At 70.0% G+C, this 115,343-nt stretch carries 98 protein-coding genes, 1 tRNA gene and 3 pseudogenes (2 of these 102 running past the window's edge); 53 read left to right on the top strand and 49 right to left on the bottom strand.

All coding sequences use genetic code 11. From position 1 onward, the window contains the following. A protein-coding gene (locus ACWC5C_RS12375) for a TetR family transcriptional regulator (RefSeq protein WP_450875382.1) crosses the window boundary here: on the bottom strand, positions 1-254 show its 5' end (the start). The gene continues 346 nt to the left of window position 1, outside the view; 254 of the gene's 600 nt are visible here — the first part of the coding sequence; it begins with the start codon at positions 252-254; its stop codon lies off the left edge, out of view. Positions 255-382: 128 nt separating this feature from the next. Between ACWC5C_RS12375 and ACWC5C_RS12370 the strand changes: the two genes are divergently transcribed. Continuing rightward, positions 383-1,210: an NAD(P)H-binding protein gene (locus ACWC5C_RS12370; RefSeq protein WP_450875381.1), complete on the top strand. Its 828-nt coding sequence runs from the start codon at positions 383-385 to the stop codon at positions 1,208-1,210. A gap of 417 nt (positions 1,211-1,627) precedes the next feature. Here ACWC5C_RS12370 and ku read toward each other — a convergent pair whose 3' ends face one another. Then, positions 1,628-2,536 carry a non-homologous end joining protein Ku gene (ku, locus tag ACWC5C_RS12365; RefSeq protein WP_450875380.1) on the bottom strand — a complete coding sequence of 303 codons (909 nt, stop codon included), beginning with the start codon at positions 2,534-2,536 and terminating at the stop codon, positions 1,628-1,630. Positions 2,537-2,566: 30 nt separating this feature from the next. Here ku and ligD point away from each other — a divergent pair, with 30 nt between their 5' ends. Further along, entirely contained in the window at positions 2,567-3,475 is a 909-nt protein-coding gene (gene ligD / locus ACWC5C_RS12360; RefSeq protein ID WP_450875379.1) for a non-homologous end-joining DNA ligase, read from the top strand. After that, positions 3,472-4,404, top strand: coding sequence for an ATP-dependent DNA ligase (locus ACWC5C_RS12355; protein ID WP_450875378.1), 933 nt, complete (start codon positions 3,472-3,474; stop codon positions 4,402-4,404). The genes ligD and ACWC5C_RS12355 overlap by 4 nt, the downstream gene beginning before the upstream one ends. 115 nt (positions 4,405-4,519) lie before the next feature. Here the strand turns inward: ACWC5C_RS12355 and ACWC5C_RS12350 are convergent, their stop codons facing one another. Next, positions 4,520-5,461, bottom strand: coding sequence for a 1-aminocyclopropane-1-carboxylate deaminase/D-cysteine desulfhydrase (locus tag ACWC5C_RS12350; RefSeq protein WP_450875377.1), 942 nt, complete (start codon positions 5,459-5,461; stop codon positions 4,520-4,522). A gap of 246 nt (positions 5,462-5,707) precedes the next feature. On the opposite strand from ACWC5C_RS12350, the gene ACWC5C_RS12345 reads away from it, so the two are divergent. Then, the gene (locus ACWC5C_RS12345) at positions 5,708-6,034 is read left to right on the top strand and encodes a hypothetical protein (RefSeq protein WP_450875556.1); all 327 of its coding nucleotides are present in this window, start codon (positions 5,708-5,710) and stop codon (positions 6,032-6,034) included. Further along, complete coding sequence (locus ACWC5C_RS12340) at positions 6,003-7,262, top strand: LCP family protein (RefSeq protein WP_450875376.1); 1,260 nt, start codon at positions 6,003-6,005, stop codon at positions 7,260-7,262. Before ACWC5C_RS12345 ends, ACWC5C_RS12340 begins: the two co-directional genes overlap by 32 nt. Positions 7,263-7,337: 75 nt before the next feature. Here ACWC5C_RS12340 and ACWC5C_RS12335 read toward each other — a convergent pair whose 3' ends face one another. The 6 genes from ACWC5C_RS12335 to ACWC5C_RS12310 form a co-directional block, all read right to left on the bottom strand. Beyond that, a complete protein-coding gene (locus ACWC5C_RS12335) occupies positions 7,338-7,811 on the bottom strand; it encodes a thioesterase family protein (RefSeq protein ID WP_385447386.1) in 474 nt (157 codons plus the stop codon). Next, complete coding sequence (locus tag ACWC5C_RS12330) at positions 7,808-8,785, bottom strand: 3-hydroxyacyl-CoA dehydrogenase NAD-binding domain-containing protein (protein ID WP_450875375.1); 978 nt, start codon at positions 8,783-8,785, stop codon at positions 7,808-7,810. The genes ACWC5C_RS12335 and ACWC5C_RS12330 overlap by 4 nt, the downstream gene beginning before the upstream one ends. 55 nt (positions 8,786-8,840) lie before the next feature. Next, positions 8,841-9,734 (bottom strand): BKACE family enzyme, encoded by an 894-nt coding sequence (locus ACWC5C_RS12325; RefSeq protein ID WP_385447382.1) that lies wholly within the window; start codon positions 9,732-9,734, stop codon positions 8,841-8,843. Positions 9,735-9,767: 33 nt separating this feature from the next. Beyond that, on the bottom strand, positions 9,768-10,676 hold the full coding sequence (locus ACWC5C_RS12320) for a TetR family transcriptional regulator C-terminal domain-containing protein (RefSeq protein ID WP_450875374.1): 909 nt from the start codon (positions 10,674-10,676) through the stop codon (positions 9,768-9,770). A 149-nt stretch (positions 10,677-10,825) separates the two neighbouring features. After that, complete coding sequence (locus ACWC5C_RS12315) at positions 10,826-11,662, bottom strand: class I SAM-dependent methyltransferase (protein WP_450875373.1); 837 nt, start codon at positions 11,660-11,662, stop codon at positions 10,826-10,828. Positions 11,663-11,701: 39 nt separating this feature from the next. Next, positions 11,702-12,301 (bottom strand): SUKH-4 family immunity protein, encoded by a 600-nt coding sequence (locus tag ACWC5C_RS12310; protein WP_450875372.1) that lies wholly within the window; start codon positions 12,299-12,301, stop codon positions 11,702-11,704. A gap of 166 nt (positions 12,302-12,467) precedes the next feature. Between ACWC5C_RS12310 and ACWC5C_RS12305 the strand changes: the two genes are divergently transcribed. Further along, positions 12,468-14,042, top strand: a complete 1,575-nt coding sequence (locus ACWC5C_RS12305; RefSeq protein ID WP_450875371.1) for a protein kinase domain-containing protein — start codon at positions 12,468-12,470, stop codon at positions 14,040-14,042. On the opposite strand, the gene ACWC5C_RS12300 is transcribed toward ACWC5C_RS12305, so the two are convergent. Then, positions 14,039-16,147, bottom strand: coding sequence for an AAA family ATPase (locus ACWC5C_RS12300; protein WP_450875370.1), 2,109 nt, complete (start codon positions 16,145-16,147; stop codon positions 14,039-14,041). The two genes, ACWC5C_RS12305 and ACWC5C_RS12300, sit on opposite strands and share 4 nt — an antisense overlap. Positions 16,148-16,437: 290 nt before the next feature. Between ACWC5C_RS12300 and ACWC5C_RS12295 the strand changes: the two genes are divergently transcribed. From ACWC5C_RS12295 to ACWC5C_RS12285, 3 genes are read left to right on the top strand one after another with little or no spacing between them, the layout of a single operon-like run. After that, positions 16,438-17,082: a response regulator transcription factor gene (locus tag ACWC5C_RS12295; protein WP_450875369.1), complete on the top strand. Its 645-nt coding sequence runs from the start codon at positions 16,438-16,440 to the stop codon at positions 17,080-17,082. Continuing rightward, on the top strand, positions 17,079-17,726 hold the full coding sequence (locus tag ACWC5C_RS12290) for a DUF4255 domain-containing protein (protein ID WP_450875368.1): 648 nt from the start codon (positions 17,079-17,081) through the stop codon (positions 17,724-17,726). The genes ACWC5C_RS12295 and ACWC5C_RS12290 overlap by 4 nt, the downstream gene beginning before the upstream one ends. Further along, on the top strand, positions 17,723-19,867 hold the full coding sequence (locus ACWC5C_RS12285; RefSeq protein ID WP_450875367.1) for an ATP-binding protein: 2,145 nt from the start codon (positions 17,723-17,725) through the stop codon (positions 19,865-19,867). The genes ACWC5C_RS12290 and ACWC5C_RS12285 overlap by 4 nt, the downstream gene beginning before the upstream one ends. Positions 19,868-19,882: 15 nt before the next feature. On the opposite strand, the gene ACWC5C_RS12280 is transcribed toward ACWC5C_RS12285, so the two are convergent. Continuing rightward, positions 19,883-21,331: an RICIN domain-containing protein gene (locus ACWC5C_RS12280; protein ID WP_450875366.1), complete on the bottom strand. Its 1,449-nt coding sequence runs from the start codon at positions 21,329-21,331 to the stop codon at positions 19,883-19,885. Positions 21,332-21,553: 222 nt separating this feature from the next. On the opposite strand from ACWC5C_RS12280, the gene ACWC5C_RS12275 reads away from it, so the two are divergent. From ACWC5C_RS12275 to ACWC5C_RS12200, 16 genes and pseudogenes are all read left to right on the top strand, one after another. Beyond that, positions 21,554-23,245 carry a PE-PGRS family protein gene (locus ACWC5C_RS12275; RefSeq protein ID WP_450875365.1) on the top strand — a complete coding sequence of 564 codons (1,692 nt, stop codon included), beginning with the start codon at positions 21,554-21,556 and terminating at the stop codon, positions 23,243-23,245. 184 nt (positions 23,246-23,429) lie between these two features. Then, positions 23,430-25,025 carry a phage tail sheath family protein gene (locus ACWC5C_RS12270; protein WP_450875364.1) on the top strand — a complete coding sequence of 532 codons (1,596 nt, stop codon included), beginning with the start codon at positions 23,430-23,432 and terminating at the stop codon, positions 25,023-25,025. A gap of 56 nt (positions 25,026-25,081) precedes the next feature. Beyond that, complete coding sequence (locus ACWC5C_RS12265) at positions 25,082-25,525, top strand: phage tail protein (protein WP_009715660.1); 444 nt, start codon at positions 25,082-25,084, stop codon at positions 25,523-25,525. Continuing rightward, a complete protein-coding gene (locus ACWC5C_RS12260) occupies positions 25,525-25,998 on the top strand; it encodes a hypothetical protein (protein WP_450875363.1) in 474 nt (157 codons plus the stop codon). Before ACWC5C_RS12265 ends, ACWC5C_RS12260 begins: the two co-directional genes overlap by 1 nt. Then, on the top strand, positions 25,995-26,168 hold the full coding sequence (locus tag ACWC5C_RS12255; protein ID WP_450875362.1) for a DUF6760 family protein: 174 nt from the start codon (positions 25,995-25,997) through the stop codon (positions 26,166-26,168). Before ACWC5C_RS12260 ends, ACWC5C_RS12255 begins: the two co-directional genes overlap by 4 nt. 229 nt (positions 26,169-26,397) lie before the next feature. After that, complete coding sequence (locus ACWC5C_RS12250) at positions 26,398-27,765, top strand: IS200/IS605 family accessory protein TnpB-related protein (protein ID WP_450875555.1); 1,368 nt, start codon at positions 26,398-26,400, stop codon at positions 27,763-27,765. 3,672 nt (positions 27,766-31,437) lie between these two features. Then, complete coding sequence (locus tag ACWC5C_RS12245) at positions 31,438-31,674, top strand: hypothetical protein (RefSeq protein WP_450875361.1); 237 nt, start codon at positions 31,438-31,440, stop codon at positions 31,672-31,674. 40 nt (positions 31,675-31,714) lie between these two features. Continuing rightward, complete coding sequence (locus tag ACWC5C_RS12240; protein WP_450875360.1) at positions 31,715-32,152, top strand: phage tail protein; 438 nt, start codon at positions 31,715-31,717, stop codon at positions 32,150-32,152. Then, complete coding sequence (locus ACWC5C_RS12235) at positions 32,153-32,923, top strand: CIS tube protein (protein ID WP_450875359.1); 771 nt, start codon at positions 32,153-32,155, stop codon at positions 32,921-32,923. Further along, on the top strand, positions 32,923-34,827 hold the full coding sequence (locus ACWC5C_RS12230; protein WP_450875358.1) for a VgrG-related protein: 1,905 nt from the start codon (positions 32,923-32,925) through the stop codon (positions 34,825-34,827). Before ACWC5C_RS12235 ends, ACWC5C_RS12230 begins: the two co-directional genes overlap by 1 nt. Then, positions 34,827-35,255 (top strand): annotated as a pseudogene (locus ACWC5C_RS12225) (GPW/gp25 family protein); the annotation flags it as partial. The gene ACWC5C_RS12230 and the pseudogene ACWC5C_RS12225, both read left to right, overlap by 1 nt. A 107-nt stretch (positions 35,256-35,362) precedes the next feature. Continuing rightward, complete coding sequence (locus ACWC5C_RS12220; RefSeq protein WP_450875357.1) at positions 35,363-37,330, top strand: putative baseplate assembly protein; 1,968 nt, start codon at positions 35,363-35,365, stop codon at positions 37,328-37,330. A 13-nt stretch (positions 37,331-37,343) separates the two neighbouring features. Beyond that, positions 37,344-37,916 carry a phage tail protein gene (locus tag ACWC5C_RS12215; RefSeq protein WP_450875356.1) on the top strand — a complete coding sequence of 191 codons (573 nt, stop codon included), beginning with the start codon at positions 37,344-37,346 and terminating at the stop codon, positions 37,914-37,916. Further along, entirely contained in the window at positions 37,913-39,502 is a 1,590-nt protein-coding gene (locus ACWC5C_RS12210) for an NADase-type glycan-binding domain-containing protein (protein WP_450875355.1), read from the top strand. Before ACWC5C_RS12215 ends, ACWC5C_RS12210 begins: the two co-directional genes overlap by 4 nt. 211 nt (positions 39,503-39,713) lie before the next feature. Further along, on the top strand, positions 39,714-40,841 hold the full coding sequence (locus tag ACWC5C_RS12205) for a NucA/NucB deoxyribonuclease domain-containing protein (protein WP_450875354.1): 1,128 nt from the start codon (positions 39,714-39,716) through the stop codon (positions 40,839-40,841). Between the two features lie 76 nt (positions 40,842-40,917). Next, the gene (locus ACWC5C_RS12200) at positions 40,918-41,466 is read left to right on the top strand and encodes a hypothetical protein (protein WP_450875353.1); all 549 of its coding nucleotides are present in this window, start codon (positions 40,918-40,920) and stop codon (positions 41,464-41,466) included. Here ACWC5C_RS12200 and ACWC5C_RS12195 read toward each other — a convergent pair. From ACWC5C_RS12195 to ACWC5C_RS12170, 6 genes are all read right to left on the bottom strand, one after another. Next, positions 41,454-42,134 (bottom strand): Lsr2 family DNA-binding protein, encoded by a 681-nt coding sequence (locus ACWC5C_RS12195; protein ID WP_450875352.1) that lies wholly within the window; start codon positions 42,132-42,134, stop codon positions 41,454-41,456. The genes ACWC5C_RS12200 and ACWC5C_RS12195 overlap by 13 nt on opposite strands. Continuing rightward, a complete protein-coding gene (locus ACWC5C_RS12190) occupies positions 42,131-42,865 on the bottom strand; it encodes a hypothetical protein (protein WP_450875351.1) in 735 nt (244 codons plus the stop codon). The genes ACWC5C_RS12195 and ACWC5C_RS12190 overlap by 4 nt, the downstream gene beginning before the upstream one ends. A gap of 4 nt (positions 42,866-42,869) precedes the next feature. Beyond that, the gene (locus ACWC5C_RS12185) at positions 42,870-43,187 is read right to left on the bottom strand and encodes a DUF6193 family natural product biosynthesis protein (protein ID WP_450875350.1); all 318 of its coding nucleotides are present in this window, start codon (positions 43,185-43,187) and stop codon (positions 42,870-42,872) included. A gap of 152 nt (positions 43,188-43,339) precedes the next feature. Further along, complete coding sequence (locus ACWC5C_RS12180; RefSeq protein ID WP_450875349.1) at positions 43,340-44,137, bottom strand: hypothetical protein; 798 nt, start codon at positions 44,135-44,137, stop codon at positions 43,340-43,342. Positions 44,138-44,406: 269 nt separating this feature from the next. Further along, a complete protein-coding gene (locus ACWC5C_RS12175; protein ID WP_450875348.1) occupies positions 44,407-45,729 on the bottom strand; it encodes a UDP-glucose dehydrogenase family protein in 1,323 nt (440 codons plus the stop codon). Next, entirely contained in the window at positions 45,726-47,336 is a 1,611-nt protein-coding gene (locus tag ACWC5C_RS12170; protein WP_450875347.1) for a glycosyltransferase, read from the bottom strand. The genes ACWC5C_RS12175 and ACWC5C_RS12170 overlap by 4 nt, the downstream gene beginning before the upstream one ends. 423 nt (positions 47,337-47,759) lie before the next feature. Between ACWC5C_RS12170 and ACWC5C_RS12165 the strand changes: the two genes are divergently transcribed. Next, entirely contained in the window at positions 47,760-48,056 is a 297-nt protein-coding gene (locus ACWC5C_RS12165; protein ID WP_385447354.1) for a GYD domain-containing protein, read from the top strand. Positions 48,057-48,139: 83 nt separating this feature from the next. On the opposite strand, the gene ACWC5C_RS12160 is transcribed toward ACWC5C_RS12165, so the two are convergent. Beyond that, the gene (locus ACWC5C_RS12160; protein ID WP_450875346.1) at positions 48,140-48,373 is read right to left on the bottom strand and encodes a hypothetical protein; all 234 of its coding nucleotides are present in this window, start codon (positions 48,371-48,373) and stop codon (positions 48,140-48,142) included. Positions 48,374-48,964: 591 nt separating this feature from the next. Between ACWC5C_RS12160 and ACWC5C_RS12155 the strand changes: the two genes are divergently transcribed. Then, on the top strand, positions 48,965-49,213 hold the full coding sequence (locus tag ACWC5C_RS12155) for a hypothetical protein (protein ID WP_450875345.1): 249 nt from the start codon (positions 48,965-48,967) through the stop codon (positions 49,211-49,213). Positions 49,214-49,362: 149 nt separating this feature from the next. After that, positions 49,363-49,659, top strand: coding sequence for a hypothetical protein (locus ACWC5C_RS12150; protein WP_450875344.1), 297 nt, complete (start codon positions 49,363-49,365; stop codon positions 49,657-49,659). A 71-nt stretch (positions 49,660-49,730) separates the two neighbouring features. Here the strand turns inward: ACWC5C_RS12150 and ACWC5C_RS12145 are convergent, their stop codons facing one another. Continuing rightward, positions 49,731-50,189, bottom strand: coding sequence for a PIN domain-containing protein (locus tag ACWC5C_RS12145; protein WP_450875343.1), 459 nt, complete (start codon positions 50,187-50,189; stop codon positions 49,731-49,733). Continuing rightward, entirely contained in the window at positions 50,179-50,448 is a 270-nt protein-coding gene (locus ACWC5C_RS12140; RefSeq protein WP_450875342.1) for a type II toxin-antitoxin system prevent-host-death family antitoxin, read from the bottom strand. Before ACWC5C_RS12140 ends, ACWC5C_RS12145 begins: the two co-directional genes overlap by 11 nt. Before the next feature lie 207 nt (positions 50,449-50,655). Between ACWC5C_RS12140 and dctA the strand changes: the two genes are divergently transcribed. The 4 genes from dctA to ACWC5C_RS12120 all read left to right on the top strand — a co-directional run bounded on the left by dctA (position 50,656) and on the right by ACWC5C_RS12120 (position 55,483). Further along, a complete protein-coding gene (gene dctA / locus ACWC5C_RS12135) occupies positions 50,656-52,044 on the top strand; it encodes a C4-dicarboxylate transporter DctA (protein ID WP_450875341.1) in 1,389 nt (462 codons plus the stop codon). After that, positions 52,044-53,186 carry a glycerate kinase gene (locus ACWC5C_RS12130; protein WP_450875340.1) on the top strand — a complete coding sequence of 381 codons (1,143 nt, stop codon included), beginning with the start codon at positions 52,044-52,046 and terminating at the stop codon, positions 53,184-53,186. Before dctA ends, ACWC5C_RS12130 begins: the two co-directional genes overlap by 1 nt. A gap of 137 nt (positions 53,187-53,323) precedes the next feature. Further along, positions 53,324-54,256, top strand: a complete 933-nt coding sequence (locus ACWC5C_RS12125; RefSeq protein WP_450875339.1) for a LysR family transcriptional regulator — start codon at positions 53,324-53,326, stop codon at positions 54,254-54,256. 114 nt (positions 54,257-54,370) lie between these two features. Further along, positions 54,371-55,483, top strand: coding sequence for a tartrate dehydrogenase (locus ACWC5C_RS12120; protein WP_450875338.1), 1,113 nt, complete (start codon positions 54,371-54,373; stop codon positions 55,481-55,483). Positions 55,484-55,564: 81 nt separating this feature from the next. Here ACWC5C_RS12120 and ACWC5C_RS12115 read toward each other — a convergent pair whose 3' ends face one another. From ACWC5C_RS12115 to ACWC5C_RS12105, 3 genes and pseudogenes are all read right to left on the bottom strand, one after another. After that, positions 55,565-56,203, bottom strand: a complete 639-nt coding sequence (locus ACWC5C_RS12115) for a polysaccharide deacetylase family protein (RefSeq protein WP_450875554.1) — start codon at positions 56,201-56,203, stop codon at positions 55,565-55,567. After that, a pseudogene (locus ACWC5C_RS12110) lies at positions 56,195-56,902 on the bottom strand (glycoside hydrolase family 11 protein); the annotation flags it as partial. The pseudogene ACWC5C_RS12110 and the gene ACWC5C_RS12115, both read right to left, overlap by 9 nt. Positions 56,903-56,991: 89 nt before the next feature. After that, complete coding sequence (locus tag ACWC5C_RS12105; RefSeq protein ID WP_450875337.1) at positions 56,992-57,846, bottom strand: aldo/keto reductase; 855 nt, start codon at positions 57,844-57,846, stop codon at positions 56,992-56,994. Positions 57,847-57,921: 75 nt separating this feature from the next. Here ACWC5C_RS12105 and ACWC5C_RS12100 point away from each other — a divergent pair, with 75 nt between their 5' ends. From ACWC5C_RS12100 to ACWC5C_RS12090, 3 genes are all read left to right on the top strand, one after another. Next, complete coding sequence (locus tag ACWC5C_RS12100) at positions 57,922-58,590, top strand: DNA-binding response regulator (protein WP_450875336.1); 669 nt, start codon at positions 57,922-57,924, stop codon at positions 58,588-58,590. A 555-nt stretch (positions 58,591-59,145) separates the two neighbouring features. After that, positions 59,146-61,653 (top strand): SdrD B-like domain-containing protein, encoded by a 2,508-nt coding sequence (locus ACWC5C_RS12095; RefSeq protein WP_450875335.1) that lies wholly within the window; start codon positions 59,146-59,148, stop codon positions 61,651-61,653. A gap of 171 nt (positions 61,654-61,824) precedes the next feature. Then, a complete protein-coding gene (locus tag ACWC5C_RS12090) occupies positions 61,825-62,505 on the top strand; it encodes a hypothetical protein (protein ID WP_450875553.1) in 681 nt (226 codons plus the stop codon). 7 nt (positions 62,506-62,512) lie between these two features. On the opposite strand, the gene ACWC5C_RS12085 is transcribed toward ACWC5C_RS12090, so the two are convergent. After that, complete coding sequence (locus ACWC5C_RS12085) at positions 62,513-63,850, bottom strand: right-handed parallel beta-helix repeat-containing protein (protein WP_450875334.1); 1,338 nt, start codon at positions 63,848-63,850, stop codon at positions 62,513-62,515. Positions 63,851-63,938: 88 nt separating this feature from the next. Between ACWC5C_RS12085 and ACWC5C_RS12080 the strand changes: the two genes are divergently transcribed. Beyond that, positions 63,939-65,096 (top strand): Dyp-type peroxidase, encoded by a 1,158-nt coding sequence (locus ACWC5C_RS12080; RefSeq protein WP_450875333.1) that lies wholly within the window; start codon positions 63,939-63,941, stop codon positions 65,094-65,096. Between the two features lie 55 nt (positions 65,097-65,151). Here ACWC5C_RS12080 and ACWC5C_RS12075 read toward each other — a convergent pair. From ACWC5C_RS12075 to ACWC5C_RS12055, 5 genes are all read right to left on the bottom strand, one after another. After that, positions 65,152-65,227: transfer RNA gene (locus ACWC5C_RS12075), tRNA-Arg, on the bottom strand. Positions 65,228-65,360: 133 nt separating this feature from the next. Next, positions 65,361-66,920: a hypothetical protein gene (locus ACWC5C_RS12070; RefSeq protein WP_450875332.1), complete on the bottom strand. Its 1,560-nt coding sequence runs from the start codon at positions 66,918-66,920 to the stop codon at positions 65,361-65,363. Continuing rightward, positions 66,910-67,869, bottom strand: coding sequence for a hypothetical protein (locus tag ACWC5C_RS12065; RefSeq protein ID WP_450875331.1), 960 nt, complete (start codon positions 67,867-67,869; stop codon positions 66,910-66,912). Before ACWC5C_RS12065 ends, ACWC5C_RS12070 begins: the two co-directional genes overlap by 11 nt. A gap of 386 nt (positions 67,870-68,255) precedes the next feature. Further along, a complete protein-coding gene (locus ACWC5C_RS12060) occupies positions 68,256-68,897 on the bottom strand; it encodes a hypothetical protein (protein WP_450875330.1) in 642 nt (213 codons plus the stop codon). Between the two features lie 370 nt (positions 68,898-69,267). Further along, complete coding sequence (locus tag ACWC5C_RS12055; RefSeq protein WP_450875329.1) at positions 69,268-69,741, bottom strand: hypothetical protein; 474 nt, start codon at positions 69,739-69,741, stop codon at positions 69,268-69,270. 536 nt (positions 69,742-70,277) lie between these two features. Between ACWC5C_RS12055 and ACWC5C_RS12050 the strand changes: the two genes are divergently transcribed. Next, positions 70,278-70,604, top strand: coding sequence for a helix-turn-helix domain-containing protein (locus ACWC5C_RS12050; RefSeq protein WP_450875328.1), 327 nt, complete (start codon positions 70,278-70,280; stop codon positions 70,602-70,604). Between the two features lie 742 nt (positions 70,605-71,346). Here the strand turns inward: ACWC5C_RS12050 and ACWC5C_RS12045 are convergent. Beyond that, on the bottom strand, positions 71,347-71,976 hold the full coding sequence (locus ACWC5C_RS12045; protein ID WP_450875327.1) for a TetR/AcrR family transcriptional regulator: 630 nt from the start codon (positions 71,974-71,976) through the stop codon (positions 71,347-71,349). A gap of 156 nt (positions 71,977-72,132) precedes the next feature. Here ACWC5C_RS12045 and ACWC5C_RS12040 point away from each other — a divergent pair, with 156 nt between their 5' ends. Both ACWC5C_RS12040 and ACWC5C_RS12035 read left to right on the top strand, forming a co-directional pair. Then, complete coding sequence (locus ACWC5C_RS12040) at positions 72,133-72,621, top strand: SDR family NAD(P)-dependent oxidoreductase (protein ID WP_450875326.1); 489 nt, start codon at positions 72,133-72,135, stop codon at positions 72,619-72,621. Between the two features lie 53 nt (positions 72,622-72,674). After that, positions 72,675-72,962: pseudogene (locus ACWC5C_RS12035) on the top strand (IS5/IS1182 family transposase); the annotation flags it as partial. Here ACWC5C_RS12035 and ACWC5C_RS12030 read toward each other — a convergent pair. After that, positions 72,941-73,510, bottom strand: coding sequence for a VUT family protein (locus ACWC5C_RS12030; protein ID WP_450875325.1), 570 nt, complete (start codon positions 73,508-73,510; stop codon positions 72,941-72,943). The pseudogene ACWC5C_RS12035 and the gene ACWC5C_RS12030 sit on opposite strands and share 22 nt — an antisense overlap. 478 nt (positions 73,511-73,988) lie before the next feature. Here ACWC5C_RS12030 and dpdE point away from each other — a divergent pair, with 478 nt between their 5' ends. From dpdE to dpdD, 8 genes are read left to right on the top strand one after another with little or no spacing between them, the layout of a single operon-like run. Continuing rightward, positions 73,989-77,264 (top strand): protein DpdE, encoded by a 3,276-nt coding sequence (gene dpdE / locus ACWC5C_RS12025; RefSeq protein ID WP_450875324.1) that lies wholly within the window; start codon positions 73,989-73,991, stop codon positions 77,262-77,264. Continuing rightward, positions 77,257-79,854, top strand: a complete 2,598-nt coding sequence (gene dpdF, locus ACWC5C_RS12020; RefSeq protein ID WP_450875323.1) for a protein DpdF — start codon at positions 77,257-77,259, stop codon at positions 79,852-79,854. Before dpdE ends, dpdF begins: the two co-directional genes overlap by 8 nt. Beyond that, complete coding sequence (gene dpdG / locus ACWC5C_RS12015) at positions 79,854-80,786, top strand: protein DpdG (RefSeq protein ID WP_450875322.1); 933 nt, start codon at positions 79,854-79,856, stop codon at positions 80,784-80,786. Before dpdF ends, dpdG begins: the two co-directional genes overlap by 1 nt. Next, positions 80,779-83,871: a protein DpdH gene (gene dpdH, locus ACWC5C_RS12010; protein WP_450875321.1), complete on the top strand. Its 3,093-nt coding sequence runs from the start codon at positions 80,779-80,781 to the stop codon at positions 83,869-83,871. Before dpdG ends, dpdH begins: the two co-directional genes overlap by 8 nt. After that, entirely contained in the window at positions 83,868-84,554 is a 687-nt protein-coding gene (locus tag ACWC5C_RS12005) for a hypothetical protein (RefSeq protein ID WP_450875320.1), read from the top strand. The genes dpdH and ACWC5C_RS12005 overlap by 4 nt, the downstream gene beginning before the upstream one ends. Beyond that, positions 84,551-89,053 (top strand): protein DpdJ, encoded by a 4,503-nt coding sequence (dpdJ, locus tag ACWC5C_RS12000; RefSeq protein ID WP_450875319.1) that lies wholly within the window; start codon positions 84,551-84,553, stop codon positions 89,051-89,053. The genes ACWC5C_RS12005 and dpdJ overlap by 4 nt, the downstream gene beginning before the upstream one ends. Beyond that, entirely contained in the window at positions 89,050-89,568 is a 519-nt protein-coding gene (dpdK, locus tag ACWC5C_RS11995) for a phospholipase D-like domain-containing protein DpdK (protein ID WP_450875318.1), read from the top strand. Before dpdJ ends, dpdK begins: the two co-directional genes overlap by 4 nt. Continuing rightward, on the top strand, positions 89,565-91,598 hold the full coding sequence (dpdD, locus tag ACWC5C_RS11990) for a protein DpdD (protein ID WP_450875317.1): 2,034 nt from the start codon (positions 89,565-89,567) through the stop codon (positions 91,596-91,598). The genes dpdK and dpdD overlap by 4 nt, the downstream gene beginning before the upstream one ends. 65 nt (positions 91,599-91,663) lie before the next feature. Here the strand turns inward: dpdD and dbpB (ACWC5C_RS11985) are convergent, their stop codons facing one another. Genes dbpB (ACWC5C_RS11985) through ACWC5C_RS11970 form a run of 4 tightly spaced genes read right to left on the bottom strand, consistent with a single transcriptional unit; the run spans position 91,664 to position 95,986 of the window. Next, entirely contained in the window at positions 91,664-92,758 is a 1,095-nt protein-coding gene (gene dbpB, locus ACWC5C_RS11985) for a DGQHR domain-containing protein DpdB (protein ID WP_450875316.1), read from the bottom strand. Between the two features lie 47 nt (positions 92,759-92,805). Then, positions 92,806-94,029, bottom strand: a complete 1,224-nt coding sequence (dpdA, locus tag ACWC5C_RS11980; RefSeq protein WP_450875315.1) for a tRNA-guanine transglycosylase DpdA — start codon at positions 94,027-94,029, stop codon at positions 92,806-92,808. Beyond that, on the bottom strand, positions 94,026-95,168 hold the full coding sequence (dbpB, locus tag ACWC5C_RS11975) for a DGQHR domain-containing protein DpdB (RefSeq protein WP_450875314.1): 1,143 nt from the start codon (positions 95,166-95,168) through the stop codon (positions 94,026-94,028). Before dbpB (ACWC5C_RS11975) ends, dpdA begins: the two co-directional genes overlap by 4 nt. Next, on the bottom strand, positions 95,165-95,986 hold the full coding sequence (locus ACWC5C_RS11970) for a hypothetical protein (RefSeq protein WP_450875313.1): 822 nt from the start codon (positions 95,984-95,986) through the stop codon (positions 95,165-95,167). Before ACWC5C_RS11970 ends, dbpB (ACWC5C_RS11975) begins: the two co-directional genes overlap by 4 nt. A gap of 202 nt (positions 95,987-96,188) precedes the next feature. Between ACWC5C_RS11970 and queC the strand changes: the two genes are divergently transcribed. From queC to ACWC5C_RS11950, 4 genes are read left to right on the top strand one after another with little or no spacing between them, the layout of a single operon-like run. Beyond that, positions 96,189-96,884, top strand: coding sequence for a 7-cyano-7-deazaguanine synthase QueC (gene queC / locus ACWC5C_RS11965; RefSeq protein WP_450875312.1), 696 nt, complete (start codon positions 96,189-96,191; stop codon positions 96,882-96,884). A gap of 2 nt (positions 96,885-96,886) precedes the next feature. Beyond that, complete coding sequence (gene queE, locus ACWC5C_RS11960; protein ID WP_450875311.1) at positions 96,887-97,522, top strand: 7-carboxy-7-deazaguanine synthase; 636 nt, start codon at positions 96,887-96,889, stop codon at positions 97,520-97,522. Continuing rightward, positions 97,523-97,879, top strand: a complete 357-nt coding sequence (queD, locus tag ACWC5C_RS11955) for a 6-carboxytetrahydropterin synthase QueD (protein ID WP_070198637.1) — start codon at positions 97,523-97,525, stop codon at positions 97,877-97,879. Between the two features lie 2 nt (positions 97,880-97,881). Beyond that, complete coding sequence (locus ACWC5C_RS11950; RefSeq protein ID WP_450875310.1) at positions 97,882-98,649, top strand: GTP cyclohydrolase, FolE2/MptA family; 768 nt, start codon at positions 97,882-97,884, stop codon at positions 98,647-98,649. 383 nt (positions 98,650-99,032) lie between these two features. Here ACWC5C_RS11950 and ACWC5C_RS11945 read toward each other — a convergent pair whose 3' ends face one another. From ACWC5C_RS11945 to ACWC5C_RS11935, 3 genes are all read right to left on the bottom strand, one after another. Then, positions 99,033-100,841, bottom strand: a complete 1,809-nt coding sequence (locus tag ACWC5C_RS11945) for an IS481 family transposase (RefSeq protein WP_450875309.1) — start codon at positions 100,839-100,841, stop codon at positions 99,033-99,035. Positions 100,842-101,097: 256 nt separating this feature from the next. Then, positions 101,098-101,970, bottom strand: coding sequence for an IS3 family transposase (locus tag ACWC5C_RS11940; RefSeq protein ID WP_450875308.1), 873 nt, complete (start codon positions 101,968-101,970; stop codon positions 101,098-101,100). Then, positions 101,967-102,134 (bottom strand): hypothetical protein, encoded by a 168-nt coding sequence (locus ACWC5C_RS11935; protein ID WP_450875307.1) that lies wholly within the window; start codon positions 102,132-102,134, stop codon positions 101,967-101,969. Before ACWC5C_RS11935 ends, ACWC5C_RS11940 begins: the two co-directional genes overlap by 4 nt. A gap of 840 nt (positions 102,135-102,974) precedes the next feature. Between ACWC5C_RS11935 and ACWC5C_RS11930 the strand changes: the two genes are divergently transcribed. After that, positions 102,975-104,081 carry a sialidase family protein gene (locus ACWC5C_RS11930; protein ID WP_450875306.1) on the top strand — a complete coding sequence of 369 codons (1,107 nt, stop codon included), beginning with the start codon at positions 102,975-102,977 and terminating at the stop codon, positions 104,079-104,081. A 55-nt stretch (positions 104,082-104,136) separates the two neighbouring features. Here the strand turns inward: ACWC5C_RS11930 and ACWC5C_RS11925 are convergent, their stop codons facing one another. From ACWC5C_RS11925 to ACWC5C_RS11875, 11 genes are all read right to left on the bottom strand, one after another. Further along, on the bottom strand, positions 104,137-105,924 hold the full coding sequence (locus ACWC5C_RS11925; protein ID WP_450875305.1) for an IucA/IucC family protein: 1,788 nt from the start codon (positions 105,922-105,924) through the stop codon (positions 104,137-104,139). Further along, entirely contained in the window at positions 105,921-106,493 is a 573-nt protein-coding gene (locus ACWC5C_RS11920; protein ID WP_450875304.1) for a GNAT family N-acetyltransferase, read from the bottom strand. Before ACWC5C_RS11920 ends, ACWC5C_RS11925 begins: the two co-directional genes overlap by 4 nt. Then, on the bottom strand, positions 106,490-107,794 hold the full coding sequence (locus ACWC5C_RS11915; RefSeq protein ID WP_450875303.1) for a lysine N(6)-hydroxylase/L-ornithine N(5)-oxygenase family protein: 1,305 nt from the start codon (positions 107,792-107,794) through the stop codon (positions 106,490-106,492). The genes ACWC5C_RS11920 and ACWC5C_RS11915 overlap by 4 nt, the downstream gene beginning before the upstream one ends. A 42-nt stretch (positions 107,795-107,836) precedes the next feature. Then, complete coding sequence (locus ACWC5C_RS11910) at positions 107,837-109,411, bottom strand: pyridoxal phosphate-dependent decarboxylase family protein (RefSeq protein WP_450875302.1); 1,575 nt, start codon at positions 109,409-109,411, stop codon at positions 107,837-107,839. 272 nt (positions 109,412-109,683) lie between these two features. Beyond that, complete coding sequence (locus ACWC5C_RS11905; protein WP_450875301.1) at positions 109,684-110,580, bottom strand: siderophore-interacting protein; 897 nt, start codon at positions 110,578-110,580, stop codon at positions 109,684-109,686. Positions 110,581-110,640: 60 nt separating this feature from the next. Further along, the gene (locus tag ACWC5C_RS11900; protein ID WP_450875300.1) at positions 110,641-111,663 is read right to left on the bottom strand and encodes an ABC transporter substrate-binding protein; all 1,023 of its coding nucleotides are present in this window, start codon (positions 111,661-111,663) and stop codon (positions 110,641-110,643) included. 172 nt (positions 111,664-111,835) lie between these two features. After that, a complete protein-coding gene (locus ACWC5C_RS11895) occupies positions 111,836-112,834 on the bottom strand; it encodes a PDR/VanB family oxidoreductase (protein ID WP_450875299.1) in 999 nt (332 codons plus the stop codon). Then, positions 112,831-113,010 carry a hypothetical protein gene (locus ACWC5C_RS11890; protein ID WP_450875298.1) on the bottom strand — a complete coding sequence of 60 codons (180 nt, stop codon included), beginning with the start codon at positions 113,008-113,010 and terminating at the stop codon, positions 112,831-112,833. Before ACWC5C_RS11890 ends, ACWC5C_RS11895 begins: the two co-directional genes overlap by 4 nt. Then, positions 113,007-114,119: a Rieske 2Fe-2S domain-containing protein gene (locus ACWC5C_RS11885; protein ID WP_450875297.1), complete on the bottom strand. Its 1,113-nt coding sequence runs from the start codon at positions 114,117-114,119 to the stop codon at positions 113,007-113,009. Before ACWC5C_RS11885 ends, ACWC5C_RS11890 begins: the two co-directional genes overlap by 4 nt. Positions 114,120-114,202: 83 nt before the next feature. Beyond that, positions 114,203-114,481 carry a DUF4190 domain-containing protein gene (locus tag ACWC5C_RS11880; RefSeq protein WP_450875296.1) on the bottom strand — a complete coding sequence of 93 codons (279 nt, stop codon included), beginning with the start codon at positions 114,479-114,481 and terminating at the stop codon, positions 114,203-114,205. Between the two features lie 3 nt (positions 114,482-114,484). Next, positions 114,485-114,655 carry a hypothetical protein gene (locus ACWC5C_RS11875; protein WP_450875564.1) on the bottom strand — a complete coding sequence of 57 codons (171 nt, stop codon included), beginning with the start codon at positions 114,653-114,655 and terminating at the stop codon, positions 114,485-114,487. Positions 114,656-114,780: 125 nt separating this feature from the next. On the opposite strand from ACWC5C_RS11875, the gene ACWC5C_RS11870 reads away from it, so the two are divergent. Continuing rightward, positions 114,781-115,343, top strand: partial view of a TetR family transcriptional regulator gene (locus ACWC5C_RS11870; RefSeq protein ID WP_450875295.1) — the 5' portion only. The gene runs 64 nt beyond the window's last position; the window shows 563 of its 627 coding nt (coding positions 1-563); it begins with the start codon at positions 114,781-114,783; the stop codon falls past the right edge of the window.

Here is a 115,343-nt window from a genome sequence, read left to right as displayed (position 1 = left end):
AAGCTCTCCTCGCGCTTCAGCCACTCGCGGCCCAGCTCCCGGTACAAGCCCTCCTTGCCGCCGAAGTGGTACGCGATCAGCTGCTTGTTGACGCCCGCCCGGTCCGCGATGTCCTGCACCCGGGCGCCCGCGAACCCCTTCTGCGCGAACTCGTCCCGGGCCGCCTCCAGCAGCAGCCGCCGGGAGCGCTCCGGGCACAGCTTGCGCTCCTCGGGTGCGGGGGCGCGGCGGGGCCTCTTCGGCGTCCCCTCCATGTCGTCAACTCCTCCGTGCTCGACCGCACCAGGCTACCGCCCCTCTTCACCCATCTATATGTTTGACAACTTCATCCGGTTGGATGAACCTGGAGCTGACCGCACAGGACAGTCAGGGGAGATTCGTCATGATCGTGGTAACCGGAGCCACCGGAAACGTCGGCGCGCACGTGGTGAAGGAGCTGGTCGACGCGGGCGCGGAGGTCCGCGCCCTCACCCGCGACCCCCGGACCGCGCGCTTCCCCGACGGCGTCGAGGCGGCCCGCACCGAGGACCTGCCGCTGGAGGGCGCCTCCGCGCTGTTCCTCAACCCGGCCGTGGTGTGGCAGCTGGGCGCCGACAAGCTGCTGGAGCGGGCCAAGGAGAGCGGGCTGCGGCGCGTCGTGATGCTCTCCTCGTCCTCCGTCCTCGACGACACGGACCCGCAGGCCAACCCGATCGGCGCCCTCCACCGAGGCCTGGAGGAGCAGGTCCGGCAGTCGGGCCTGGAGTGGACCCACATCCGCCCGGGCGCCTTCGCCGCGAACGCCCTGGGCTGGGCGGACCAGATCAAGGCCGGGGACGTGGTGTACGGCGCGTACGCCGGGGCGCACATGGCCCCCATCCACGAGGCCGACATGGGCGCCGTCGCCGCCCGCGCCCTCCTCACCGACGACCTGCTCGGCCAGACGCCCGAGCTGACCGGCCCGGAGTCGCTGACCTTCGCCGATCAGGTGCGGGTCATCGGCGAGGTGATCGGGCGGCCGCTGCGGTACGAGGAGATTCCGGCGGAGGTGGCGCGCGAGAAGATGGTCGGGGGGTTCATGACGCCGGAGGTCGCCGATTCGCTGCTGCGGGTCTTCGCGGAGACGGTGGGGCGTCCGCAGGCGATCTCCCCGGAGGTGGAGCGCATCACGGGCCGCCCGGCGCGGACGTTCGCGGAGTGGGTCTCCGACCACGCGCCCGCCTTCAGCTGACCGGTGGGGGCGTGGTTGCTGGGGTGCGGTGGGTGGTGCCGGGGGCGGGGCCTCCGGGGCAGGGGCCTGGACGCGCATATTTTTGGCGCCACCACCGAAGAACGTGGGGTTGGCCGGGAGTAGGCGCCACACATACACGTCGTCGTCCAGGCCCCCACCCCTGCGACCCCACCCCCTCCCCCCGGTGGCTACCTGCCCCCCGGTTGTGGGCAATCGTTCCGCCGGGGCGGAACGGGTGGGCACAACCCACCCACCGACCCGCACCCGGCCGTGAAACCCCAACCAGCCCGGGGCCTGGCCCGCCCCACCCACCGGCCCCGCCCGGCGGCGAAACCCCAACCAGCCCGGGGCCCGGGGTGTCCCCGGTTTCGGGAAGGGGCGGGGTAGGGGAGAGCCGCCGCGCAGCGGCCACCGGCCTCAGGCGCCCCGCTTCTTGGGGGGCGTCTTCTTCTTCGCGGTCGCCTTCTTCGCCGCTGCGGCCTTCTTCGCCGTCTTCTTCGCGGGGGGCTTCTTGCGGTCGCTCAGGTCCGTGACCGAGGCCTTCTCGCCACGCGCCTCCTTCGCGCTGCGGACGCTGTCCTTCAGCGCGGCCATCAGGTCCACCACCTGCGCACCGCTCGGCCGCTCGCCCGGTTCGGCGGTCGGGGTCGCGCCGGAGACCTTCGCCGCCACCATGGCCTCCAGGGCCTCGTGGTACTCGTCGTGCAGCTCGCTCAGGTTCACCTCGCCGAGCGTGGCCATCAGGGTGTCGGCGAGGTCCAGCTCGGCGGGCTTCACCGTGACCTTCTCCTTGGGGGCGACGCCCGCCGGTTCACGGACCTCGTCCGGCCATAGCAGCCGGTGCATGGCGATGGCGTCGCCGACGACGCGCAGCATCCCGAGCCGCTCGCGCCCGCGGTGGGCGTACTTCGTGATGGCGACCTTCTCGCTGCGCTTGAGGGCCTCGCGCAGGAGCGCGTACGGCTTCGCGGCGGCCGTACCGTTGGCGCCGAGGTAGTACGCGTCGCCCATCTGCAGCGGATCGATGTCCGAGGCGTTCACGAACGCCTCGATCTCCAGGGCACGGGTCGTCGGCAGCGGAAGCGCGGCCAGGTCCTCGTCGGTGATCGGGATCAGGGCACCGTCGGCGTCTTCGTACGCCTTGCCGATCTCCTCCGCGTCGACCTGCTTGTCCTCCAGCTCGCAGACCTTGCGATACCGGATGCGACCGCCGTCGGAGGTGTGGATCTGCCGGAAGGACACCGAGTGGTCCTCGGTCGCCGGATACATCTTGATCGGGATGCTCACCAGTCCGAACGAAATGTTCCCATTCCAGATAGATCGCATGCTTGATCCCTTTCGTGAGATTCTTATCGTATGTCCCCGATCACGGAGGTGGAGGGGCGACGGATCGCGCTCAGGAACCTCGACAAGGTCATCCATCCGGCCACCGGCACCACCAAGGGCGAGCTGCTGCACTACCTGGCGTCCTCGGCGGACGCGATGCTGGGCCATCTGCGGGGGCGGCCGCTCGCGTTCCTGCGGTATCCGGACGGGCCGGACGGGCAGCTGTTCTTCACCAAGAATCCGCCGCCCGGCACGCCCTCCTGGGTGACGACCGCCGAGGTCAGCCGCCATGCGGGGGAGACCGCGCGACAGGTGCTGGTGCAGGATCTGGCGTCGCTGATGTGGGCGGCGAACCTGGTGGTGGAGTTCCACGCGCCCATGTGGCGGGTCGACGAGCGGACCGACGCGGGGGCGGGCCTCGCCGACCGCCTCGTCTTCGACCTCGACCCCGGCCCGCCCGCCACGATCGTGGACTGCTGCGCCGTCGCCGTATGGCTGCGGGAGCGGCTGCGTACGGACGGGCTGGCCGCGTACGCCAAGACCAGCGGCTCCAAGGGCCTGCATCTGCTGACCCCGCTGGAACCGGCCCCGTCCCGGCAGGTCACCCACTACGCCCGGCGGCTCGCGGCGGAGGCCGCCGCCGCGCTGCCGGGGCTGGCGATCCAGAAGATGACGCGCTCGCTGCGGCCCGGGAAGGTGTTCGTCGACTTCAGCCAGAACGCCGCCGCCAAGACCACCGCCGCCCCCTATACGCCCCGCGCCCGCCGGGAGCCGACCGTCTCCACGCCCGTGACCTGGGACGAGGTGGAGGCGTGCGACGACCCCGGGCGGCTGGTCTTCCGCATCGACGACCTGCCCGAACGCCTCGACCGCCACGGCGACCTGCTCGCCCCGCTCCTCGACCCGGCACGGGCCCACCCGCTGCCCGCCACCCCATGACCCCCGCGCCGCCGCCCCTGCTGCCACCCGTGCCGGTGGCGCTGGCCCGGCCCATCCAGACCCTGCCGGTCGCCGAGCCCGGGCGGCGGCTGGCCTACGAGCCGAAGTTCGACGGCCACCGGCTGCTGATCTTCCGGCTGGCGGACGGGGTGCAGCTGCAGGCCCGCTCCGGCCGCATCGTCACCCGCGCCTTCCCGGACCTGGCGGCCGCCGCGCGACGGCTCCCGGTGGGCACGGTGCTGGATGGTGAGGTGGTGGTGTGGGTCGGCGGCCGCACCGACTTCGCCGCCGTCCAGAAGCGCGCCACCGCCGCGAGCGAGGCCCGCGCGGAGCGGCTGGCCCGCCAACTCCCCGCCTCCTACGCCGCGTTCGACCTCCTCGCGAGCGGTACGGACGACCTGCGCCCCCGGCCGTACGCCGAACGCCGCGCCCTTCTGGCGACGCTCCTCGAACCGCTCGGCCCGCCCCTCCAGGCCGTCCCGATGACCATGGACCCGGAGCTGGCCGCCACCTGGTACGAGGCGTTCCCGGCCATCGGCGTCGAGGGGCTGGTGGTCAAGAGCCCCGACCAGCCGTACCGGTCCGGGCGGCACTGGCGGAAACTGCGGCACTCGGAGACCCGGGACGCCCTGGTCGTCGGCGTCGTCGGCCCCCGCTTCCGCCCCCGCGCCCTGGCCCTCGTCCTGCCGGGCGACGACACCCCGGTCGTCTCCGGCCCCCTCACCCCGGCGGTCCGCGCCCAGCTCACCACGGCCCTGCGGGACCTGCCCGCCGAACCCGCGCCCGCCGACCCGCCCACGGCGATCGACACGGTCGGCGCGTGGATCACCTACCAGCCGATTCCCCCGGAGCTGACGGTGGAGGTACGCCAGGAGAGCACGGTCCGCCACGCCGCGACGGCGGTCATCCGCCTGCGGACCGAGGGGTGACCGGGCGCCCGGACCCGCGCTCGGTCCTCCGCACTCCAGCCCGTCCGGCGATTGAGGACCGGGGCCCGGGGCGGAGCCCCGGTTTCGGGAAGGGGCGGAGTGGGGGAGGAGCCCCCTACCCGGCCGCCGCGGGGTCCGGCGGGCCGGTGACGACCGCCGTCACCCGGCAGCCCCGAGGCAGCGCCCCCGCCTCGGCCAGGCCGTAGACGCCCCACAGCATCTTCGCCACGTACCGCCGCTCCACCCGCACCCCGTGCCGCTCCTCGAACCCGGCCGCGAACGCCTCCAGCCCGGCCGGGACCCGCCCGTATCCGCCGCCGTGCCAGCCGTGCTCGATGCGCCAGTTGCCGAACGTCCGCCCCCACCCGCGCCGGTGCAGCCCCGCGACCTCGTCCTCCAGATACCCGTCCGCCCCCTTCAGCACGGCGAACCCCACCGCCCGCGCGCCCTCCGGCAGGGCGGCGGCGATACCGGCCAGCGTGCCGCCGGTGCCGACGGCGCAGCACACGATGTCGCGCGGGCCCAGGCCGGGCAGCTCCGCGACGAGGTCGGCGGTCCCGCGCGCGGCGAGCGCGTTCGTCCCGCCCTCCGGCAGGACGTAAGCCCGCCCCCACCGCGCCTCCAGCTCCCGCAGCGTCCCCGGGTCGTCCAGGGAGCGCAGGGTCCGGCGGTAGCCGGACCGGTCGAGGAAGGACAGCTCCATGCCGTACGACGCGGCGAGGGCGAGTGACCAGTTGCGCGGGGCGTCGGCGAGTTCGTCGCCCCGGATGACCCCGACGGTGGACAGCCCCCAGGCGGCCCCGGCCGCGGCGACGGCCCGGATGTGGTTGGAGTAGGCCCCGCCGAAGGTGAGCAGCCGCGTATGCCCCTGCTCGACGGCGGCCCGCAGGTTGGGCGTGAGCTTGCGCCACTTGTTGCCGGGGACGGTGGGATGGATCAGATCGTCCCGCTTCAGCCGCAGCTCCAGGCCCCGCCCGGCAAGCCACTCGTCGTGCAGGTCGTGCAGCGGCGACGGTGCCCGGTGCAGGGGGTCGGCGGGGTCTGTCGGCGGTCTCACCCGTCCATTCTGACCGCTGCCCGGTGGCTCTGGACACGGTGGCGGCCCTTTCTTGAAGGGGCTTCACGTTTTACGACAACTCCGATGGGGATGCGTCTAGTTGTCGGCCGCGAAAAAGTCGATCAGATCTCCGCTCCGGTGCGGAATGGATAACGCGCCGAGGACATTGCTGTGAAGTGAATGTGAAGGCAGTTTCGGGTGGGTCGGCCCGGCTAAGAGACGCCCATGAGCAATCCCCATGACCGTATGGTGGACAACGGTCCGTACAACCACCATCACGCGAATCCGTCCAGCCGCCTCGGGGCGGAGCGGACGGCGCTGATCATTCATGGCATCGCGGACGTCGCCGCGATCTTTCTGGGTCTGTGGATCCTGCTGTACCTGCTCGGCGCGAACGAGGCGAACGTCTTTGTCGGCTTTGTGCACGGTGTGGCGGACTGGCTCGCGGGCTGGTCGCAGGACATCTTCACCATGGAGCCCGAAGGGGCGCGCGTCTTCCTCAACTACGCGCTGCCCGCGCTGATTTACCTCGGTGTCGGTCATGGCGTCGCCTCCTGGGTGCGGCGGCTCTGACCCTGCGCGGTCGCTGGTTCGCGTAACACTCTCCGGCCCTCCGGCGCTGAGGAGGGTACGGAGAGAACGGACGGGAACTCGATTTGGCTTTTCGCCCCATGAAGAATGCACACTGCCGGGCATGAGCGAATGGACCGGCAGTAGAAACCCCGATTTCCACGACCCCGCGTATGCCCCGCCGCCGGGCGGGCATCCTGGTATTCCGCCTCAGCAGGGAGGCGGGGGCGGCGGGCGGCCCGAGGTGCCTTATCGGCGGCGTGGCCGGACGGTGAAACGCGTTCTGGTCACCGTGGTCGTCGTGCTGCTGGTCGCCTCGGTCGCCACGTATTTCTGGGCCGATTCCAAGCTGCGCAAGGAAGTCGATCTCAGCCAGGTGATCGACCGTCCCGAGGCGGGGGACGGCACCAACTATCTGATCGTCGGGTCCGACAGCCGTGAGGGCATGTCGGACCAGCGGAAGAAGGACCTGCACACCGGCTCGGCCGACGGCAAGCGCACGGACTCGATGATGATCCTGCACGACGGTGCTTCCGGTCCGACGCTCATATCGCTGCCGCGCGACTCGAACGTGACCATCCCGAAGTTCCGCGGATCGGAGTCCGGGGAGATCAAGGGGCCCATGGGGGCCAACAAGCTGAACGCCGCGTACTCCATCGACGGCCCGCAGCTGCTCGTCCGCACCGTCGAGGCCAACACCGGTCTGCACATCGACCACTACGCGGAGATCGGGTTCTCCGGCTTCGCCGACATCGTGGACGCCATCGGCGGCGTCGACATGAACCTCGACAAGGGGTTCAAGGACAAGCAGGCGGGCGCGGACTTCGAGGCGGGTCAGCAGACGATGAACGGGCAGCAGGCGCTCGCGTTCGTCCGCAGCCGCCACGCGTTCGCCGCCAGCGACCTGGACCGGACGAAGAACCAGCAGAAGTTCCTGTCCGCCCTGGCCGCGCAGACGGCGACGCCCAGCACGCTGCTGAACCCGTTCGCGCTCTACCCCACCATGGGGGCCGGACTGGACACGCTGATCGTCGACAAGGACATGAACCCGTACCTGCTGGCCGAGATGTTCTTCGCGATGAAGGACGTCACCAGCAGCGGCGGCAAGTCCATGAACATGCCGACATCGGGCAGCACCGGCGGCAACCTCCAGTGGGACGAGGGCAAGCTCAAGCAGCTCGTACGGCAGCTCAACAACGACGAGCCGGTCACCGTCTCCGACACGCCGTGAGCCGGGCCTGACGCGTCGAGGGGGTCACCGGGCCGCGAACGGCCGGTGACCCCCTCGTCTCTGCGTGCGCCGCGCCTAGGCGGCTGTGGGGACCGCGCCTATGGAGCGGCCCGCCCAGTCGGGTGCCTTCTCGACCAGGGAGGTGAGCCGCTCGCGGATCTCCTCGGGGAACGGTGCCGAACCGCCCGCCTTCTGGTCGATGTGGAGGGCGAGGAGTTCGGTGGTGGCCACCGGATCGCCGCTCTCCGGGTCGCCCACGTACATCTCGTGGGAGAACCGCACCTTCTTCTCGTCCACACCCAGCACCCGGGTGCGGATGGTCAGCTCGGCGCCTTCCTCGACTTCGTGGAGATAGCGGATGTGCGTCTCGACGGTGTAGAGGGAGCAGCCGGTCTTCACCCGGTATCCGGAGTCGAGACCGGTCTCGACCATCATCTCGTCCGTGCTGTGTCCGAAGACGAGGACGTAGAACGCCTCGCTCATATGACCGTTGTAGTCGATCCATTCCGGTCGGACGGTCTGGTGGTAGTGGGGGAGCTGGTCGCTCACTTGTCGCCTCCCTCGTTGCGCTGCTCGGGCAACCGGCCGGTCGCCCGCAGGACGTTGATCACGCCCTGGTCCCTTTCCGCGACGAGCTGGGCGATACTCCGCCCGGCCGCCGCCTCGTCACATCCGTCGACCATGGCCGTACGCAACGAGTCGTCCAGCTCAGGGGCTTCGAGACGCGTCCATGGCGATTTCAGTGACGGTCCGAAGTGATCGAGCATATGCCCCATGCCGCCCTCGCCTCCCGCGAGGGCGAACGTCAGGCACGGGCCCATGAAGGCCCAGCGCAGACCGGGTCCTTCGGTGATCGAGTCGTCGATGTCCCGCACGGTGGCCTCACCGCTCGCCACCATGTGCAGGGCCTCGCGCCACAGTGCCTCCTGGAGGCGGTTGGCGATGAAGCCGGGCAGTTCGCGGTCCATGGTGATGACGGACTTGCCCGCGGCCTTGTAGAAGGCGGAGGCCCATTCCACGGCGGCCGGGTCGGTCTTCTCGCCGCCGACGACCTCGACCAGGGGGATGAGGTACGGCGGGTTGAACGGGTGGCCGACGAGGAGGCGGCCGGGGTCGGTGGCCTCCGTCTGCATGTCGGTCATCGGGTAGCCGGAGGTGGAGGACGCGATGACGGCGCCCGCCGGGGCGGCCGCGTCCAGCTGGGCCAGCAGGCTCCGCTTCAGCTCCAGCTTCTCGGGGGCGCTCTCCTGGACGAACTCCGCGTCGGCGACGGCCTCTTCGAGGGTCGGGGCGAGGGTGAGCCGGTCCGGTGAGGCGCCCTCGGCCAGGCCGATCTGCTCCAGGGCGGGCCAGGCGGCGTCGACCAGGCGGCGCAGCTTGGTCCCGGCGTCCGGCGCCGGGTCCCAGGCGGTGACGTCGTAGCCGCGGGCGAGGAAGTGGGCGACCCAGCCGCCGCCGATGACGCCCGCGCCGATACAGGCGACGCGGCGGACACGGTCGGGTGCGCAGGGGGGTGAGGGCATGGGGGTCCTAAGGGAGGAGGGGCCTAAGGCTTCAGGGGGCGTTACACGCGGGGCGCTACGAGCGGGGCTTGAGGCCGAGCCGCTGGCGGGCCTCGTCCGGTGTGGCGACGGCCGCGCCCAGCAGCTCGGTGATCTGGACGGCGCGCTCGACCAGCTGGCCGTTGGTGGCCTTGACGCCCCGGCTGAGGTAGAGGTTGTCCTCCAGGCCGACCCGTACGTTGCCGCCGAGCAGGATGGACTGGGCGACCCACGGCATCTGCATGCGGCCCAGCGCGAAGCTGGCCCACTGCGCGCCCTCGGGCAGGATGTCGACCATGGCCTTGAGGACGCCCGGCTCGGCGGGGGCGCCCCACGGGATGCCCATGCACAGCTGGAAGACGGTCGGGTCGTCCAGCAGCCCCTCGGCCAGCAGCTGCTTGGCGAACCACAGCTGTCCGGTGTCGAAGATCTCCAGCTCGGGGCGGACGCCCAGGTCCTGGATGCGCTTCGCGCCGGTGCGCAGCATGTCGGGGGTGGAGACGTAGAGGTTGCTGCCGTCGCCGAAGTTGAGCGAGCCGCAGTCCAGGGTGCAGATGTCGGGCAGCAGGTCCTCGACGTGCGGGAGCCGGTCCAGGCCGCTGACCAGGTCGGTGCCGGGGAGGTGGGTCAGCGGTGCCTCGGGGTCGATGACGAGGTCGCCGCCCATGCCCGCGGTGAGGTTGATGACGACGTCGGTGCCGGTCTCCTTCACCCGCTCCACGACCTCGCGGTAGAGCCGCGGATCGCGGGAGGGGGCGCCGGTCTCGGGGTCGCGTACGTGGATGTGGACCACGGCCGCCCCGGCCTCCGCGGCCTCGACCGCGGAACGGGCTATCTGCTCGGGGGTGACGGGGACGTGGGGGCTGCGGCCCACGGTGTCACCGGCCCCGGTGAGGGCGCAGGTGATGATGACGCTGTCGTTCATGGGCATGGCGTTTCTCCGTCTTCTGCGACTGCTCCGTAGCTACGGGAACGGGGATGAACAGGCTTCGTCGGGACGGTGCTCGTCGGGACGGTGAGGGGGCTGTGCGGACAGCTCCGCGTCGAGGTGGGCGAGGCAGGCGGCGCGCATGTGCTCCGCGCTCGTACCGCCCTCGCCGGGCGCGGTGGCCACCACCTGGGTGGCGAAGCCGTCGATCAGCGCGGTGAGCCGCAGCGCGCTGAACTCGGGGTCGACGTCGCGGAAGACGCCCTGGGTGATGCCGCGCCGGATCACCTCGGCGATCGTCCGCCGCCACTCCCGGTAGAACTCGGCGTGCAGCCGCCCGATGGCGGTCGAGCGCGCGGCCTCGGACCACAGGTCCATCCACACCAGCCACTGGTCGCGCTGCTGGGTGCTGTCCGGGACCTGGAGGTCGATGAGCTGGCGCAGCTCCTCCAGGGCGTCGTCGGCCTCGGCGAGGCGGGTGGCGCGGCGGACGGTGTCCTCGTCCATGCACCACCGCACGGCGGCTTCCAGTAATTCGGCGCGGCCGGGGAAGTGGTAGTGGATGGCGGCGGTGCTGGTGTCGCAGGCGGCGGCGATGTCGGCGACGCGTACGGAGTGGAAGCCGTGCTCGGCGATCAGCCGGACCGTCTCCCGCACGATCTGGAGAGGCCGCCCGCCCTCGGGGGGAGAGGTGCGGGCGGCCGGTTCAGGGGTGTCGGCGTCGGGTTCGCCGGGGCCGGTGGTGCCGAGCAGCCACCCGGCGTCGACCCGGCCCGCGTCGGCGATCCGGGCCAGTTCGGCCACGGTGAAACGGCGGGTGCCGCCGAGCGAGCGGGACAGCTTGGAGGGGTCCATCACCACACGCCGCGCGAATTCCCGCTGGCTGCAGCCCGCTTCGTCGATCACCTGACGGACACGTGCCGCGACGTCGAACTTTTGCCGCATGGCCGACACCGTACGGAGGTGTTGAGATAAGCGCAACGGATGCTGGTGAGGGTTGACCCCTTATGGGCTGCTACGTACCGGAATTTCACCCGGGTGATGCGCCGTGGACTGACTCGGCGATCAGTGGAGATCGGTAGGAAACCAGCCACTCAGCCGAAGCGTGCGATCGCGGTCATCGTGGGCCGCAGATTCCGTATACCCGGCAGCCGCCGCGCCACCGGCACCAGCGCCCCGTGGTACAGCCCCCGCCCGCGCGGCGGCGGCAGCTCCCGCACCTCGGAGATCCTCGGATGGGCGGTACGGACCTTCGCCAGCTCCCCCGCGTTCATGCCCCACGGCATGGGCGGCGGCCGGTATCCCCGCGCGGTGCGCAGCTCGCCGCGGAGCGTGCGCGCGCTGAACCAGCGCGGCACCGCGTCGAAGACCAGCGCCCCGCCCGGAAATCCCTCCGCGCACCCGGCGATCAGGTCCCGTACCTCGGTGGGCCGCAGATACATCAGCAGCCCCTGCGCGGTGATCAGCACCCCGCGCGAGGTGTCGACCTCGTTCCGCCAGGACAGGTCGAGCGCCGACCGGGCGAGGGTGCGCCGCCGCCCGTCGTCCGGCAGCAGGGCGCGGCGCACGGCGGCGGTCTCCGGCAGCTCGACGCACAGCCAGCGGGCCCGTCCGTTGTCCACCCGCCAGTACTGGGTCTCCAGCCCCTCGGCGAGCGCGACGACGGTGCCGTCCGGGTGGGCGGCGAGGAAGTCCCGTACGGCGTCGTCGAAGGTACGGACCCGCAGCGCGTGCCCCTGCGCGAGCAGCGGGCTCGGCGGGCCGAAGGTCTCCTCGAAGGGGTAGTCGACGCGGTCGGCCAGCTCGACGGCCTTGGGGTCCGCCAGCACCGGACGCGGCCCGCGCGCCTCGTACGCGCGCATGTACAGGTTCCACAGCAGGGTCTCGGGGACCCCGCTCAGCTCGACGCGCCACCCGTTGTCGTCCGCCATGGAGCCCATTGAACACCCGGGGGCCGCCGGGAGCGCCGGTCATTCCGCCAGATATTCGAACACCTCATCCCAGAACGGGGCGTCCCCCACGTATATATCGAAGGCGGTCATCTCGGCGCGCAGCTCCGCGACGGCCCCGGCCCTGGCCTCCTCGTCGTCCCCGACCGCCTCGATGGCCTCAGCCCGCTCGGCGAGCAGCCCGAGCAGGACGGCGAGCGAGGGCAGCGAGGAGGCCACCGTGCCCTTCCAGCCCTCCCCGTGGTCCCAGCCGTTCGGGTCGTAGTGATCGATGTCGCCGAGGGCCGCGTCGAGCATCAGCATGTCCTCGTAGCGGGTGCCGAAGCAGAAGCAGAAGTTCTCGGGCGGGGAGTGGTCGTCGGGGTAACGCCTTCCGTACAGCTCGTCGGCGTCGAAGGTGTGCCGCCGCTCGGCGTTCCGCAGATGGGTCGAGTCGAAGCGGAGGGAGCCGATCTCGACGGCGGGGAAGCCGACCGTGGTCAGGAACTCCCGCGACGCCCGGTCGGTCAGCTCGGCCGGAAGATCGGCCTCGTCCGGCCGCCACAGCGACCCCGCGCCGAACCGGGCCTCCAGCCAGGCGGCGTCCGGAACCCGGGGCGGGGTCTCTTCGGTGGTGGTCATCGCTGTGCCCCCTGAAATGCGGTGCGCGGATGCGGTGTTGCCGCTCCGCCGTGCTGATCGCGTACGCACTCAGTCAACCGCACGGGTACGACAGCGGTCCGGCTATGCTCGCCCGCATCGTCCCCGCGCGACGGCGGGGCCGGGGGGAGAGAGCAGGGGAGACCGAGTGAGATCCGCCGGAGAAGGACGGCTGATCGCCGAACGCTATCTGCTCCTGGACCGGCTCGGCCGGGGCGGTATGGGCACGGTCTGGCGTGCCCGGGACCGGGTGCTGGAGCGCGAGGTCGCCGTCAAGGAGCTGCATGTCGTCAGCGACGGCGACGAGCACCACAGACGGCTGCGCAGGGCGGTGCGGGAGGCTCGTACGATCGCCCGGGTGCACCATCCGCATGTGGTCGGCGTCCACGATCTGATCGAGTTCGAGGACCGGTTGTGGATCACGATGGAGCTGGTCGACGGCCCCTCCCTCGACCGCCACCTCGCGGCCGTGGGACCCCTGTCGCCGCCCCGCACCGCCGCCCTCGGCCTCCAGCTGCTGAGCGCTCTGGAGGCCGTGCACGCCGTCGGGGCGCTGCACCGCGACATCAAGCCCGCCAACATCCTGCTGCGCCCGGACGGCAGCGCCGTCCTCACCGACTTCGGCATCGCCGCCCTGGAAGGCGACGACTCGCTGACCTCGGCCGGTGAACTCCTCGGCTCCATCGGCTACATGGCGCCCGAGCGGCTGACCGCCGACGAGATCGGCCCGCCGTCCGACCTGTGGGCGCTGGGCGCGACCCTGTCCGCCATCGCCTCCGGGGTGGCGCCGTTCCACCGCACCACCCAGGCCGCCGCGCTGCACGCCGTCACCTTCGCGGAGCCGAACATCCCGGACCGGGTCGGCCCGCTGCGGCCCGTCGTCGAGGCCCTGCTGCACAAGTCCCCGGAGCTGCGCCCCTCGGCGGACGCGGTGCGCGACGCGCTGCGCCGGGTCGCGGACGGCGCCCCCGACGCGGGCGTGCTGACGCCCGCCGCGAGCGCCCCGGCGACTTCGGGGGAGGCCCACGCCGCGACGGTCTGGGCGCCCCAGCCGCAGCCGGACACCGCGACGATGACGGGCGTACGCACCCTGGGCGCCGGGCCGACCCTCGTCGGCGCGGAGCCGACCGTGGTGGACGGCGCGGTCGCCCCGCCGCCCCGCCGCCGCACCGTGAAGTGGTGGTGGCCGGTGGCGGCGGGGGCCGTGTCCGCCCTGGTCACCGGCGTCTTCCTGGCCGTGACGGGCGCGCCCCCGTTCGGCGGGGACGACGCACCGGCGGCCGCCCGGACCCCCACCACGTCAGCCCCGGCCGCTCCCGTCACCACGACGACGAAGGGGAGCGTCCGGGCGGCCGAGGGCTGGCAGCGCGCGACGCGGACCCCGATCCGTCGCGGCGACACGGTGACGGTCCGCTACGCCACCGGCAGCTGGACGGTGGACCACAACCTGCTGTCCGGGACCGGGCCTTCCGGTCACAGCACCACCGACGACGAAGCGCTGCGCTTCGCCTGGAACTGCAAGGTCGACTCCGCCGCCCCCTTCGGTGCCCTCCTGGGCCGCTTCTCCGGCAACCCCAAGTCCCTGCCGAGCCGTCGCGTGGAGCGCGAGTGGAGCTTCCGGGCCGCCCGCGCGGGCACCCTGGAGCTGCGCATCAACGACGGCGACACCTGCCTGGACGACAACCAGGGCACCCTGGGAGTGAACGTGCTGGTCACCCGCTAGACCTTGACCTGGCGGTGCCACAGCAGTTCGCAGATCCGGGCGAGGCCGCGGGTGAGGTGGCGGCGGTACGTACTGAACGGCACGCCGAGCCGTATCGCGGCGGCCTCCTGGGTCGGGGCGCCCTCGAAGAACGTCATCGCGACCGCCTGGTGGAGCTTTTCGCCCAGCCGGTCCGCGCGCAGCTTCCCGGCCGCCTCGGCCAGGACGTCCCGCAGCGCCTCGACGGGGTCGGCCGCGTCGGCGGCCACCAGCCCGGTGCGCAGGAGGGGGCTGGTCGCCAGCGCGTCGGGCCGGTGCCAGGAGCGCAGCGCGCTCCGTACGGCCGCGTCGAACTCGGCCCGGCCCAGCGGCTCCTGCGCGGGGGCCGGGGCGTCGGCGGTACGGGGCGGGGGCGCGTCCCCGGGGGCGGGGTCCAGCCGCATCGTCTGCTGGAGGAACGCGTCGGGTGACACCCGCCGCCGGTCGTGGCCGAAGAGCCCGTAGACCCGGTCGCCGACCCGGACCACGGGCGGGGGGTCCTGATCCATGGTGTACACGGGCCGCTTGAACTTCTCCAGGTCCTCCATGACCACGAGCGACCAGGTCAGGCCGGTGCCGGTGAGGACTTCGGCCATGATGCGCGCGCTGATGAGGTCCCCGGCGGGGGAGGGGTTGGGGTCGGTGCGCACGGTGAAGCGGGCGATCCCCAGGTGTTCTCCGGGCGCGGGCGGGCCGGTCCGGTGCACATGGGCCCAGGCCGCCGCGACGACGGGGTCGGCGCCCAGGTCCGCCGCCCGGGCCTCGGCCAGCCGCAGCCAGGACATGAAGCCGACCGTCTCGCCGGTGACCGCGCGCCGGTAGACGTGGAAGGAGCCGGGCTGCCGGTCGAGCCAGTGGCGGACGATGGCCACGTTCTCCTCGGGGCCTTCCCGGGCGGCCAGTTCGAGCACCGTGTCGCGGTCGCCGGGCCGCAGGGCGTCCTCGTACACCTCGTGCGGCCGTCCGCTGCCGAACCAGTTGCTGCCGAAGCCGTCGCGCTGGAGGTAGAGCACGGCGGCCGACAGCCCGCGCAGGACCGGGCCCGCCCCGGAGCCGGAACCCTCAAGTGAGCCGGAGTCGCCGCGGGCCTGCCGCACCTGTGCGACGAGATGGCGGAGGATCCGGCCGTGCATCTCCCGGTAGCGCCGCGGGTCACGCCAGCGCAGATCGGCGTCCAGGCTCTCGCGCACCACATCGTGCGGAAAGATCCCGCACGGACCCGTCTCCATGAACGGCAGGCCGCGCAGCCAGGCGAACAGGGCCCCCGCGTCGGCCTCGGGCGGGGCCGCCCCGTCCTCGGGCAGGGTGGCCCGCAGCAACTCCTCGGTGGTCATGTGCGCGTGGGCGCAGATCTCCAGGGCGTGCCGGTGAATCGCCGAGGGCACCTCGCCGACCAGCCGGGACACCAGCGTGCCGATCACGTCCTGCGCCGGTGACCAGGCGCCGCCGCCGTCCGCGTCATCGTCGCCACGGGCCACCTCGGCGGCCAGCGACAGGGCCAGCGGATTGCCGCCCGCGAAGGAGAGGACACCGGACTGCCGCTCCGGCGGCACCCCGCGCGCCGAGAGCAGGGCGACCGCCTCGCCCCGGGGCAGCTCCGGCAGGCTGACGACCCGCAGGATTCCGGCCCAGCCGGGGTCGGTCCGCCAGCGGTCCGAGGGCGGCTGCCGTCCGGCGAGGACCACCACAGACCCCAGCGGCAGCCGGGGGAGGAACCGGTCGCGTAACCAGCCCTCGATCGACCGGTATTCCTCGAACGTGTCGACCAGCAGCACCGGCCGGTCGGCGGTGAACACCCCGGCCGCGTCCGCCTCGAACGCCGCGGGGCTGGATTCGCCGTCGCGGCCGTCCAGTTCGACCACCGCCAGCCCGGCGGCATGCCCCTCGTCGGCGAAGCGCCGCAGCAGCGACGACTTGCCGATACCGCCGGGGCCGGTGAGGAAGAGCACAGTGAACGCGTCCCCGGTTCCCTCCAGCGCGGAGCGGAATCGGGCCAGTTCGCGGTCGCGCCCGACGAAGGCGCGCTGTCGTGCCGCGCGTAAGTGCTCACCGAGGCTTGCGGGTGAGTGGCTGTCACGGTGAGTCATGGCCCTCCCTGGCCGACCTGCTCCTGCGCGCTCCGAACGCTTGCCCGAGTGAGGAGGGTAGCGGCGCTACCTGGGTCGCCGCCCCGGGTGCTCATCCCGTGGTGAGCACCAAGTGAGCAATAAACCGGGCACTTTTCAGATCACTTTTCCGGGCACAATTTCGCCCGCGTCGCGGTCCGGGGTGGCCAATATGAAAGTGGTAGAAAGGATTCCGCCCGTACGGCTGTTATCGGGAGCTGTCGTACCATCGCGGCGGCAGGGGAGGAAAAGTGCGCGGAACTTTCCATTCGGTGATCGCGAAACCCGAGAAAAAGATTCCGGTCGTGGTGCACGCGCCGGATCCGATCTCACGGGAAGGGACGATCAGTCAGCTGCGGCAGCACCCGGAAGTCGACCTCGTCGACGAGGTGGCCGCGAGCGGCGACGGTGTGGCCGTGCTGCTCGCCGAGTCCCCCGATCAGGCCCTCCTCTCCCAGCTGCGCAGGCTCGTCCGCAGCGAGGGGCTGCACCCCGTGCTGGTGGTCAGCCTGATCCGGGAGGCGGAGCTGCTGGACGTCATCGAATGCGGCGTCGGCGCCATCGTCTGGCGGCACGAGGCCACCGGCGGGCGGCTGCTCCGGGCCGTGACCGCGGCCTTCCACGGCGACGGCGACCTGCCCTCCGACCTGCTCGGGCGGCTGATCAGCCAGGTCGGAAACTTACGGCCGGGCACCTCGGGCCACTCCGCCGCCCAGCCCCCCTCCGGGCTCGCCCCGCGCGAGATCGACGTCCTGCGGCTGGTCGCGGACGGAATGGGGACTGGGGAAATTGCTAGTAAGTTGTCCTATTCGGAACGGACCGTCAAGAACATCATGCAAGGTCTGACCACCCGACTGGATCTGCGCAATCGCGCACACGCCGTGGCCTACGCTCTGCGCGAGGGATACATCTCGTGATTCACGAAGTCGACGCACTGCTGCGGACGCTGCTGCGGGGCGGCGCACTCGCCGGAAGTGATATCGAGATCGCCTTCGACGCCCCGACCAAGGAATGGTCGGCCCGGCGCAACGCCCCGGCCCTGGATTGTTATCTGTACGACATCCGGGAGGACGTCAAACGGCGCGAACGCGGCGCGGCCGTCGTCCGCGACGGCCAGGGGATCGTGGTGCGCCGCCGCCGTCCGCCGCGCTGGTTCCGGCTGTCGTACCTGCTCACGGCGTGGACGAAGCGGCCCGAGGACGAACACCGGCTGCTGTCCGCCGCGCTGGCCACGCTGATGCCCCAGGAGCTGCTGCCGCCGAGCATCCTGCCGGAGCCGCTCGCGGAACTGGGCCTGAGCGTGCCGCTCACGGTCGCCGGGGTGCAGACCGAGGCCCGGTCGCTGGCCGAGATCTGGTCCGCGCTCGGCGGCACGCTCAAGCCGTCGATCGACCTCGTGGTCACCGTGCCGTTCCCGGCCTACCCCGACTACGACGCCGGGCCGCCCGTCACCGAGGGCACGCTGGTGCGCGCCCGCGAGATCGACGGCGCCGAGGACGGCGAGCGGATGACCCAGCCGCGCCACCTCGGCGCGACGACCACGGGAGAACGCGCCCGGTGACCGACAGCGCCACGCTCGTGCACGACGCCCCGCCCGGCGACCCGGCGGGCGCGCTGCTCACCCGGCTCGCCCGGCTGCGGGAGCGGACCGCCGTCCTGGTCGAGCGGCGCAGCGCGGGCGACCCCACCGCGGCCGACCCGCTGCGCGGCCTCTACCTGACCGACGACGCCGTACGCCGCCATCTGCTGCGGACCGCCGACGAGCCGGGCCCGGGGGACGCCGTCGCACCGGCGGACACCGTCGCACCGGCGGACACCGTCGCACCGGGGGACGCCGTCGCACCGGGGGACGCCGTCGTACCGGCGGCGCCCGGCGACGAGCCGCCGCGCGACGGCGACCGGCTGCACCGGCTCGCCCTCCACCTCGGCCTCACCGAGCTGGACACCGCCGCCCTGCTCATCGCTCTCGCCCCCGACCTCGACCGAGGCTTCGAGCCGCTGTACGGGTACCTCAACGACGACGTCAGCCGCCGTCGCGCCACCGTGGGGCTGGTGCTCGACCTGTGCGGTCTGCCCGCCGCCCATCCCACGGCCCGGGCCCGCTTCCACCCCACCGCGCCGCTGGCCGAACTCGGCCTGCTGGTCGTCGAGGAGCTGGAGCGCCCCTTCCTCAGCCGCTCGTTGCGCGTCCCGGACCGGCTGATCTCCCATCTGCTGGGCGATGACACCCCGGACCCGGCGCTCGACGGACACCTCCGCTCCGTACCCCCACCCGAGGGCGACGGCGGCCCGCTCGCCCAGCGGCTCGCCGAACACCTCGGCGCCGCACCGCACATCGTCTACCTGCGCGAACAGCGCGAGGGCGACGGCCTGGTGTGCGCCACCACCGCGCTGCGGGCCGCCGGATACGGCGCGCTGCACTACACCCCGGGCCACGCGGGCGCCGACGAAGGGCCGGACGCCGAGCGGCATCGCGCCGCCCCCGTGGGCCCGGTGCGGGAGCTGCTGCGGGAGGCCCGGCTGCGCGGCCTCGGGATCGTCGTATCCGAACTGCCCCACCGGCCGGGCCCGCTGATCCAGGCGCTGTCCGTACGCGACGTACCGGTGCTGTTCACCGGGGCGCGGCCGTACGACCCGCAGTGGTGCGACCGCGATCCGCTGCTGCTGGAGGTGGACCGGCTGCCCTCGGGCGGGGTGGACGCCTGGGCGGCCGCGCTCGGCGTCGACGCGTCGGAGGACCCCGGGTTCGACCTGGCGGCGACCGTCGCCCCGTACCGGCTCGGCGGTGAGCGCGTCCGCCGGGCCGCGCGGTCCGCGCGGAAGCTGGCCGCCTTCGAGGGAGCCCCGCTCGCCCCGGACCATCTGCGGCGCGCGGCCCGTCAGCACTCCGCCTCCGGGCTGGAGAACCACGCCCGCCGCATCCGGCCCGACGTCGGCTGGGGCGATCTGGTGCTGCCCGCCGAGCCGCTGGGCCAGCTCCACGAACTGTCCCTGCGCGCCCGCTACCGCGAACGGGTGCTGGGCGACTGGCGGCTGAGCGCGGGCGGCGGGCGGGGCCGTGGCGTCCTGGCGCTGTTCGCCGGGGAGTCCGGCACCGGCAAGACGATGTCGGCCGAGGTGGTGGCCGCGGACCTGGGCCTGGATCTGTACGTCGTCCAGCTGTCCTCGGTGGTCGACAAGTACGTCGGCGAGACCGAGAAGAACCTGGAGCGCATCTTCACCGAGGCCGACCGCACCGACGCGGTCCTGCTCTTCGACGAGGCGGACGCGGTCTTCGGCAAGCGCTCCGAGGTCAACGACGCCCACGACCGCTACGCCAACCTGGAGAGCGCGTACCTCCTCCAGCGGCTGGAGGCGTTCGACGGCATCGCCCTGCTCACCACCAACCTGCGGGCGAACATCGACGACGCGTTCACCCGGCGGCTGGACACGGTGGTCGACTTCCCGTTCCCCGACCCCGGGCAGCGGCTCGCCCTGTGGCGGCACAGCCTGGCCCATGTGCCGTGCGAGGACGGCATCGACCCGGGCCCGTGCGCCCGCGACTTCGAGCTGGCGGGCGGCTCCATCCGCAGCGCGGTGGTGACCGCGGCGTATGCGGCGGCGGGCCGTGGCGAGCCGGTGACCAGCGCCGATCTGCTGGCCGGGGCGCGGCGGGAGTACCGGAAGGCGGGCCGCCTGGTGCTGGACGACGTCAGCTGGTGAGCGGCCCGCGCCCGCTCAGGGCTGCTGGGCGTCCGGCTTGACGATGAACCAGGTCTGGTCGTCGTCGTCCGAGCAGTCGAAGAGGGTGAGGTTGGTGCCGTCGGCCCGGTCCTCACCCTTGGAGGCGTAGCCCGCGACGTCCAGGCAGAGGTTGCTGCTGCTGTAGTTGCGGATCCAGTGGAGTCCGTTGGTGTTCGGCCGCTTCTCCAGCCACCACAGCTGGTTGTCGTCCATCTTGCGGGTGCAGGGCCCTTCCGTGATCGGCGAGGTGGCGGGGGCCGCGCCCGTCTCGGGCAGGTCGACGCAGAGCCCGTCCACGGTGTTGCGGATCTGGACGAGGTCGGCGTTGTTCGGGCCGCTGCCCTTGAAGACCGTTTCGAGGTTCCACAACTCCCCCTTTTTGGCGCCGTCGCAGGGGTATTGGGCGACTCTTCCTCCCACCTTGCCGCCCTTCTCCTTCGGGGCGGCGCACTTCTGCGTGGTCCCGTTGCGCAGCAGGACCTTGGCGAACGGGTCGACCGGCTTCGGCTTGGGCTTGTCGCCCCCGCCGCCACCGCCACCGCCACCGCCACCGGCGCCGTTCCCGTCTCCGTCCCCGTCCCCGCCGGGCTGCTGCGTCGGCTCGGACGCCGGTTTCGACGCGGGCGCGGAACTCGGCGCCGAGGGCTCGGGGGTCGGCACCGCGGAGGCGGCGGCCTGCTCGGTCCGGTCCTGGGCGCGGGTGCCCACCGGCGGCTTGTACGAGAACCAGATCATGACGAACGCGATGGTCACCGCGACCAGGATGCTGAAGAACACGCCCAGCCAGCGCGGCATCAGCCCCGGCTGTTCGTAGGTGCCCTGCACCGGCAGCGGTTCGGCGCCGGAGCGCTGCACGGAGAGGGTGAAGGGCCGGGACTCCTTCGCCCCGGCCCAGATGACCTGGCGCGGCTTCAGGGTGGTCTTGATGAACGCGGCCCGGCCGGGCTCGATCTGGACGTTGGCCGGGTGGATGTCGTACGAGATCTGGTCGCCGTTGTCGCTGCCGCTGATGGACGCGGTGAGCTTGACGTTGCCGAGGTTGTCCACGGCGAGCTTGGGACGCCCCCGGAACCGGCCCTTCACCGTCTGCGGCACGAGTTCGGCCCGCACCTCGCTGAACGGCGTGACGGTGACGTTGCCCTCGGGGACGGTGGTGGCCTCCGGGTGCTCGGTCGGGATGATCTGCACCCCGTACGCGTTCGGCCCGGCTGCGGCGTCGGGCGTGCGCGGCGGGGCGAAGGTCAGCTCCACCGTGCCGGTCGTCCCCGGGTACAGCCGGAGCGTCTGCGGCTCCACGGTCGTCCACGGGGACAGCTCGCCGACCGGTACGAAGCGGTACTCGTCGACGACGTCGCCGGTGTTGCGCAACCGCAGCCGCACGCTGGCCGAACCGCCGGGGTCCACGGTGGTCGAGGCGGGTTCCAGAGAGGTCCAAAGGCTCACCTCACGACGCTATGGCGGGCGTCCGCCGCGTGTCGCAGGCGGCGGGGCACCTTCCGTTGCCTCAAGGCGCGGGCCCGTTGCCCCGCCGGGCCGCCTCCGGGCACCGGGGCGGCCCGGACTGCCCCGAGGTCCCGGGAAGGCTGCCCCGGCGCCTCTACCGCCGCGCCCGCGCCGGGCGTACCGAGGAAGCGGACGTACCGGATCAAGGAGAGGCGACGGCCGATGCACGCGCGACGAAAGCCGGACCACGACCAGTCCCCCGACCGGTCCAGGGCCCTGGTCCGCCCCGTACCGGACCGCGCCACGGAGCGGCCGGACGCCCGCCCCGGGCCCGGCGGCGCGATGTCGCCGGGGCGGGCCATCGCCCTCCAGCGCTGGGTGGGCAACGCGGCGGCGAGCCAGGTGATCGGGCAGGAGCGGCCGGTCGTCCAGCGGGCGGGGGAGTCGAGCGCGAGCGCGGCCGTCGCCGAGCCCGCCCAGGACGCCCAGGATGCCGAGGGCGCCAAGGATCCCAAGGGCAAGGAGGTGATCAAGCGGCTGAGCCGGTCGATCGAGGGTCACACCATCGAGACGAAGGCGGTCGTGAGCCTTTGGGCGCCGGGCACGTGGTATCCGGAGCAGTGGATGCCGGAGGGGAAGATGCGCCTGAGGCGCACCCTGGACCGGCGGGTGCTCGCCGGTGAGGTGTTCGGCGCGACGGACTTGGCGGACATCGGGGCGCTGACGACGGTCAACCCCGACTGGCTGAAGGACGTGGGCATCGGCACCATCTCCGAAGCCCAGGAGTACACCAGGAAGGGCGACTACAAGGACTGGCTGCGTCTCCCCGCGGGCAAGCGCGTCCTCACCGCGACCCTGGCCTTCAACAACCATCTGCAGGGCGCGCCCATCCCGGACACCCCGGACTACACGCTCGCCCGCTTCTTCCATACCAAGGGCCGCAATCTCACGGAGGACCAGAAGCAGCCCCTGAGGGACGAGCGCGACCAGCAGATACGCGACACCGCCGTCCGCACGCTGCACCCGGCCGCGATTCCGCCCCAGGACATGCACGCCGACGCGAACAAGGCGCACGTCACCGCGCACCGGGCGAAGGCCGACAAGGCCCGCGATGTCTTCACCCACGTCCTTCTCGTCCTCCAGCACGGGTTGAAGATCTACGACAAGAAGCAGAAGAAGCACCTCGACTACCGCGAAGGTGACGTCGTCCGGGCCCTCGCACACGGCGGCCGGGTCAACATCCGCATCCCGGCCCTGAGCGAAGGGGAGCCGGCCGCGGCCCTGACGGATTTCCTGGGCGTCACCGAGGGGGACGGGCTGGCGGAGCACGTCGAACCGCGGCCCTATGCCACGCACGGCAATGACATCGGGAAGAACAAGGGCGACAAGCGGGGCAAGTTCAAGGAGACGGGCGGGCCCCTCGTCGCCGTCGGGAACAAGTTCCTGCCGGGCGGTCCGGACCTGTCGGGTCTGGACATCCCCGGTGGCGGCTTCGGTTCCAAGGACTGGAACGGCGATGTGGTGCTGCCGACCGGATCGCACGGCCACATGCTGCTGGTCTTCACCGCGCCGACCAAGAAGACGGACGGCGCCCTGCAGGTCGGCATCGAAACGACCGGCCCCGACAAGCCCAGCACGGTCGGCTACACCCACGACTTCCGGTCCACCGAGGCGACGGCCAACCCCGAGTCGGTTCTGCACGGCCACAAGCGGGACAAGCTCGACGAACGCTATGTGGATCTGAAGGAGTTGGGGGACGCGCAGGGCGGCGGGGACTGGCGCGGGTTCCTGGACGACATCAAGCAGCGCTGGTACGCCGAGCTGGACCAGACCACGGACGGCTCCGACGAGCGGCAGGCGCTGTACCACCAGCTCGTGGGACCGCGGCAGCACTTCTACGGGCAGACCACCTGAAAACCGGGCGCGGCGGGTCGGGAAAGGGGCGGCCCGGGGTCTGCCCGCCTGGCGCCGCCCATACCTTCGGGCACCCGCTCTGCCCCCGGATAGGGCCCGGGGGACCTATCCGGGCGCTCGCCGCCCGGTCAAGGGTGTGAAGGTCCTACGTTCTTCCTCATCCTTACCCCGAGGAGCACAGCGCATGCCGTCGTATCTGTCGCCGGGCGTCTACGTGGAGGAAGTCGCCAGCGGCTCCCGCCCGATCGAGGGGGTGGGCACCTCGGTGGCCGCCTTCGTCGGGCTCGCCCCCACCGGGCCGCTGAACACCCCGACTCTGGTCACCAACTGGTCCCAGTACGTGGCCGCCTTCGGCGAGTTCACGGACAGCTACTACCTCGCGCACTCCGTCTACGGGTTCTTCAACAACGGCGGCTCCGCCGCGTACGTCGTCCGGGTCGGCGGATCGGCCGACGAGGACGCCGTGACCGCCGGTGCCCCGGCCGCTGTGACGGGGTCCGGCCCCGCTCCGGCCGAACTGCCCGCAGGCGCCCCCGCCGAGCTGGGCACGTTCTCCGTACGGGCCCTCACGCCCGGCGGCGCGCTCAGCGTCGAGGTGGCCGACCCGGAGGGGGAGGGTCCGGCCGAGCGGTTCAAGCTGATCGTGAAGGACGACGGCAGGGTCGCCGAGACCTTCGACGTGTCCGCGAAGAAGGGCAACCGCTCCTACGTCGTCACGCAGGTCAAGGAGCGCTCCAAGCTGATCACCGTCCAGGAGACGGCCCCCGCCGCGCAGTTGGCCCGGCCGGAGAACCAGTCCGTCGCCCTGGTCCGCCCCGCCCCCGCCGCCCCGGCCCCGGCCGGTGCCCCGGCCCAGACGTCGGCCGCCCACCCCGGCCCCGCCGAGTACCTCGGCGACTCCGCCGACCGCACCGGCTTCGGCGGCCTGGAGGCGGTCGACGAGATCTCCATGGTCGCCGTCCCCGACCTGATGGCCGCCTACCAGCGCGGTGCGATCGACCTGGAGGCGGTCAAGGCCGTCCAGCTCGGGCTGATCGCGCACTGCGAGCTGATGGGCGACCGCGTCGCCGTCATCGACCCGCCGCCCGGCCTCAACGCCCGTGACATCCGGGTGTGGCGCCAGGAGACCGCGGGCTACGACTCCAAGTACGCGGCCGTCTACTACCCCTGGATCAAGATCTTCGACCCGGCCAGCGGCCAGGGGCGCATGGTCCCGCCGAGCGGTCACGTCTCCGGTATCTGGGCCCGTAACGACTTCGAGCGCGGTGTGCACAAGGCTCCCGCCAACGAGGTCGTGCGCGGTGTCGTGGACCTGGAGAACCAGGTCACGCGCGGCGAGCAGGATCTGCTCAACCCGATCGGCGTCAACTGCATCCGCGCCTTCCCCGGCCGTGGCATCCGCGTCTGGGGCGCCCGCACCCTCTCCTCCGACCCGGCCTGGCGCTACATCAACATCCGCCGGTACTTCAACTACCTGGAGGAGTCGATCCTGATCGGCACCCAGTGGGTGGTCTTCGAGCCCAACGACCACCAGCTGTGGGCCCGTATCCGGCGCAACGTCTCCGCGTTCCTGGTCAACGAGTGGCGCGCGGGTGCCCTGTTCGGCTCCAGCCCGGAGCAGGCCTTCTACGTCAAGTGCGACGAGGAGACCAACCCGCCGGAGTCGGTGGACGTGGGCCGGGTCGTGTGCGAGATCGGCATCGCGCCGGTCAAGCCCGCCGAGTTCGTGATCTTCCGGCTGGCCCAGTTCAGCAGCGGCAGCGGCGAGCTGGAGGAGTAGCGGCCGCGTTCCCCCAACACTTCCATCGGTAACAGCAGAAGGACAGACAGCGGTTCATGAGCCTCTCGCCCGGTGATTCCTTCACCTCACATAACTTCGGCATCCAGATCGACGGCGTCATGGTCGAGTACCTCCAGGAGGTCAGCGGCCTGAGCTTCGAGCAGGACGTCATCGAGTACCAGCAGGTCTCCGCGCAGGGCAAGCCCAAGGTCAGCAAGATGCCGGGCGTGCAGAAGGCGGGCCAGTGCACGGTCGTGCGCGGTATGACCCCGTCCCCGGCGTTCACCCAGTGGATCCAGCAGTCCATCAAGGGCCAGATGTCCACGGCCCGTAAGAACGCCACGATCATGGTGATGGACTACGAGCTGAACCCGGTCAAGCGGTACAACCTGCGCAACGCCTGGTGCAGCAAGATCGACGCCAGCACCGTCAAGGCCGGTGAGGCCTCGGCGCTGACCGAGACCGTCACCATCACCTTCGAAGAACTGGAAATCGAGTAATGCGCCGCACGGCCGTCCGCGCGCCGGCAGCGGAAGCCGCCCCGCCGCCCGAGGCGGCCGTGGCTCCTTCCCCTGCTCCTGCTCCTGAGCCCGAACCGCAGCGTCTTCGCACCGAGTTCGATTTCGAGCTGCCGCGCGGCTACGTCGACGAGTCCGGCACGGTGCACCGCACCGGGACCATGCGGCTGGCGACCGCCCGGGACGAGCTGATCCCGCTGCGGGATGTGCGGGTCCAGGAGAACCCGGCCTATCTGTCGGTCGTGCTCCTCGGCCGGGTCATCACCCGGCTCGGCGGGCTGACCTCGGTGCACGACGGCGTGGTGGAGAACATGTTCGCCTCCGACCTCGCCTTCCTCCAGGACTTCTACCGGCAGGTCAACGCCGAGGGCCACACCCGGGCCGGGGTCACCTGCCCGCACTGCGAGCAGCCCTTCGAGGTGGAGCTGGGCGGGAGCCGCCTGGGGGAATCGTGACGTACGCGACCGACCGTCTCCACGAGGAGATCGCGTACATCGCCTACCACTTCCACTGGAGCCTGGAGGACATCCTGGACCTCGAACACGGCGACCGGCGGCGCTACGCGCGGGAGATCGCCTCTCTCGTCACCCGCGCCACGGAGGGGTTCGGAACTGCTGGCCCTTGACCGTGCATGAGTGCGCTTCAGCAAGCACAAGTGAGCCTGTCGCCACCGGCCGAGACGTGCCTGCGGGCTTTGGACCGATAGGAACGGAAGTTTGTTCATCGAATGCGTGACCTTTGTGGACAGGGGTCGCTGGACGGGCCGACAGGATTTTCGATGCCGGGTGGGGGTGAAGGGTTTGGGCGGGGTGCGGGAGGTGGTGGCGCCGTTCGTGGTGCCCGGCCCAGCGGGGATGGCCATCCGGGCCCGGTTACGTGTGTCGGAGATCGATGCGGCGGTGCTGGCCGAGGCGCGGCTGGCGCGTCCGCTGGGGGCGAAGGCGGACAAGCGGGAAGTCGTGCCGCGCGGGTACGGTTCGCGGGCCGAGTGGCACGCCAAGTCCCGGCGCCTGCACGCGCTGCTCGCCCGGCTGGCCGGGGTGGAGGCGGACTGGACTGCGGGGCGCGTGCGGGTGGTGCGCGGCGGGAAGGAACTCGCGCACCTGCGCCACCACTTGGACCAGGCAGGACTGAGTGAGCAGGCGTGGCGGGAGCGGTGGAAAGCGGTGCGGATGTTCCTGTCCGCGGACGGGGAGTCCGGCAAGCCCCTGGGCAACGAGACGATCCGCATAACCGCCACCGGACAGCTCTCGGTCAAACTCCCTGCCACGCTGGCCCGTCTGGCCAAGGCACCACACGGCCGGTATGTGCTGGACGCGACGGTCGCCTTCCATCACCGGAGTGAGGAGTGGCGGGACCGCATCACCGCGAACCGGGCGGTGGCCTACCGCATCCACCACGATGTGGCCCGGGACCGCTGGTATGTGACCGCCTCTTGCTCTTGGCAGCGCACCCCCGCCCCGGCCCTGCCCTTGGAGGCCGCGCTGGCCCGGGGTGTGGTCGCGGTCGACATGAACGACGACCACCTGGCCGCTTGGCGCCTGGACACCCACGGCAACCCGGTCGGTGAACCCCACCGCTACTTCTACGACCTGGCGGGTAGCGCCCAGCATCGCGACGCCCAGATCCGGCATGCGCTCACCAGCTTGCTGCACCACACCCGTGCCAGCGGGGCGGGGGCGATCGCGATCGAGGACCTGGACTTCACCGATGGCCGGTGCCGGGAGAAGTACGGCCGCAACAAGCGTTTCCGGCGTCTGATCTCCCGCTTCCCCACCGCGAAGCTGAAGGCGCGGCTGGTGGCGATGGCTGCCGAGCAGGACATCGCGATCGTCGCGGTCGACCCGGCCTATACCTCCCGCTGGGGCGCCCAGCACTGGCAGCAGCCCCTGAGTACCAGCAAGCGCAAGGTTTCCCGGCACGATGCGGCAAGCATCGCGATCGGGCGACGCGCCCTCGGACATCCGATCCGGCGACGGACGGCACCGCCCCCACACGACCAGAGCGATCGTGCGGGGCATCGGACCGCCCAGGCCAGACCGGAGACCCGACGGCGTGAGGAACCCCGCCCCCGCCATCCCGGACCACGGACAGGATCCGTGCCGCCCGGCAGCGGAGCGAAAGCGGGCGACCAGCGTGCCCAACACCGTTCGGAGCACGCGGCTGCGCGACAGTCGTCCTGGAAACAGGACTCACTCCCGCTCAGTCCCGAGGAACGGTAGATGGGACTGTTCGACAGACTCCGGGGCCAGTCGCGGGTGCCGCGCGACGGGGCGGCAGCCGACGCGCCCGGAGAGACGTCCGGGCGGGCGCCTGGGGAGGACGCCCGTCCGGCACCCGCGGAGGGGACGCCGGGCGCGTCCGCTGACGACCGTACAGACCGCCGGGCGGCGGCCGCGTGGGCTGGACTTCCCCCGATCCAGCCCACGGCCGCCGCCCGGCCCCCGCGCGGCGTCGCCGACCCCGGGTTCGGCGGCACGCTCAGCACCTGGCAGAACCCGTCCTTCACCGGGACGCTCTCGCACGCCGTGCTGGACGGCGCGCCGGGCGGCCTGGTCCGGGGCACCCTCAGGGCGTCGGGCACCCCGTCCCCGAGCCTCGGCGAGCCCGCGCCGGCCCTGCCGATGTCCCGGCCGGAGCCGTCCGTGGAGGCCGCCGTGCCGCCGACGGGCCCCCGGGTACGCCCGGTCCCCCCGAGCGCCTCCCGCCCCCCGACCCTGACCACGGCCCCGCCCGTACAACGCCGCGCCTTACCAACGACCCGCCCGACGCGGCCGGTTGCGGCGGCGCCTGCGCCTGCGTCGGCGTCGGGTTCGGTTCCGGGGGCGGTGGGCCCGCCCCCGGCGGGGGTTGCCTCGGCTTCTGCTCCAGGGGCACCCGCTTCGGCTTCGGGCTCCGCCCCGGCTCCGGCCGCGTCGGGGCCTGCTCCGGGTTCGCCTGCTCCCGCTTCGGCGGCGTCGACTCAGGCGCCCGCCGTGCCTGCGGTCCAGCGGCGTGTGTCGGGTGACGCTGGCTCTGGCGGTACGGGCTTGGGCACGCCGACGCCCGGTTCCGCTCCGGCTTCGGCGTCCGACTCGGCGCGGGGCGGTGGTGCTCAGACGCCCGCCGGAGGGCCGTCGCAGCCGTCGGCTGCCGGTGCCGTGCCTGCGGTTCAGCGGCGGGCCGCCGCGGCTTCGGCGTCCGACTCGGCGCCAGCGGCCCCGGCGCCGGGGCCGCCCCGGTCCCGTGGGGAAGGGACGGTCGTGGTCCGGGGGGAGTTGTCCCCCACCCCGCCCCTTCCCGAAACCGGGGGCTCCGCCCCCGGCCCCCCACCGGGGCCGGTGCGAGGCAGCAGGCCGAGCGGAGGCGCGCAGGCGTCTGCTGGGCTCACGGCTCCTGGGCCCGGAGGTACGGGCCTCGGCGCGCCGAGGCCCGGGATGCCTGCGGCGAGTCCTGTCCAGCAGCGGGCCCCGCAGGCTGTTCCGGGGGCTGTTCCGGGGGCCGCTTCGGGTCCGGCGGTGTCTGCCCCGGCGCGGGGTGGCGGTTCTCAGGCGTCTGCCGGGCTCACCGGCCCTGGGGCGTCGCAGTCGCCTGCTGCCGGTGCCGCGCCTGCGGTGCAGCGGCGGGCCGCGGAGGCCGCCCCGGGGCCCGCTTCGACTTCGGGGGCGTCTGCTTCGGGTTCGGCTTCCGCTCGGGCGGCGTCTGCCCCGGCGGCGGGCCCGGCTCCGGCCGCTTCGTCGGCGCGTGCTCCGGGACCCGCTTCGGGTCCGGGGCCTTCGGTGCCTGGCTCCGCTTCTGCCGTGGAAGCGCGGGGCGGGGACGCTCAGGTGCCTGCTGTGCCTGCTGTGCCTGCGGTCCAGCGGCGGGCTTCCGGCGGCCCTGGCCCTGAGGGTACGGGCCTTGGCGCACCGACGACCGGCACGCCCGCCGCGAGTCCGGTCCAGCGGCGGGCCGCGCGACAGGCTGCTCCGACTTCGTCTGCCCCGGTGCGGGGTGGCGGCGCTCAGATGTCCGCCGGGCTTACGGCTCCTGGGGTGCCGCAGTCGCCTGGTGCCGGTGCCGCGCCTGTGGTTCAGCGGCGCGTCCCCAACGGCCCCGGGCCCGGAGGTACGGGGCTGGGCTCGCCGACGACCGGCGCGCCTGCGGCGGGGCCGGTCCAGCGGCGGGCCGCGCAGGCTGCTCCGGCTCCGGCCGCTTCGGCGCCCGGTTCCGCTTCTGCGGCGGCCGCGCAGGGCGGGGATGCTCAGGTGCCCGCCGGGCGTCCGGTCCAGCGGCGGGCCGCTGCTCCGTCGGCTGCGCCCGACTCTGCTTCGGGTACCCCGACTCCGTCGGCGCCAGCACCAGCGGCTCGGGCGTCCGCCGGGCTCACGGCTCCTGGGCCCGGAGGTACGGGCCTCGGCGCGCCGATGCCCGGGATGCCTGCGGCGCGTCCTGTCCAGCAGCGGGCCCCGCAGGCTGTTCCGGGGTCGGCTTCGGGTCCGGCGGTGTCTGCCCCGGCGCGGGGTGGCGGTTCTCAGGCGTCTGCCGGGCTTACGGCTCCTGGGGTGTCGCAGTCGCCTGCTGCCGGTGCCGTGCCTGCGGTTCAGCGGCGTGTGTCCCGTGGCCCCGGGCCTGGAGGTACAGGGCTGGGTGCGCCGACGCCCGGTGTGCCCGCCGCGCGTCCGGTTCACCGCCGGGCCGCGCAGGCCGCTTCAGCGGCGTCTGCCCCGGCGGTGCCCGACTCCGCGAGCGGCGGGGCTCGGACATCCGCAGCGCCCACGGCCCCTGGGCCGTCGCAGCCGCCCGCCGCCGGTGTCGCGCCTGCGGTGAGTCCGGTTCAGCGGCGGGTCGCTCCGCCTTCGGCGTCCGACTCGGCGCCGGGCGGGGGCGCGCAGACGTCCGCCGGGCTCACGGCCCTTGGGCCGTCGCAGCCGCCCGCCACCGGTGCCGCGCCTGCGGTTCAGCGGCGCGTCCCCAACGGGCCCGGCCCCGGAGGTACGGGGCTGGGCGCACCGACCGGCGGCGTCCCGCCCCGCCGTCGCCCGGGCCTGGGCGCGCCCCTGGCCTCGCCACCCGCCACCTCGGCCCCCGTACAGCGCGCGGTCGCGGCGCCTTCCGGCTCGCCGCTGCCGCTCGTACGGCCACAGCAGGCGACGCTTCCCCCGCCCGTGCGGCGGAAGGAAGCTGACCGCCGCCCGGCCGCCCCTGCCTCGCTTCCCCTGGCGTCCGCGCGCGCCCTGACCTCCGCGCTGCCGACGGCGACCCCGCCCGGTGCAGCCGCCGTACAGCGCGGCAGTGCGCCGACGGCGGTGCCGCTCCGCCGCCTCGGACCGGTGGCGCGGCGCTCGGCGGCGCCCGACCCGAGCGCGTCGGCCAGCGGCCACGATCTCCCGCCCGCCCCTACGCCCTCGACCGGGCTGATCGGCCGCACGATGCGGCGACTTACCGGCCGCGCCGACCGGCCGGTGCAGCGTGCGGCCTCACCGCAACGGCAGGGCGTGGCGCAGTCCCCGGCCCCGCCGGGTGGCGGGAGCGGTTCCGCATCGGTGCAGGCTGCCTCGCTCGCATCGCCTTCCGGCACGCCGGTGCAGCGAACGGCCGCGCCGCACGGCGCCGCGTCACCGCAACCTCAGGGCCCCGCACAGCCGAAGTGGCCCATGCCCACGCCCACGCCCGGGGCCGGGCCGTTGCCTCTGCCGGTGCAGCGGCAGGCCGACGGCCCCGGTTCCGGTCCCGCGCCGCACGGCCACGGCGCACCCGTGCGGCTGCGGGCGGCTGCCCCCGTACCGCCCGCCCCGCTGCCGGTGCAGCGCAGCGCCGCAACGACGCCCACCGCAACCCCCACAACGGCAACGGCAACGACGACGGCAACGACGACCGCAACGCCCCCAACCCACTGGCCACCGGCGGCCCCCGCCCCGGCGCCCATCCAGCGGATGCCCGCACGGACGGCGGCCGCCCCGCCCCCGAAGCAGCACATCGTCGGCAAACGCCGCACCGCGCACACCACCCGCGGCCGGAACCGCACCGCCGAGTTCGACGCACGGGCACTGACGGACGGGCAGTTCGACGAGCTGGTGCACCGGCTCATCGGCCCGCTCACCCGGCTGCTGAGAACGGAATTCCGCCTCGACCGCGAACGGATCGGCAAGTTGCGCGATCCACGCCGATGACCCCTGAGCCCCGACCCATAAGAAAGAAAGGCCGCCCCCGATGCCCAGTGATCTCGACCCGGGATCCACGATCTTCTTCACCCTCACCATCGACGGCGAGAGCCTGGGGTACTTCAACGGCTGCGAGGGTCTGTCGTCCGAGGTGGAGATCGAGCACCACGAGGAAGGCGGCAACAACGGCTTCGTCTGGCAGCTGCCGTCCCGCGTCACCTTCTCCAGCATCCGGCTGACCCGCCCCCTCACCCCCGACACGGCGAAGGTGGCGGCGTGGGTCTCGTCGATCACCACGGGGGTCACCCGCCCCACCGGGCAGATCGCCGCGCTGCGGGCGGACGGGTCGGTGGTGGCGCAGTGGGGGCTGCTCGACGTGCTGCCGGTGCGCTGGCAGGGGCCGTCGCTCAGCCCGGACAGCCCGGCGGTCGCCACGGAGGTCCTGGAGATCACCCACCACGGGTTCACGGATGCGGGGGCGGCGTAAATGGTCACCAAAGGCGGAGGCAAAGGCGGCGCGGGAGGCAAGGGCGGCCGAGGCGGAGGCAAAGGCGGCGCGGGCAAGAGCCTCGTACGCGCCTCGCTCGCGATCCACGAGCCCCCGGTAGGGCAGAGCACCACCCCCGGCGGGCTGATCAAGAACTTCGACTTCGACTTCAACCCCGCCCAGCTCACCATGAGCCGCCGCACGGACTGGAAGTACACCCCGAGCCCGGCCGTCCGCGACGGCTCGCAGCCGGAGTTCATGGGGCCCGAGCCGCGCACCCTGAACATCGACGTCTTCCTCGACTCCTCCGACCAGCCGGACAGCAACGAGGTGCTGAAGAAGGTCGAGTCGCTCTTCTCCTGCTGCGAGGTGACGGCGTCCAGCCTCGCCGCGAAGCAGCCGTCCACGCCGTGGGTGGTGTTCCAGTGGGGCTCGTTCTCCACGGCCCGCTTCACCGCGTACGTGGAGTCCGTGGACGTCACGTACACCCTGTTCGGCACCACGGGCGTGCCGATCCGCGCCACCTGCCAGGTGAGCCTGCACGAGATACCGAGCAAGACGAAGGGGCAGAACCCGACGTCCGGCGCGCTCACCGCCCGCCGCGTCCACCGCCTCGTGGCGGGCGATTCGCTGCAGTCGCTGGCCTGGCGGGAGTACGGGGACGCCACCGTCTGGCGGGTGATCGCCGAGACCAACGGCATCGACGACCCGGCCCGCCTCGCGCCCGGCACCGAACTCATCCTGCCCGCCGTCGAGGAGGTGACCGCCTGATGCCGCCGATCTCGTACTCCAGCATCATCCACGTCAAGCTGGACGACACCCCGCTGCACCCGATCAAGGTCGCGCCGCTGCTGGCGGAGGCCTGGGTGGACTTCGGGGCGGGGGTGCCCGGCGCGTTCCAGCTCACCTTCCGCGACCCGAAGCGGAAGGTGCTGGGCCTGGCGAAGATCGACATCGGCTCCAAGGCGGTCCTGGCGCCGGTCGCCAGCGGCAAGGGGGCGCAGGACCCGCTGTTCACCGGCGAGGTCACCGGGCTGGAGACGGATTACGACAGCACCGGCGCGTTCACCGTCGTCCGTGGCTACGACCTCGGCCACCGCATGCTGCGCCAGCGCCGGGTGGCCGGATACACCTCCATGCGGGCCTCCGACATCGCCAGGCGGCTGGTCGGCAAGAGCGGGGTCCCCGTGGGCCGGATCGAACCGACCAAGACCACCTACGACTTCATCACCCAGGACAACGTCACCGACTGGGACTTCCTCGCCCGGCTCGCCGAGGACAACAAGAAGGTGATGTTCCTGGACGGGGACGGGAAGTTCCAGTTCGTCAGCCGCAAGAGCGCCTCCGGGGCGCCCCCGCCGACCATGGACGGCGACAAGAGCCCGTTCGTGCTCCACGGCGGCGTGGACGTGCTGCGCTGCCGGGCCGCCGTCACCTCGGCCGACCAGGTGCCCCAGGCGCAGGCGCGCGGCTGGAACGTGCAGAGCAAGAAGGCCATCACCGCCCAGGCGCCCACCAAGAGCAACCCGGCCCTCGCCAACGGCGCCAAGCCGGGCGAGGGCACGGCGAAGTTCAAGGCGACCAAGCTGGTCGACACCGCGTTCCCGTACGACCAGCAGGGCGAGGTCGGCCGGGCCGCGCAGGCGCTGGCGGACGACGTGACGTCGGCCTTCGCCGAGCTGGAGGTGACCGTCCACGGCAACCCCAAGCTGCGCGCCGACATCCCGGTGACGCTGCGGGACGTCGGCAAGCCCTTCGACGGCAAGTACACGACGACCGGTGTCCGCCACGTCTTCGACAAGAGCAAGCCGTACACGACCCTGGTCACCGTCAGCGGCCGCCAGTGGCGGTCCCTGTACGGGCTCGCCTCCGGCGGCGCGGCGGCCGCCTCCCGCATGCCGTCCGTGGCCAACGGGATCGTCACCAACGTGAAGGACCCGCTGAAGCAGGGCCGGGTGAAGCTCAAGTTCCCCTGGCTGGACCCGGATTACGTGAGCGACTGGACCCGTACCGTGCAGTGGGCCGGGGTGGGCGGCGGCAGCGTCTTCCCGCTGGACGTCAACGACGAGGTGCTGGTGGCCTTCGACCGAGGCGCCCTCGACCATCCGTACGTCATCGGCGGCCTCTACAACGGCAAGGACAAGCCGAAGCCGGGCGACGTACCGCTGCACGACGCGCTCAAGGGCAAGGCGACCCGGCACACCGTCGCCGACCGGGAGAACAACCGCCTCGACCTGCTCAGCCAGAAGATCGGCAAGCGCGGGGTGCGGCTGAGCACCGGCAACGACCGGCTCACCATCAACCTGGACCGCACCAAGACCCAGATCACCGTGGACAGCAAGGGCAGCGTCGTCATCACGGGCACCGGGGCGGTGTCCGTCCAGGCGGGCGGCAATCTGAGTCTGCGGGCGGGCGGCACCATGAACCTGAACGCCGGGGGAGCCCTGAACATCACGGCGGGCGGCGCCCTGTCCGCCACCGCGGGCGCCGCGTTCAACATCAAGGGCGGCACCGGCTCGATCCAGACCGGGGCGCTGAGCGTGACGGCCGGGGCGGTCAACGTCCTGCCCGCGACGTTCACGATGATGACCCCCGGCGCGATCACCGTCGGGGGCACCTCGGTCGCCCTGACCGGCCTCGTCACGATCAACGCCCATATCCCGGTGGTGGTCTGATGGCCGGGCAGTTCGTCGGTTCCGGATGGTCCTTCCCGTTGCGTATCAGCCCGACCGGGGGCATCGCCCTGGTCAGCGGCGAGCGCGAGATCGAGGAGGCCATCCGGCTGGTGCTCGCGACCGCCCCGGGCGAGCGGCCCATGCGCCCGGAGTTCGGCTGCGCCATCCACGACCTGGTCTTCGCCCCGGTCAACGAGGCCACCGCGGGCCGCATCCAGCACGAGGTGTTCACCACCCTGGACCGCTGGGAGCCCCGTATCGAGGTGCGCGAGGTGGAGGTGACCGCGGGCGACAGCGACACCCAGGGGGTGCTCTACATCGACGTCCGCTACGTCATCCGCGGCACCAACAACCCGCGCAACCTCGTCTTCCCGTTCTACGTCATCCCCTCCCACGACGACCCCGACCCGTCCTCCTCCGGTCCCGACGACGGCCCCGGCGACCGCCCCGGCGACGGCGGCGGCAACCGCCCCGGCGACGGCGGCGGCAACCGCCGCGGCCACGGCGGCGGACCGGCCACCGAAAGCGATCGCTGATGGCACTGCCCTCCCCGAACCTCGACGACCGGCGCTTCCAGCAGTTCGTCGACGACGCCAAGCGCTACATCCAGCGGCGCGCCCCGGAGTGGACCGACCACAACGTGTCCGACCCCGGTGTGACCCTCGTGGAAACCGTCGCCCACATGGCCGACCAGATCGTGTACCGGCTCAACCGGATCCCCGAGAAGAACCACCTGGCCTTCCTCGACCTCGTCGGCATCACCCTCTTCCCGCCGTCCGCCGCCCGCACCGACGTCACGTTCTGGCTGTCAGCGCCGCAGGACGACCCGGTCCGCGTGCCCGTCGGCACGGAGACCGCCACCCTGCGCGCCGACAGCGAGGACGCGGTCGTCTTCGCCACCGAGCGCGAACTCACCGTCATCCCCAGCGAACTGCGCCACCTCGCCGTCCAGCACAGCGGCGAACAGGTCACCGACCGCACCACGGACCTCATCGAGGGCACCGACCTGATGTGCTTCGCCGAATCCCCGTCACCCGGCGACTGCATGCTGCTCGGGCTGAGCGCCGCCGTCCCGCACTGCGCCGTCGCGCTGCGGCTCGACAGCCGCGTCGACGGCGTCGGCGTCGACCCCCGGCAGCCCCCGCTGGTCTGGGAGGCGTGGACCGCCGAGGGCTGGACGGAGTGCGAGGTCGACCAGGACACCACCGGCGGCCTCAACCGCCCCGGCGACGTCGTCCTGCACATCCCCGGCGGACACATCCTCTCCCGCACCGGCCGCAAGGAGGCGGGCTGGCTGCGCTGCCGGGTCACCGAACCCGCCGCCGACCAGCCCTTCTACACCACCTCGCCCACCGTGCGGTCCGCCGAGGCGTTCACCATGGGCGGCACCGTGCCCGCCGTCCACGCCGAGACGGTGTACGACGAGGCGCTCGGCGAGTCCACCGGCCTGCCCGGCCAGCGGCTGCGGCTCGCCCACGCCCCCGTCGTCGGCGACGTGCCCCCGCTCCACCTCCAGGTCGCCGACTACGCCGGGCAGGAGGGCTGGACCGACTGGGACGTCGTCCCGCACTTCGCCGCCTCCGGCCCGCACGAACGGCACCTGACCCTCGACGCGGCGACGGGCGAGATCGCCTTCGGCCCCGCCGTCCGCGAACCCGACGGCACCCTGCGCCAGTACGGTGCCGTCCCGCCCAAGGGCGCCGTGATCCGCGCCCGCCGCTACCGCACCGGCGGCGGGCGCACCGGCAACGTGGCGCGCGGTGCCATCCGTACCCTCCGCGACTCCGTCCCGTACGTCGCCGAGGTCGTCAACCGGGAGGCCGCGCAGGGCGGGGTCGACGGCGAGACCGTCGAGGAGGCCAAGGCCCGCGCCCCCATCACGCTGCGCGCCCAGGATCGCGCCGTCACCCTGCGGGACTACGAGGAACTCGCCCGCCGCGCCGCCCCCGAGACCGCCCGCATCACCTGCCTGGAGGGCCAGGTGGAGGAGTACGGCTCGTACGCGGTACGCGTCCTCGTCGTCCCCCACGCCGTCCCCGACCCCGGCGGGCGGCTCCGCTTCGAACAGCTCGTCCCCGCCGACGCGCTCCTCCAGCGCATCACCCGCTACCTGGACGAACGCCGCCTCATCGGTACCCGGCTGGCCGTCGGTCCGCCGTACTACCAGGGCGTCACCGTCGTGGCCACGGTGCACGCCTTCCGGGGCGTCGACGCCGACCGCGTACGGCGCGACGCCCACGACGCCCTCTACCGCCACCTCGACCCGCTCACCGGCGGCGCCGACGGCACCGGCTGGCCCTTCGGCCGCCCGGTCCAGTCGGGCGAGATCTTCGCGGTGCTGCAGCGGGTGCCCGGGGTGGAACTGGTCGACGAGGTACGGCTGCACGCCGCCGACCCGCTGACCGGCAAGCGCGGCGACCGCACCGACCGCATCGACCTCGACGCGCCGTCCCTGGTCTTCTCCTACGACCACCGCGTCCGCGTGATCGGAGACTCGACATGAGGGGATCCACGACATGAGGGGATCGATCGACGGCCTGGCCTCCTCCTCCCCGCTCGGCATGATGCTGCCCGCCGTCTTCGCCGACGACGACCTCGCGCAGCGCTTCATCGCCGGTCTGGACGAGGTGCTGGCGCCCATCCTCAACACCCTGGACTGCCAGGAGAGTTACTTCAGCCCCGCCCTCGCCCCCGCCGACTTCACCCGCTGGCTGGGCTGGTGGATCGGCGCCGAGACGGACGGCATCGAGGACGACCGCCCCGAGGGCGAGGCCCGGCTGCGCGCGGCGGTCGCCGCCGCCGCGTATCTGCACCGGGTGCGCGGCACCCGCTTCGGCCTGGCCGAGACGGTACGGCTCGCCTTCGGCGTCGAACCCGAGATCACCGAGAGCGGCGGCGCCACGTGGAGTGCCCGCCCCCGGGGTTCGTTCCCGGGCCAGCCCCGCCCCGGCCTGCACGTCACCCTGCGCCTTCCGTCCCCGACCCCGGCCGACGAACACCGCCTCGACGAACTCGTGTCCGCCGCCCGCCCCGCCCACGTGCCCTACACGGTCCAGGTGACCGCAGCCGAAAGGACCACCCAGAGATGAGCCCCAGTCAGGCCCCCGGCAGCCGTGGCAGCGGCACCGAAGAGCCGACCCTGACCTGCGACGAGTGCGGCACGCGGAACGAGCCGGGCCAGTCCTTCTGCGAAGGCTGCAACGCGGTCCTCCCTGACCCCGCCCCACCCCGCCGGGGTACCTCCGGTACGGCCCCGCGGGCCGCCGACGGCGGTACGGCACCCGGGACCGACCGCCGCGACGGCGGCGGGACGGCGCCCGGCGGGTTCGGCCCGCCGCCCGGCTCTGCGGGCGGCCCCAGCGCCGCCCACGGGCAAGGACAGCGCCGCGACCAGGACCCGCGCGCGCACCAGGACCGCGAGCCCTGGCCGCCCGGTGCGCCGGACCCGCGCCAGGCCTCCGCACCGGCACCACACGCCGATGGCCGAACCGGCGCACCGGCCCCGACCGGCCCGGCGCGCGCTGACGACTGGCCTCGTACCGATGGGGCCGACCGGGGCGGCCAGCCCCGTACCGGAACCCCCACCGGAACCCCCATCGGCGATGCCGACCCGACCCGTCCCGTACCCCGGGCGACGGCGCCCGGGACCAACGCCCCCGCACCCAACAACCCGCCCACGGACGGGAACTGGAACCAGCACCAGAATCAGCACCAGCACCAGAACTGGAACCCGAACCCGAACCAGAACGCGAACCCCACCCCGCCCCCGAACCCCCAAAGCGACGCGGACCGGGCGCGGGCCCTCCTCGTCCCCGTGGCCGACCCGCAGGGCGAACCGCAGCGCCCCCCGTCCGTAGCACCGGTCCTCCCGGGCCGCCCGGAACCGGCCCGCCCCGAGGTCCGCGCCCCGGTCGCGCCGGACAACCACGGCGGCGTCGCATGCCCCTGGTGCCACGTCGCCAACCGCCCCGACCGCCACTTCTGCGCCCGCTGCGCCATGCCGATGGCCCAGGGTCCGGAGAACCCGGCCCGCCTCCCCTGGTGGCGGCGGATGCTCGACTACCGCAACCGGGAACAGCCCTGGGCGGGCGACCGCCCCCGCCTGCGCCACCAGATCGGCCGCATCCTGCGCTGGGTGGCGCTCGCGGCGGTGCTGGCCCTGGTGGGCTGGGCCCTGTTCCAGACCCCCACAGCCGTCAGCGCCGTACGCGACCACTTCGCCAAGCGCGCCCCGCTCAACCCGGACTCCGTCAAGGCGTCGCGCTCGTTCCCCGAGCACGGCCCGGAGAAGGCGTTCGACGTGGTCAGCAACTCCTGGTGGGGCCCGGGCGTCGACCAGTCCGCCCAGGGGGAGTGGCTGGAGGCCCGCTTCCGGGACCCGGTCCGCCTGCTGGACATCGGCATCACGCCCGGCCAGTCCGGTCACGGCGACACCCTCACCAAGTCCGCCCTCCCGCACCGCATCGAGGCCCGCATCACCACGGACGACGGCAAGACCACCGTCCGCGAAATCAACCTCGACCAGGGCGCGGGCTTCCAGCGCCGCAAGTTCCGCGCGCAGAACGTCACCGCGGTCCGCTTCACCATCCAGTCGGCGTACGGAGCCGACAGGAAGAAGCAGGTGGCCATCGCCGAGATCGAGTTCTTCGGCCCCTCCAAGGGGGGCCGTTCGTAACCCAAAGCGGGCCGTTCGTAACCCCGTACGCCGAACACTCCCGCCCCGCTGGAGTCTCCCTCGAAGACCACTCGCAGCAGAGCGAGACCAGCGGGGCGGGCGAGTCCCATGGGACCACTGCGCCCAGCTGCCGCACCCCGCGCCCCATCCGCCCCTCCGGGCGATCGGAAGCACCGTTCTCAATCCCCTTGGTCCTCCCTAACGTGAGGGCGTGAATCATCCGAAATCACCGCAACACCTCATCACCGCAGCCGGGCTGACGGCACTGGCCCTCCTGTCGACCTGCATGGGCACAGCCCAAGCCGCGCCGCAGGTCACACACCACCTGAAGGTCACCTACAGCACGCCCCACCACACCACCAGGGCCGCCGCCCCGGGCAAGCTGTGCTCAACGCCGGTCGTCGTGACCCAGGCGTTCATCCGCACCCACGCCTGCAAGACCGTGCAGGCCACGGTGACCGTGCTGAAGATCGTGAACGGCGTGCCGCACCCACAGGGCACGGCCCGGTTCACGATCGAGCACGAGATCGGCCTCAAGCTGCGCGGCACCAAGTGGAGCGAGAAGATCTCGGTGTCCAAGGCCCGCGTCACCGGCCGCGCGGGCGGCATCCGTACCGTCCTCCGCCCCACCGCCCCCGGCGCCACGGCCAAGACGACCGGCGCGCTCGCGAAGCCGTTCACCCTCGGCAGCTCGGCACCGTCCGGCGGCATCGACTACCGGATGCCGGTCGCCAAGCTGAAGAAGCGCACGACGGCCACGACGTACGCGTTCGAGATGACCAAGCCCGGCTATCTGCCCGGCCGGATGTCGTACGCGTCGGAGCGCTACCGCTGCGACGACACGCTGTGGAACGAGTCGAGGACGCGGCGGACGGCGGCGGCCGGATGCGTCTTCCCGAAGCACGCCGCGACCGACGACGGGACCGACCCCTCCGGCATGGCCTTCCTGCCGGGCATCGCGAGCAACATCCGCAAGGTGCAGGCCGCCCCGCTGCACATCGGCCGCCCCGGCTCCAGCGTCCCGCTGACCCGCGCCGGTGAGGCCACCAAGAAGAAGAACCGGCAAGCGGTGTGCGGGGGCCGGAAGCCCGGCCGGGGCGACGTCACCTGGGTGGTCGTGCCCTCGACGCCGGGCCAGACCTACAACCCGACCTCACCCTCCTGCGACGAGTACCCCTTCGCCAGCACCCACCAGGGCGGCACCACGTACGCACCGCCGAACCGGGCCATCAAGTGGGTCCCGCGCTGGGAGAACACGCTGCAGGGGCAGATCCTGAACAGCTTCTACACCAAGTACCGCGTCCTCGTCGGCGACCCGTACTACGTCAACATGGGCTGACCGCACACCGACCGCCGTGGCCCGCACTCCCCTAGAGTGCGGGCCACGCGCCTGCTTCCCCCGCTAGGAGCCCCGTATGCCCGAGGAGCGTTTCCGGGTCGACGTAGAGCACAGCTACGACGTGATCACCGGCGCGGTGGAGGAGGTCACCGACGTCTTCCTCCAGATCGACCCCAACAAGGCGGTCGGCGGCAACGTCGTGCCCTACGACGACGCACGCGGCCTGCAAGTCCTCACCCTCACCGAATGGGACGAGATCACGCTGACGACCAGCGTCCACGACACGGCCCCGCCCCTGAACACCGTGGAATGGTCCTGGATCAGAGAGGTCAGCCTCCTGGCCGAACCAGGCGGCACCGGCCCGCCCCCGGACGAGGACGCCCCCGAGCCCGACGAACGCGACCCCCACACCGCCCTCGCCGAGGTATGGAGCTTCGGCGAAAAGGGCGCAGACCTCCACGCCGAACCCAAGCTCCCCTGCCCCGACGCCACCCCCCGCTGGTTCCGCGCCAGAATCCACGGCCGCACAGACCAGCCACCCCCCGAGCCATACGAGGACCACCTCATCCAACTATGGCCCCAACCCCCCACACCCCCCGAGACCCTCCACCCTCAGAGCGGATGAGCCCGCTCCCAGGCCTCCCGAACCACCAAGGGCACCCGCCCACGCGGGGGCACGTCGTACCCATGAGCCCGCCCCCACTCCCGAATGCTCTCGGTGTCGACGGGCGGCCGGGCCGGACGCTGTGGTGGCGGGACCCACAGCGTGGGGCCGTAGGGGACGAAGTCCGTGCTGTGGGAGAGGAGCCCGCCGGGAAACTGGGGAACGGCTGTCTCTCCACCGAGAACCGAGGCGAGGAACGCGCTCAACGTCCCGTCGAAGGTGAACCACTCCGGTCCCCGCGCCTCGTTCACGGCGATACGCCACGTATCGGGAGCGCCGTGCGGATCGGTGATCCAGAAGAGGTCTTCGCCGTTGTCCGTGCCGCCCATGTTGAAGAGGTGCCGAGGTTCGTAGGGCACGGGGTGCGTGCCCCCGTCGTAGTCGACCTGCAACTGAGCCCGGGCCCTGGCGGGTTCAGGCCCGGTGAGGTCCACGTACTCGGTGGGGCCGTGCGGATGGAAGATGTGGATGAAATCGGCAAACGTCCCCGGACCGTACGCGTCCGCGAGCCGCTTGTAGTCCGCAGGAAGCCGCATCCCCAGCCCCTCCTCCACCGAGGCCCAATCAACCCCCGGGGGCGGATCGTCCGGCGGCGGACAGACCTGGACGAGTGCATCGATGGCATTCACCGCCTCTTCCTCCTCTGCGGCCTCTGCGGCCAGGGATAACCAAGCCGCTCCGCACTCTCCCGCGAGCCGCCGCAGACGGTCGCCGTGGCGCGCGGGTCGCTCCGGGCGATCCGTTCGACGAGCGCCCTCGCCTGCTCTTCCGGCGCCTCGTCCGTGACGGGCTCCGTCACCATGAACTGCAGCTGCGAAGCCCCCTCCTGATAGAAGAAGGTGAACGCCACCCGTTCCCGCTCCCAGGGCAACGACACCGCCGCGTCGAACCGACACCGCCAGCGCGCCAGCAACTCGGGGTGCCGCCGGAACGCGGAGTCGAGCAGCCGGGCGACGGCATGCCCGGGCCACTCCCAGCCCTCACCCGAGGCGACACGCTCGACCTCGGCGTCGTACTGGCGCGCGTCGAAGCGGAACGTGCCGAGCGCGACCTCACCCTCGTACGGATCGCGCCAGCCGTCCCACACCACGTGATCGCCGTCCCGCCGTACGGTCACGTACAGCGCACCGCAGCACTCCTCGGTGCATAGCGCCTCCGCCCACCGCACCTCCCGCGCCCCGTCCGCCACCACCGCCCGCAACGGCCCATCCGCCCGCAACACCTTCAACGGATCCGCCGCAGGCCCCCGATCGAAGGCCTCGGCCACAAGGTCCCGGCCGTCGACGACGGGACGCAGCTGCGCCACCACACCTTCATCGTCGGGCTCGGGCACGAACACACGCAGAACAAGGGAACTCAAGATCTCACCCACCCCCCGATCGTGCCCCACCCCAATCACCCCGCCACCCCGCAAGCTCCTGCGGGGTGCCGACGAAGGCCGGACCGCAGCCCGGAGGCAGCCGCTCGATCACCATGGCCAAGGCCTCGCCCACGCTCCCGGCCTCACCGACGCTCTCACTCCTGGCCGGACCGTCGACCCGGTACCGGCCGTCGTACGAAGGAGCCACATACGGGATGTCCCAGGTGTAGCGCGGCTCCGTGCAGCGGCTGAAGTGCAGCTCCCACGGTTCTCGCGCAGTCTGCAACAGCTCGCGCCAGGCGCTTTCGACGGCATCGATCACGCTGTCATTCTCTCCGGAGCGCGCGCCGCCTGTGTTTGGCGTCGATGTCGTTCAGCTCCTCCAGCGCCGCTGCCCGCTCGTTCTCGGTGACTGGCCCGTGTTCTTCCTGCAGCCATTCGACAAGCTCAACGAACGGCGCTGGGCCCTCGGGCTCAACAGGCCGCACGGAGATCTTCCCGGCAGTCGCGGCAGTGTCGGCCCGGCTCGGACGCGCGGAAGGCGCGTTCGCAGCCGTCGCAGTTTCGCCAGGGGAGGGCGGGAGGGCGCGGGGGTGCGGCGGCCGGTGTGGGGGCCGGGAGGGGAGGCTCGCTGAGGCGGAAGGCGAGGATGCGGGCGGGGCGGGTTCGCAGGTGGTCGGGGAGGCGGGTGGTGAGCGCGAGGGTGATCTGCGCGGGACCCACCCCGGCCTCGAGCCACCGCCCGACGGCGGGGGCGAGTTCGGCGGCCTCGCGGCGGGACAGGATGAGCCGGGGGTCGGCGAGGCGCAGCGAGGCCAGGATGGCGACGGCCCGCTCGTCGGCCTCTGGGACGGGCTCCGGGGCGGGTGGGGGTGCCGGTGCTGCTGGAGGGGCGGTGGGCGGTGGCGGGGTGGGGGATGCGCCGCCCGGTACGTCGTAGAAGAACGTCCGGGTACGGATCACCCCGCCGGGCCCGCGTTCGCGCCGCCGCACCAGGTATCCGGCCGCTTCCAGCTCCCTCAGCGCCCGCGAGATCAGGATCTCGCCCTCGGTGAAGTGGGCGCACAGCGCGGCGATGCTGACGGGTGCGCCATCGGGCAGCGAGAGGATGTACGCCGCGACGCCGACCGTGACCGCGCTGCCGCGTCGCTGCGCGAGGGCGTTGGCGATGACGGTGAAGTCGGCGGTGAGGCGGGTGCGGAGGTGGATCACGCCGGAGGTCGGCGCTCCGGCGTCGGCGCGCGCATGCGCGTTAGACTGAGGCTCAGCCATCGGGAAGTTCTGCTCTTCCTGATCGGTCAGGCCCTCGATCGGGATTGCCGTCCCGGCGGGGGCCGTCGTTTTGCGGTTGTTGCGGCGAACGTAACGACCGTCGTGCAGCCACCGCAAGCCGGTCACCCGTACGAGTGACCGCAGCCGGAAGGGTGGGTGGGCGGGAGTTCTTTCCCCAGGTTCTTAAGGGGAGTTCGCGGCCCACCGGACCCCCGCGCACGAGGACCCGGTGGCCCGGGAAGACCGACCACGACCGGCACCCGGCGCGCTCAGAGCCGGTCGTGGGATACCGGCGGGCGGCCGACGCTGAGGTAGGTGTAGCCGAGGTCGCGCATGTGGTCGGGGTCCAGGAGGTTGCGGCCGTCGAAGAGCACCGGGGCGCGCATGAGCGTGTGGCAGTGGTGCCAGTCGGCTTCGCGCAGGTGGGGCCACTCGGTCGCGATGAGGGCCGCGTCGGCGTCGGCGAGGGCCGCGTGGAGGTCGGTGCAGCGGTCGGCGGAGGCCCACGGTTCGTCGTGGAGGTGGGGTGCGACGGGGTCCCAGCACCGCACGTGGGCGCCTTCCGCGAGCAGCCGCGAGGCGACGACCGTGCTGGGTGCCTCGCGCATGTCGTCGGTGCCCGGCTTGAAGGTCATGCCGAGGAGGGCGACGGTCCGGCCGGAGAGGCCGCCGAGTTCGTGGGCGAGGCGCTTGACAGACCGGCGGGGCTGGAGGTCGTTGACGTCGATGACGGCGCTCAGCAACGGGAAGGTGTGCCCGGCGTTGCTGGCCAGGGCGCGGAGGGCGCGGGAGTCCTTGGGGAAGCAGCTCCCGCCGTATCCGAGACCGGCTTGCATGAAGTGCGGACCGAGGCGGTGGTCCATTCCGGTGGCCCGGGTGACTTTGGTGATGTCGGCGCCGGTCGCCTCGCACAGGGCGGCGATTTCGTTGGTGAAGGAAATCTTGGTCGCCAGCAGCGCGTTGGCGGTCAGTTTGACCATTTCAGCCGAGGCGATGTCCATGATTTCTGCCGGTGCGTCCACTCCGTGGTGGAGGTTTACGAGGAGTTTGGCCACGGTGTCGTCGTCCGTACCGATGACGATGCGATCGGGGCGGAGGAAGTCTTCCACCGCCCGGCCCTCGGCGGTGAATTCGGGATTGGACGCGTACCGCACATGCGCCAGGCCGGAGGCGTCCAGGGCCTTTCGGACACGGGTCCCGGTGCCGACCGGGACGGTGCTTTTCATGACGACGGCGGTCAAGTGCGCGGCATCGCGCAGGGATTCGACCACGGCCCATACCCGCGACAGATCGGCGTCGCCCGAGGGCATGGGCGGCGTGTCGACGCATACGAAGACGACTTCCGCGTCGCGGACCGCTTCCTCGGCGTCCAGCGTGAAGTGGAGACGGGAGGTGTTGCGGGCGATCAGGGCGGCGAGCCCCGGTTCGTAGATGGGCACGGAACCGGCCCGTAAGGCGGTGATGCGTTCGGGCTGGATGTCGCGGATGGTGACGGAGTGGCCGAGTTCGGCGAAACACGCCCCGGCGACCAGTCCGATATAACCCGCGCCGAATACGGCGACGCGGTAGGCGGGTGAGGGTGGTTGGTTCACTTCGGTTCTTCTCCTCGCGCGGCCAGGGGCGATTCGTTCCAGGGGTCGTTCCAGGGGTCGTACGTCGGGACGTACTGCGGCGGTGGCGGCGCAGGGGACGAAGGCGGGGCGCCGTCGAGCGTGACTTCCGCGCCGTTCTGCCGCGTCCCCCACCCCGTCCTCGCGCACGTGAAGATTCCGTACCAGCGCAGAAAGCGCAGCACCGTCCAGGCCAGCACGATCGCCAAGGGCATCGTCAGCCAGGTCAGCGCCCGCGAGCGAATGCGTTCATCGGAGCGGATGATTCCGAGATAGCGGAGCCCCTGTGCGTAACCGATGAGGAAGGGAATGATCAGCATGCTGTTCGGCGGCATCTTTCCGTACGCCAACGGCTCGACCACCAGCAGCCACAGAACGACCATCTGGGTGAGGACCATCTGCAGCCAGCGCACGGCGTGCAGCCAATAGGCCGGTCTCGCGGGCGACAGATACCGCATGCGCCATACGGAACGAATCGTGGAACCGCGCATCCAGCGCAGATACATGCGCGTGAAATGGCTCCACTTCTCGGGCATGGCCGTGAAGCAGATCGCCTGCGGCTGCTGCACGGTCAGCCCCCGCTGCTGTGCGTACAGGGTCAGCAGACTGTCGTCGGAGAACATCACCGTCCGGCCCATGAACGTCTCGTTCAGATACGAGTCGAGGTTGTCCCGGATGACGTTCGCGCGATAGGCGGCCAGCGGTCCGGAATTCACCATGACGGCGCCCACGGCCGACTGCCCGGAGCGGTCGACGAGTTGGCATACGACGAACCACAGATCCGTGACCCGCACCAGCCAGTTGGCCCGGTTGTTCGTCGCGATCACGATTCCGGCGACGGATTGCACCCGTGGCCGGGCGAAGGGGAGCAGGGCTTGCTCGATGGCTTGTGGCGCGAAGCAGGAGTCGGAATCGCAGGTGATGTAGATGTCCGCCTCCGGGCTGACGCGTACGCCATGCGCCTGCGCGTGCCGTTTCCCGCCGTTCGGCACGCGCCGCCAGGTCGTCGCGATCCCCGCGCGCCTGGCCTCGCGTTCCCACCAGGCTTTCACGTCCGCGTAGTCGCCGCTCGTGGAACCGTCGTCGACGATGTGGACGGAATCCGGCAGCCGCGTCTGCCGGAGGAAACTCTCCAGGCCGAGCTTCAGATATCCCGGATCCTCGTTGTAGACGGGCATGAGAACCGATACGTGCAGCGCCGACAGCTGACGTGCCACCCGGTCCGTGAGCCGGGGAGTCCGCTCCAGGTGGTACATGAAGGTCTGGAGCAGGAAGACGAGGAACAGGCTGATCCAGACCACCTTGAGACGGCTGGCCGCCTCGGCGTCCGCGTCGAGGGCGACGGTCGCGTGATGCGTTGCCCAGGCGGCGGCCAGCAGGAGAACCAGAATGCCCATCAGTACGGTGCTCGACCGGTGCTGATGACCGGTGAGCACCGGCTGCTGGCGACGGCCGCGGCTCACCTGCGGCGCCGGCGCGGATGAGCCACCGGCGCCGAGCCCTGGCTCGCCGCCAGGCCGCGCCGGTACCCGAACCGTATGGTCAGCAGCCCCACGCACACGAGCGCGGCGGCGACGGCCAGCATCCATCCCCCGATGGGATAGGCCGCCCCGCCCACCACGATGACCGGTACTCCGGTTTGTGCGAGCTGACCGTTTCCGGACATGAAGATCCCCCTAGAGAAGTAAACGGGTGTATCTGAGGTGACGGGAAGCATATGAGATGTGCGATACGGGTGCAGCTTTTCGTGGGATATGCATCCGATATGAAGGATTGCAGAACGAGGCGAAGGCGGCGCTTATGCGAAACGATTCGATCGCAAGCGGTCGGCAATCTCGCCGCGGTACGAAAAACTTCGAAAGGTGGTGGGGTGGCGTCGTCGCGGGAAACGATTCTTCGCCTCCGGGCGCCCCGTCCCGCCGTCGCGCCGAAGGCGACCGATACCGACCACTTCTCTGCGGGGTGCGCCGTCGCCCAGACCTCCTCAGACTTGACATAAGGAGGTGAGGGCCATGCCCACCTACATCACCATGCTGAACTGGACCGATCAGGGTGTCCGCGCCTACCGCGACACCGCGAAGCGCTACGAGGCCTTCGGGGCGGCGCTGGACAAGCTCGGGGTGAAGCTCCTGGACTTCCACTGGACCGTCGGCCCGTACGACATCATCTACACGATCGACGCCCCCGACGATGAAACCGCCACCGCGGCTTCCCTGCAGCTCAGTGGCCTGGGCAACGTCCGCTGCACGACCCTGCGCGCCTTCGACCGGCAGGAGATGGACGGCATCATCGCCAAGGCAGCGAGCTGACGGCTCCGGTTCCGGTTCCGCGCGCGAGCTGGCGGCACGGCGGCAGGCCCCCGCCGAGACGAGGGCCTGCCGACCGCGGCTGCTTACTTGCAGTAGATCGCGGGATTCGACTTACGGATGGAGGACTTCCCCGAGCCGCCCCGCTTGGCGCTGGCGAAACTCGAGTACTTACCGCAGGTGCCGACCTTGGCCGTGACGCTCACGGACCCCGCCTGCATCGTCTTGCACTTCTGGGCCACCTCGATGTCGGGGTAGTAGGGGTGGGCCACCAGGAGGGATACGCACAGTTTCGTGCCCGCGGGCTGCGGGCCGAGCATGGTCGCTTTTGCCGTGACCTTTCCGGACTTATAGGTGGGTGCCTTCGCGGTGAGCCAGTCGGCAGCGGATGCCGATTGAGTTCCCCCGAATACCGCGAGTGACGCGACAATTGCCACGCCGATGGCCTTGAACCTCAAAATTGCTCCCCGTTTCGCGTGATCGAAGTGATCGTGCTTGGCGGGAAAGCTAGCAGACGTCGTGGGCGAAGTCAGGGCGTCAGCAAGGTACTTCCGCTTGGCACTTGACGGTCCGTCGGTCCGTCGCATTCCCAACGGGCACGGAAAACGCAAAGGCAGGACTTTGCCCGATATGACGGGAGTTCGTCGCTCCTGGGATTGGGCGGCGCAAACCCCTTGCGCCCGGTGAACATGCCCATGTAAAAAGATCCGCGACCACGCTCGGGCTTAAGCCTGAGTGAATAAACGGGGGATTCTGAGGGAGGGCGATGACTGCGTCAATGGCCCTCCCCTGCCTTCCCTGCTGTTAGAGGGGAACGGAATGAGGAGCAAAGTCGGCTCCATCGCGGCCATCGCGGCTGCCGTCATGACCACAGGCGCGATGCTCGCGCCTGCCGCCGCTGCCGCGGACGAGTGAGCGTCAAGTACGTCTGCACCACGAAGCACACGGCGACCACCGCGTACGCCAAGTGCGCCGACCTGGCGAGGTTCGACCGGTATCGGGTGAAGGTCACCTGCATCGACACCCGTGGTGTGCAGACTTCCTTCTTCGGCCCGTGGCGGATGGGGACGAGCGGTGACTGGTCCAAGCGGAAGTGCCCCGGCACTCAGGGTGGGGCGGTAGGCGTCTACAAGGCGGGCTACCAGGTCGAGTTGTTCTGACGCGGACCTGTTCTGACGCGGAACCGTCCTGACACAGAACCGTCCTGACGCGCGGCCACCGCACCACCAGCCAAGTCGTAGTTTTCGCACATCACGGGGACACTCGCATGAATCGAAAGAAGTCTTTCCTCACCATTGCCGGACTGGCCATGAGCGCCAGTCTCATCGCGCCGAACGCCATGGCGAATGACAGCGGCGAGGTATCGACCCGGTCCGCCGACTGCAATGCGTGGTCGAGGGGCGGCACCACCGGCTATTCCTACTGCTCGGGCCTGGGCCGCCTCGGCGCGCACCGAGTGAAGATCATCTGCGTGGACACCCGGGGCGTGGAGACCACCTTCTACGGCCCCTGGGTCTGGAACGGCAAGACCTCGAAGCGGAAGTGCCCCGGCACCCAGGGCGGCGCGGTGGGAATCCTCCGCGTCGGCTCGGAGATCAGGGACTGACCTTCCCCGCGAGACAAGGCGGCGCCACCGGCCCACCCGGCGGCGCCGCTTCGGCTTTCCGTCCCGGCTGGCTACCGGTCGTGGAGCGCCTTCGGGCGGGTGACAGGGACGACGGTCAGCAGGTCGTCGAGGCCTTTGAAGTCGTCGGGGTTGGTGGTGAAGAGCGGAAGGCCCTCCGCGGCGGCGATCGCGGCGATCATCAGGTCGGCGATCCGCCGCCGGGGTTTGCGGCCCGCGCTGATGACGGCGGCGCAGACTCTGCCGTAGATACGAGCCGCCTCCGCGTCGAAGGGGATGGGGTCGAACTCGTTCTCCGCACGCTGGAGGAGGTCCATGCGCCGGGCGCGTTCGGCGTGTTCGTCGTAGTCGCTCTGTTCGTTGTTTCCGCGCACCTCGTGGGGGCCCGCGGACAGCTCGGCCAGCGTGATGGCGGTGATCGCCATCTCGGCGGGCAGCTCCTCCGGGTCGATCCACCTGCGCAGGATCATGATGTTGGTGTCGACGAGTCCCTGCTGGTGTTCAACGGGCATAGGGGTCGTCCGGCTCCTGCTCGGCGGTGGCGTCCTGGTCGGAGCGGAAGGCGTCGAGTGAGACGTCGGGGGCCATGCGGGACATGGCCGCGAACTCGCCACGGGGGACGAAGCGGCGGCGTCGGCGCAGCGGGACCAGCTCGGCGATGTGGTGCCCGTCGCGGGTGACGGTGAAGGCCTGCCCGTTCTGGACGGCGTCCATGATCTCTTTGGATCTGGTGCGCAGGTCGCGCTGAGTGATCTCGGGCTGTGCAGTCATGAATCCACGGTAGCGGAGCTGTGCTACCTGGTGCTACACGGTGCTACGGCTCAAGCCCCCATCTGCCGCAGGGCCGGAACAGATAGGCGCCGCCTATACGGGGCATCGATTTTTGGTCGTGGACCCCCTGAGCTGTGGCCCGGTTCACTGTGGCGCAAGCTGGCGCGGACCGATCGGGCTCGGTATCGCGCGATCAGGGAGGCTGCAATGACGCATACCCCGGACCAAGAGCGAGCCGCGACCCCGACACTCGCCCCGGCGAAGCCGTGGTACCGGCAGTTGTACATCCAGGTGCTGGTGGCGATCGTGATCGGCATCGTGCTGGGCTGGCGGTGGCCGGGTCTGGCCACGGACATGGAACCGATCGGCACGACCTTCATCACCGCGATGAAGATGCTCATCGGGCCGATCGTGTTCCTGACCATCATCGGCGGCATCGCCGGGGTCGCCGACCTGAAGAAGGTCGGCCTCACCGGGATCAAGGCGCTGACGTACTTCCAGGTCGGCACGATCGTCGCCCTGCTCACTGGCCTGGTCGCCATCAACATCTTCCGGCTCGGCGACGGCGTACACGCCGATCCGTCGACGCTGGACACCTCGGGCGACGCGGGCCAGTACATCGAGCAGGGCGCGCACCAGCACTGGTGGGAGTTCCTGACGAACATCGTGCCGAGCAGCTTCTTCGGGCCGTTCGTCGAGGGCGACATCCTCCAGGTGATCTTCCTGGCGGTGATCTTCGGGATCGCGCTGAAGTCGGTCGGGCAGGTCGGCGAGCCGGTCATCGCGGGCGTCCACCGGCTGACCGAGGTCGTCTTCAAGGTGCTGGCGTTCGTCATGAAGGCCGCGCCGCTCGGCGCGTTCGGCGCGATGTCGTACGCCATCGGGAAGTTCGGCCTGTCCACGCTGACCAGCCTCGGGTCGCTGATCCTGCTCTTCTACGTCACCTCCGCCCTCTTCGTCGTGGTGGTGCTGGGCGGTGTGCTCGCCGCGTACGTACGGCTGAACATCTTCCAGCTCATCCGCTACTTCAAGGAGGAGTTCTTCCTGATCCTGGGCACGTCCACCGCCGAGCCCGCCCTGCCGGGGCTGATGCGGAAGCTGCAGTTCATGGGCGTCGAGCGGTCCACGGTCGGCCTGGTCGTCCCGACCGGCTACAGCTTCAACCTCGACGGCGCGGCCATCTACCTCTCCCTGGCCACCCTCTACATCGCGCAGGCCACGGACACGGCGCTGTCCCTACCCCAGCAACTCGGGCTGCTCGCGGTGATGTTGCTGACGTCCAAGGGCGCGGCGGGTGTCGCGGGCGGTGGCTTCATCGCGCTCACCGCGACGCTGTCGACGGCGGGACACGTCCCCGCGGCGGGCATCATGCTCATCTTCGGCATCGACAAGTTCATGTCGGAGTGCCGGGCGCTGGTGAACTTCTTCGGCAACGCCGTCGCCACCCTCTTCGTCGCCCGCTGGGAGAACGGCCTGGATGTGGCGCGGGCGCGCGAGGTGCTGGCGGGGAAGGGCGGCGAGCCACCGGCGGAGGCCGCGCCTGATCCCGAACGTGTCGTGGCGCCCCCGGCCCGCACCGCCGAGGTGGCCCCCTGATGGTGTCCGTGCTGATCGCCCCGGACAAGTTCAAGGGCTCCCTCACCGCCGACGACGTCGCCCGCGCGCTGGAGCGCGGGCTGCTGGACGGCGCCCCGCACGCCCGGATACGCCGACTCGCGCCCGCGGATGGGGGAGAGGGGAGCGTGGCCGCCGCCTGCGCGGGCGGCCGGTTCCGCCCGGAGACGATCACGGTGACCGGTCCGACCGGGCTGCCGGTCACGGCGTACGTCGCGGCGGACGCCCGTACGAGTAGGCGTACGGCCGTGGTCGAAGCCGCGGCCATCTGCGGGCTCGGCGTGCTGCCGGACGGCCGTACGGCACCGCTCACCGCCACCAGCCGAGGCGTCGGCGAGGCCGTCCGGCACGCGGTGGCGGGCGGCGCGGATACGGTCGTCCTCGCCCTCGGCGGCGTCGCCACCACGGACGGCGGCGCGGGCCTGCTGCAGTCCCTCGGCGCGGTGCTGGCCTGCGACGACGGCACGCCGGTCGGCCCCGGCGGCCGGGGGCTCGCGGACCTCCGTACGGCCGACCTCGCCGCAGCCCGCACCGCGCTGGCCGGGGTCGACCTCGTCCTCGCCACCGACGTGGACAACCCGCTGCTCGGACCGGCGGGCGCGGCCGCCGTCTACGGTCCTCAGAAGGGCGCGACCGCGAGCGACGTACGCGAACTGGACGCCGCCCTCGGCACCCTCGTCCGCGCACTGGAGGCGGCGGGCGTCCCGGACGCCGCGAGCCTCGCCCGTACGCCGGGGGCCGGGGCGGCCGGTGGCCTCGGGTACGCCGGGATGCTGCTGGGCGGACGGGTGCGTTCCGGAGCCGACTACTTCCTCAGCCTCCTCGGCGCCGACGAGTTGCTGGCCGGGAGCGACTTCGTCGTCACCGGGGAAGGCAGCCTCGACGAGCAGTCGCTGTCGGGGAAGCTGCCGGTCGCGCTCGCCGCGCGGGCCCGTCGGCGGGGCGTACCGGTGCACGCCGTAGCGGGCCGGTGCACGCTGCCCGCCGACCGGACGGAGGCCCACTTCCGGTCCGTCCAGGCGCTCACCGATCTGACCGACCGGGACTGCGCCCACGACAGCGAGCTGTCGGCGCGGCTGCTCGCCCGGTGCGGACGGGCCCTCGCCGAGCGCTGGATCGGGTAGCGACGTCCGGGGGCGGATAGGTTGACCCGGCAACGGCCGCAGCAGGCACAAGCCCTGGCAAGCTGCGAGCCGCAGCCGCCGCAGCCCAGATCCGCAGCCCAGATCCGTCGCCCAGATCCGTCGCCCGGGGAGGCACCGTGGACGCCCGGCAGCTTGAGTACTTCCTGGCCATCGTCGAACACGGCGGCTTCAGCAAGGCGGCCACCGCCCTGCACGTGGCCCAGCCGTCGCTGTCGCAGGCCATGGCGACCCTGGAGGCCGACCTCGGCGTGGCCCTGTTCCACCGCGTCGGCCGGGGCGTCGTCCTCAGCGAGGCCGGGGCGGAGCTGCTGGAGCCCAGCCGCCGCGTGCTGCGGGACCTGGCCGCCGTACGCGACACGGCCGCCGGGCTCGCCGGGCTGCAGGGCGGCACCGTCGAGGTCGCCACCATGCCCTCGCCGGGCATCGAACCGCTCACCACCCTCATCCACCGCTTCGCCGAGCTGCACCCGTCCGTGACGGTGAGCACTCAGGCCGCGTTCACCCCGGACGAGGTCCTGTCCCTCGTACGCAGCGGCGCCTGCGAACTGGGCCTGCTGGGCTCCGCGAGCCCCGTGAACCCGTCCGGTCTGGACGTCCTGCACGTCGAGGACCAGCCGTTCGTCGTGGTCGCCGCGCCCGGCGGGGCGATCGAGGACGGGGTCACGATCCGGCCCGGGGACCTGGCGGGCCACAAGCTCATCGCCTCCCGCACCGGCAGCCTGATGCGCAGCATCGTGGACGACATCACGGCGAACGACATCACGGCGACCGCGGGCGGCACCGGCACGCAGATCGTGACCGTAGTCGATCACCGGACGTCGATCCTGCCGCTGGTCCTCACCGGGGTCGGGGCCGCCGTCCTGCCCTCCTCCTGGACCCGGCTCGCCCGCCGCTGCGGCGCGGCGGTGGCGCCCCTCGAACCGACCGCCCACCTGCACGTGGCGATGGTCAGCCTGCCCGCGCACCTCACCCCGGCGGCCCGGGCCCTGCTCGCCCTCACCGGCTCCCTGGCCGCGCGGCGGGCGCGGGGCACTGCCCTCCCGGACTGACGCCCGACCCATCGGCCACGCCTATACGTCGCATCGAAACCAGGTCTTGGACGCGCCACGCCCGCCCTGTGTTGACTCGGACGCACACCACACCCCCGCGAGCCGGAGGCACCCATGACCGCCGCCCCCCGTACGTCCCGTGCGCCCCGTACGTTCCGTATCGCCGCCATCCCCGCCGACGGCGTGGGCAAGGAAGTCGTCGCGGCGGGACGCGCCGTCCTGGACGCCCTGGCCGAGGACTCCCGTCACACCGACGAGGCCTTCGCCTTCGTCTGGGAGGAGTTCCCCTGGGGCTGCGAGTACTACGAGCGCACCGGCAAGATGATCGACGACGACGGCCTCGACCGCCTCAAGGACTTCGACGCCCTCTACTTCGGCGCCGTCGGCTGGCCCACCGTCCCCGACCACATCAGCCTGTGGGGGCTGCGGCTCAAGATCTGCCAGAACTTCGACCAGTGGGCCAACGTCCGCCCCGTACAGTTCCTGCCCGGCGTCCAGAGCCCGCTGCGCAAGGCCGACGACACCGAGCTGGACTGGGTCGTCGTCCGGGAGAACAGCGAGGGCGAGTACGCGGGCCTCGGCGGCCGCAACCTCTCCGGCCGAGGCCCGGGCGGCGAAGTCGCCGTCCAGTCGTCCCTGTTCACCGAGGTCGGCTGCGAACGCATCATCCGCTTCGCCTTCGACCTGGCCCGCACCCGCACCCGCCGCAAGGTCTCGTCCGTCACCAAGAGCAACGCGCAGCAGTACGGCATGGTCCTGTGGGACGACGTCTTCCGGCGTGTCGCCGCCGACTACCCGGACGTGGAGACGGAGAGCGTCCTGGTGGACGCGATGTCCGCGAAGTTCGTCCTCCACCCCGAGGACCTGTCGGTCGTCGTCGCCTCCAACCTCAACGCCGACATCCTCTCCGACCTCGGCAGCGCGCTGGCGGGCAGCCTGGGCCTGGCCGCCAGCGCCAACCTCAACCCCGAGCGCCGCTTCCCCAGCATGTTCGAGCCCGTCCACGGCTCGGCCCCCGACATCGCGGGCCAGGGCCTGGCCAACCCCATCGGCGCGGTCGGCAGCGCGGCCCTGATGCTGGACCACTTCGGCCTCCCCACCGCCGCGGCCCGCCTGCGCCAGGCCATCGAGGCGACGACCGCCGCGGGCATCCTCACCCGCGACCTGGGCGGCACGGCGACGACGGAGGACGTGACGAAGGCCCTGATAGCCGCGCTGAACACCTGAGCCCTCTTGCGCCGGGGCACCTGAGCCTGCTTACGTCGGGGCACCTGAGCCCTCTTGCGCCGGGGCAACTGTCGGGGCAACTTACGACGGGGCCACCGCGCGGCCGGTCTGCGGCGAGATCATTCCGGCGCAGAGGCCTCGGGCGGCCAGCCCCTGGGCGATGCGGGGGATCGCGGCGCGGGTGTTGGCGGGTCCGTCGTGCATGAGGATGATCTGCCCGTTGGTGAGTCGGCCCGCGGCCTGCACGATCGCGTCGGTGCTGGCGTTGTTCCAGTCCTGCGAGTCGACGTCCCAGAGGATCTGGGTCAGGCCGTACTTGGCGGCGACCGACTTCACCGTCGCGTTGGTCTCCCCGTACGGCGGCCGGAACAGCTTCGGTGTGCCGCCGCCCGCGCCCGCGATCGCTGTTTGCGTCCGGGAGATCTCCGCGTCGATCTGCGCCTGACTCAGCTGGGTCAGGTGGGGGTGGGTGTAGCTGTGGTTGGCGACCCACATCCCGGCGCTGACCTGAGCCCGCACCTGGGCCGGGTTGGCGGCGGCGTTCTGGCCCGTATTGAACATCGTGGCGCGCAGCCCGCTCTGCTTGAGCGCGGTGAGCAGGGCGGGTGCGTTGCCGGACGGACCGTCGTCGAAGGTGAGCCCGACGTACCCGGCGCAGGCCGCCGCCGAGGCCTGCGCCGAGGCCTGCGCCGGTGCCGAACTGGCGCCGTTCACCGTGATGTTGGAGCTACCGCTGCTCCGATAGCCCTCGGTCGCGAGGATCATGTAGTACTTGAAGCTCCCCAGCGGCATCCCGGCGCGCGCCCAGGCGTCGAAGTGGTTGCCGGTGGTGATCGTCCCGCCGGTCCGCTTCGACTGCCGCACGCTCCAGTACTGGTCGAAGGTGCGCGTGCCTTCGACGGACGGGGCGTTGTACCGCGTCGTCTTGTAGATGTCGTACGTACCGCCGTCGCTGGTGACGGTGCCCTTGTACGTCCCCGTCGGCCGGTACGTGCCCCAGTTGTCGACGACGTAGTACTCCACGAGCGGGTTCGACGTCCATCCGTAGAGCGCCAGATAGGCGTTGCCGGACGGGTTGAACGTGCCCGAGTACGTCACGCTCCTGCGGCTGCCGTTGCTCCAGCCCTTGCCCGCGACGAAGTTCCCGGTGTTGCGCCACGACGTGCTGTAACTGCCCCCGGAGGCCAGGGTCATGGAGACGGTTCCCGGCGCGTCGGTCCAGAAGGAGTAGTAGTAGCCGTTGTTGGTGCCGGTCTGGTTCGTGGTGATGACGGTGTCGGCGTGGGCGGTGCCGGGCAGCACCAACGCCGACACGGCAACCAGCACCGTCGTACAGGCCGCGCTGATGAGCAGCCTTAACCGACCGAGCGGCCTTGATCGACCGCGTCCGCGTCCGCGACTCGCTGGAGTGTCCTTCATACGCGCAGTTTTGAGCTGCCCACATCAACAGTCAAGAAGCGTTCCGGAACGAATCACGAAAGGTTCCGGGGATCTTCCGGTCGGGTCAGTCAGGCGAGGTCGGCGAGATCCTCCGGGGTGAGGGTGATCGACCCCGCGCCCATGTTCTCCTCCAGGTGGCCGAGGGAGCCGGTGCCGGGGATGGCCAGGGTGACGGGTGAGGCGGCCAGCAGCCAGGCCAGGGCGATCTGCGGGACGCTGGCACCGTGCCGCTCCGCGACCTTGGCCAGGCGGTCACCGCTGAGATCACTGATGCCGCCGCCCAGCGGGAAGAACGGCACGTACGAGATACCCGCCTCCTCACAGGCGGCCAGGACCTGGGCGTCGTCGCGGTTACCGGCGTGGAAGTGGTTCTGCACGGACGCGACGGGCGCGATCGTACGGGCCTCCGCGAGGTGCCCTGCGTCGATGTTGCTCAGCCCGAGGTGGCGGATCAGCCCCTCCTCGCGCATCGCGGCCAGCGCCTCGAAGCGTTCGGCGATGGACTCGCCGTGCGGCGGTTCCATGAGCCCGACGCGCAGATTGACCAGGTCGAGGCGGTCCACCCCGAGGGTTTCGAGGTTCTCCTCGACCATCGGCCGCAGAACCGCGGGGTCGGTGGTCGGGCCCAGCCCGCTGCCGGGCGTGTACACCGGGCCGACCTTGGTGGCGATGACCAGATCGGCCGGGTACGGGTGGAGCGCCTCGCGGATCAGGTCGTTGGCCCGTACGGTGCCGTCGCCGCTGACGTAGAACGAGGCGGTGTCGATGTGGTTGACGCCGAGTTCAACGGCACGGCGCAGCACGGCACGACCGGTTTCGGGGTCGCGGGCCGGACCGAAGAAGCTGTTCGTGGGCAGGCGCATGGCTCCGAAGCCGATGCGATTGATCGGAAGGTCGCCGCCGAGGCGGAAAACATCGCTCATGGGCACAGCTTCGGCGGCAGCGCCGCTGCTGTGCGAACCCGTGGCAGCTAGCTGCCAGCGCGGCACAATGGACGCGTGGCAGAGATCATGACGATCCGCGGTGACCTGGAACTCCTCGCCCGCACCGAGCACATCTTCTCCTCGATCCGCGAGGAATTCCTCTGCGCCGTCCGGGATCTCACCACCTACGCTCACCTGAGCGGTGCCCGGCAGGCCGCCCGCGACCAGGTCCGGAACCGGGCACAGAACAGCGGAACCCAGCAGATCCGCAAGCTATGCAGCCCGGCAGCCCTGGCCGACGAACACAGCCGCAAGCACCTGAGCGACCTCGTCGACCAGGGCGCCGAGGTACGGATCGCCGCCACCGCCCTCCCTCACGAGACGATCATCATCGACCGCCGCTTCGCGATCCTCGCGGGCCTGGACACCCCCGGCGGCCGCGAGTGCACCGTGACCACCGGCCCCACCCTGGTCGGCGCGGTGTACGCCCTCTTCGACGCCGCCTGGACGACCGCCACCGACCTCAAGGTCTTCCTCCACGGCGAGCAACCCCACCTCGACGCCGAAAGCCGCACCATCCTGCGCGCCCTGGGCTCGGGCGCCACGGACGCGGTAGCCGCCAGACAACTCGGCACCTCGATCCGCACCTACCGCCGCCGAGTAGCCGACCTGCTCAACACCCTCGACGCGGGCTCCCGCTTCCAGGCCGGAATGCGAGCAGGCGAACTGGGCCTCAACGGCTAAGCCCCCCAGCCTGGTGGCTAACCGGCGCAACGGCTGCGTCTGCACTGCTGTTCGGGGGATCCCCTTTTCGCGTATCGAATATGGCGCCACCGGCAATCATTTGTCGCACATCCTTCCGGACGCCCTTCTCTTGCTCGGGTGCTATCACGGATTCCGATGAATGCCAGGGATTCTGCTGGTGGCGGCGAGATTTCGGGGGATACGATATCGCGCGCTGCTCGCGGTGGCGGTCGGTGAGGTTGGCGGTGGGGTGGGGGCGCCTTGGTTGAGCTGCGGAAAGACGCAAGCCGGGGCGGTGCCGACCGAGGGTCTGAACTCGTGTTCGCTTTTCCGGGTCCGTGGCGCTTACGGCGTGCCCGCAATCCCCTCAAACGATCACCACAAAGCGGTCCATGCAATAGCGGTGGGCCCTTTTCCTTTTCCGTTCATGAGAAGAGAAGTGTGGAGTGTGATGCCATGAACCGAGTCGGCAGAGACGCACGCCGGTCGGCCCGCAGACTCGCGGGGCCGCTGGCGCGCATAGGGTTATCTGTTCTGCTGCTGGCAGGCGGCGCCGTGGGGGCGACGGCTGGACCGGCCGCCGCTTCGGCCGCCGACGGCACGCTGACGGTTGAGGTGCTGCGCGACTTCTTCGGCACCGGCGTGGTCAACGCGACGATGGACGTGCCGCAGCGGGGCATGAGGGTGGAGATCTCCGACCCCGCTGGGCACGTTGTCACCGGTGTCACGGATGCCACCGGGAAGGTCGTGGTGTCGCGGTCGACGGCGCTGAGCGGCGGTCAGTACCGCGTCGATGTCAGCATTCCGGCGCCGTACAACGACTATCTGCGGGCGGCGCCCGCGTCGACGGCGGAGAACCACTTCAGCAGCTTCACGTCGTTCGTGGATGTGTCGGACGGAAAGAACGCCTCGGTGGTGACGGGCGTGTGGGACCCGGCCGACTACGCGCTGCCGGACTCGCGGTACTTCGTACCGGTCCACAACGGTGCCAACGGGACGGACAACCGGGCGTTGGTGGCGTTCGGGACGAAGGCCCGGGGCACGTGTCCCACCGATGTGGCGTGCCCGACCACGCTGGCCACGCAGGACCAGGTGGGCACGACGTTCGGGTTGGCGTACGACAAGGACCGGGCCCAGCTGTTCCAGAGCGCGTTCGCCCGCCGGTACACCCCGTACGGGCCGCAGGGCGGGGGCGCGATCTACACGGTGCCGGTGGGCGGCTCAGGTGCGCCGCAGCTGTTCGCGCGGGTGCCGGACGCCACGGTGACGCCGCACGACACCGCCAACATGATCAAGGACGCCGGGTTCACCGACGCGCCGGGCAAGGAGAGCATCGGTGGCCTGGCCCTGTCGGAGGACGGCTCCACGCTGTACGCGGTGAACCTGCGGACCCGCAGCCTGGTGAGCTTCGACGCGACAGGGAACACCGCCGCGGCGCCCAAGTCGACGGTCCCGATCCCGGACCCGGGGTGCGCGAGCCCCGACGACTGGCGGCCGTTCGGACTCCAGGTCCACAACAACACACTGCACGTGGGCGGCGTGTGCAGCGCGGAGAGCACGCAAAAGCGCGCGGACCTGAAGGCGTTCGTCTCCACCTACGACGGCAAGCGGTTCACCACGGTGCTGAGCCACCCGCTCACGGGCGAACGCGGCAGCGTCTTCGGCTCCGGCGACAAGGCCACCCACTGGAACCCGTGGAACACCAGCCTGGACACGTGGGACGACCGGAAGGCGGGCGGCGTCTTCATCGATCCGCAGCCGGAGCTGGCCTCCCTCGCCTTCGCCCGCGACGGCTCGATGATCCTGGGCTTCCGCGACCGCTTCATGGACGTACTCAGTTGGGGAGGTCTTGACCCCCGCCCGGGGAACGACACGGCGGAAAACGGCATGTCCGGTGGTGACATCACCATGGTCTGCGCCACTCCCACCGGCGAATACCAGTGGGAAGGCACCGGGAGCTGCCCCAACCACGCCACCCCCGCCAACAGTGGCGGCCAGCCCGCCGGGGTCGCCGAATACTTCCCGGGCGACACTTACGCCAACGCGCACCAGGAGACCGCGCTGGGGTCGGTGGCCTATATCCCGCAGCAGCAGTGGGTCGCCAGCACGGAGTTCGACCCGGTCGTCGACGTCGCGACCTCAGGGACCGGGTACCACGACATCACGACAGGTCAGGGCCCGGGCAACAACCCGAAGGCCAACGGGTTCCAGTTCGTCAACCGGGAACAAGGCGGGTTCGGCAAGGCCGGTGGGCTCGGTGACATCGCGTACGCGGCGGCGAACGCGCCTATCCAGATCGGCAACGTCGTGTGGTTCGACGGCGACCACAACGGGATCCAGGACCCGGGGCACGTGCTGCTCCCGGGGGCGACGATCAACCTGCTGGACGCGGACGGCAAGCAGGTCGCCACGACCAGGACCGATGCCGCCGGTGAGTACTACTTCGGTGGTGTCGGCGCCGAGTACGAGCTGACGCCGGGCGCGAAGTACACGGTGCAGTTCGACGTGTGCACCGCGGACACCGGCAAGGTGCCCGAGCAGCCCGCGGCGAGCGAGCTGCGGTTCACGCTTCCGCGAGCCGGTGGCAACCGTGCGCATGACTCCAATGTGACCCCGCCGACCACCGGGCGGTTGTGCGACGGCTCCGCGCCTGTCACGGCGCCGGACAAGCCGGGCGGGGTCGATCACACGATCGACGCCGGGGTGTACATCCCGAAGGCAACGCCGAGCCCGTCCCCGACGCCGACCCCGACCGATTCCACGAGCCCGAGCCCGAACCCGACCGATACGGCGACCCCGACCCCGAACCCGACCGATTCCGCGACCCCGGACCCGACCTCACCACCGGCCCCGGGCCCGGGCCCGGGCTCACCCCCGGATCCGGCCTCGCCGCCGTCAGGCGCGCCGCCTGCCGACCCGGCCCCGGCCGGTGGGATCAGGGGTTCGCTGGCGCACACCGGTATGTCCAGGCTGCCGGAGGCGATCGGCCTCGTCGGTCTGCTGGTGAGTGCGGGTCTGGTCATCGCGTTCATGAGCCGTAAGCGCCGCGCCCAGAAACGGTGAGGGAGAGGGGACATCAGAAGAGTGTCAGCGTCGAGCCGCGTGCGGAGAGCGAGAGGTCAGCAACCTCTACCAAGCCGTGCGGCTGACCGGCGCCGATGGCCGCGGCCGCGCTGGGCGGCGGCAGCGGTCATCGGCGTAGCGGCCGTCGCGGTGGCCGTCGCGGTGGCCGCGATGGCCGCGTTCCTGGCCGCCGACGGCGGCTCCGGCCCCGGCGGTCCGCGCGCACTGACGTCGGATGAGGTGAACCGGCTGGCCATGACGCGGTTCCGTAACTACGAGGCGCACGGCCGCGCGGTGACGATCAACGTGCCGAGCACCACCGGTGGGCTGATCGTCACCGGGTCCGTCGACTACCAAGGGAAGCTCGGTTACGGGGTGGTGCGCGGCACCGGCCGCGACAGGTCCAGCGACGGGCTGATCCAGTGGACGCCCACCTCGGTGTACGTCCGCCCGATGGCGGACGCCCCGGCGCACGCACCCGCGTCGCCGCCCCGCTCGGGCTGGCACGACCGTCCGCTGCTGTCGTCCGGCAGCGCGCTGGACACCTCCCTGTCCATCGCGCTCGGCCTCGGCGGCGACCGGCCGGACAACGCCGAACTGCTGTCGCAGAACGGCGCCGCCTGGCGGGGGCGGGAGCAGGTGAACGGGCGCCGGGTGGACGTCATGACCGGGCCGTCCTCCCCCGACCGCTCCGGTACGGCGGGCAACGTGCGCTACTGGATCGGCTCCGACGGCACCATGTACCGGGTCCGCGTCAGCGTGGGTTCGCAGCCGGAGCCGGTCGTCATGGATTTCGACACCCACGAGTACGTGCCGGTCAAGCCGGTAACCGGAACCACCCCGGCCCGGTAGCCGCTGTTCAGGACGTCCGTACCCGCGCGTTCGCGGAGAGCAGGGACGACGACGGCAGCCGGATGCCCTCCGTCTCCGGCAGGGCCGGTACGGGCGGGACAGCGGTGGCGCCCGTAGTGGTGGCGTGGGGGAACTGCGGCTGTCGACCGGGCGCCGCGACCTTGGTGAACGCGATGCCGCCGGGTGGGGTCGGCATCGTCCACCGGCCGCCCGGCGAGGGCGACTTGGCGGGCAGCGGACAGGACGCGGTGGTGGCGAGCCGGGCGGGCACGGTGGTGCGCAGATCGTTGCCGCGCAGGCAGTTGCCCCGCCCCCGGGTGGCGGTGAGGAACGTCCAGCCGACGTCGACGCCGTTGCCGGTGAACGTGTTGTCCACGATCCGGTTGCCGACCGAAGGGATGTCGGCGGTCGCGGTGATCACGAGCCCGGCGTTGCTGTGGTCGGCGACGCGGTTGCGGGTGAACAGGTTGTCGCTGCCGCCGTCGACGCCGATGCCGGTGCCCCAACCGCCGTCGGCCTGCTGCGGGGTGGCCCGCTGCTGGTTGGCGGCGATCAGATTGCCCGCGATGACGGAGCCCCGCTGCGGGAGCAGCTTCTCCTGGTGGTCGGAGTTGGTGGTCAGGCCGACCCGGTTGCCGACCAGGCGGTTGCGGACCACGTACATGTCGCCGCTGGCGTTGGTGCCTTCGTAACCGACCGCGTTGAGTTCGGCGACGTTGTCCCGCACCACGATGTCGCAGGGCTTGCACTGGCCGACGTAGATCCCCGAGTCGGCGCCGCCCGAGGCGTACGAATGCTCGATGACGCCGTTCTGCGCGGAGAACGCGTAGATGCCGTACAGCCCGTTGCGGGTCGCGGTCACATGCGAGACCAGGAACGACTTCAGGAACGTGACGGGCTCGTCGCCGGTGTCGTAGCCGCCGCTCTGCCCCGGCAGCCCGGCGGCGGCCTTCGCCGAACCGGTGACCAGGACCCCGTTCTGCGTGTTGTTCTCCACGGTCAGGTTCTCCACGGCCACTCCGGGCGCCGCAACGACGACACCGTTCGGCTGCCGCAACCGCCCGTCGATGACGACCTTGTGCCGGGACGCGCCGCGAAGGGTGATGCGAGCCGTGTCGATCTTCACCGACTCGTGGTACACGCCCGGAGCGACCAGCACCAGATCACCGGGCCGGGCCAAGGACACCGCATCCGAGATCGTCGGGGCATCGGCAGGCACGCGGATCGTCACATCCGCACCGGCCGGTCGCCGCCCTTTGTCCGACTCACCATCGCCGCCGCAGCCGACCACCAATGTCAGCGTGCCCAGTACCGCCGCCACCACGCGAAGAGCTAATCGAGGCATGATCCGAGTCTGGCAGAACGCCCAATTCCACGCCGTAATTGGTGAGATTGACCGACGCGCACGATTCGAGTGTGGCACCCTGCACCCCATGCATCGAGCCGATCACCCTCCGTCGCGCCGCGCGTTCCTCGATGCCACCGGCGTCATGGTGGCCGCCGGTCTGGCCGCCGGGTGCACATCGGACTCCGCCCGGCCAGGCCGTCACGCCCCTACGGCAGCGGCCGCGCCGACGCCGGTCGCGGCGACGGGTCGGCATCAGGCAGGCATCACGCTCCCCCATCCGGCCCAGCGCAACCTGCTGGCCGTGGTGGCCGACCTCGGTGCCACCGTGGCTCCCGGCCCGCTGCTGGCCGACCTCGGTCAGGCCATCCGCGCGCTCGTCGCCGGGACCGACCCGCGACTGCTGGGCCTGCCGCCGGGCGACCTCACCGTGACCGTCGGCGTGGGGCCCCGGCTGGTGCGCACGGCCGGCGCTTCGCTGCCCGGCGCGGCCGACCTCCCCCGCTTCTCCCGCGAGCGGATCGCTTCGCGGGCACGCGGCGGTGACCTGCTGCTGCAGATCTGCGCCAGCGACGCGCTGCTCCCGCCGGTCGTCGCCGCCGCGCTGCTGGACCAGGCCGGTGACCGCGTCCACGAACGCTGGCGGCAGTCCGCACGCCGCGGTGCGAACGTGCCCATCGGCAACGGCCTCACCGCGCCACGCAATCCGCTCGGTTTCATCGACGGCATCGTCGGCCCGCACACCACCGCCGAACAACGACGCGACCTGTGGCTGGCCGGGCCCCCCGAGGTCGCCGGGGGCACCCTCGCCGTACTGCGGCGCATGGAACTCGACCTGCCCCGGTTCGCCGCCCTGTCCGTAGCCGAGCAGGAGGCGGTCTTCGGGCGGCGCCGGGCCAGCGGCGTCCCCCTCTCCGGCGGCCCCGTCGCCTCGGGCCCGGAACTCGGCGCCAAGACACCGGACGGACGCTACCTCGTCCCCGCCGACGCCCACGTGCGCAGGGCGAACCCCACCGTGGTCGGCGCCGGTCTCATGCTCCGCCGCTCCTACAGCACCGACGAGCCCGCCCCCGGCCTGCTCTTCATCAGCTTCCAGAACGACCTGCGGACCTTCGCCGCGACCCTCACCCACATGGACACCGCCGACGCGCTGCTGCGCTTCACCACCACGACGGCCAGCGCGACCTTCTTGATCCTCCCCGGCTTCGACCGGCAACGCCCGCTCGGCTCCCAGCTGTTCGCCTGATCGCCCCGATGGACGCCAAACGCCCCGGACCGAGATCGATCCGGGGCGTTCGCGCTGGTGCCCCCGGCAGGATTCGAACCTGCGACACCCGCTTTAGGAGAGCGGTGCTCTATCCCCTGAGCTACGGAGGCAGGGCCTTGCGTGAAACGTGGATGAATACTCTGAGTGATTATTCGTCCTGTCTCAGCAAGAGGGACCGCCGCGTGCGGCGGTCCCAGACAGAGTAGCGGATGGGGCTGGGGTGTGCTTGGCGCCTGGTTCAGTTCATGATCGTGAGGGCTGTGGTGGGGTGCTGCTGGGGTCTGTGGTCTGGGCGTCGGCGTAGGTGGGGTCTTCGTGGTAGCGGGCTGCGCTGGTGGCGTTTTGTGCGAGGAGGAAGCCGAGGACGACGAGGCTTTGGGCTTCGGCACCGAAGGCGATCATGCGGCGGTTCCACAGGGAGCGGTCGAGTTGGGAGAAGCCGGCTTCGGTGTCTTCGCGGCCGCCGTAGAGGGTCTGGTGGATGGCGGTGTTGTCGGGGATCTGGAGGAGGTGTTCGGCGCGGTGGAAGCCGGTCTCCGTGTCGCTTTGGCCGGGGTGGTGTTCTCCGTTGGTGCTGGTGACGCCGACGGGCTCGCGGTGTTGGTGAGGGCCGCGGGGGCAGGGGATGTCGAGGAGGTGGTACCAGCGGTGGGCGTGGGTACTGGCGCGGCGTTCGAGTTTGTCGACGGGCAGGGGGATGAGGGTGCTGGTGCCGTCGTCGACGGGGGCACGTACGTGGACGCGGCCGCTGTTGGACCACAGTTCGTGGCGGCAGTGGTCGAAGTCGAGGGTGCGGATGTAGCGGGGGGTGGTGCCTTTGTGTTGTTTGTTGATCAGTAGGCGGCCGCGGCGGGCGATGACGTCGCGGTGCATGCCGCGCAGGGCGCCGTCGTAGAGGACGCCCATGCAGCCGTCGGCGGCATCGAGGATGGCGCAGGCGAGGTCGAGAGCGATGGCGGCTTCGCCGCCGGGGTGGTTGTGGGGTACGTGGGCGTAGCGGAGGAAGACGCGGCGGAAGTAGCCGCGGTGCCGGGTGGAGAAGACGACGAATTTGGTGCCCAGGACCATTGCTTCCTCGCCCTTGTTCTCCTCGGTGCCGGTGTCAGGTGCTGTTCCGGCCGGTGTGATCTGTGTGTCCTTGCCGTTGCGGTCGGCGCCGCCTTCTTTCTGCCAGGAGGAGGCGGGGTCGACGCGGTGGCGGCGGATCTCACCGGTGGTGGGGTCGATGCTGTAGGGGGTGGTGGACAGGGTGGGGGATTTGGCGACGGTGCCGTCGCCGGCGATGAGTTGGTGGCGCTGGGGACTGCTCCAGGAGCGTCGTTGGTCGACGGGCAGCAGACGCTGGCGCAGGGCCTGGGCGAGAGCGATGTCGGCGAAGGTTTCGTTGAGTTCTTCCAGGCGGGGGATGAGGAGGGTGCGCTGGGCGTGCTGCCATTGGTGGCGGGAGGGCCCGGCATTGGGCAGGCGGGCGGCTTCGTCGGTGCCCAGGTGGTGGGTGACGCTGTTGCGGATCGTCGTCCACACCGCCGGGTCCTGGAGGTCGCCGGCGCAGTAGCGGGCGGAGCCGTGGATGCCGCGCAGGGCGAGGAAGAGGAGATAGACGTAGGGCGGGTAGTGGGGCGGGCGTCCGCGGCGGGGGCCGGGATCGGGCGCGAGGGTCTCGGCCAGGCGGTAGAGGTCCTCGAAGCGGGCCACGTCTGTGATGCGCTGGGAGATGGTGCGCAGGTCGGCCTCGCTGGCGCGGCGTGCGGTCTTTTTGCGGGCCGCGCGGGGTACGCGGTCGCCGAAGAGGTCATCGGGCATCGCCGTCGCCCCCGTTCGGTGCTGTGCGGTCTGTGGTGGGGGCCTGCCACTGGTAGCCGATGAGGGCGGCGGTGCTGTCGAGGGAGGCCATGCCGAGGTGGTGGGCTGCGGCTTCGATGCGTCCGGTGGCCTGGAAGGTTTCCCAGCCCGCGTACGCGGTGATCGAGGCGGGCCTGACTGTCCGGTCGGCGCCGAGGCCGATGCGTCTGAGGACATCGCGCAGGGCGACGCAGACCCGGGCCTGGATCTGTTCGTCGGTGCCGTTGCGCGGGGAGACGGCCAGCCGGAGCCGGTACGGGGCGGCGCCGGGTGGCGCTGTGGTGCGGATGTGGTGGGCGCGGGCTGCCACTACCTGAGCGCCCCAGGCGTCCAGCGGGCACCAGCGCGGCCGGGTCTTGACCGAGCCGTGCATCCACACCCGCGCGGAGGCGAGGTCGAGGTCGAGCGGGCCGATGTGGCCGATCTCGCCGCTGAAACCGCCGGCCAGGGCCAGGGCGATGGCGGCCGCGTGACGGGTGGGACGGCCGGTGAACTGGGCCGCGCGGCGCAGCTCGACCGCCTCGGCCTCGTCCAGGGGGCGGGTGGCCCCGCACAGGCGCGGGGGCAGGTCGATGTCGCGGGTCGGGTCGGTGTCGGTCAGGGCGAGGCGGCGGGCGGTGGTGAAGCACATCCGCAGCACGCTGCGGCGCAGATGCCGGGTGGACAGCGAGGCGGGGGCGATGTGCCGGTGGCGGGTGCGGCCGTGCGCGTCGATGAACTGCGCGGCGATAGCGGCGTCGGCGTCGGTGAGCAGCACCGCGCCGCAGGCCGCGGCGAACGCTTCGAAGCGGCGTAGCAGCTGGCCGAACCGGCTCAGCGTCTGCTCGGACATCTCGCCGCGCCTGACCAGGTCCTGCCAGGCGGCCAGGACGGCCGCGACGGCGGCGGTGAGCGGGACCTCAACGGCCATGTGACGCCGCCGGGATGACCACGCGGCTCGCCCGGCGCAGCGGCGGGGCGAGCGGATGTGCGACTTCCGGCATGGGGCGACCTCCACAACATCGGTGCATACATGCACCGTGGGGGGGTCGAGGGAATCCGGCAACCGGAGCGAGCCGTACTGGTGAGGGGTGCACTCGTTCGGCGTACGGTCTGATGTGCCGTTATGAATGAGGTCAAACTGGGCGGGCCTGCATGAGCGCTGGCTCCCTTCGGACGTGGGCTGACATGCTGTTTGCAAGGGGTGGATGGCGAGGGGATCGAACCCTCCGCGGGCAGGGTCCATAGCCGGCCGCGAGCACCAGCCGCCACCCCCTCAGGGCGCCGGTCCGCTTGGGTCGGCGCCCTGTGTGTGGGTCAGGTGGTCGGTGCCAGGGCGCCGCGCAGGGTCTGCAGGATGCCTTCGAGGAAAGCGGCGTAGCGGGCGTCGGGCAGTTCCTGAATCTCCGGACGGGACATCCCCAGCAGCAGGACGTCGTCGGCGGCACTGTCGGGCCCGGTGTCCGCGGTGTGGTCCTGGTCGCCCGCCCCCTGGGCCTGTTCTTCCTCTTCCCCGTCGGGATCCGGCGCGTCGCTCTCCGGGGCAGGTGCTTGTGGGGGCGGGGCGTCCGGGGCGCGCAGGCGGACTTGGAGCCGCTGTGGGTCGCGCTCCACGATCAGCGCGATGTCCAGCCACTCGACCATGTACTGGCCGCGTACGGGTACCCCGGGCAGGCCGGCGCGCAGCAGACGGGCCAACTCTTCCTGCGGCAGCGAACCGCCGGCCAGATAGTCGGCCGCCGCGGCCGCCGACCAGTGCGCGCCCAGGAGCGGACGCAGCACCAGCCGCGCCTGCGCCCGGTCGCCCCTCCATGCCTCGGCGAACGACCGCCCCCGCTCGGTGATCGCGTACTGGCCCCGGCCGGTCTCGACCAGCCCCACATCCGCCAGGAACGCCATGCAGTCGCCGACGGTGGCCGCGCCGATGCCGACGTGCTGCGCCAGTACCGGCCGCGGCACCGGGGCGGTGCCAGTGCCGAGGTCGGCGAGCCCGATCAGGACGTTGATCTGCTGGCATGGGTTCGCCCGGTAGCTGGGCAGCGTGCGGCGTGGAGGAGAGCTCGCGCGCCGCTGGCGGCGCTTTGCGGCGGGGGGAGGGTCCGCGTTCCGGCCTGTGCCGGAATCTGCGCGGTGAGAGGAAGAAAAAGACACGTTGAGCCCAATTCCCGGCCCGCTGGAGCCGAATTCTGTCGGGCTCTCGCATCCGCGCCGAAAGGCGCCTAGAATCAAGGTGATGCGTGAGCCCAGAAATGCGCGTATCCCGCGTGCCGCCGACCTTCTTCGGCGGCACGTACGCGTGTACGGGTAATTTTCGGCGCAGCGGCCTTTGTTACGTATCACCGCCCGCCGTCGGCGCCAGCGCGTAGACCTTTCCTGCCAGGAGCAGCGTCCCCTTGGTGACCTGGCGGTTCAACTCCCGTCGCAGGCTGCCGGCTTTGATGTCCGGGCGCGTGGCCTTCAGGTGCCGGACGATCTCTGACCGGGCAGCGCGCCGACGCGGCCGGAGGAAGACCAGCACTTCCTGGGCGATCGTCGGCCTCTGGCCCTGCGAGGCATGCGCGCGGGCGGCGTCCTGATCCGCTCCCTGGTCTTCCGTGGCCGCGGGCAGCAGCTCCTCGGCGCCGTGCACAACTCGCTGGGAGACCTCAGCCCGCGTGCTGGCGGAGCCGAACGCCGAGCGGGCGGCGGCCAGTTCCGCCTCCGCCCGGACGAGGCGGTCCTTCGCCGCAGCCAGCGACGCCGCGTCATGTGCGGCCAAAGACCTCAGTGCGGCCAGGACAGCCAGTGCCCGGTACGACTTCATGGAAGAACCTCCCCTCCCGGATAGCCCGGTTCCGGCGAATCGCTGATGAGCGTATCCACTGACGTCTCAGTCCCGTAGATCTTCTCCCTGAAATGCCCCCTCAGTGCCACAGTCCGCGAGGCAAAAACGCGTCGAACGCAATCCGAAAAAACAACAGAGAGTCTTACTCGGCGGAACCGCATTTCACCCCGTACCTGCCTTCTGGCCTGCCTTTTCTCTCGAAGGCCTCAGTTACTCACCGTCAGTGTGGCGCGTTTTGGGAAATGCAGGGGGCGCACGGGAGTGAAACCGCGCTCGCGCATAGGTGTGCAAGCCCGGCCGGATCCCGCACCTGTCCCGAGTCCTGTGAGCCCGTGCGGCGCGGGCTCACGGGGATGGCGGAGGGGGCGGGGTGCAGGTCGAGTCGCGCTCACACGTCGAAAGGTGTCTGTGCGAGCGAGAAAAATGGTGTATGTATGCACCATTAGCCGGTTGGGTGGTTGCCGGGAATCGAGGAGAGTGGTCGGCGGATGACGGGTGCGTGGGATGATCCGGGCATGCCCCGGAGCAGTAACGACAAGGTGCCGCGCGACTATGTCGTCGACGACGCCTGGCCGCACGCCGCTCTCGTGCCCGATGCCCCGGTCAGTGCTCACTACGGCCAGGCGCTTGCCCGCAATCTGGAGAACGCCCTCGCCGTCAGCGGGCACAGCCTGCGAACCCTCGCTGAGGTGACGGGGATCAACCACTCCACCATCAGCCGTGTCATCAACGGCAAAGTGATGCCCGACCTCGGCACCATCGCCCGACTGGAAGCCACCTTCGGTTTCCAGGTCTGGCCCGGTCCCGGTGCGCTGCCGTCCCGCTCCCCTTCCTCCGGGTGAGGGGTGCGGGTCCCCCTCCTTCGGGCGGGGGAGGGCCGGTCTGCCGGATCCCCCGCCTGCCCGCTTGGACGCGCGCGGCGCCACATCCGCCCCTACCCTCTCCTCATGTGCATGTATGCACCGCCCAGGGGTGATGTCCTCCTTGTGTGCTTCGACCGACGCCACCGAGTCGCCCTGCTCCCTCCCAATCCACCGGACGCTGGCCGACCCTGGCTCCTGCCCGCTGTGCGGCGCAGGGCAGGTGAGCCCTACTGGCGGGCCGCGCAGCGCCTTGTCTGTTCGATGGCGCCGGAGGGGGCCATCCGGCTCGGGCCGGTCACCGGCCGCATCCGGCCCGCCGCCCCCGGCGCATGGCCGCGGTGGCGGCAGGGTGAGCGCCGTGTCTTCACCGCGCATCTCACCTCACTGAGAGCTGTGCACGACGAAGGCCTCTATTCCTGGCTCCCCTACGGCCGTGTCGCCGAGTACGTCGGGGATGTGGGGGCCGCGGATCTGGGCGTGTTCCTTAAGGGGTATGTGGACGGCTGGATCCCGGACGGCTGGATCACTCTGAGCCACCGCTGTCAGCCAGGGGCCTGGGGGTGCCGGGGTGATGGACAGTAGTGCGGGGCGTTGCGGGGGTTGTCCGCGGCCGGATCAGCTCCGGGGCATGGTGGGCCGACTGCCGCCCGTGGGGTGCGGGGCCGGGCATGGCGTGGGGCCCAGGCTCCCCCCCCCCCCCCCGTGTGCGGGGGCTTGACCGTCAGGTGCCGGGGAGCCTGTTCATCACGTCGTACATCTGCTGCGGGGTCAGCGGGGCGACGGGAAGTGGTTTTTGTGCGGCTTGGGTGCGCAGTCCGTCGAGGGTGAAGGCGATGCCGCGGCGCCAGGCGTCGGGTGCGGTGTCCGGCGCCGCGCGGGTGAGCAGGGCGTTGGTGCCGAAGACGAACAGGAGGTCCTCGCCGGTGAAGTCCGGGCGGAGGGCGCCGGCCTTCTGGGCGCGCTCGATGATCCGTGTGGAGGCGTCGTGTGCCCGGTCGCAGAGGGTCATCAGGCGCTCGGCGCCCGGATAGCGTCCGCTGAGCACGTCAGCGAGTGCGGGATCGGTGGCCTGGAGTTCGCAGACGGCCTCGATGTAGTACGCGAACCCTTCCCAGGCGTCTTCGAGGGACAGGGCGTGCTCGGCGACTTCGTCGAGGCGGTCCGCGGCCAGGTCGGTCACGACCTCGTCGATGAGCGCCTCGCGGGTGCCGAAGAGGTTGTAGAGGGTGCCGTGGCTCACTCCGGCCCGGCGGGCGATCTCCTTCAGGGGCACCTGGAGGCCGCGCTCCTGGAACAGTTCGGCGGCGGCTGTCCGCAGTTTCTCTGCGTTTCGTTGCGCGTCGGCCCGCATCCGGTGATTCCTCCTGGTCCTGGCTTGCGGACCCCATGGTCGCATCCCGGGATCCCGGGCAGCTGCATCTTGACCCTGGGGTCAAGATGCATGTTACCGTCCGAAGAGTAAGTTGACCCCTGGGGCAAAATGACTCCACGGCAAGGAGCAGTCCCCATGTTCAAAGTGATCGCCGTCTTCGGCGCCGGTACCGGTCTCGGTGTGGCCGTGGCCCGCCGCTTCGGGCGCGAAGGCTTCCGGGTCGCCCTGGTGGCCCGCCGCAAGGACCGGCTGAACGCACTCACTGAGCAGCTCGCCGGCGAAGGCATCGAGGCGGCCGCCTTCTCCGCCGACCTCTCCGAACCCGCCGAGGCGCCTGCTCTCGTCGAGGCGATCCGTGACCACTTCGGCCGGATCGACGTGGTCGAATACGGGCCGATCAGCGGAAACCAGGGCTTCACCCCGGCCGCCAAGTTGGACGCGGCCACCTTGGAGGACCTGTCGCCGCTGCTGCTGTACACCCCGGTCGAGGTGATCCAGGCCCTGCTGCCGGAGTGGACCGAGCGCGGCGACGGCGCCTTCCTGCTGACCCAGGGTTACACGGCAGCGCAGCCGCTGCCCGGCCTCAGTGGCCTGGGCCCGGTGATGTCCGCCGCCCATAACTAGCTGCATGGAGTGGCGACCCGGCGCTCCAGGTCGTCCTCGCGCAACGCTCCCGCCGCGGCCCGAGGCGCCGACGGCCCGCAAAGCTCCACGGTGACAAGGGCTGCGACTTTTCCCGCCTGCGGCGCTGGCTCTCCTTGCGGCAAATCCGCCACCGCATCGCCCGCAATGGCATCGACTCCTCCCACCGCCTGGGCCGGCACCGCTGGGTCGTGGAACGCACCGTGTCCTGGCTGTCGGGATGCTGACGTCTCCATCGCCGCTACGAGCGCAAGCCCGAGCACTTCCTCGCCTTCACCGCCATCGCGGCAACCCTCATATGTCACCGCCGCATCACCAAATGAAATGGCGTCTCATGCGGGGGCAGGGCTTCTGTGGCGGTGAGCTTCCGGCGGCGTAGGAAGGCGAGGACAGCTACGGCCCCGAGCGTCATCCACGCCTTTCCGAGGATCTGCCCTTGCAGGAAGTCGAAGGAGCCGAATGCCATCCTGAGGAAGATCAGACTGTCGGCGACTAGTCCCACCGCGTTCGAGGCGAGCATGGCGACAAGGAGCCCTCGTGTGCGGAGCGGCTCGTAGACGGCGAAGTCCATGGTCTCCGCGACGGCGAACGCGGCGGCCGACGCGAAGGCCAGGGCCGGGTCGGCCAGGAAGTAGGAGACGACAGTGCCGAGGGCGATCGCCGCGAGGATCGCACGGCGGCCCGCGGCCTCACGGGCGAGGTCGCGCAGCACCAGGGCCAGGCCCACCATGTAGACGCCGGCCGGGGCTTCGTAGCCGAAGCCGACGGGCAGGGTGCCGATGTGAGTGACGGCCAGGTTGGCGGCCGGGATGGTGGCGATGTAGGCGACGAGCGTCGCGATTCCGGCAGGAGCGGGGACGTTCACAATCATTTTCTTTCTTGGTATGACAGGAGCCCGGCCCGCCTGCGCTGAGCGGAACGAGGCGGACGGCGTCCAGACAGTACAGCTCATGCCACTGACAGTGGCGGGGTGGTTGGAATAACTGCAGGTCAACCGCTTCTCATTCCGGCCCCGACGGGACGGGCGGACGGAATCGTCTCGATCGGCACCTTGCGGAGAGGCCGACTGGGCGTCTCGGGCCCGGCTGCGCTCGTGCGGACCAGCCACGCACGCGGGACGAGAATGAGCCATCGTCATATGCAGGCTGATACGCACCTACGCCTCTACCTCACCCACTTTGAGGGATCATAGAGCGGTACGTCGTGCGGCGAGCGGAGGACCACCGGCAGCTCCCGGCCACTCTCGAATGCGTATGCGAATTCGTATTCGCCATCTTCGATGCTGTTGTCAGTGCCTCCGTTTAGGCTCATCAGCACTGTCATACGAGCAGGTGGGGGGCGACCAGTAGATGTCTTCGGGCTTTGCAGTCGGACACCTCGTCGAGTTCCGGGGAGGCCCTGGAATCGGACGAGTGGGAGCGATCGCCGACGACTTGCTGCGCGTGGACTTCTTCGAGTCCACGGCCGAGCCCACGATCGAGTCCCGAACCGTCCCCGCGCCGGCCTGCAGACGGGTACGACTGGCGGCCCAGACACGGGCATTCCGTCACAACCCGAGCACCGGCGAGTGGATGGCCGGCCGCATCCTGGACACGGCCCCCGACGGATACTTCGTCCGGTTCCCCAACGCCGACTACGACATGCCGGTCCCCGAGACCGAACTTCGGGTCCGCTGGAACAAACCGGTGCGCAATCCTCTTGAGGTCCTCGTGTCTGGCGGCAACGAATCCGGCCACCTGTACAACGCCCGCCTCCCCATGCTGCACAACCTGGTCGCTCAGCGCGCGGCCAGCGCCAGCACCCCCGCCCTCCTGGCGGCCGCCGCCGAGATCTACCCGCACCAGGTCCGCGCCGCGCTGACCGTGCTCTCCGACCCCGTCCAGCGGTATCTCCTCGCCGACGAAGTCGGACTCGGCAAGACGATCGAAGCCTCGTACGTGGCGCTGCAGACCCTGATCGACAATCCGCAGGCGCGCGTGACGTTCCTCGTCCCCGATGCCCTGCGCCGGCAGTGGATGACCGAACTGCGCGCGAAGTTCTTCACCGACGACTTCCCTGGGCGCGTAAAGATCATCTCCCACGACTCTCCCGATCTGTGGGAGCAGTATCACGGCAGTGATCTCGTCGTGGTCGACGAAGCCCACCAACTGGTCCAGGACTGCGATGACACCAACCCCGTCTATCGCGCGCTGCGGGATCTTGCGCACTCCGCGTCAAGGCTCCTCCTGCTCTCCGCCACACCCGTCACCTCCAGCCACACCACGCACCTGGGGCTGCTGCACCTGCTCGATCCGGACGTCTACAAGTGGAGCGAGCGGGAGGAGTTCGCGCGGCGCTACCAACACCGGGCCGAGTTGGCGAACCACGTTCTCAGCCTCGACGCGGAGTTCCACCCGCTGCTGCCGTCCACGATCGAAATGATCAAGGAGCTGCTGCCCCCGGAGGACTCCCGCTTTGCACACCTTGCTGCTGACGTCCTCGAGTTGCTGGACGAGCACGAGGGCCTCCGCGACGAGGCGAGGATGCCGGATCTCGAGGCGCGGGTGACCGCTCTTCGGGCGCACATCAGCGAGACGTACCGGCTGCACCGCCGGGTGATCAGAAACCGCAGGTCGAACGTCCTGCGCCAGAATGACGACTCGGCAGCCGTCGCCTACGAGGTCCGCGGCCGTGCCGAGCCGGAGAAGCTGACGGCCCAGTCCTACTCCCCGGCCGCCGACAGCCTCCTGGCGTGGCAGACCCAACTGTGGGGCCATCTCCTCGACGAGGGCCTGGAGAACCGGCGCACCGAGTTCGCGCTGGCCCTTGCCGTGCTCGCCTCCCGCCTCGGTGGCTCATCCGCCGACTATCTGGACGCCCTGCGATGGCGGGTGCGCCGTGACGAAGGCGCAGCTGAGCGTGCCGGGCTGAGTGCCCGGGAGCGGAAGTACCTCTCCAGCGTGCCCGTGGCGCCGCACGAGGCGGCGACTCTGGAGAACCTCGAGTCAGAAAGCGCGGGAGAGGGAGCCCGGGAAGTCGACGAGCTCATCGACGCCCTTCTTCCCGCCCTGCGCAAGGGGGGCCGCATCGCTGTCTTCTGCGGCCCCGGCTCCCTTGCCTCGGCGCTCACCGCACGCCTGCGAACCCGCTTTCCCAAGGTGAGTTTCTTCGAGCACACCCGCAGCGCAGGCCCCGACGCGTCTGAAACGGCGACTTCCTCATGGCGAAAGCCCGTCGTAAGCACTGCCGTTCTCATCGCTGACGACTCTGCAGAGGACGGCCTGAATCTCCAGGCAGCCCGGTCCGTGGTCCATGTGCGCCTGCCGTGGTCGCCCAATCAACTGGAACAGCGCCTGGGCCGCACCGACCGACACGTCGAATCCAACGAGCAGCGCCAGCCACCCCGCCAGTACGTTCTCACGGACGCCGAAGCCCACAGCGGCGAGTGGTTTTCGCTGCTCACCAGCGGGTACCGCATCTTCGACGGATCAGTGTCCACGCTGCAGGACGCCATCGCCGAGGGCCTCGCCGCTGTCTGGGCACAGGCCCTCGAGCACGGGCCGGAAGGCCTGCCAGGCTTCGCCGAGGCAGTTCAGGAGCAACTCGCCAAGGCTCGCCGTGAGATCGACAGCATGGACACCCTGGAGTCGATCTTCGACACATCGCCGCACGACATCGACTTCACCGAACGGCTGGCCACCTTTGACGCCGACTGGGCCGCCACCCGCAACGACCTCCTCGGCTACACCGGGCGGGACAGTTCGGACGGAATCAAGCTCCGCCACACCGTGCGCAAGATCAATGACGTGATGTGCGAGGTCTTCGACCTGAAGTCACGCCCCCTCATCTCCCCCCACCTCTATGACCGCGCGAACCTCACAGAGGAGATGGCCAAGGGCACGTGCAGTCGCTCGCAGGCGCTCAAGGCTCCCGGCACCCGGCTGTTCCGCATCGGAAACCGGCTGGTCGACACACTCGCCAACGTGGTCTGGTGCGACGACCGCGGTCAGGCCACCGCCTTTTGGCGCGCGGAGGCGGCACACCGCGGGGAGCCGGAGCCCTATTTCGGCTTTGACTACCTCGTCGAAGCCGACATCTCTTCGGCACTCACGCTGACGCTGCCGCTCGTTCAGCAGCCCCGCGACGTGGAAACGGCGTTGCGGCGCCAGGCCGAGCGGCTCCTCCCGCCGTTTACGCTGAAAGTGTGGGTACCGGCCGGAGCATCCGAGGCCCTGGCGAACGGGGATAGCCTAAGGTGGCTGCAGGCCCCCTACCGCGCCACAGATCACAATTACAACTCCAAGAACATCCACGAGTTGATGGACCTGTTCGACGGGCAGGTCGGATACGCGGCATCCGCGCGGGGAGCCGAGGCAGTGGCTCGCGCAGAACTCCAGCGGGTGACGAACTTGGCCGACAGGTGCGCCGTGGCCCAGCAGCAGGGACGCCAGCGCCTGTCCGTGGCAAAGGCCCAGGCAGAAGCCCGCCAGGCAGCTGGCCGGCTGCTGGGAGAGAAGGAGAATTACCTGCTCGATGTCGCCATCACCGACGCGCTGGTGCAGGGACTGAGCAACCCGACGGTCCGCCTCGTGGCGGCGACATGCCTGGTGAAGCAGGGGCTCAGGAGGATCCCTCGCAGTGACTGACAACTGGACCGGCGCCAAGACGCTCTTCGACCACCTGTCCCAGCACCGGGGCCTCCGGCAACTGCCCGAGGTTCCCGGGGCGAGAGGGACGTTGCGCAGGCTCCGAGACGCTCTGACCGGCGAGCCCGGCGGGTGGCGGGACCTGGCCTCGCTCACCCGGCAGATCCTGCTCGAGGCTCAAGCGCGCGAGAACACCTCCGGCTTCACGGTGCCGCTGCTCCCGTGGCTGCCCACGCGCGAGCAATGGGAGGAGATGCGCTGTCAGACGGCGGTACGCGATGGCGGCGCCAACGTGTGGGTGAGCGCGGTGCCGTGGCATCCGCCCGTGCCGGACGTCGTTTCGCGCCAGGCAGCACAAGAAGACCTGCGGCAGATCTATCTCGGTGAGGACTCACCCCACCGCCGGGAGTTGGATTCCTACCCGGCCGACCCGTTCTTCACCACCGCCCTCGGTGACGACCACAGCCGCTACGTCTCGGTCGGCCAGCGGCAGGCCGCCAGAAGCATCGCGCTGGCCGAGCCGGGAAGTACCACGATCATCTGCCTTCCCACGGGGCATGGAAAGACCGCCGTAGCGATGGCGCCCATGCTCCTGGCCAGCAAGAGCCGGGGCGTATCGGTGGTCGTGGTACCCACGAGTGTTCTCGCAGCCGACCTGGAGCGGCGCGCTTTCAAGATCCTCGACGAGCGCGGGCCGCACAGCCCCACGCGCCGGTACGCCTACACCAGCGGACTGTCCGAAGAAGACCGACGGCTCATGCGGGAGGACATCTCCGCGGGCCGCCAAAGGCTGGTGTTCACCTCGCCCGAGGCTCTGGTGAAGAGCCTCAAAGGCCCCCTGGAGGACGCGGCCGAGGCCGGGCTGTTCAACTACTTCGTGATCGACGAAGCCCATCTGGTCGAGCAGTGGGGCAACACTTTCCGCACCGAGTTCCAGACGATGTCCACTCACCGCCGTATCTGGCTCAGCAAGGCACCGGAAGGCCGGCAGCCGGTGACCGTGGCGATGAGCGCGACGCTCACGGGCCAGCAGGTGCAGACTCTCGATACACTGTTCGCTTCGCCGCAGCAGGCGGAGATCGTGTGGGCCTCCCAGCTCCGTCACGAGCCGAGCTATTACCTCGACATCTTCCCGAGCGAGGAAGACCGTCAGGCCGCCGTCCTGGAGGCCGTCTCGTACCTGCCGAAGCCGATGATCCTCTACACGACCAAGGTCATCGACGCGCAGGAATGGGCGGGCCGGCTGCGCGGCCACGGTCTTCGCCGCGTCGCCAGCGTCACGGGTGAGTCCACCGATCCGCAACGGCGCGATGCCCTGGAGGGATGGACCGGCAGGACCACGGAGGGCGATGCGCCGACGCGATACGACGTCGTGGTGGGCACCTCCGCCTTCGGCCTGGGTGTGGATCTCGACGACGTCAAGACGGTGGTGCACGCCTGCCTGCCGGAAACAGTGGACCGCTATTACCAGGAGGTGGGCCGGGCCGGGCGCAATGGAAGCCCTTCCCTCGCCTACCTGGCCACCACCCGCAGCGACGAGAACATCGCCAACCGGATGAGCGATGATGCGGTCATCGGCGCCCCGCGCGCATGGCAGCGGTGGGAGGCGATGTTCCACACCCGAGAGACCATCCAGGAGCGTCACCGGGTGAGTCTTGATTCCTACCCCCCCGACATGAACGAGGGCTTTCAACGCAACCGGCAATGGAACATCCGGATCCTGAACCTCATGATGAGATCGGGGATCCTGGTCGTCCATCCTCCGCAAGCACCCGCCATCCATGAGGACGAGTCGGATACGTCGTGGAAGGCGCGCCTTGATCTCTTCTACGCCAGCGCTGACGGCTATGCAGACGTGCAACTCCTTGACTCCGACGCGAGGAACCCCGAGCAATTTGCCGTGCGATTTGAGGCCGAGCGTCAAAAACTGCTGCATGGGCGGAAGTCGGCCCTCCGCGAACTGAAGGCCACCCTGCGGCGTGATCAGTGCATCGGCGATGTACTGGGAGCGTATTACCGAATTGCACACGGCGACGGCTTCCGCCGCACTGGGGCCACCTGCCGGGGGTGCCCGCACTGTCGGGCCACCGCCGAACCCCTTCCCGCGGGGTTCTACCGACTCGCCGGGGAGCCGCGCCCGCTGCTCCCAACCCCCGGGGTACGCGTGCGCCTGCCCTTGCGGCCGTACTTCGGGAACCGGCATTGCCTGAGCCTGTGGTGGCAAGACGCCGACGACCAGGCCCTGGCGGCACGCCTAGTGGAAAGCCTGGTACGCCGCAGGATCTGCGTCGTCGGAGGACCGGGCCTGGACGGCCGTCTGAGAAACCAACTCCAGGCAACAGCACGCACCCGCACAGTGATCGTCGACGACGACGGCACTCTCCTCTCGGACTGGGCCGGCCCCGTCATATGGATGGCCGATCCGTTCACAGACCGCCCAGGGCCGCAGGTCACTCAACGCTTCGCCTGGGATGCACCGACCTACTTGATCCACCCCCGGGTCATGCAGCATCCAGAACGCCGAGGCACCCCCCTCGTCGATGTCCACCCGGCGAACCTGTCGATCCGCCGTGCCCTGGAGGAACTCTGATGACTCTCTTGAACGTCGACGCAGCCATCCCCTCCCAGACATGGGCACTCGTGCGCCTGCTTACCTATTGGGGCAAGAGCATCGCCGTGGAGGAGGCGCGGGCGCTGCTCAGTCCCCCGTCCCTGCGCACAGAGGACACCTCGACCAGGCCTCCCTTTGAGTGTGCCGTGGCTTCCCTCCAGGCCCTGGAGTTGGCGCAGGTCGATGCCGGTCAGCAAGAACTCTCGCTGACCGGACCGGCCAGAGATCTGGCCAGCAGCGACGATCTGGAGACCTACACCCGCATCCTGCGTCGCGCTGTCCTCAAGGCGGGCTACAACACGGACCTCGGCGCCGACAACGACGCGGCGGGGCCCAAGGACCTGACCCGTGCGCTGGCTTGGTTCCTGATGCACGACCCCATGGAACGACCGATCGACTGGGTCGCTGCACAGCAACTCCTGGATCAGGAGGACGGCAAGGACCGCAAACTGCTGAAGGAAGAGGTACTTCCCCTCTTCGCCAACGACACTCGCTGGCCCCGGTTCGGGTACTGGGCCACCGCTCTTGGGCTGGCTGCCGCACCTGTTTTTCGCACTGACGGCCGCGGCCCGCTCGTTCCGGACTGCACGCGTGCCCTCAGGCAATCCGTGCTCGAACTGTGGCAGCCGGACCAACGTGTGAATGCCGTCGAGGCCCTGCAGATGCTGCGAGAACACCTGCCGGTCCTACCCGGCGGCGCACACTCACTAGCGGTAGGGATTCCCAGTCCGGGTGACAGCGTGGCAGGCACCGCGCTGTCCTTTGCCTTGCTGCGCGGCCACGACGAGAAGTGGCTGCGACTCGACCACAACGACGACGCCCGGAAAATCCTCCTGCTGCACGATCCCGAACGGCCCGGAAGCCCCCGGCCCATCAGCGACATCACGATCCTGGAGCCCATCGATGGCTGACTTCCGCGGAACGCTCTGCTGGGACCCGGCAGTGGCAGCCTCCACCATCAACACCGAGGCAGTCAGCCCATCGAGGGCCGTCTTCCTAGCCACGCACGCACCGCTGCGGATCAAGCGCGCCCGGATCTTGGACGGGAAGGAAATCGCCATCGAGGGCGACCCGATCGGGGAGCGGGCCGTCCTCACAGAGTTCATGGCGCTCCGCGCGGACAGCGGCGCACTGCTCATGCCCGTCGTCGGCGACTCCGGCTCGGGCAAGTCGCATCTTGTCCGATGGGTGCGCGAAGAGTTGGCCGTGATGGAGGAGGGCGCAAACCGGCGCGAGGTCATCTACCTCGAGAAGTCCAAGACCAGTCTCAAGGCTGTCGTCAGCACGCTCATCGCCAAGGCGGACAGCACCGAGCTGGCGCAGCTCAAAGACGACATCAACAGATTCACTGAGGGCATCGACGAGGAGTCCCTGGCACGGCGCATCCTCAATGAGCTGAGCGAGGCACTGGAAGCCACGCCTCCCCAATCGGAATCACGCCCACTGACCCGTATGCTCGTCGGCCCGGGCAAGCTGGCGGCGGTACTCCTTGACCCCCATGTCCGGGCAGAACTGCTCGCACCGGGCAACTTCGTGCCCGAACTGGCCCACCAGCTCATCCACAATCGCCGCGACGGGCAAGCGGACCGCCCCGAGGGCTTCAGCGTCAGCGACCTACCCCTCGACATCCGCGACATCCAATCCGCCTCAGGCATGGCCCAGCGCCTGCTCGGCACCATCAGCACCCGCGGCGACCTGCAAGGCATCGCCGTCGACCTGCTCAACAAGCACCTCGAAGCGGCCATCAAGAGCGCCGCGAACCTCGGAGCGGGCCGGCTCATCGACGCGATGACTCAGGTGCGCGAGGAGTATCACCGCCAGGGCAAGGAGATCGTCCTTCTCATCGAGGACTTCGCTCTTATCCAAGGAGTCCAGAGAGACCTCCTGGACGCCGTCGTAGAAGCAGCCCACCGTGAAGGCAAGACGGCCCTCGCACCTATCCGCACCCTCATGGCCGTGACGACCGGCTACTTCCAGTCCCTGGACGAGACCGCCCTGACCCGTATCCAGGCCGGCACCGGCTACGTCTACCACCTGGATGTGCCCTTCAGCCCCGAGGAGACGGGACGCACACAGATCGCCTCATTCGTCGGCCGGTATCTGAACGCCGGGCGGGTGGGCCGCGACGGACTCGAGCGCGCACACAACAGCGAGGTCCCCAACAAGTGCCTGAGCTGTTCGTTTCGGACCGAATGCCACGCAGCGTTCGGGGCTACCGATGAAGGCTTCGGATTGTACCCGTTCAACGAGTCCTCTCTCGTCAGAGCGGTCCACTCAACGGCGGACCAGCACAAACCCTGGTCCTTCAACCCCCGTGCCGTGCTGGGAAGCGTCGTGCGACCGGTCCTGGTCGAACACGCCACGGCCCTCCGGCAGGGCGAGTTCCCCGATCCCGCGTTCCGGCAACGCTTCCGGCCCACGAAGCTCGACCGGCCCGTCAGCCGTGACGTGCTCGCCTACGTGGCCGAGCACGACCCCGCCTCTGCGGAGCGACGCAACCTCGTGCTCGAGTTTTGGGGAGATGCCCCGGAGCACGCCACCGACCTCCATCCCACCATGCTGGATGCCTTCTCTCTGGAGCCCCTGGGCGGTGAAACAGACCAACGCCGTCCCTCTGCTGCTCCCGGCTCAAAGCCGGCCAACGACAGCGCGCCAAAGCCCGATACGGGCGCCAGCAACCGACGCGACGCGCTTCCCGGTGAACTGCAGCGCATGCTGGAGACCGTGGATGACTGGGTAACCCTCGAAGGCGGCCTGGATACCTCCACCGCGAACCGGATCCGCACCGTCGTCTCCGCCGCCGTCTTGCAGCGCTATCAGTGGAACGCACCGCTAATGCGCGAGGTAGGCAGCACCGAGTTGCGTCGGGCCGTGTGGCCGACGAAGGCAACCGTCGTGTCCATCGAGGGGGCCAAGGAGAACCTCGTCGGCGTCGAGGATGCCCCCATCACGTTCTCGCGTCGTCCCAAGGACAGCTGGTTCTTTGACAGCCTGCTCAGAGCGGATCGGGAGTTCCCGGGGCGAGCCGAGGACATCCGGCGGCTGGCGTTCCTGGCAGAACAGCACGGACGTGATCTCACTGCGCGGCTGCAGCGCCACATGGAGATCACCGACGATCACCTCATTGCGGGTTTCCGCGCATCGCTGATCGGTGCGGCGCTGGCGGGCACGGCCTGGCCCGGGATGGCCCCTTCTCAACTCTTGGCCGCAGCGCTCGACGAGGGGCAGGAGTGGCAGCGCGAGGACGGCGGGCTCCGCCCAAAGAAGTGGATGGACCTGCTCCAAGGTCACCTCCAGGCGCGGCCCGATCTCGTGCGGCAACTGCGCCATGCCGTCGGTATCGCCCAGGGTATCGGCGGCGTGAACATGGTTGATGCCGCCCGTGTCCTGCCTCTGCTCGACAAGGCCGCCTCCGTGTGGAACTGGGATCTTCAGGCGCTGGATGTTCCCAAATGGGTGCGTCCGGCGGTCACAGGGTTCGCGTCCTGGACGACCGTCGTCGAGGACCAACTGCACCGCCACGCAGAGTTGCTCCACACGATCCGCAGCCGTCAACCGCGTGGCACCACCGGCGTCCAGACCATGGCGGCGCTCCGAGACACTCTCGCTGCGGCCCGCGAGGTCGGGCTGCCGCTGACAGCCGAGCAGACACGCCGATTCGACGCGCTCCTGCAGGACGCCAAGGGCGCGGACTGGAAGGCCGTCTCGGCGCTCGAAGACGACCTGGCCAAGGCCGGCGATGCCGCCTCCGACTCCGCAACGGTGCACAAGGCCGGCGTGGTTGCAGCGGTCAAGGACCGTGGTGACTCGCTCATCTTGATTCAACAACTACTCGTGGCCAGCGACGACTGGCTGGATGCGGCGCTGGCCAGCGCGCAGTCACGATCTAGCGGATCGGCGGGCGACAGTGCGGCAGAAGACGTGGGGCAAATCTGTGCGGAGTGGCAGGCACTCACCGTTGTCCCGTCCGTCACAGACGACGGGGAGGACCGGTGACCAACGTGTCCGTATATGACAAGGCCGTGCAGCTGCAAAACCGTGCCCGCCAGATCGCGGCGGGTGCCGTCGGGGAGAAGGAGGCGGCTCGCGTGCTGAGCCGCTCGAGGGAACTGCGGGCGGGCCTGGCGGAACTCAGGACCCAGGTGGAGTTGAGCCACGCGCTGGCCGCCTTGGGCGCGGCGCACCAGCCTGACCTGTCCGGCATCGACGCCGCGCGCTCCGCCTTCGAGCGTAAGGCTCTCAACGGGTTGCCTAGTGACGCGGTCTTCAACACGGCCAGAAGGAAGGTGCAGGAAGCAGCAAGCAAACTGAAGGCGGAGAGCGGCGCGGCGTGGGCCGCCTGGGCCGCCGCACAGGTCACTGCTCTTCCGCTGGCCCGCATCCCTATCCTGTCGCGCGGGGAACGCGAAGCTGCACGCACCAGGGAGAAGGACCTTCGCCAGGCCATTGCTACCAAGAACCTGTCCAAGGCGGACCTCACCCTCTTCACCGGCATGTACGCCCTCCTCGCGGAGTCCCTGCACGACAAGAGCGATCCCCCCGGCGAGCTGCTGGACCTCCTGGGCGTGCTGGAAAAGCGCCCCAGCCCGACGCTCCGTGACATCACCGACAGCGACATTGCGCTGCTGCGCCAGTTCGAGATGGACATCCACATCACCCTGCAGAGGAGTGGAGCGTGACCGAGCAGCTCGACATTCGCTTCGCGAACGAACTCCTTAACCACCTCGAGAACCACGAACTGCCCTTGCTGAACTGGGGGGTCACGGAGACTGCACTCTCCAGGGCCGAGGTGATCGAGACCATCGACGCCCTCTTGCACAGCCACGACGCCGCCCCGACGGGAATGTCCGCCGACACCGTGCTGGAGGAGTTCCTGCTCCGCGCCCTGCTGTTCGAGGTGCCGGTGCCCGTGGCGTCGCCGCCGCGGTATCGCACCCGCCTGGCGGAGTCGCTCAGGCTCACCACCGGGCTCCGGCAGCTCTTTGACCGAGGCGGCTGGGCGCAAGAGGAACAGCCCGGCTGGTGGCAGCACCAACGCCGCCTGGTCGCCGACTACCGGCTGCACGTAGCGCCGCGACGCTACCCCCACCGGGATATCCCGGCATCCGACGCCCTCAGCGAACTGGCTCAGCTGCCCCAATGGAGTGAGGTGCAAAGCCATGTCGCGACCGCGCAGTTGCAGGGCCGCAAGCTGGCGCGCTTCCAGCTGGAGGCCACCCGGTCGGTGTTCACCTCACTCGACTCCGACCGGTCCAAGGGGATCATCGTCGGCGCCGGTACCGGTAGCGGCAAGACACTCGCGTTCTACCTGCCGGCCTTCGCTGCGATTGCCCAACATGCCCACCCGGGGTCGGCAGAGCGCGTGCACACCCTGGCGCTCTATCCGCGAAAGGAACTCTTGCGCGACCAACTGCGCGAGTCGATCCGCTCGGTGGACGACGTCGAGCAGGCGCTGCGCGAAAGCAGGCGCCGTCCCATCCGAGTCGGTGCGCTCTATGGCGACACCCCGTGGAATGCCCGGGACCGCAGACTCGAACCGGACTCCGGGGTGAGCACTGCCTGGAAGCGCACTTCCCATGGCGTGGTGTGCCCGTTCCTGCCCTGCCCCACCCCGTCCTGCGGCACAGGGGAACTCCAGTGGACCGACGAGGACCGCAGGCGCGGTCGTGAGCACCTGACCTGCACCCGGTGCGGCTACACCCTGCAGGACGGACGCCTTGCGCTCACCCGGGAATCCCTCAAGAGGAACCCGCCGGATCTGCTGTTCACCACGACGGAGATGCTGAACCAATCCAGCGGCAACAGCTATCTGGAGTGGCTGCTTGGCTGGTGCGGCAGGCACTCGGCTCCCTCTCTTGTGCTGCTGGATGAGGTGCACACCTACAGCGGCCTGCACGGCGCGCAGGTGGCACTGCTGCTACGCCGCTGGCGTGAGGCCGCCCGGCGCGCCATGACGTTCGTCGGTCTGTCGGCAACCCTGCGCGACGCGGACAAATTCTTTGCGCAACTGGTCGGTCTGCGGCCGGGCGACGTCGACCCCATTGAACCGGCCGAAGAGGCCATGCAGTCCGAGGGCCGCGAATACGCCCTGGCCCTGCGCGGCGACCCGGTGTCCGGAACAAGCCTGCTGTCCACCTCGATCCAGACGGCCATGCTCCACGGCCGCATGCTCGACCTGGACATGAGGCAATACCTGTACGGCTCCACCGGCTTCCTGTTCACCGACGACCTGGACGTCACCAACCGCTTCTACAACGACCTGCGCGATGCCGAAGGTGGCCAGAACCGGGCCGGTCGGCGCAACGGCCGCAAGCCCGTCCTTGCGGGCCTGCGCTCCTCTGAACGCAACGAGCACGCCGCACGCTATCTGGACGGCCAGTCCTGGGACATCGCCGAAAAGATCGGCCATGACCTCGACCCCACCTTGCAACTCCACCACCTGCATGTCGGCCGGACGTCCTCCCAGGACGTAGGAGTCGATCACAACGCGAACCTGACCGTCGCAACGGCGTCCCTGGAAGTCGGCTTCAACGATCCGCGCGTGGGCCTGGTGCTCCAGCACAAAGCGCCCCGCGACGCGGCCTCGTTCATCCAGCGGCGCGGGCGCGCCGGCCGAGAGCGCGGCACCCGGCCGATGACGGTGGTCACCCTCTCGGACTACGGCCGGGACCGGCTCGCCTACCAGGCCTATGAGACCCTCTTCGCGCCGCAAGTACCTGCCCGGAGCCTACCCATCGGCAACCGCTTCGTCCTCAAGATCCAAGCCACGCAGTCCCTGCTGGACTGGGCGGGCCGCAAGCTCCGTTCGAAGAAACTGCGGGCCGACCCCCGCAAGATACTCAAGGCCCCCGCCGGCCATACTGTGCGCGACGAGGACCGGCCGGGTCACGACATGCTGACCTCCCTGCTGCAGGCCATCCTCGACAAACCTGACTTGCAGGACGAGCTCGCCCGGCACCTGGGAAGGGCGCTGCAGATCAGTGCAGACGAGGTGCAGGCCCTGTTGTGGGAACAGCCTCGCTCACTGCTGCTGTCGGTCGTTCCGACCGCGCTGCGCCGGCTGCGCAGTGACTGGTCGTTCCAGCGCATTGAACCGGGCGCCAAGGAAGGCTCTCTGCTTCCCGAGTTCATCACGCGCTCGCTCTTCGAACCGCTGAACCTGCCCGAGGTCGAACTGCTCCTGCCGTTCACCACGAACGACACGTTGGAGCAGTTGCCCATCGCCCGAGCGCTGCGCGAGGCCGTACCAGGTCGCGTCAGCCGGCGTTTTGGACACCTCCGTGACGAACACCGCACGTGGCTGCCGGTGCCGCCCGCCGGCAGCGACACCCTGCCGCTGCCCCAGATCGTGCAGCATGCCGATCCCGAGGGAACCTGGCATCCCCAGGGTCACGCACCGGAGGGGTTGCAGGTCTTTCGGCCCACCCAGTTGAACCTGGAGCAGCCGGGCCCGGAAATTTCCGACCGGTCGCAGGGGATCCCGCTCTGGGGCACGCAGATCGTCGTGTCCGATGAGGCGCCGCCGGCCCCGGCGGACATTCCCACCCCCTCGCTGTGGCACGAGCGCGTGCAGGCCATCCGCTTCGGCACGCACGCCGCCGGCAATCCCATTGAGATGCGGCGCATGACCGTCGGCGCCGACTGCCAGGTGGCGCTCGAGCGCGGGGAAGTCGAAACCCGCAGAATCCACTACGAGTTGCACGGCAAACCGGCTGCGCTCGGCTTCCGGCAGGGGGTCGACGCCGTGCAGATCCTGCTCCGGCCCCTGGATACCGCAGACCCCGCGGTCAGGCAGTACCTGTCGTCACCGCAATGGCGGTCCCTGGCGTTCTCGCAGACTCTCGCCGAGGACCCTGCCCTCGATGACATCGCGAACAAGTTCCAGCGCGTGTGGCTGGGCCAGGTCTATCTGACCTCCTTCGCGCTCGAAGGCCTCAAGCAAACGCACACCGCCCAGGAGATTCGAGCCTCGCTCGCTGACGGAACATGGACCGGAGAACTGTCCCGCATCCTCAGCGTCCTCTACCGCGACACCAATGACCCCGACCACGCGCTCGACAACGCGCGGCTGGTCGACGGGCTCACGGAGTTGCTGCGCGATCCACGGGTTGTCGCCGCCGTCGACCGCGCGGCCGAACACCTCGTGGACCCGGACCTCGCCGCGCGCACGGAGGATTTGGCACAGCGTGCCTATCGCGACACCGTGGCCGCGGCGATCCTCGCCGCTGCACAGCGCGCTTGCCCCGACGCCCAGGACGGGGACCTGATCGTCGACGTGGTGCGGGGGGCCGCACCCGGTGAACCGGCTGTCGTGTGGCTCAGCGAGACCTCCATGGGGGGCCTGGGCGTCGTCGAGAGCCTCGCGCGCTTCTACGCAGCAGACCCCCGCCGCTTCTGGGCGCTTGTCACCAGCGCATTCGCCCCCAGCGACTACGAGTACGTAGATGCCACCCTTACCCGGTTGCTCCGTCACCTGGCCGACGAGCCCCAGGGAGATGCCGCCGAGGCCCTGCGCGCCCTGCGCGCAGCCGACGATGCCGAGTCGGCCCAGGAGGCCCTGAACACTCTGCTGGCCGCATGGGAGCAGTTGGACGGCCGCCCCCGACGCACGGCGGTATCAGCGTTGTCCACCCGCCTGCTCCGGCCGGGCGCCGGACCCGACACCGACGCCCAGGCCCTGGCCATGGTGGACGCGTGGAGCACACTGGAGCAGCGGCTCGGAGTCGAAGTCGATGCAAACGTCATCGCCTTCGCCGTCGGCGACAAGCAACTGAACGCCGGTGGAACCAAGCAGCTGACGGCCGACCAGGCCTTCAGCATGCTCTGGCCCCGCGGACGACAAGCCCGCACACAGGATCTCCAGCACTACCAGCCCTACGCCGACGCGCCGGCCCTGGATCGCCTCCTGGTACGCGAAGCGCACAACGACCGCCTGCCCCAAGTCGACGTCACCGCCAGCGACTGGGACCTGGCCTACCAAAAGGCGATGTCCGACAGCGGCGCCGCCGACCTCATCTGTCCCGCAGACGCCTCGCACGCCCTGGCCCAGGCCCTGGTGCGCGTGCCGGCCCTGCCGGTGCACCGGGACGTCATGGTCGTCCACGGCGAGGTCCGCGGCTATACCAGGCATCGAGACGAACTCCGCGTACGGGTGGAGTTGCGGGAGGCAACCCAGTGAAGGATCTGACCAGAACCGTGCGCACCAGCGGCCGCACAGGGCTGCGCATCGACTCGACACTGTCCGCTGTGCTGATGGCCGAGATACTCGATCCCAGCAATGACCTGTGGCTGGTCTCGCCATGGATCACCGATATTCAGGTGATCGACAACAGCCAAGGCACCTACGACGCCTTCTTCGGCGACGTCCCACCCAGCGGATGGCGGCTGTCTGACACCCTCCTGCGCATCGCCGGCGTCGGCGCCCGCGTGCACGTGATCACGCGCCCGGATCCGCACAACGATGCCTTCCTGCGGCGGATCAGCGCTCCCGGCGTGGAGCGCGTGCACATCCAGCGCGACCCCGACGTCCACGAGAAGACCCTGTGCGGGCAGGAGTGGATCCTCACCGGGTCGATGAACTACACGGTGCGCGGCATGGCCAAGAACGACGAACTGGTCACCTACAAGGTGGGCGGACCGGACGCCGGCCAGGCGCGGCTGGACCTGGCACAGCGGTGGAGGAGTGGCTCGTGACGCAGACCCAGCCTGAGCAGCACGAGGCCCTCGAAGCGTTCCTGCAACGCTTCTTCGGCGCAGGAAACGGCGTCTGGCCGGGCCTCGATCCGGACTACCGCTTCAAGGACCGCACCCTGCCGTTCGTCGAGGCCCTTCGCCGCGGCGACGACGCCCCCGCCGTGCTCCCGCGCGCCTATACGGACCGCGACCGCTTCGTTGTCTATGTCATCGCGCGGGAACCCGGGGAACGGGCCAAGACAGCCGAGTTGATCCGTGCCTTCGCCGGCCCCACCTACATCACGTACGACGAGCAGGTCGGCATCCAGCCCGTCTGGCTGGATCCCGCCGACCCTGTCGAGCAGGCCATCCGCGACTACGCCGGCGAGCGGACCACATTCCGTCTGGAGACGGGGCGCACCCTCGAGCACCGCCGGAATCTGGCCGGGGCCCTGGAGTTGATGCAACGGACCCAGGCGCGCCGTCCCCCCAGGATGTGGCGGGTGGCCAAGCCGATCGGCCGGCTCCTGGCCGAGTTCGACGCTTCCCTCTCCGCGGGAGCCGAGGCCGCCTCGAGCGTGGTCCTCGACCACCTGGCAGCGGCAGGTGTCACGGCAGCCAACCTTGCCAACTTGAGGATCAAGCGGCTTGACCGGCTCGGCCGCAGCGAGGAACTCCTCCACCTGCCCGAACTGGCCGACGTCGTCCAGCAGGACCTTCCCCTCCCGGTCAGGGAAGCAATCTTGAACGCCGTGTATGCGGCGCTGGAGCAGCCCCTGGCGGAGGGCGATCTGCCGGCCGCGCGGGCACGGCTGGAGGAACGGGGACGGTTCGTCCCTGCCTTGCTGGACACTGCTGTAGGCGACCTCGGCACCCCGGCCTTCTCCGTGCTTTTGCTGGCGGCCACCGTCCTCGAGGACCTGCCTGCCCTGCGTCGCCTCGCGGATGCCGTGCAGGGCCAAGCCCGCACAGGCGCGTTGCCCCCGCTGCTCTGGCAGGACGCTCAGCGCGTCCTGGCCGACGGCGATGCAGCCGCAGAGCCTCCGGCCGATGCGGATCCCGGGCCGCAGGTTGCTGCCGACGACACGCCGCGAGATGGGCAGAGTGTTGGCTCCTGGCCGGCCTTCCTCGCTGCCGTGGCCGCGGGGAGCAGCCAGGGCGCCGAAGCTATCAAGGAGCGCAGTTGGAGTGCATGGCCCCCGCCGGCAGACCACGATGCAGCGCTGGCCGAACTGCTGGACGGCTTGGAGAATCAGGCCGCCGAGGAGGCGTGGCGGGCGGTCGGGGCGTTCATCGAGGCCGTTGGGTATGCGGCCCCCGCCGGGCTGACGGCCCATGCGTTCGTCCGGAACGCGGTCGCCTTCGACCGGTTCGGCCCCGGCGACCTCGCCGCGCTCCAGGCACTGGCGGAGATCGCACTGCGGGCTGCCCCCTCCCCACAGACCTACGCCGAACTGCTCGATGAGATCGGCGCCTATCGCAGTCGATGGGTCTCCCCCGAACGAGCCGCAATTGCTCTGGACTTCGTCGATCGGCTGTTCTTGGCGGCCTGCCCGGACCAGCAGGCCCGCGCCACGCTCGCCTACGACCTGCTGGAACCGCTGTGGCGTCACCAGCAACGGCTCAACGAAGCAGACCTGGCGTTCGCCAAGCGTCTTTCCGGAGAAATGGACGTCCCGTTCTCCTGGCAGGAGCGGGCTGTCTCCGACGGCGACCAGGAGTCGCCGCTCTCTGACCTTCCGCCCATGACGGTGCTGCTGTATTCGCTGGACGAAGCCGTGCTCACGCGCTGCGCCGAAGAGATCAAGCAACTGGCCCCCGGGGTTGACGCCACCCGTTCCAGCGACCACGTCGGCAGTGCGCAACTCCGGCAGAAGGCTCGCTCCGCTGATCTGGTCGTCATCGCGACTCGCTGTGCGAAGCACGCGGCTACCGGCTTCATCACGCAGCACGCGCGTACCCAGCACATCTTCTATGCGGATGGCAGTGGCTCGGCATCCATGCTGCGGGCGGCGGTCACCGGCCTGCGCTCTGCTGCAGGAAGCCGCTGACCCACCGGTGGCCTCCCCCTCGCTTTCGTGGAGGAGGCCACCGGTGGGTCAGCAGGGAGGCGTGACTATTTGCCGACCCAGGCCTGCAGGTGGCTGCTGAGCAGCCGCACGTCGCTGGCCGTGTTCTGGAGGCTGTTCCAGCGGCGTTCCTGGCCGTCTGCAAACGTCCAGGTGCCTGACGTCCAGGCGACGTTGCCTTCCAGGCCGCGCAGCGTGATGCGGACCTTGTTCCAGTTGACCTTGTTATAGGGGACATCCGCGGTGAGCCGGTCCATAACGAAGCCCATGGCCTGGATGCCCACGCCGTGGGTCAGCCTCGACTCCTTGGGAGGTCTGTCCCACGCGTCCTCGAACATGCTCGCCACGGGCTTCCAGAAGGACAGCAGGTGCGCCAGCATCGCCTCTTCGTCGCCGGTACCGTCCTCGGCGTTGCGGTATTGGTACAGGGCGCCTTCATAGATGCTGTGCTCCAGCATCTTCAGAACGCTGTTGTCCTTGATGTTGCCGCCGGGCGACGTGGGGCTGCTGATCCTTCCGCTGAAGGGGCCATCCCCCATGTTCAGCAGGACCATGATCTTCGCCGCGAGCTGGCGGCGCGCGTACGAGCGCGGCAGCTGGCCAGTGGTCTCGGGTAGCAGTTCGTACACGAGGCCCTTGGGCAGCGGCTTGGTCGAGTTGACCAGGATGAACTGCGACCGCTGCTCTTCCTGGGAGGCAATGAATCCCACCGCCGCCACGGGGAACTCCGCCAGGTCGGCGTCCCGGATCGCGGCGCTGCGCTGCTGGCCGTCCACGAGCCAGGCCGGCTTTTCGTGCTCGGCGAGCGACTCGTCGACGGGGATGACCAACTCGCCCGGGACGGCGTAGTCGATGCCCTTGGTCGGCCGGCCCGCAACGAACTCCACCCGGTCGTCGAACGCAAGGACCAGGGCGTTGGGCAGCATCGCCCCGTCGGACTCGAGGTAGCGGCGGATTGCCCGGATGTGGCTGAGGGCCTCGGGGCGCTGATACCCCTGCAGTTGCTTCTCGTCATCGCGGCGGATGCGCGAGACGGCGGTGAAGTCGTGCAGCTTCTTGCCATCGACCGCGAAGCAGTAGATCTGCTTGTCGCCTTGATTCACTTGCAGGGCGGGGAGTCGCAACGCGTATCGGTCGGCCACATCATCTCCTAGGTGGGCAGTTCGTAGACATCGGGCGGTTCGGGTGTTCACGTGAAGTTGAGCTGGCTCATCTTCGCCTGGAGGACGGTCATGTTGTGGAATCCGCGGCGCTTGTTCCGTTCGGTACCGCGGAAGATGACGATCTCGACGCCCAGGTCCTTGCAGAGAAGGCAGGAGCAGTACTTCCAGGGACGGTCGGCCAGGGTTTTCTTGTATTTGTCGTGATATTTGGCCCATTTTTTCTCGTCAACGAGAGTCAAATAGGTCTCCAACGCTGCCATGGCCTCGGTCAGTTCCAGTTGATCGTTGCCGTACGCACGCAAGGCGTGGAGGCATTCGCGCTCCGCCTTGATGGCGGCTGACTGGGAGACCACCCCCGCCAGGATCTGCCTCTTGAGCGTGGGATTTCCGTCGACCTGGGGGACCCGGACGGCCGTGTAGGTGTCCTCGGCGGTGTGGAAGTTGTTGCGCTCGTCCATGAAGGCCTGCCGGAAGGCGGAGGTGCTGTCGAAGCTGGCTACGCCGCGCTTGGAGAATTCTTCCATGCTGCCGATGCGCGTGATGCCCAGCAGGTGCAGTTTGGTGTTGTCCTTGTCGCGGATCTCTTCGATCTTGTCAAGGCAGGCCATGATCTCGTGGGACTTGAGGGGGACCATGCCGCCAAGAGCGATGCGCTTGTATCCCATGTCCTGGAGTTGGGTCACGCTGTCTGCATAGCTGGCCGGGCTCCATCCCTGGGCGGCGCCGAAGGGGATGACCTTGCTCTTGCGGTCCTCGATGCCGGCAAGGAATTCCTCGGCGAGCCTGAGCGAGATGCGTCGGCGCTCGGCCCACGCGGGGTCGACCTCGGCGTCGGTGGCCTCCGGTTGGTAGCCGAAGATCACGTGGTCAATGCTGACGCCCTCGTCGAACTGGCATCCTTCATAAAAATCGAGAACTTCTTCAACTGAGTACGGAGGGATCTTCTCGTCGACATAGTTGAATGCGCCGCAGTCTCCGAGGCTGTCCATTCCTTCGGGGAGTCGGAAGAAGTCGCGGACGCCGAGGCGGTAGAGCCGCTGCCGCTGGGGAGCAGTGTACTTTCCGGCACCCTTAACAGAGCCGTCAACGATGGCCTTGCTGACCAGTATGCCCTTGTAAGGGGCGGGAGTGACTACCTGGTGCGCATAGCGGTCATCGCGCTGCCGGACGCGAAAGTCGGAGTATTCATCGTTAAGGAAGTCGTAACTCGGGCTGACTTGGTCCTGACTGTCCGGAAAATAGAATTTCACGACGCGCTGGTCCTTGACTGGAAGTAGATACGAATCAAAAGGTTCGAAAGGGTGCTAATGTGCCGTGGTGTGTTCTGGAGTTCGTCCCACGGGGTGTTGAGTTCCGGCCAGCGTCCCTTGGTCCAGTGGCAGTGGGGAGCGATGAGCGCCAACTCGGCCTCGGCCCGCTCGTAGGCCTCGGGCGAACCCGGTTCGGCGACAGCGAGGACCCGGTCCATGACTCGGTCCATGAGTCGCCCCATCGAGCGGATGCCGACGCCGTGCATGAGGCGGCTCTTGGTCGGTGACACGCCCCAGGCGTCGGGGAAGGTGTCCCGTACCGCGCTCCAGTAGGTGATGAGGATGGTGCGGATCGTGGCGGTGTCGACCGTCCCGTTCGAGAGATTCTTGTACGGGAAAAGAGCGCCTGACGGCTTCAGGGATTCCTCGATAGCGGAGATCAGGCTGTTGTCCTTCACCACGGCACTGGATCGCTTGTCCGTGGTGGTCGACGCCTGCTTGATCAGTCCCTTGAAGGGGGAATCGGCGTCCTGGTTCAGAGCATTCACCAGGACAGAAGGGAGCTTTTTCGCGGACAGCTTCGTCGGGAGTTTGGTGTGCACCTCGGGGAGGAGTTCCGTCACCAGATTGCCGGGCAGTGGCGACACCGTGTTGACGCGCAGGAACTGATCCCGCTGCACCTCGATGTCCTCGGCGACAAAGCCGGCCACCATGACGGGTAGCTTGGATCTGCGGGTGCGCGCGAGTGCCAGGCTCCGCTGCTGCCCGTCCACGATGAAGGCAGGCCGGGGCGCGCTGGGCGACTCGGGCAGGAAGATCTCCAGCGTCCCGATGGTGGAAAGACCGTCCGTGCTGTTCGGTCCGCGGCTGCCCCGGAACCGCACCGAGGTCGGAAGGGCAAGGATGAGGCCGTTGGGGAACAGCACGTCCTCGCTGTCGAGGTACTCCAGGATCTGCTTCACGTGCTGCTTCTTCTCGGGCCTCTGGTACCCGAACAATTTGCCCGCTTCGTCCCGGGAGATCCGCGCGACATCGGCCACCCGGTCAATCTCTCCCGCTTCGAGCGCGAACACGTACAGCGGGATGCCCGGATTCTGCTCGATCCGCAGTGCCCTGCGTCTGATGACGTCTTCTGTCACCGCTCCCCCATGGTCCTCTTGTACAGACTGGCAAACCTGCTCTGCTCGCACGCTCGACCGCTGGCACGCAGGGCCCGCAGCAGCCGGGTGCGGGAGATGTCCGGCACCTTCGCAGTCTCCCGCCCGATAAAAGCGATCACGTCATCATCCGACATGGGCTCCCGGTTGTACTGCACCGGCTTCGTGGTGGTGGCCGACCACGCATTCCACGCCTTCTGCGCCTCCGGCGAGGTGAGCGCATGGTTCCCGGCGTGTTCGAGCCACGCCGCTGCCATGCGCGCGTTCAGGCTCGTCAACGTGCCGCCCACCGCATGGCTCAGGCCGGCGTCGGACCGGACTCGGTGCACTCCGGGAACCTCGCGCACGCCCCCGATGAGCAGCGCCTCACCGCCCTGCTCCCCCAGGGCCAGCAGTTCCTCCTCCATGGCGCCCGCATAGACCTCGGACAGCACCATCAGCACCGGCCCCCGGCGGCCGAGTTCCTGCAGCGTGGCCCGACCGGTTCCCGCCTGAAGGTGACCCCACCACCGGGCGTTCTCCTCCGTTGACGTGGCAACGGCATCGGCGTGCCGCGTGCTGAACGTTGCCGCATAGACGGGTGCCTTGTGCACTTCGGGCTCCACCTGTTGCAGGCCCAGCCCGGCCGAGGCCACCCACAGCTCCGCCTGGTACCCCGCGGCCGAGGCCGCCGTCACCAGTCGGCGCGACCGAGCCCAATGATCACCGCGGTAGAGGTCCGAGAGGGAGTGCAGAGAGGGCCCTCCGCGGGCGGTCGCGCTCCGCAGGCGCTCCTGCCAGTTGCCGGAGCGCTGCTTCACACTGCCCTCCGGCAAGTTCCTGGCGCACAGGGCCGCGTCCGGCCTCTCGACCTTGCGGTCAGTGCACGTAACTACCAGCGATAGTTGCCCCACGCGGTTCGACTCCTGACACTCATAACTCGTACTTGCTGGCGGTTACTTTACCTGTCAGTTTCCACGCTAGGCTTCAGGCATACACAACGGTCTAACTAGGGAGTAAGGCATGGCACGTCCTGCGATCGTTCTGCTGAGCGGCGGCCTGGACTCGACCACGGTCATGGCCATCGCGAAGGATCAGGGCTACACGCCCTACGCCCTCAGCTTCCGCTACGGTCAGCGCCACAGCGTGGAGCTCGAGGCCGCGAAGCGCGTGGTCGAGGCCCAGGGCGCGGCCCGGCACGTCATTGCTGACATTGACCTGCGAGTTTTCGGCGGCTCCGCGCTGACCTCTGACATCGAGGTGCCCAAGCACGACTCTCTGGACCACACCGAGGAGGGCGGCGTGCCCATCACTTATGTGCCTGCACGCAACACGATCTTCCTGTCGTTCGCGCTGGCATACGCCGAAACTGTCAACGCGAGTGACATCTTCACCGGTGTCACTGCCGTCGACTACAGCGGCTACCCGGACTGCCGTCCCGAGTACATCGACGCATACGCAAAGATGGCCAACCTGGCGACCCGTGCCGGCGTCGAGGGCACCCAGCAGCTCAAGATCCACTCGCCGCTCATGGAGATGTCGAAGGCCGACATCGTGCGTGAGGGCCTGCGCCTGGGTGTGGACTACTCCATCACCTCCAGTTGCTACGACCCCGACGAGCAGGGACGTGCCTGTGGCCGCTGCGAGACCTGCCTGCTGCGCCTGAAGGGCTTCGCCGAGGCTGGTTCCACCGACCCCGTGCGGTACCAGGACGCCTGAGAATGACGTATCTGATCAAAGAGATCTTCTACACCCTCCAAGGCGAGGGCAGCCATGCAGGCCGCCCGGCGGTCTTCTGCCGCTTCTCACGCTGCAACCTGTGGACGGGCCTGGAGAAGGACCGCCACCGCGCCATCTGCCAGTTCTGCGACACCGACTTCGTGGGCACCGACGGCGAAGGCGGCGGCCGGTTCGCCACGCCCGAGGACCTCGCCCAAGCCGTGGAGAACGCCTGGCCTTCGGAGTCCGCCGAGCACCGCTTCGTCGTGTGCACGGGCGGCGAGCCGCTCCTGCAACTCGACGAGGCGGCCGTCGAGGCCCTGCATGCCAGGGGCTTCGAGGTCGCGGTCGAGACCAACGGCACGCGCGTGCCGCCGGCGGGCATCGACTGGCTGTGTGTGAGCCCCAAGATTGGCTCCGAACTCGTAGTCACCAAGGGCGACGAGTTGAAGCTGGTCTACCCCCAACTGGGCGGAGCTCCCTCCCAGTTTGAGAATCTGGACTTCAGGTTCTTCCGCCTTCAAGCAATGGATGGCCCCGACTTGGAGGCCAATACCCGTGCAGTAGTCGACTACTGCATGAAAAACCCGCGCTGGATTCTCTCTCTCCAGACGCACAAGTATCTGGGAATTCAGTAAATGGAAATCTTTCGCGAGTTCAATTTCGAGGCGGCGCACCGGCTGCCCAACGTCCCCGAGGGCCACAAGTGCTCCCGGCTGCACGGCCACTCCTACAAGGTGATCGTGCACGTCGAGGCGCCGGTTGACCCCGAGGCGGGCTGGGTCATGGACTTCGGTGACCTCAAGCGGACGTTCAAGCCGATCGAGTCGCAACTCGACCACTATTACCTGAACGACATCGAGGGCCTGGAGAACCCGACCAGCGAGGTCCTGGCCCGCTGGATCTGGGAGCGCCTCCAGCCCAACCTGTCGGGGCTCTCGGCTTTGACGGTCCGCGAGACGTGCACGTCGGGCTGCACGTACCGGGGCGAGTGAGCATGCACGACATCCAGAACGAGACCGACTCCCGGGGTATCGAACTCGACCGGGTCGGTATCGACGGTGTCCGATACCCCGTGTCCTTCGAGGACGGCCATCTCCGCCAGGAGGGCATCGCGGACTTCGAGGTGACGGTGCGCCTCCAGCACGACCGGCGCGGCACGCATATGAGCCGCATGGTCGCCCTCGTGCACGAGCACTTGCAGAGGTTCGACCCGCGGCGGTTGCCCACTGTCCTCAAGACCGGCGCGGATCTGCTGGATGCGCCCGCCATCACCGTGGCGATGGCCATGCCCGTCAGCACGACCGTGGTCGCCCCGGCAAGCGGCCGTGAGTCAAAGCAGGTGCACGACATCCGCATCGAAGGGCACTGGGACAACGGCAACGTGACGGTCCAGACGGCCGTGACCGCGGAGGTGACCAGCCTCTGCCCGTGTTCCAAGGCCATCTCCGACTACGGCGCACACAATCAACGCAGCCAGGTCACGCTCACCGTGACCGGCCAGGGCGACACCCCCTACCCCCTGCCGGTTCACGGCGCCGTGCGGTTGCTGTCGTCCTCCGCTTCGGCGCCGGTGGTGCCCTTGGTCAAGCGCGCCGACGAGCGTGTCCTGACCATGCAGGCGTACGACAGTCCGGTGTTCGTCGAGGACATGGCCCGCGCGGTCAGTGCCTCCTGCCGGGATCGGGGCCTTCGGCACGCGGTGAATATCCGCAACCTGGAGAGCATCCACAGCCACGATGCCATCGCCTTCATCTCTGGTTAGCTAACCAGTCCACGGCATCCAGCGCGCGGGCTCTCTCTGGCCCTGCCCCTGTGCATCGCACGGGCCGGGCCAGCTTTCGTGCGCCTTTCAGCCTGGAACGCCCGTGCCGGGGAGTATCGGCTTGCGTTCCGTAGATTCGATGAACGTTCCGGGTTTGATGGAGACATCGGACTGTCCCGGGTTGGGCGGAGTCGCCACCACGCAAGAGGGCCGTGCTCGTCGAGCCAAGGTGTTCAATCGCACCCTGCCCGCCGTCACCGAAGAGACCCCGGAGCCACAAGTGTCGGACGGGGAGATCGCACAAGAAGGGGATGACCAGGAACCACCTGAGCCGGCCGCATGAGCCTGTTCACCTGTGTCGGTGTGAGGTCTCAGGACTTCCTTCACGGATTGTCGTCAGGAGATGCTTGACCGCCCTTCTGGGTGCCCATGCCCTTGACGTACAGCCTGGTGATGGGGCCGGGGTTCTTGCGGGGCCGGACAGCGAGTTCGTTCTCCCCATGGAAGATCCGGAAATGGGTGTCCTCGATGATGACGGTGACGATCTTTCCGGCATGCCGGGGGCCGAGCTTGATGAACTGGCCATTGACCATGAAGCGACCGCTCGCATGCACCTTGCGCTGGGCTCGGATAGAGCCAGTCGGCAAGGGCGGAGGAGGCAGCGGAGAAGCAGCAGTTCGCGCCCCGGGTATCCGCCCCAGCCGGTCCGCTGGCACCGGACAGGGCCAGGTGCCCATCAGCGCGTCGTCGGCAATGGCGTGCATGAGGTGCCCGTCGAGCCGGAGGGTGATGGCGCGACCCGCCAGGGCGAAGCCCACCTGGTATCGACCTCCTGCCAGGCAGACAAGTCCATCTCGCTGGACCTTGCGGTCGACTTCGACCGGCTCGCCGGCGGCGAGGATGGCTTTGCCACTGCGGGCTCTGGGCAGGGCGGCCGGTGCAGGTTCCGGACCAGCCGGGCGAGCTCCGTAACGCATGGTCAGATAGGCGAGGTCCTCCGGCCGCAGCCGGGACGGGACCGTGGTGATCAGGTGCCCGTCCAGCAGGAAATGGATGCTGCGCTGGTTCGCCCAGACCGTTAGCGTCCGTCCCGCCAGTGCCTGATGGATGCCCACCCGCTGTCGGCCGGACACCAGGGTGATCTCACCGCTGGGCGGTACTCTCAGCTCCAGTTCCACCGCCGTCCCATGCGGGGGAAGGTCCGGCGGATCGACAACATCGATGAGCAACTCCGGTTCATCCGCCGCTTGTTTCATCTGGTCATCGGCCTCGTGGTCGGGGGCGTGGGGCCGAAAGAGACTGGATGGGGTGGCCATGTCCAGTGCCTGATGGGGGCGCTGGTGGTTGTAGGCGTGCACCCAGCCGTCCACCGCCTCCTGGGCTGCGGCGAGTGACTCGAACGGCACCACGTGGTCAAGGAACTCCTCCCGCAAGGTGCGGTGGAAGCGTTCGATCTTGCCGGTGGTGGTCGGCGAACGCGGCTTGGTGAGTCTCTGGGTGATGCCGTTCTCCCGGCAGATGCGCTCGAAGAGCACCTCCACCGGCTGTGGACGCGTGTGGCGGCCGGTGAACTGCTTGCCGTTGTCCGTCAGGACCTCGAAGGGCACCCCGTAGCGGCGCATCGCCGCGGTAAATGCCGAGCACACCGCACGGGCGCTGGGCACCGCGACAACCGAGGCGATGACGATGAACCGTGCATGGTCATCGATGCCGGTGACCATCTTGCATTCCCGCCCGTCCGCCAGCGGCACCCCGCCCACCAGGTCCATCTGCCACAGATGCATGGGTGCCTCGCGCTGCCACCGCCGGTATCGGCGTGGATGCTGCTGTTCTTGCGGCCGTACCAGCCCGTTGCGGGACAGCACCCGATGCACCGTCGCCCGGGATGGCGACGTATCCAGCCGGTGCCGGACCAGCTCGTGCGCGATCCGCCGAGCCCCCCACCTGGGGTGTTGCCGGCGCAGCTCGCAGATCACGGCCTCCACCTCTGCGGATAACCGTGTGGGACTGTTTCTCGGCCGCCGCGAACGGTCGGCAAGACCGGGCATGCCCTCCTGCTCGAACCGCCGCCGCCAGGCGTGAAGAGTCTGGCGGGACACGCCGTACCGGGCTGCGACCTCACCGATCGGGGACGCACCGAGCACCTCACGGACGGCTCGGTAGCGGTACTCGGTCAACTGCTGCGGATCCACAGGCGCCTACCGAAGATGCTGGCCTCGCCGGTGAGCGAGGAACAACGATCAATCCGTCAGGTCAACCATGTCCAGACGACGAACGGTTAAGCATCTCCTGAGCCCCAACACCGACACACATGGCCCCCTGGCGCTCCGGGCGCACCAACCACCTTCAGCATGCACGACAAGCGCATGCCCAGCCGCCTGACCAGTCTTCACTTCACCGTTTCCATCTGAGCTTGTTCCGCTTTGACGGACACCGTCGGTGTGGTGGTCAGGCTGCGAGCGCGGGCTCGTATTCGGCAGGACTGCGGTAGCCGAGGCTGCTGTGCAGGCGGTGCAAGTTGTACCAGCCTTCGATGAAATCGAAGATTGAGGTCCGAGCCAGAGCCCGGCTCGGACCGGGTTGTGTGCCGAGCAGTTCCCGTTTGATCGTCGCGAAGAAGGACTCGGCGAGGGCGTTGTCCCAGCACTGTCCGGTGCGGCCGACGGACAGGCGGCGGACACCGAACTCCGCTGCCAGGGAGGCGAATTGTTGGCTGGTGTACTGGCATCCGCGGTCCGAGTGGAAGATCACCGGCCGGGTGGGGCGGCGCTGGCGGCAGGTGGTTTTGAGAGCGTCGGCGACCAGGTCGGTCCGCAGATGCCCGGCGGTCGCCCAGCCGACTACCCGGCACGAGGCGATGTCGATGATGGTGGCCAGGTAGAGTCGGCCCTCCTCGGTCGGAATGTAGGTGATGTCGCCGCACCAGGGGGTGTCGACCGCCGTGGAATTGGGGGTGGAGTCCCGGAGGACAAGGTCGGGCCGCCAGGCGGCTCGCGGATCAGGGATCGTGGTCGGGTGCCGCCGTCTGCCGTGGATGCCCTGCAGGCCGGCCGCATGAGCCGGGCGATCCGCCGGCGACCGCAGCCGGCACCCCTGCGCTGGAGAGCGGCGTGGATGCGCGGGGCTCCGTAGGTGCCGCGCGAGTGCTGGCGGACCAAGGCGATCTGCCGGGTCAGTTCGGCATCGCGAACGGCCCCGGGGGCCGGGCTTTGCAGTTCGGCGGGCGTAGAAGGCGGCTCGGGAGACCTTCAGCAGTTCACACGCGCGCTTGATGCTGTGGCCGCTCTGCTTCTCCGCCTCGATGAACGGGTGCACCGTCACCGGGTCTCCTTCGCGAAGAAAGCCGTGGCCCGTTTGAGGATGTCCGTGTCCCCCCGCAGTCTGCGGTTCTCGCGCGGCAACGCGGCCAGCTCCTCGCGTTCACCGCTGGCGAGGCCATCCCGTTCACCCGCGTCGACCTCAGCCTGGCTGCCCCACAGGCGCACTGCGTCTCTGTGAGATCGAAGTCCTTGGCGATCTGTCCGACCGAGCGGTCACCGCGGCGGCTCAGCTCGACGATCTCGGCCTTGAACTCCGGCGTGAACGAGCGGCGAGGGCGAGGCTCCTTCTTCCCCATGCTCTCCATGAAGGACATCATCCCTTCGGGGCCAAAACCCCTGATCTTCGATGTCCGTCAAAGCGAATCAAGCCCACCCCAAGCCGGACCGGCAAGGGCAAGGAAGCCATCCAGTGCCACACCGCCCGCTTCCGCCTCGTGCCCCAACTCGCGAGAACCGATACGTGCTCAAGAGGCGCCCGAGTGTTCAGACGGTGCTGGCCCGCCAGCTACAACACGCTACTGGGCTGACCTGCGAAGACGTCTCACGCGTTCCCGATTCGGAGAAAGGGCGTTCCTGAGCCTCGCTGAGACGATGCTTTGACCTGCGGTTTCGGAATTATCCGCAAGGCCCACGGAGGCACGGAGGCATCGACTGACCACCCACAGCGTAGCGGATGTGGTCTTCGGGGTTCGCCTCCGTTGGGCGTACGTCCAGGGGTTCGGGGGCTGGGTGAAGTGTCGGGCTTTCGACGATATGGGGCGTATGCAACTATTGCGTGCGACGCAAGCCGTCAAGGGGAACGGTGCGCTCCTGTTAGTGGCCTGTTAGTGGATCATCAGCGCCGACGAGCAGTCTTGTCCCATGCCAGCAACCACCATTCTCCGTTCACGTCGGCGCAGCGGCCCGGCGGCATTCCTCATGACGTTCGTCGTCGCGTTCAGCGCTCTTTCACTCACCTCGTGCCGCGGCGACCCGCAGCAGGACAGTGAGTCTGGGAAGGGGGCGGTGAGCAACAACGCGGCGCCCGGGAAGATGGCGGGGCGCGCCGCGCTGGGGGAGGGCGGGGCGCTGTATCCGAGGGCGATACGGCTGCAGCACAGCGGGAGCGCGAACGGGCGTGTGCTCGCCTCGTCCGTCGTCCACAAGGGCGGCAACGGCGTCGGGGAGATTCAGGAGAGCACCGACGGCGGCAAGAGCTTCCGCCAGGTGGGCGCCGTCGCCGATCCGAAGGGGGCGGACGGCAAGGGGCTGTGCTGCGCGACGCTGTACGAGCTGCCGAAGCAGGTCGGGGACATGCCTGCCGGGACGCTGCTGTGGGCCGCGTCCTTCGGGCAGGACGAGAAGCCGGAGCCCCGGATGTCGATCCGGGTGTTCAAGAGCACCGATCACGGACGCAACTGGAGCCCTCTGTCCACGGTCGCCACCTCGCCGAGTGCCAAGGGGCTGTGGGAGCCGGAGTTCTCCATCGACGCGCAGGGGAACCTGGTCTGTCACTACTCCGACGAGACCGATCCGCGTCACAGCCAGAAGCTCGTCGCCGTACGGTCGAAGGACGGCGTCTCGTGGAGCGGGCCGCGCGACACCGTCACCAGCAAGCTGGAGTCCGACCGGCCGGGGATGCCGGTCGTGCGGAAGCTGCCGAACGGGACGTACGTCATGACGTACGAGATCTGCGCGGCCGGAGGCAAGTACGCGTGCGTGGCGCATCTGCGGACGTCCCGCGACGGATGGGACTGGGGTGACCCGTCCGACCTGGGCACCCGGGCGGAGACGGCGGACGGGAAGTACTTCCTGCACGCGCCGAACCTGGCCTGGGCGCCGGAGGAGGGCAATCCGCAGGGCAAGCTGCTGCTGATCGGCCAGGCGATGTACAACAAGGACGGCAGCCGGGCCCAGGGCAGCGGGCGCACGATCTGGACCAACAGCAAGGGCGGGGAAGGAGCGTGGCGCGAGATCCCGGCCCCGGTCGCCGTGAAGTCCGGCAAGCTCGACTCGTGCCCCAACTACAGCTCCAGCCTGCTGCCGTCGGAGGACGGCAGCCAGGTGCTGGAGATCGCCACCGACTATGAGGGCGGGGTCTGCCGACCGTACTTCGGCACCGGGAAGTCGTAGAACACCACGGGCACCGCCGCACGCATGCGGCGGTGCCCGTGGCCATCAGCGCAGCTCAGCCCTCCGGGCGGAACCGGGCGATCGGGTTCCGCAGGGTGCCGATCAGCTGGAGCGCGCCCGCCGGGTCCTGGAGGTCGACCATCTCGCGGTTGTTGCGCAGCTGGAGCCGGTTGAGGCAGGACAGCGCGAAGTCCTCCTCGAACATGTCGTACTGCTTGAACTTGTCCGCCAGGTGCGGCATCGCCTCCTGGTAGCTGCGCACGCTGTCGGCGACCGTCTGCCAGAAGGTGTCCTCCTCGACGATCCCGTCGGCGACGAGGATGCCGTTGAGGAAGCGCAGGAAGCAGTCGAAGACGTCGGTGAAGATGGACAGCAGTTTCTTGTCCTCGGGAACGTCCGCGCGGATGCGCTCGACGGCCGGGGGCAGGACCGCTTCCGAGTCCAGGACGGCGATCTCCTCGGCGATGTCCTTGAAGATCACCCGCTGGACGGCGCCGCCCTCGATGACCAGGATGACGTTCTCGCCGTGCGGCATGAACACCAGGTCGTACGCGTAGAAGGAGTGCAGCACCGGCGTGAGGTAGGCGTCCAGGTAGCCGCGCAGCCACTCCGCCGGGGTGAGGCCGGACTCCTCGATGAGGGCGGCGGCGAAGGAGCCGCCGTCGGCGTCGGTGTGGAGGAGGGAGGCCATGGTGGCGAGGCGCTGGCCGGGCTCCAGCGACGCGACGGGGCTCTCGCGCCACAGGGCGGCGAGCATTTTCCGGTACGGGGAGTACCGGTTGGTGGCGGCCTCGTACTGGCGGTGGTGGTAGCCGATGGCGGCCCGCTCGCGGATGATCGAGAAGCGGGCGGCCTGGAAGACGTCGTCGGAGGCGATGACGCCCGCCAGCCAGTCGTTGATGGCCGGGGTGGCCTCCATGTAGGCGGCCGACAGACCCCGCATGAAGCCCATGTTGAGGACCGACAGGGCGGTCTTCACATAGTGCTTGGACGGGTGGCTGGCGTTGAAGAAGGTACGGATCGACTGCTGTGCCAGGTACTCGTCCTCGCCGGTGCCGAGCCAGACCAGCCGCTGCTGGGCGACCTCGGCGGCGAAGCTGACGGACAGCTTGTTCCACCACTGCCAGGGGTGCACCGGCAGCAGGTGGTAGTCGGCGATGTCGAGGCCCTGGCCGCTGAGGGTCTCCGCGAAGCGGGCCCGGGTCTCCTCGCTCAGCTCGTCGCGCACCAGCGCGTCGTAGTCGATGTCGGACGAGGCGGTGAAGGTGGAGTGGTCGCGGTGCGCGGCCAGCCAGACCAGCTGGACGGGGCTCGCGGTCTCCGGGGCGTACGAGAGGTACTCGTGGATGCCGAAGCCGAGCCGCCCGTTGTTGGCGACGAAGCACGGGTGACCCTCGGTCATCCCCGTCTCGATCTCCTGGAAGCCGGATGTGGCGAGCTGCGCCGCGCCCACCGGCTCGGCGGCCAGTTTGTAGGCCGTACCGGAGAGGGTGGAGCTGATCTCCTCCAGGTAGACGGGGAGGATGTCGTCGCTGAGGCCGAGGGCGCCGCGCAGCTCGATGAAGAAGTCGAGGGCGTCCAGCGGGCGCTCGGCGCCGTCCCGGCCGTGGCGGGTGATGCTGTCCGCGTCGACCACCCAGTGGTCCAGGGTGAGGACGCGGGCGGCGAAGCGGTACGTCACCGAGCCGTCGTCGCTGGCGACGGCGTAGCGGCCGTCATCGCCCAGCTCGGGCTTCAGCAGGCGCTCATGGGTGAACTCGGCGAGGGCTTTGCGTATGAGGAGGCGGCCCGCCCGCTCCCACAGGTCGGGGGTGAGGTGGGCGACGGCATCGCGGGGGCTCATCGGAATACTCCTTGGGCGGCGCGCGCGGCGACGAAGCGCTCGCGCGTGCAGGTACTGAGGTAGGCGTCCTTCTCCGGTTTGACGATCTTCTCGACGACGTCGAATCCGACCGCCGCGTTCAGCGCGTGCACCGCGTCGTTGCGGACGTCGGGCTCGACGACGACGCGCCGGGTGGCGGGGTCGTCGAAGCAGAACTCCATGACGGTGGTGATCACGGCGAGGGTGAAGCCGTGCACCGGGGTGTCGGTCGGCGCGCACAGGAAGTGCATGCCGACGTCACCCTCGCGGGGCTCGTACAGCCCCTTCAGCTCGACCTCGGCCGGGTCGTAGCGCTCGGCGAGGAAGCCGGGTTCGCCCTCGTGGAGGCCGATGAAGGCCTCGTGGTGCGGGTGGTCGGCGATCCTGCGGTACTCGGCCTCGGTGTCGGCGAGGGTCGCGTCCTGCATCATCCAGTAGGACGCCTTGGGGTGGGTCACCCAGCCGTGCAGCAGCGCGGCGTCGGCCTCCGGGTCGAGGGCACGCAGCTCGAAGCCGCCGAGACGGTCGTCGTGACGCTTGAACAGGGTCATGTGAGCGGTCCCTCCGGCGCGCCGAACTCCTGGAAGGCGATGGACTTCTCGACCGGGTACTCCTCGCGGCCCAGCAGCTCGCGGATGATCCAGGAGTTGCGGTACGGCCCCATACCCAGGTCGGGCGAGGTGAGGCTGTGCGCCTGGGTGGAGCCGTTCTGCAGGAAGATGCCGCGCCCTGTGGTGTCGATGCTGTAGTTGCGGGCGACGTCGAAGCGGCCGTGGTCGTCCCAGCGGATGCGGTCGCGCACCGGCTCCAGGAAGGCGGGCACCTGGTAGCGGTAGCCGGTGGCCAGGACGAGGCCCTGGGTGGTGAGGGAGAAGTCGCGCTCCTGCTCCTCGTGGCGCAGCCCGAGGGTGTACGTACCGGTGGACTCGTCGTACGAGGCGTCCGTGAGCGCGGTGTTGGTGAGCAGCCGGGTGGGCACCGGGCCGTCCAGGCTCTGCTGGTAGAGCAGGTCGTAGATCGCGTTGATGAGATCCGCGTCGATGCCCTTGAACAGGGCCTTCTGCTCGGTCTCCAGCCGGTAGCGGGTGTCCTCGGGGAGGGCGTGGAAGTAGTCCACGTACTCCGGCGAGGTCATCTCCAGCGTCAGCTTGGTGTATTCGAGCGGGAAGAAGCGCGGGGAGCGGGTCACCCAGTTGAGGCGGTAGCCGTGGCTGCCGATGTCGGCCAGCAGGTCCTGGTAGATCTCGGCGGCGCTCTGCCCGCTGCCGACGATCGTGATGGACTCCTTGGCCTGCAGCGTCTCCTTGTGCTCCAGGTAGCGCCCGTTGTGCAGCAGGTCGCCGCCGAGGTCCTGGCAGGTCTCGGGGATGAAGGGCGGGGTGCCGGTGCCGAGGACCAGATGGCGGGCGCGGTGCTCGGTGGTCTCGCCGGTGGGGCGCTGGGAGCGCACGGTGTAGAGGCCGTCGGCGTCGTCGTACGTGACGGACGTGACCTCATGGCCGAAGCGGACGCTGGAGAGCTTGCCCGCGGCCCAGCGGCAGTACTTGTTGTACTCGGCGCGCAGCGGATAGAAGATCTCGCGGATGTAGAACGAGTACAGCCGCCCGGATTCCTTCAGGTAGTTGAGGAAGGAGTACGGGGAGGTCGGGTCGGCGAGGGTGACGAGGTCGGCCATGAACGGGGTCTGGAGGGTGACGCCGTCCAGCAGCATGCCCGGATGCCAGTCGAAGTCGGGCTTGCTCTCCAGGAAGAGGCCGTCCAGCTCGTCGATCGGTTCGGTGAGGCAGGCCAGGCCCAGGTTATAGGGGCCGAGGCCGACCGCGACGAAGTCATATATGTGCGGGGTGGACACGGTGGTTCTCCGGGGTGTTGCGGCGGTCAGTGACGCAGCGACTCAGCTGGCGCGCGAGTGGCTGAGTTCGGGCTCGATGTGCAGGGCCAGGTACTGACCGGCGTGCTCGGCGAGGAGGTCGAGGACGAACGCGATGTCGCGCACCGACGTCTCCGGGTTGAGCAGGGTGAACTTCAGGTAGTGGCGGCCGTCGACGACCGTACCGGCCACCACGGCCTCGCCCGAGGCGGCCAGGGCCTCGCGGGCGTGCAGGTTGGCGCGGTCGACCAGGTCCGGGTCGGAGTCGTCGCCGGGTACGTAGCGGAAGACGAGCGTGGACAGCTGCGGCTCGGTGACGACCTCGAACCGCGGGTCGGTGTCCAGCAGGCCCCAGCCCTCGGCGGCCCGGTCCACGACCTCGTCGAAGAGCGCCCCGACCGCGTCCGCGCCCATGACGCGCAGGGTCAGCCACAGCTTGAGGGCGTCGAAGCGGCGGGTGGTCTGGATGGACTTGTCGACCTGGTTGGGGATCAGGTTCTTGGCGCTGCGCTCGGGGTTGAGGTAGTCCGCGTGGTACGTGGCGTGGCTGAGCGTGACGCGGTCGCGGACCAGGACGGCGCTGGAGCTGACCGGCTGGAAGAACGACTTGTGGTAGTCCACGGTGACCGAGTCGGCGCGCTCGATGCCGTCGAGCAGATGGCGGCGGGTGGGGGAGGCCAGCAGCCCGCAGCCGTACGCGGCGTCCACGTGCATCCAGGAGCCGTGCCGCGAGCACAGCTCGGCGATCTCGGGCAGCGGGTCGATGGAGCCGAAGTCGGTGGTCCCGGCGGTCGCGACGACGGCCATGACCACCTGGTTCTCCTGGCGGCAGCGGTCGAGTTCGCGGGCCAGGGCGACCGCGCGCATGCGCCGGTCCTGGTCGCAGGGGATCGAGATGACGGCCTCGTAACCGAGCCCCAGGATGGCGGCGGACTTCTTCACGGAGAAGTGGCTGGCCTGGGAGGTGAGGATGCGCAGCCGCGGCAGGATCTCGGACTTCGGGGGGACGGGCTCCCCGGACGCGGCGGCCTCCTTCTCGACCAGTTTGCAGGCCTCGTCGCGGGCCAGCAGCAGCGCGTGGAGGTTGGACTGGCTGCCGCCGCTGGTGAAGATGCCGTCGGCCGCCTCGCCGAGACCGATGCGCTCGGCGGTCCAGTCGATCAGCCGCCGCTCGATGAGGGTGCCGCCCGCGCTCTGGTCCCAGGTGTCGAGGGAGGAGTTGACGGCCGTGAGGACCGCCTCGCCGAGCAGTGCCGGGATGACCACCGGGCAGTTGAGGTGGGCGAGGTAGCGGGGGTGGTGGAAGTAGACGGCGTCCTTGAGGTAGACGCGCTCGAGTTCCTTCAGCGCGGCGCTCGGGTCGCCCAGCGGTTGTTCCAGGTCGATGCCGGAGATCTCGGGGGCCAGTTCACCCGGGGTCACGCCGGTGAACGGGCGGTCGGTGCGGGCGACGGTGGAGGCCACCAGGCCGACGCCGTCCGTCACGGAGCGCCGGTAGCTCTCCGCCGTACGGTCGTTGAAGAGGTGGGCCCTGCCATCCGCCGCCCCGGGTATCGACTCCGGCGACGGGTCCTCAGCGGTCTGCGCGAGGAAACTCACGGTCTGTCCTTCCTGGAGCGTGCGGGCGCACGGGTGTGTGCGCGCCCGCGGGCGTGCCTGTGGGGGTGGGGGGGGGTGGGGGTGGGGCTGTGGGGTGATCGCGGGCATGCGGGTGCCCCGGCCGGGGCGCCGGGGCGCGCGGTGGCGCGCCGCGGCGATCGGAATCCGTCGGCCAGTTGATGGGTGATCAGTGGGGGACGAGTGGGGTCAGTGAGCGGTTACGGGGAGGGGGAGCGGGCCGTGGCTCAGACGGGTCAGGCGGCTTCGGCGGATCAGGCGGCTTCGTCGTCGGCTTTCGGGCCGCTGCCGCTCACGGCCTCCTCGACGAGCTGTTCCTCACAGGCGCCGAGCCGCCAGTAGCCGGTGAAGGTCACCGCCTTGCGCTCGAAGCCGCGTTCGCGCACCAGGTGGCGGCGCATCTCCTTGACGGTTCCGGCCTCGCCCGCGATCCAGGCGTACGGGGTGCCGGAGGGCAGCGCGGTGGCGCGTACGTCGTCCAGCAGCAGGGCGGAGCGCGGGGAGCCGGGGGTGGCGCCGTCCCGGACCAGCCAGGTGATCTCGGCGTCGGCCTCGGTGTGCAGCCGCTGGATGTCCTCGGCGTGCTGGACCTCGATCCACACCTTCGCCGGGGTGCCCGCGGGCAGCCAGTCGAGGATGCCCGCGACGGCGGGCAGCGCGGTCTCGTCGCCGGAGATCAGCACCCAGTCGGTGCCGGACGGCGGCCGGAAGTCGACCCCGCCGTTGTCCTCGACGACCGGGCCCAGCAGGGTGACGCGGTCGCCGCACTCGGCGCGCGCGGCCCAGGTGGCGGCCGGGCCGCCGTCGGGGTGCAGCGCGAAGTCGACGTCGATCTCGTCGGGTTCGCGGCGCTGCTCGCGCACGGTGTACGAGCGCATGATGCCGCGTACGGCCGGGTCCATCGTCCGCCAGGTGGCGAACCAGCCCTCGCCGTCCTCCACCGGCACGACCGGGGCGGGCTGGCCGGGGTGCGGCAGGAACAGTTTGAAGCGCTGGTCGCGGCCGCCGGTGGTGAAGTCCCCGAGGCCGGTGCCGCTGAAGGTGATCCGGGACATGGACGGTCCGAGGGCCCGGGTCCGTACGACGTGCGCGTCGAAGAAGCGGAACGGTACGGCGGTGGCGGGGCGGGTGGTGGTGGCTGCGGTCGTCATGGGATCGACGTCTTCCCTTCGCTTGACGGGGGGTCGGCGCAGGTAGCCGGTCAGTCCGCGTCAGCTGACCTTCTTCGCGTCCTGGATGGCCTTGGTGAGGGACTCGATGAGCGGGGCCGCACCGGCGTAGGAGAAGCGCGGCTCGCTGCTCCAGGGCGTGATCTGGTCGGCCTTGACCGCGGGCATCTTCGACCAGGTCGGCTTGGACTTGAGGGCATCCGGCTGGAGGGTCGCGGTGCGGTTGTCCAGGAAGAGCACGTCAGCGTCGTACTTGTCGGCGTTCTCCCAGCTCAGGCTCTCGAAGTAGCCGCCCTTGTCGGGCTTTTGCGGCTGTACGAACTCGACGCCCAGCTCCTGGAAGAAGATCAGGTCGGCGTTGATCTTCGGGTTGGAGACATAGAAGAGATCGGCGCTGCCGGAGCAGGCCATGACCCGGATCTTGTGCGACTTGGCGGTCTTGCGCAGCTCTTCGGACGCCTTCTCGAAGCGGGCCTTGGCGTCGGTGACCTTCTTGGCCTTGAGGTCGGCGCCGAGCGCCTCGGCCAGCGCGGCGTAGCGCTTGATGGGCTCCAGCATGGAGACCCGGCCGGTTTTGATGGCGCAGCTGGGGGCCAGCTGGAGGATTTTCTTCTTGCTGTCGTCCGGGACGTAGAAGAGCGCGCCCGGGTCGAACATGTTGGTGATCAGCAGATCGGGGTTGAGCGAGGCGTACTTCTCGACGTTGAACTGGCCCCAGGTCTGGCCGAGGCTGGTCAGCCGGTCGACGTCGATGTCCCCGGCCTGCACGTCCGGCTTGCCGTTCTTGAGTTTGGTCGGGCCGAACACGCCGGTGATCTGCTTGTCGATGCCGAAGTCGTACAGCGCGGCCGCCGCGGCGACATAGGCGACGATGTGCTCGGGAGGACCATCGTTGGTGATCTTCTTGTCGCGGTCGTCGGTGAACGACCAGGAGCCGCCGCCCTTTCCGCCGGAGTCCGAACCGCCCTTGCCACCGCAGGCGGTGACCAGGGCTCCGAGTCCGGTGGCCCCGCCTGCGGCGAGGAGGCCGCGACGGGAGAGCGGAAGTTCTCTGGCGTGGCGCATGGACCGCATGGAGCTTGCCTTCTCATCAGACGTACGGGGACGGTGCCCAGGGACGGCATCCCGAAGGCGTACTTAGGTTAGCCTAACCAACCCGTTTGTCCAGTGGGCGGGGCCACCCCGTCCCATTCTTTGAGAGGCTGCGGCGCTTGTTCAGCGTCGTTTCACAGGTCGTTCACAGGTCCAGCACCAGCTTTGGGCCCCGGCAGCGTGAGACGCAGATCATCATCGTCTCGCCCGACGACCGCTCCTCGTCGGTGAGTACGGAGTCGCGGTGGTCCACCTCGCCCTCGATGACATCCGTCTCGCACGTACCACAGGTGCCCTCTTCGCAGGAGTACAAAACTGGCACCCCGGCCTCCTCCAGGGTACGCAGCACGCTATGTCCGGGTTTGACGGTGAGGGAGCGTCCGGATCGGTCGAGAATCACTTCGAAACCGCCGGAGTTCGCTTGTTCCGCCCCGTCGTCCTCGTCGCTCGTGTCCACCGGACGGGGCTGGAACCGTTCGGTGCGCAGCGCGCCCGTCGGCCAGGCCTGGCACCGCTCCTCCGCGACCCGCAGCAGCGGCTCCGGGCCGCAGCAGTAGACCAGGGTGCCGGGGCCGGGCTCGGCGAGATACGTCACAAGGTCCGGCAGCCCCGCCTCGTCCTGCGGCACCAGCCGCACCTTCTCGCCGTAGCGGCCGGTGAGTTGGTCGGCGAAGGCCATGGAGGCGCGGGTGCGCCCGCCGTACAGCAGCGTCCAGTCGGCGCCCGAGGCCTCGGCGGCGGCCGTCATCGGGAGGATCGGGGTGATGCCGATGCCGCCCGCGATGAACAGGTAACGGGCGGCCGGGCGCAGCGCGAAGTGGTTGCGCGGCCCGCGCACCCGCACCGCCGCGCCCTCGGTGAGCGCGTCGTGGACCCGGGCGGAACCGCCGCGTCCATCGGGCGCGCGCAGCACCGCGATCCGCCAGGCCGTACGGTCCGCCGGGTCCCCGCACAGCGAGTACTGGCGGATCAGCCCGTCCCCGAGGACGAGGTCGACATGGGCGCCGGGCTCCCAGCCGGGCAGTTCGCGCCCCGCCGGATGACGGAGTGTGAGCGTCACCACGTCGGTGGCCGCGTCGGCTCTGGCGGCCACCAGCAGGGTGTCGTCGTACTCCTGGGTTTCGCTGGAGGTGGCGCTGCTCACGCGGTGGGGCCTTTCTGCTGCGGGGGAGCGAGGGTGTGTCCGTCGGGGTGCGCGAGCATCCACTGCCACAGCTCGACCGGGTCCTCGGCGGAGCGCTCGGCGCCGCAGTGGCAGACGCCGTGGAGCGCATCGGTGCCGGGCAGCCAGTCGATGCGGTAGACCTCGGCGGTGTTCATGGGGTGGCCATCGCCGGGGACGAGGCGGTCCGTTCGCCCTGAGGCCGCTCGCCCTCGGCGGCGAGGCGGGCGAGGATGCGGCGCGCGGCCAGGCCACCGGTGTCGATGTTGATGCTCAGCTCCTGATAGCCCTCGCGCTCGGTGTCCAGCGCCTTCTGGAGCAGGTTCAGCGCGTCCACGTCCTGCATCACCACGGTGCGGTTGAAGTCGTGGAGGAAGGTGGTGACTTCGTCGTCGTCCTGGGCGAAGTCCCGGGAGACGGCCCAGAAGTCATAGACGTGCCGGTCCGTGGAGGGCGTGATGGCGTATGTGATCTCCACATGGAAGGCGTTCGGATCGGAGCCGTCCGCTTCCGGCAGCACCCCGACCGGGGCGATGCGGCTGTGCAGCAGATACAGACAGGGCGCGTGGTACTCGATGTCCTGCCAGCGGGTGATGCGGCCCTCGATACCGGTGGAGCGCGCGTAGAAGGGAGGACACGCGGCGTCGTCCATGTGGCGGCTGACCCGCACGATGCCCGCGCCCTCGTCGACCTCGGTGGTGATGGGGGTCTCGGCGACCTCGGGGGTGCCGATGTAGCCGCCGTGCAGATACGTCTCGTGGGAGAGGTCCATCAGGTTGTCCACGAGCAGCCCGTAGCCCGCGTCGATCGGCTCCATGCCGCCGACCGTCGTCCAGCGCGGATCGGCGAGCCAGGGGGCGCGCGGGATCGCGGCCGGATCGGCGAGCGCCGGATCGCCGATCCACACCCAGACCAGCGAGTCCTGCTCGATGACGGGGTACGAGGCGACCCGGGCGGTGCGCGGGACGCGCTTCTGGCCGGGCACGAACACACAGGTGCCGGAGGTGTCGTAGGTGAAGCCGTGGTAGCCGCAGACGACGTTGTCGCCGTCGAGTCGGCTGGCCGAGAGCGGATAGCGGCGGTGCACACAGCGGTCGGCGAGCGCGACGACGGTGCCGCTCGATGTGTCGCTGCCGGACTCGTCGCCGTCCGGCTCGGTGCGGTAGAAGGCGATGGGCTCGTTCAGGATGGTGCGCCCCAGCAGCTCGCGGCCGATTTCCCGGCCGTAGGCGGCGACGTACCACTGGTTCCGTGCGAATGCGGTCATGCACAGCAGCGTGGTGACGGGGGTCACGCACGGGCAACGGCCCTTCCACTGAGTGGAAGGGCCGCGAGTGGACAGGGTCCTGATCAGCTGCCGAACTGCCAGAAGACCGAGTGGTCCAGCGTCATCAGGACGACCAGCAGGATCACGTCCGCGATGCCGAGCGCGATGCCGAGCAGCGCCCTGCCCCGCCGCTTCGTGTCGCGGACGATCGCGAGCGTTCCGAGGACGATGGCGCAGGGCCCGAAGACCGCGTTGAAGAGGAGGGTGCCGATGAGACCGAGCACGAAGGAGGCGACGGCCATGCCGTCGGCGTCCTGGCGCGCGCGGAGGGGCGAGGTGCGGGTGGGTGCGGTGAGTGCCATGGGTCAGCTCTCCTTGTGTCCGGTGCGTTCACGGATGAAGAAGATGAGCAGCCATGTGCCGATGACGCCGGAAGCGGCGAGGAAGACCGGGAGCGGGGTATGTGCCGCCGCGCCCAGCAGAACCCCCATCAGGGCGAGAGCCGCGACGATGAAGAGCATGTGAGCCTCTCTCATGGTGGTGGATCCGGGGTGCGGATACTCATTAAGTGAACAATTGGATTCACAACTGTTCACTGACATCTAGGCTACCCCCGCGTACGGCTGGCCAAGGTCGGCGAACACCTGTTTACTGGAATGATATGAGTCACACATGCGGGATCCGCGAGGCCCGTAAGCGCAAATCGCGCCGCGCGCTGCTCGACGCGGCGCTGGGGCTGCTGGAGGACCAGAGCCTCAGCAGCCTGGGGTTGCGGGAGCTGACCCGGGTGGTGGGCATGGCCCCGGCCGCCTTCTACCGGCACTTCCGGGACATGGCCGATCTGGGCGTGGCGCTGGTCGAGGAGTCCCTGGGCAGCCTGCAGGGCATGATCCGCGCGATCCTCAGCGAGCGGGACGGGGATGAGGAGCGGATCGACGCCGTGGTGGAGGCGGTCGCCGAGCATGTGCGCCGCCACCCCACCCACATCCGCTTCATCGCGCGCGAACGGCACGGCGGGGTGCGGCCGGTGCGGGAGGCGATCGCCGCCGAGCTGGGCCGGTTGACCGACGAGGTCGCCACGGCCTTCGCGCCCCGGCTCACCCCGGCGGGCTGGCCGCCGGAGGACGTCCGGATGCTGGCCGAGCTGTACGTGGACCGGATGGTGACGACGGCGACCGCGTTCATGGAGGCGCAGGGGGACGAGGAGGAGCGCGAGCGGATCGC

It is taken from the genome of Streptomyces sp. NPDC001700 (genome assembly GCF_053596435.1).
Note: the sequence above shows the minus strand (reverse complement) of the source record. Positions and strands in the feature narration are given on the sequence as shown.

What these genes read in the sequence shown, in the direction of transcription:
- ACWC5C_RS12370 (WP_450875381.1), top strand. Translation starts at nt 383, where the DNA reads ATGATCGTGGTAACCGGAGCCACCGGAAACGTCGGCGCGCACGTGGTG.
- ku (WP_450875380.1), bottom strand. Translation starts at nt 2,536, where the DNA reads ATGCGATCTATCTGGAATGGGAACATTTCGTTCGGACTGGTGAGCATC.
- ligD (WP_450875379.1), top strand. Translation starts at nt 2,567, where the DNA reads ATGTCCCCGATCACGGAGGTGGAGGGGCGACGGATCGCGCTCAGGAAC.
- ACWC5C_RS12355 (WP_450875378.1), top strand. Translation starts at nt 3,472, where the DNA reads ATGACCCCCGCGCCGCCGCCCCTGCTGCCACCCGTGCCGGTGGCGCTG.
- ACWC5C_RS12345 (WP_450875556.1), top strand. Translation starts at nt 5,708, where the DNA reads ATGGTGGACAACGGTCCGTACAACCACCATCACGCGAATCCGTCCAGC.
- ACWC5C_RS12340 (WP_450875376.1), top strand. Translation starts at nt 6,003, where the DNA reads ATGGCGTCGCCTCCTGGGTGCGGCGGCTCTGACCCTGCGCGGTCGCTG.
- ACWC5C_RS12330 (WP_450875375.1), bottom strand. Translation starts at nt 8,785, where the DNA reads ATGCCCTCACCCCCCTGCGCACCCGACCGTGTCCGCCGCGTCGCCTGT.
- ACWC5C_RS12325 (WP_385447382.1), bottom strand. Translation starts at nt 9,734, where the DNA reads ATGCCCATGAACGACAGCGTCATCATCACCTGCGCCCTCACCGGGGCC.
- ACWC5C_RS12320 (WP_450875374.1), bottom strand. Translation starts at nt 10,676, where the DNA reads ATGCGGCAAAAGTTCGACGTCGCGGCACGTGTCCGTCAGGTGATCGAC.
- ACWC5C_RS12315 (WP_450875373.1), bottom strand. Translation starts at nt 11,662, where the DNA reads ATGGCGGACGACAACGGGTGGCGCGTCGAGCTGAGCGGGGTCCCCGAG.
- ACWC5C_RS12310 (WP_450875372.1), bottom strand. Translation starts at nt 12,301, where the DNA reads ATGACCACCACCGAAGAGACCCCGCCCCGGGTTCCGGACGCCGCCTGG.
- ACWC5C_RS12300 (WP_450875370.1), bottom strand. Translation starts at nt 16,147, where the DNA reads ATGACTCACCGTGACAGCCACTCACCCGCAAGCCTCGGTGAGCACTTA.
- ACWC5C_RS12275 (WP_450875365.1), top strand. Translation starts at nt 21,554, where the DNA reads ATGCACGCGCGACGAAAGCCGGACCACGACCAGTCCCCCGACCGGTCC.
- ACWC5C_RS12270 (WP_450875364.1), top strand. Translation starts at nt 23,430, where the DNA reads ATGCCGTCGTATCTGTCGCCGGGCGTCTACGTGGAGGAAGTCGCCAGC.
- ACWC5C_RS12265 (WP_009715660.1), top strand. Translation starts at nt 25,082, where the DNA reads ATGAGCCTCTCGCCCGGTGATTCCTTCACCTCACATAACTTCGGCATC.
- ACWC5C_RS12260 (WP_450875363.1), top strand. Translation starts at nt 25,525, where the DNA reads ATGCGCCGCACGGCCGTCCGCGCGCCGGCAGCGGAAGCCGCCCCGCCG.
- ACWC5C_RS12250 (WP_450875555.1), top strand. Translation starts at nt 26,398, where the DNA reads ATGGCCATCCGGGCCCGGTTACGTGTGTCGGAGATCGATGCGGCGGTG.
- ACWC5C_RS12245 (WP_450875361.1), top strand. Translation starts at nt 31,438, where the DNA reads ATGCCCGCACGGACGGCGGCCGCCCCGCCCCCGAAGCAGCACATCGTC.
- ACWC5C_RS12240 (WP_450875360.1), top strand. Translation starts at nt 31,715, where the DNA reads ATGCCCAGTGATCTCGACCCGGGATCCACGATCTTCTTCACCCTCACC.
- ACWC5C_RS12235 (WP_450875359.1), top strand. Translation starts at nt 32,153, where the DNA reads ATGGTCACCAAAGGCGGAGGCAAAGGCGGCGCGGGAGGCAAGGGCGGC.
- ACWC5C_RS12230 (WP_450875358.1), top strand. Translation starts at nt 32,923, where the DNA reads ATGCCGCCGATCTCGTACTCCAGCATCATCCACGTCAAGCTGGACGAC.
- ACWC5C_RS12220 (WP_450875357.1), top strand. Translation starts at nt 35,363, where the DNA reads ATGGCACTGCCCTCCCCGAACCTCGACGACCGGCGCTTCCAGCAGTTC.
- ACWC5C_RS12215 (WP_450875356.1), top strand. Translation starts at nt 37,344, where the DNA reads ATGAGGGGATCGATCGACGGCCTGGCCTCCTCCTCCCCGCTCGGCATG.
- ACWC5C_RS12210 (WP_450875355.1), top strand. Translation starts at nt 37,913, where the DNA reads ATGAGCCCCAGTCAGGCCCCCGGCAGCCGTGGCAGCGGCACCGAAGAG.
- ACWC5C_RS12200 (WP_450875353.1), top strand. Translation starts at nt 40,918, where the DNA reads ATGCCCGAGGAGCGTTTCCGGGTCGACGTAGAGCACAGCTACGACGTG.
- ACWC5C_RS12180 (WP_450875349.1), bottom strand. Translation starts at nt 44,137, where the DNA reads ATGGCTGAGCCTCAGTCTAACGCGCATGCGCGCGCCGACGCCGGAGCG.
- ACWC5C_RS12170 (WP_450875347.1), bottom strand. Translation starts at nt 47,336, where the DNA reads ATGGATGCTGGCCGTCGCCGCCGCGCTCGTGTGCGTGGGGCTGCTGAC.
- ACWC5C_RS12165 (WP_385447354.1), top strand. Translation starts at nt 47,760, where the DNA reads ATGCCCACCTACATCACCATGCTGAACTGGACCGATCAGGGTGTCCGC.
- ACWC5C_RS12160 (WP_450875346.1), bottom strand. Translation starts at nt 48,373, where the DNA reads ATGCTCGGCCCGCAGCCCGCGGGCACGAAACTGTGCGTATCCCTCCTG.
- ACWC5C_RS12150 (WP_450875344.1), top strand. Translation starts at nt 49,363, where the DNA reads ATGAGCGCCAGTCTCATCGCGCCGAACGCCATGGCGAATGACAGCGGC.
- ACWC5C_RS12145 (WP_450875343.1), bottom strand. Translation starts at nt 50,189, where the DNA reads ATGCCCGTTGAACACCAGCAGGGACTCGTCGACACCAACATCATGATC.
- ACWC5C_RS12140 (WP_450875342.1), bottom strand. Translation starts at nt 50,448, where the DNA reads ATGACTGCACAGCCCGAGATCACTCAGCGCGACCTGCGCACCAGATCC.
- dctA (WP_450875341.1), top strand. Translation starts at nt 50,656, where the DNA reads ATGACGCATACCCCGGACCAAGAGCGAGCCGCGACCCCGACACTCGCC.
- ACWC5C_RS12130 (WP_450875340.1), top strand. Translation starts at nt 52,044, where the DNA reads ATGGTGTCCGTGCTGATCGCCCCGGACAAGTTCAAGGGCTCCCTCACC.
- ACWC5C_RS12120 (WP_450875338.1), top strand. Translation starts at nt 54,371, where the DNA reads ATGACCGCCGCCCCCCGTACGTCCCGTGCGCCCCGTACGTTCCGTATC.
- ACWC5C_RS12105 (WP_450875337.1), bottom strand. Translation starts at nt 57,846, where the DNA reads ATGAGCGATGTTTTCCGCCTCGGCGGCGACCTTCCGATCAATCGCATC.
- ACWC5C_RS12090 (WP_450875553.1), top strand. Translation starts at nt 61,825, where the DNA reads ATGGCCGCGTTCCTGGCCGCCGACGGCGGCTCCGGCCCCGGCGGTCCG.
- ACWC5C_RS12085 (WP_450875334.1), bottom strand. Translation starts at nt 63,850, where the DNA reads ATGCCTCGATTAGCTCTTCGCGTGGTGGCGGCGGTACTGGGCACGCTG.
- ACWC5C_RS12080 (WP_450875333.1), top strand. Translation starts at nt 63,939, where the DNA reads ATGCATCGAGCCGATCACCCTCCGTCGCGCCGCGCGTTCCTCGATGCC.
- ACWC5C_RS12070 (WP_450875332.1), bottom strand. Translation starts at nt 66,920, where the DNA reads ATGCCCGATGACCTCTTCGGCGACCGCGTACCCCGCGCGGCCCGCAAA.
- ACWC5C_RS12065 (WP_450875331.1), bottom strand. Translation starts at nt 67,869, where the DNA reads ATGGCCGTTGAGGTCCCGCTCACCGCCGCCGTCGCGGCCGTCCTGGCC.
- ACWC5C_RS12055 (WP_450875329.1), bottom strand. Translation starts at nt 69,741, where the DNA reads ATGAAGTCGTACCGGGCACTGGCTGTCCTGGCCGCACTGAGGTCTTTG.
- ACWC5C_RS12050 (WP_450875328.1), top strand. Translation starts at nt 70,278, where the DNA reads ATGCCCCGGAGCAGTAACGACAAGGTGCCGCGCGACTATGTCGTCGAC.
- ACWC5C_RS12045 (WP_450875327.1), bottom strand. Translation starts at nt 71,976, where the DNA reads ATGCGGGCCGACGCGCAACGAAACGCAGAGAAACTGCGGACAGCCGCC.
- ACWC5C_RS12040 (WP_450875326.1), top strand. Translation starts at nt 72,133, where the DNA reads ATGTTCAAAGTGATCGCCGTCTTCGGCGCCGGTACCGGTCTCGGTGTG.
- ACWC5C_RS12030 (WP_450875325.1), bottom strand. Translation starts at nt 73,510, where the DNA reads ATGATTGTGAACGTCCCCGCTCCTGCCGGAATCGCGACGCTCGTCGCC.
- dpdE (WP_450875324.1), top strand. Translation starts at nt 73,989, where the DNA reads ATGTCTTCGGGCTTTGCAGTCGGACACCTCGTCGAGTTCCGGGGAGGC.
- dpdG (WP_450875322.1), top strand. Translation starts at nt 79,854, where the DNA reads ATGACTCTCTTGAACGTCGACGCAGCCATCCCCTCCCAGACATGGGCA.
- dpdH (WP_450875321.1), top strand. Translation starts at nt 80,779, where the DNA reads ATGGCTGACTTCCGCGGAACGCTCTGCTGGGACCCGGCAGTGGCAGCC.
- queC (WP_450875312.1), top strand. Translation starts at nt 96,189, where the DNA reads ATGGCACGTCCTGCGATCGTTCTGCTGAGCGGCGGCCTGGACTCGACC.
- queE (WP_450875311.1), top strand. Translation starts at nt 96,887, where the DNA reads ATGACGTATCTGATCAAAGAGATCTTCTACACCCTCCAAGGCGAGGGC.
- queD (WP_070198637.1), top strand. Translation starts at nt 97,523, where the DNA reads ATGGAAATCTTTCGCGAGTTCAATTTCGAGGCGGCGCACCGGCTGCCC.
- ACWC5C_RS11950 (WP_450875310.1), top strand. Translation starts at nt 97,882, where the DNA reads ATGCACGACATCCAGAACGAGACCGACTCCCGGGGTATCGAACTCGAC.
- ACWC5C_RS11925 (WP_450875305.1), bottom strand. Translation starts at nt 105,924, where the DNA reads ATGAGCCCCCGCGATGCCGTCGCCCACCTCACCCCCGACCTGTGGGAG.
- ACWC5C_RS11920 (WP_450875304.1), bottom strand. Translation starts at nt 106,493, where the DNA reads ATGACCCTGTTCAAGCGTCACGACGACCGTCTCGGCGGCTTCGAGCTG.
- ACWC5C_RS11905 (WP_450875301.1), bottom strand. Translation starts at nt 110,580, where the DNA reads ATGACGACCGCAGCCACCACCACCCGCCCCGCCACCGCCGTACCGTTC.
- ACWC5C_RS11900 (WP_450875300.1), bottom strand. Translation starts at nt 111,663, where the DNA reads ATGCGCCACGCCAGAGAACTTCCGCTCTCCCGTCGCGGCCTCCTCGCC.
- ACWC5C_RS11890 (WP_450875298.1), bottom strand. Translation starts at nt 113,010, where the DNA reads ATGAACACCGCCGAGGTCTACCGCATCGACTGGCTGCCCGGCACCGAT.
- ACWC5C_RS11885 (WP_450875297.1), bottom strand. Translation starts at nt 114,119, where the DNA reads ATGACCGCATTCGCACGGAACCAGTGGTACGTCGCCGCCTACGGCCGG.
- ACWC5C_RS11880 (WP_450875296.1), bottom strand. Translation starts at nt 114,481, where the DNA reads ATGGCACTCACCGCACCCACCCGCACCTCGCCCCTCCGCGCGCGCCAG.
- ACWC5C_RS11875 (WP_450875564.1), bottom strand. Translation starts at nt 114,655, where the DNA reads ATGAGAGAGGCTCACATGCTCTTCATCGTCGCGGCTCTCGCCCTGATG.